Source organism: Ruegeria sp. CRTD044 (assembly GCF_059613485.1).
This window is the reverse complement of sequence record NZ_JBXWSP010000004.1, coordinates 390145-500393: the sequence shown is the minus strand read 5'-3', so window position 1 is coordinate 500393 and position 110249 is coordinate 390145. Positions and strand designations below refer to the sequence as shown.

Genomic DNA, 110249 nt, shown 5'->3' with positions numbered 1-110249 from the left:
TCGTGATTGGCCGAAGATATGCCGTGCGGCGACAGATTACCCCTGCCGTACAGCGCCGCAATATCGCACTATTGCGACATGTAGGCCATTCGCGGCCATTTGTCCCTTTTTTCCCGGCGCGTGCAGGTCTAAGTGAGGGCAACAATTCCGGAGAGATCATGACATTCTGGGTTCTGCTTCTGCTCTTTGCGCTGTCGATCACCGCATTCCTGGCCTTTGGCCTGACCCGAACCCGCCGGCGACAGGAACATCCGGCGGCCTACGATCTGCGGGTGTACAAGGAACAGCTTGCCAGCGTTGATCGCGATCTGGCCCGCGGAGTGATCGCCAAAGCCGACGCCGAGCGAGTTCGGACCGAGATTTCGCGCCGTATCCTGGCCGCCGACGCGCAAATCCGTACCGGTGACGCGACGACCGGGCCGTCAACCACTGTTCGGGTGGCCGCCATCGGGTTCGTTGCCCTGGTGCTGATCGGCGGAGCGTTTGCTCTGTACCGCCAGCTGGGTGCCGCCGGATACCCTGATCAACCGCTTTCAGCGCGCATGGAGATGGCCGCCGAACTGCGTGAGGACAGACCCGGCCAGGAAGAGGCCGAGCAGATGGCCCCGCCCGTCGAAGCGCCTCAGCTTGAAGACAGCTATGCCAACCTTCTGAACCAGCTGCGCACGACCGTGGCCGACCGACCGGACGATCTTCAGGGTCACATTCTATTGGCGCAGCACGAAACCAACGCGGGCAATTTTCAAGCCGGTTATGCAGCCCAACGCCGTGCAATCGAATTGATGGGGGACGAGGCCCCGGCGGACGCCTATTCGAACCTGGCAGAAATGCTGATCCTGGCGGCGGGGGGCTATGTCTCGCCCGAAGCCGAAGCGGCCTTGCGTCAGGCACTGGAACGCGACCCGCATTCGGGACCGGCGCGCTATTACTGGGGCCAGATGCTGCTGCAGATCGGACGGCCGGACCAGGCCTATCGCGTCTGGATGGACACGCTGCGCACGTCGCCACCGGGGGCGCCTTGGGCCAACGCCATTCGCGCCCAGATCGACGAACTTGCCTGGCGCGCCGGCGTCTTCAACGCGCCCGAAATGGCAGCTGCTCCGGCAGGTGCGGGCCCCAGCCAGTCGGATATGGAAGCCGCGGCAGAAATGACGCCCGAGGAGCGTCAGGAGATGATCCGCGGCATGGTTGACGGATTATCGGACCGGCTGGCGACCGAAGGTGGTTCTCCGCAGGAATGGGCCCGACTGATCTCGGCGCTGGGGGTGCTGGGAGAAACCGAGCAGGCCGCCGCGATCCGGGATGAAGCCGCGACCAAGTTTGCCGAAGACCCCGCCGCGCTTGAACTGATCAACTCGGCCGCGCAGCAGGCTGGCCTTTCGCAATGATCCAGGACGTGTTCGAGGATTTCGCAGCCGCATTGCCCCCGATGCAGGCGCTGATGGGTCTGGACCTGGGCGAAAAGACGATCGGCGTGGCTGTTTCCGACCGCATGCGCGGTGTGGCCAGCCCACTTGAGACCGTGCGCCGCAAGAAATTCAAGCTGGACTCTGCCCGCCTTCTGGAGATCGCCGCCGATCGCGAGATCGGAGGGATCGTCCTTGGTCTGCCTATGAATATGGACGGATCCGAGGGTCCAAGGTGTCAATCAACCCGCGCGTTTGCCCGCAACCTGTCCCAACTGACCGACATCCCGATCGGCTTCTGGGACGAGCGCCTGAGCACAGTTGCGGCAGAAAAGGCACTTCTGGAGGCGGATACGACACGAAAACGTCGCGGACAGGTTATCGACCACGTCGCGGCGGGTTATATCCTGCAAGGAGCGCTGGACAGGCTGCGCTTTCTCTAACGAGCCCGGAGACCGGCGATGACGAACATGATTTGGAAAAGGGACGAGGTCGAAAGCCCGTGTGTCCAGATCTGCGTCGTGCATCCAACCGAGCGTATCTGCACCGGCTGCTATCGCACCATCGACGAAATCACGCGCTGGTCGAAAATGGAAAGTTCGGAACGCGCCGAAATCATGAATGACCTGCCTGCCCGCAAGCCTCGCTTGGCCAAGCGACGGGGTGGTCGCGCGGCCCGTCTGGACAAGGCCTGACGATCAAAGGGCTTTGTCGGTTTTCCGGCTGTCTTCTTCATCTCTCGCTGTGTCCGTGCATGTCTGTACACCGGATCGTTGCCCGGCCTTCAATTCACTGCGGAACAAACGGGTGATTTCCGACTTGCTGGTCTGCGCCCGCCGAAGAGTGGATTCCTGGAAATCAACTTCGACAGCCGCGCTGGTCATGGATTTTCTTTTCAAAAACTTGATCAGCCGCATACGAGCCTTCCTGAATAAATCTGCGTCGCTGCGGGCCGGTCGAAAGCTCGGGAAAGGGGGATCGAGCCGTATGACTATGCGTGAGTGAGTGGCGGCCCGCAGCGACGAATTGCGCATACCGGAGTCAGGCTTTTGAGAAAGGGGGAAAACCTGCCGTCGCGCTTCAATTTTTTTTACCAATTAGACAAATTAGCCGGAGAGACTCAACAGTTACAATGCTTTCGCGCCCCGCGGCTGGGCGAAAAGGACGTAACGTAACAAGTTGGACCGGCCCGCGACGGCGTCCGATGTCAATCCAAGATTTGGCCCCGGACGCGCAGCGCGGCCCATTCATTCGGGCCGCGCGCCATCGCTATCCCGCTGCCAGCCACGCCTTGGCGTTTTCAATCTCTTCGGACGGGAAAAACTGGGTACGTGTACCCAGAATGTGGCCACCCACGCGCTGCGCGATGTTCTGCCATGCCTTGTCGCCGACGATGGCTGCCCGATCCAGCATTCCCACGTGACCGCGGGCCAGACGGAAATGCGCGGCCAGAGCGGTCAGCCCTTGCCAGCCATCGAACTCTCTCAGGTCGATCAGCAACCGGAACGCATCCCGGTCGCCCAGAATGGCATCCAGATCGGCTTCGGCTTTTCCGTATTCCTCGGGGTCGAGCTTACCCATCAGGCTGACCTGCACGCATGGCCCACCCAAATCCACGATGTGGATCGCGCCCAGAGATTCACGGATCCAGCGGCGCGCTTCTTCCAGCTCGGCCAGCTCGAATACCTGCACCGGACAGGGCATCAGCGGCGCAGCCAGGCGCACGCTGGTCTGGACCCAGCCCTTGTCTGCGACGACCGCGGCGCGATTAAACCCGCGCCAATGGCTTAGGCCCAGCTTGGTATCTTCCCAAGCAGCGCCCAGATCGTAGCCTTTAAACTCGGGGCCGACGATAACCAGCAGGCGGACGGCGTCATGTTCCGACAGCGCAGCCTCGATTGCAGGAACCAGAGTGCTTGTGTAATCGGCGCTGGTTACTTCGCCGGACAATTCGATTTCGATCAATGCGCCGTCGGAATTCTTGTGGACCGTAATCATTTTGAGCCTCCAAAGCCAAAGAATGGCAGAAGGTTACGGGGATTCGATCCATTCGGCCACACCGCCCGGCAGCTCGGGCCGGAAATAGGCAATCATCCGTCCGTCCGGCCCCGCCGTTGCCCCTGCCCCCCAAGGCGCGACCCCATGCAAACAATGGCGATGCAACACGTAGGTTTCGCCGGGCGAGGCCGACACTTCGATACGCGGGCAGGTTTCGAACACTTTGCGGCGAGCCGCCTGATAGGCCTCGGTGATATCGGTCCGCGCCCACTGAGCGCGAGGAACACCGGCCAACGTAGCTCGGAATGCCGCGCCCATGATCCTGTGGCTGCCATCCCAAACGACCAGAGGCGCGGCGTCTGCGCTCGCCTGTGTCAGTGGGATGCCCAGGACCCATGCGTGAGGCTCGTCGATCTTGCGCCGACGGTCCGGACCGCCGGGTTTCAGACCATCCACATGCGCCGCATCGCGCTTGGCCCGGTATCGGGCCGCCGCCTCGTTCTCGCCCCTGCGCGGGCGCGGATAGCCGGGATAAACGACCGAAACCTGCCCTTTGTGCAATTCGATCGACCCATATTGTTCAACCAGAGACTCGACGGCCTGCCCACTCAACGGGGCTGAGGCGCCGACACGCCCTGCGCCGTCATTGGGCAGTGCATCGACGCCGATGAACCAGGTGCTTTCGCAATCCAACCACTGCCGGTGGGCTGGGTCACTGGCGGCCTGCTGCGCCAGTGGTAGGGCGTGGGCCACCCAGTCGGCAATGGGCTTGTCGTAGGGGAATACTTCCCAACCCCGCGACCAAAAAGGCCTTACCACCCCACTGCCTTGCGCAGCATATTCAGCGCCACCAGCGTGAGGAACAGGGCAAACACGCGTTTGAGCGGCTTGGGGTCCATCGCATGGGCCAGTTTCACCCCCCAGGGCGCGGTGATCATCGTCATTGCAACAACCACACCAAAGGTCACAAGATTGACGGCGCCGATGGTCAGCGGCGGACGGTGTTCAGCTGCGATCGGCAGAAACAGAAAGCCCAGTACCGAGGGTACGGCGATGATCACGCCAAAGCCCGCTGCCGTCGCAACGGCCCGATGGATGGGAGTGTTGTAGAGGCTCATCAGCGGCACCCCAAAGCTGCCACCGCCAATTCCCATCAGCACCGACAGAAACCCGACCAAAGGCGAAATCACCAACCGCTTCAGCCCGCCGGGCATGGCATCACCCAATCGCCATTCGGACTTGCCAAGTCCCAGATAAGCGCCAATCACCATTCCAAGGAGTCCGAACAGCGCCTGCAACGCTTCCGTGCGCAAGGCCGAGGCGACCAGTACGCCAAAAATCGCACCGACAGCGATACCCGGACCCCAACCGCGCAGAATATCCCAATCGACGGCGCCTTTCTTGTTGTGACTCAGCACCGAACGAACCGAAGTCACGATGATCGTGGCAAGTGACGTCGCAAGACACAGCTGCATCAGCTGCGGGCCACCATATCCCAGCGTTTGAAAAGCGTAGAAGAAGGCCGGCACCAGAACGATCCCGCCACCGACTCCCAAAAGGCCAGCCAAAACACCGGCCAGCGCGCCGATCACAAGCAAAAGGCCCAGCATCTGGGCCAGCAACATCGTATCGGGCATCCGTCCCCCTTGGTCCCCGGCCCGTGGGCCGTCTTAAACTACCTGCGCCGCCTGGGCATTCGGTGCCACGCGGGACAGCGCGTCCAGAACCACGTCGGGTCCGGCATGGTCTTTGACCGCGCCTTCGGACAAAGCGCGCCTCCAACCACGAGCACCCGGGCGTCCTGCGAACAATCCCAGCATATGTCGGGTGATCTGGTGCAACCGCCCCCCGCCGGCAAGATGCCGATCGATATAGGGCAGCATTTTCATCACGACTTCAACCGGATCCGCCTTTTGCCCCGACCCGTAGATCAGCGGGTCGGCCTCGGCCAGAATGTCGGTTGGCTGATGATAGGCGGACCGCCCGATCATCACCCCGTCCAGTCCGGCGTCCAGATGCACCTGGGCTTCGGCCAGTGTCGTGACGCCTCCGTTGATCGAGATGTGGAGATCTGGAAAATCTGCTTTCATCCGGTGAACCAGATCGTAGTCCAACGGCGGTATATCCCTGTTTTCTTTGGGGCTAAGCCCCTGAAGCCAAGCCTTGCGGGCGTGGATCGTCACGCGCCGACAGCCGGCGGTGCGAATCCGATCCAGAAAATCGGGCAATACGTCCTCGGTGTTTTGGTCATCCACGCCGATCCGACATTTGACCGTGACATCGACATCAACAACTGCCCGCATGGCGGCCACGCATTCGGCGACCCGGCCCGCCTCTTTCATCAGGACGGCCCCAAACGTTCCCGATTGAACCCGGTCTGACGGACAGCCACAGTTCAGGTTGATCTCGTCATACCCGGCCTCAGCCCCCAATGCGGCCGCCTGAGCCAGCTCCTGCGGGTCAGATCCGCCCAATTGCAGAGCGACGGGATGTTCCTCGGGGCTATGGTCCAGAAGATGCAGCGCTCCACCCCGTACCAGAGCAGGGGCCGTCACCATTTCCGTGTACAACAGCGTTTCAGCACTGAGCAAACGATGCAGATACCGACAGTGCCGATCGGTCCAATCCATCATGGGTGCAATGGAGAGGCGTGCCGCTCGCCGCACGTCGGAAAACCCTGATTTTTCTTGGTTTTTCGAAACCACCATCTTCACCGTTTTCCTCGTTTTGGCTCGATTTAGCCCCGTTTTTGGGTGCGGTGCTACAGAATGTAGCACCGACGGCGCCGTGTAGCACTTTTTTCGCCCCAAGTTCCAGCACTCCGGTTCGAGCACTGCCAGGCTGCCATCCTACCCCATCAGTTCCGCCCCATTCGGCTCGATCGCCCCCGATTTGGGTTTCAAACCCAATCAAACCCGCTTCCGAAAAAATCAAACGATCAGATGTCCCGGCCATGGAAAACCCGTGACTGAAAGGAATTCCCATGGGAACTATCACAGAACGCCTCAAGGCCAATGGCAAACCGAGCTTCACCGTCCAGATTCGCAAGAAGAAAAACGGAAAGGTCATCCTCAACCTGGTCGAGACATTTGCCTCGGAGCAGGCTGCAAAAAGCTGGTTGAAGCGTCGTGAAGACGCCTTGAAAAAGCCGGGCGGCCTGGAACGCGCTGTAAAGGCAAAGACGCGCAAAAGCGTTGCCGATTGCATCAGCGACTACATTGATGCCTCCCCTGAAGGTTTCGGCAAATCCAAGTCCCAAATGCTGAGTTATTTTCAGCGACTGGATTTTGGCGCGTCTGTCATCGAAGATCTATTGGCACGGGATTTCGTAAAAATCGCAATGGAGCTTCTGTCCGGGCTTCAAGCACGCCCCGTTGATCCGCAAAAAGACACGCCAGCACATTACACCTTCAAACCCCGCAAACCGCAAACGGTCAACGGATATATGGTGACCTTGGGGACGCTGATCCGTTTTGGTGGACCGATCTGTGGCGTCACCATGCCACGCGCTGAATTCGAAGAGGCCATGCGCACCCTTCAACATCAGAAGATCGTCACGAAATCAGCACAGCGAACCCGCAGGCCAACTCTCGACGAACTCGACTTGCTGATGAACCATTTTGTCAACGGCTACAGGTCAAACCCTCGCATGGTGCCCATGCACAAAATCGTGGCTGCAGCGATCTTCGAAACCCATCGCCAAGGGGCCATCCTGTCGCAAACTTGGGAAGATTATGACCTGGAGAATGAAGAAATCACCATCCGCAACATGAAACATCCCAGACAGACCCAGGGAAATGACATGACGCTCTCCATTCAGCAAGAAGCTCGGGCGATCATCGAGTCCATGCCTCGCACTGAGGACAGGATTTTCCCATACAACAGTGATGTTGTCAGTCGCCGGTTCACCGATGCCTGCAAACTGCTTGGGATCGAAGACCTGCACTTTCACGATCTTCGCCACGAGGGAATTTCCCGCCTGTTCGAGATGGGCCTGACCATACCCCAGGTAGCTCAGATCGCCAAGCAGGCAGAGAAGAAGGCCAGGCTCACCAGAACGGCCTCGATCTGGGGTGACGGTCGATATCACTACAAAGGCGCGACGATCGCAGATGGACTCGGCGTCACGCCGGAAATGGCGCGCCATCTTGGCCTGCAGCAGGTCATCCCGCTTTCGGAAAGAAGGCGCCGAAAGGCGGAGGCAGAACGGCAGCGTCGCTCTGAGAATGGCGCCGTGTCCCGGGAAGAATACTTGGCAAAGAACAACGCCTCGCGTGAAAAACCTTGGGAAAAACTCGGCATCGGCCGAACCAAGTATTACGAGCTGAAACGCGATGGAATGCTCCCTGTTCTGGAGGCGGTGTGATGCCGGACAGGTCCGTGCCCGTTTCAGGGGCGTAGCCAGCGGCCCTGGGAGCACCAGGGGGAGAAAAGAGCCCCCGCCACCTCCCCAACGGCGCACGCTACAGGTAATCAGGATGTGAACCTTCCGGCGGACAGCCCCGCGGCAACAGCGCCGGCACAGACGTGTCCGGAAAGAATCCCGGGGACTTCAAGGATGGTCGGGCAAACCCTGATGGATCCTGCATTTCCGCTCGCCCCCTTTTGGGCGAGGACGCGACCGGAAACGCAAGCTCCTCAGGGGCCGGGTAAAAACGGTTCCTCGTTTCGAGAGTGTGGGTGCCCGGGCCGGTCATGCGGGTCCGGTCCGGGATAGCTCGAAAACCCAGCCGGGTCTTGAAGCCGCGCGCGTCCTGCGTTCGGTAACAGAGGAGGACGTGATGTTCGACCTGACTACCCGACCCCACGGCGAGTTGCAGGATTTCCTGCGGTTCCATTCCGAAGCCCTGCAGAACGCCTCCCTCTTGCTCGGCGGCAAACCTGCGTTGAAGGCGACTCTCGCGCTGATCGACGATATCTGCAACGCCCCCGTTCTCACCCGGCGCCTGCGCCAGGGCCTGATGCGGCTGCACGAGCTGCTCTCGCTCGAGCATGTGCATGATCCAAACCGACCGGAAACAGCATATTTCGAGGATCTCGACCCCAGTGCCCCTTACGTCGAGGACCTGTGCCTGCTGACCGAAGCACTCCAGGATGTCCTGCACCGACTCAACGATCGGCTGGATTTCCCTCGCGCCGCCTGAGCGCACTCGCCGGTGGGGTCCTCCTCCCACCGGCGTCTTGAGAGGTCGCATGGGGCGGCCTCACCACTGGAGGACCCTATATGGATATCGAAACCGAACGCGAGGTTCACGAGCTGACGCTGGCGGCAATCTACCATGGTCGCCTGCTTGCCGGCGAATGGCAGGAAACGGGGCTCGTGCCTCTGGGCACAACGAAACAACTCACGCAGGATCTGCTGCAGAAACTCCATGAGCGACGCGGATTGGAGGAACTGGATGAGGATCGTCTTCACCTGCTGGGTGAGCATATCAGAAAATTCACCAACCAGTATCGTGAAGGCCTGGGTGATCGAGCGCTGCAGCAGAATATCGAGACCGAGCAGATCTTCGACGCGAAAGCGATTGATCTCATCAATCTTGCATGGCGATGGCGGCAGCTGCGCGGCGCCAAGCGCGCGCTGGATGACAAAACTGCTGCCATCCGCGAAACCGAAAAGTTGCTGATTCAAGTATGAAATTGGTTTTGTCTTCCGACACCTTTTTCGCACGAAAATGAGGTTTCAAACCCCTACAAAAAATCCTTCTGCAAAAATCGATTGGAGCCATTTCCTCAAAACCGTCGCCATGGGTGGCGGTTTTCGCAACCCAGGCAGCCCCACCGAAAAAGCTGTCAATCAAGAGGAAATCCAATGAACACCGCGATCATGATGATGGCAATGTACAATGCAAAAGCGATTATCGACACGGAAACCGTCGCGCGCGATTGGTTCAAACTGTCTGTCGGGAAGTTCCACGAAAAGATCCGAGCTGGGGAAATTCTGCTACCACTTGTGCTCATGGAGGAAGAAAGCCAGAAATGCGCCAAGGGCGTCCATCTGATGGATTTGGCGGACTACGTTGATGAGAGACGGGCCGCCGCCGCGAAAGAACTGAAAATGCATGCGGGCTGAGACTGATATGACGACGTTGATGCTGCTGTTAGCTCGCCATGATGGGCGCGACGAGATCTCCTTCTCGCAGATGGCGAGAGAGTACTTTGGCCTTGAGCCGGAAGCCCTTGAACGAAAGATCAAGAAAGGACTGATCTGTTTTGAGTTCCCGGCTTGTCGACTGAACCTACGCACAAGCAAGGTGCCCCTGCTCCACTTGGCACATTACATTGAGCAACGACGCACCGCTGCAAAAGCCAGGATGGCCGAGTATGCGGCTGAATGATTGATTTCGCTTCCGCTCTTCCTATCGATCAACGCACAGGGATCAGAGGCATTCTATGCCTCTTCCTTCGCCTCCGTAGACTCCGCGCTATCCTCCTCATGAGCAAGTTCAACAAGAATTTTCGGCCGGACTCTCTTAATGCGTAGCGCTCGGAATCCAGCCTCTCCATCGGCACGCCCCTCAAGTTCTTTCAAGACCTGTAGCGCCCAGTCCTTTTCGGGCGCCAAATCGCGCTCCAACTGATTTGAGCTGTATCGATTTTCCAAAGCATATTGGATATCCCGCCAGTTCTCACGCGGTGCCTCCATCCAGGAATTCACAAACTCCACAGCCGGAATTTCATGCAGAAGCGGAATGACGGCGTATGGATTGGGGCCATTGTTCGTCGGCGAGACCGCCTCAAAGAAGCCCTTCGGGTTTTCCCGAACCAATTGCAAAAGTTCATTCAATATCTCAGGAAATTCCCGCCTCAGCGCTTCTTCTCGGGCTGCAATCAGATGCCCCCATGTCTCCTTGAAGTAATCTTCGTGTCCCTGGCTCACCCAATATCCAAAGCCATCGTATGACCGGTCAAACTCATCGTACCATCGCCAATCGGTTCCGCGTGCTGGAAGGGCACCTTTGTTCAGCAAGTCATCAATGTAGGCCAAGTTTTCCTTGAAAACGTCCTCCACATTCCTGTCGATGATATTCTGTTCGGCCATCATCATTCGCAGGCAGAAAATATGGAGCATTTCACCCGAACACGTAACTTCCCGCTCTTCGAATTGACGCTGCATGCGCGCCATAGCCTCGTCGACAGTTCTATCCTCCAAGTCATCGAAATGGGAAATTACCTTCCAGGGCGCAACATCTTCGGGAACAAGAAAATATGATGAATTTCCGATAGAGGCTCGTATTTGATCTTCAGGAAACCGCCCATCGACAAGCATGGCGCACAGCACATCGTCGTTCAAGATTCCACCTTCAAGATCAATTGTCGGATACTTGTCATCCGCCTTGATCAAAGCGGGTGTTTCAGGAGTGTTATCTTTCTTTGCATGCGCTCGCAGCATGTACCCATACCGAGCACCACGCCTGTTCCGTAGGTCGTTTTCCAACAAGTGTCCTGCTCTGACCTCGATTTGGAAAGCTACGAAGGTCTTTGTCAGGTCTTCCATGGCGTCGGCATTCTTGAGGTGCTCTTCCCCCAAGACACCATGCAGTCTGGTTAAATCTTCGATCACATGTCGGAGAATACGCAGGGACTTGACCTCAGAGCGAAGGAAGGTGTCTTGAACTTGGTCTTTGAAGTCAGAGACAAACTTCTTGGCTGATGGGTTTCCGATATCCTCAAGAAAGTGGGACAGCGCATCTTCGATCTGAGGCTCTACACGAATGCTCTGACCAAAGGTTTTCTCTTTCATCTGAAGGAACTCATCGGCAAGCCTTTCGTCATGTGCAACAACGACGACACGAAACCCCAAGTGCTCAACGTAAGAGTTGATCGCACCCAAGACATCCTTGAGTTCAAGATCACAGCGCTCCAGGTCATCGAACACAAGGGTTTTCGTGGGCTCGATTTCCCGCTTGAAAACTGCGTTGAATACGCTCGGGATGGCACCTGCCAAAGCCCAGGGGCCTTTCATTCCCGCGACGATGTCGCTGCCTTTGCCAACCATCTTCTCGGCTTTCGCCATGGTCGGGGCGGCGGCAGCGAATACCTCGGAATGAAGCTGTTCAACAGTCTGAACACCGAATAGGCTGACATACAGTCGATCTTCTTCAGGAAGGCAGCTCTTGACTTGGTAGGTCTTACCGGTTCCCCAGTCTCCGGTGACCAATACGGCATAACCAGGAGCCGTGAGTGTCTTGTAGTAGCTCAAATATTCTTGCAAATGGGACATTGACGACAACTTTTCCATGATTGCTTTTCCACTCGACGTTTCAGTGGAATGGTATGGCTTGTGGCTTCTTTCCTTGAACCACCGAAATATCTTCTGGGCGACTTTCATACTTCATCCCAGCTGGGCAAATTGTTCAGAATAACAAGACCTTGGTGCTACAAATGGTGCTACAAAATTCTATAGACCCCCGAGAGGCCAACAAAACAAGGGGTTTCAGAAAGCGTCGCTCCCATCCATCATCGGCGCAACCGACAAGCGCGCAGCGCGAGTGACTTCGCTGCGATCAGCAAGTGCCCGAGATTGAGACCCCGCCATCAGTGCACGTTCCTTTTTGTGGCCCAGACAAATCTGCGGCGCCCGGCCAAGCCGGGTCCGCGCTAGGCGTCTACCACTGTTTGACGCCGGATATCCACCGTCGGATTGCTAGGTCCGGACGTCCTCTGGAGATTGTTCCGAGCGCTCGGCAAAACTGCCGCGCGTCCGGTTGGCGAAAGCCACCAGCGAAAGCATCACCGGCACCTCGACCAGAACACCCACCACCGTGGCCAGAGCCGCACCCGAATTCAGGCCGAACAGGCTGATGGCGACGGCCACCGCCAGTTCAAAGAAGTTCGACGTGCCAATCAGTGCGCAGGGTGCCGCGATCCGGTGCGGCACGCGCAGGGCAAAGGCCGCCGCATAGGCCACTGCAAAGATCCCGTAGGACTGGATCAGGATCGGGACGGCGATCAGCGCGATAACCATCGGGCGGTCCAGGATCACCTGCCCCTGCAGGCCGAACAGGATGACGACGGTCGCGATCAGGCCGACAACGCCCCACGGCTTAACCCGGTCGCGGAACGCCTCGATCCGCTCGGCCGAGCCCAGCCGGTTGCGCGTCCAGACACCTGCCGCCAAGGGCAGAGCCACGAACAGGACTACCGACAGGACCAGCGTCTGCCACGGGACCGAAATGTCGGTCACGCCCAGCAGGAAGGCCACGATCGGAGCGAAGGCAAAGACCATCACGATGTCATTCACCGACACCTGCAGCAACGTATAGTTCTCGTCCCCCTTGGTCAGATGCGACCAGACGAACACCATTGCCGTGCAGGGTGCCGCACCCAGCAGGATCAGCCCCGCAATGTATTGCTGGGCATCGGCGGGCGCGATCAGGTCGGCGAAGACGTATTCGAAGAACAGCACGCCCAGCGCGGCCATGGTAAAGGGCTTGATCAACCAGTTGACCACCAGAGTGATCGCCAGCCCTTTGGGCTGTTTTACCACGTCGCGCAGGCTGCTTGGATCCACCCCCACCATCATCGGATAGACCATGGCCCAGATCAGTACCGCCACCACAAGGTTGACATTGGCCACCTCGGCCGCCGCGATGGCCTGGACCAAACCCGGCGCAAATGAGCCGATGGCGATCCCGGCGGCCATGGCCAGCGCGATCCACAGGGACAGGTATCGTTCAAATACGCTCATGCAGAGATCTCCGAAGTTGTTTGCGGCTGCAAGCGCCCCGCCGCAAGGGCGGACAGCGCGACCATGGCGGCCGCCGTCCCCAGCATCAAGGGCAACCCGCCCCATTGATAGGTCAGCCCGGACAGCAGCGTACCCAACAGCCGCCCGCCCGCATTGGCCATGTAGTAGAAGCCCACATCCATCGTCACCCGCTCGGCCCGGGTGAAGGCCAGAATCAGATAGGAATGCAGCGAGGAATTCACCGCAAAGACCGCGCCAAAGGCCAGCAGGCCACCTACCAGCGTCAGCGTCAGCCAGGGCGCCGGACCAGAGGACATCAGCGCGGCCACCGTCAGGACGGTCGGCACGCAGGCCAGCCCCCAGGCCCAACTGCGCGCCGCCGCGACCAGGTCGGCCTCATCCCGCGACCCTGCCCGCAGCACACGCGGGGCGGCAGCCTGAACAATGCCGTACAGAATGATCCACAAGGCCATGAACCCGCCGATCAGAAAAAAGGCCAAGCGGTTGCCCGCTTCGCTGCCATCCGACAGCACGGCGTAGAAATAGATCGGGATGCCGACGACAAACCAGACGTCGCGCGCCCCGAACAGGAAGACCCGCGCCGCGGACAGCCAGTTCACATTTGCCGATTTTGAGAAGACCTCGGAAAACTTCGCGCCCTTGCGGCCCTTGGGCAGCCCCGGCGGCATCGCCAGCAGCACCGCCACCAGGATCAGGAACAAAACCCCCGCCATGCCCAGCACGGCGCCCGTGAAGCCGAGCCCGGCCAACAAGGCCGCCCCCAGCAGGAAGCCCAGCCCCTTGACCGCGTTCTTCGACCCGGTCAGCACCGCGACCCAGCGGAACAACCCGCCGCCTTCGGTGGGGGCCAACAGCTTGACCGCCGATTTCGATGACATCTTGGTCAGGTCCTTGGCCACGCCGCTGGCGCCCTGCACGACCATCACGAAGGCGACGGACGCACCGATGGTCCAGCCCGGATCCAACTGCGCCAGCGCCAGCAATGCCAGCACCTGTATCGTCAGCCCCGCATACAGGGTCGCGGTCAGCCCGAACCGCGCGGCGATCCACCCGGCGGCCAGGTTAGTGACCATCCCGGCGATCTCGTACAGCACGAACAGATAGGCCAGCTGAACCGGTGAAAAGCCCAGAGTGTGAAAATGCAGCAGCACCAGCATCCGCAGGGCGCCGTCGGTCAGCATGAAGGCCCAATAGGCAGCCGTGACGGCCATATAGGCCGACAGCCCGTCCGGACGTTGGGAAGCGCTTGTCAAAGCGATGCCCCGACCATCATCGCGACATCCACCAGACGGTGCGCATAGCCCATCTCGTTGTCGTACCAGGCATAGACCTTTACCTGCGTGCCGTTCACCACCATGGTCGACGGTGCATCCACGATGCTGGACCGGGTGTCATTGGTATAGTCGGTCGAGACCAGAGGACGCTCCTCATAGCCCAGAATGCCGGCCAGAGGCCCCTCGGCCGCGGACTTGAACAGGGCGTTCACCTCTTCGGCCGTGGTTTCGCGCTCAACCTCGAACACGCAATCGGTCAGCGAGGCATTCAGCAGCGGCACCCGCACCGCATGCCCGTTCAGCCGCCCCGTCAGTTCGGGATAGATCAGGGTGATCGCCGTGGCGCTGCCGGTGGTCGTGGGGATCAGCGAGTTCAACGCCGAGCGCGCACGGCGCAGGTCCTTGGCCGGGCGATCCACGATCGTTTGCGTGTTGGTCACGTCATGAATCGTGGTGATCGAGCCGTGCCGGATGCCCAGGCTCTCGTGGATCACCTTGACCACAGGGGCCAGGCAGTTCGTGGTGCAACTGGCCGCGGTCACGATGCGGTGGCGCGCCGGATCATAGGTGCCCTCGTTCACGCCAAAGACGATATTGGCCGCATCGCCATCCTTGACCGGAGCCGAGACCACCACCTTTTTCACACCGGCGTCAAAGTAAGGGGCCAGCTTCGCCTCGGTCTTGAAGACCCCGGTGCAGTCGATGACGACGTCGACGCCCTCAAGCGGCAGCTCCGACAAGTTGCGGGTTCCGATGAAGGGCAGCCGCACGCCGTCGATGGTGACCGAGCTTTCATCATGGCGGAACTCGGCGTCCCAGCGGCCATGCACGGTGTCGAACTCCAGCAGATGCGAGTGCATGGCCGGGTCGCCCACCGCGTCGTTGATCCAGGCGATCTGCGCGCCATTCTCAAGCAGGGGTTTCAAGGCCAGCTTGCCGATGCGGCCAAGGCCGTTGAGAGCATAAACGGTCATGCGATTTCTCCGGTATGGATCTGGCCGATGTCATCCACGGCCTTCTGAAGGGACATGCGGTCAAGGGTTTCGAACGGCAGCGAGGAAAAGGTCAGGATCCGGTTGCGCAACGCGCCGTAGGCCTGCTGGAAGGCAAGGCTTTTTTGGGCCTCTGTCCCCTCGGCCTTCACCGGATCGGGCATACCCCAATGCGCGCTGATCGGCTGCCCGGGCCAGGCGGGGCAATCTTCGTTCGCAGCCTGATTGCATACGGTGAACACGAAATCGAATTTCGGCGCGCCCGGGGCCTGGAACTCGCCTACATTCTTGGCGCGCAGGTCCGAGATGTCGTGCCCATTCTGCCGCAGCACCTCAAGTGCCGCTGGGTTCAACTGGGACTGAGGACGTGTACCGGCGGAAAACACGTTGAAACGGTCGCCGCCAAGCTGCTTCAAAAGGGCCTCGGCGAAAATCGAGCGCGCGGAATTCCCGGTGCATATGAACAAAACGTTGTAGGTACGCGCGGCATTGGCCGCATGCGCGTCAACGCCGTTGAGCGGACTGGGCGCGCAGAGTTCCGGACGCCCACGGCAGCAATCCAGCAGAAGGTAATCGAACGTCTCCCGGACGGCTTTCATATCCACCGAGTAGCGTAAGGACGTCCCGACCCTTTCCTGCGTCACAAGTCCCGCCTGCATCAGCGCATTCACGTAGTTGGACAGCGTATTCGGCTTGAGGTCCAACGCGATGGCAATCTCGGTCGCGGGTATGCGATCGGGATACCGGCGCATCAACAACCGAAAAACGGCCAACCGAGACGGATGACCCAAGGTGGACAGGCGGTCGGGAATCACTATTTCCATAGTTCATGGATATTTGAATTAACGGCGAAATCAAGTGCCCGTTTTTGGCGCGTTGAAACCGCTCGCAAGAATTCGCGATTAGCCACAATGCCGCCCCTCGCCCAAAACGGAACGACGGGTGAATTGACAAGGAAGAAAATGGTGCGGCCGAGAAGACTCGAACTTCCACGGGTGTTACCCCACAGCGACCTCAACGCTGCGCGTCTACCAATTCCGCCACGGCCGCACTGCCTGTGACTTGGTAGGCGGCGTATAGACGCTTGGCAAAAGGATGTGAAGAGGCAAAAGCAACCGCATTGGAATTCCCGGCCCGCAACCATATCTGTGGGGTCATGAAACCCGATGCCACATTGCAGCAGGAGCATCCGATGCCCACCCCCGATCCTCGCCCCGTCATCCAAGTCGACATCGTATCCGATGTCGTATGCCCGTGGTGCATCGTCGGGTTTCGTCAGCTTGATCTGGCGCTGGAGCAGGAGAACGTGCTGGCGCAGCTCCGGTGGCACCCATTCGAACTGAACCCCACTATGGGGCCGGACGGCCAGAACCTGCGAGAGCACATCATGGAGAAATACAGCTCGACCGCCGAGCAGAGCCAGCAGGCCCGACACCGGTTGACCGCGCTGGGTGCAGATTTGGGTTTCACGTTCAATTTCAATGATGACAGCCGGATAGTGAACACCTTTGCTGCGCATCAACTTCTGGACTGGGCCGAAGCGCAAGGCAGGCAACACCCGCTGAAGCTGGCCTTGTTCAAGGCCTATTTCACAGATCAGCGGGATGTTTCGAAAGTTGAGGTGTTGCTGGATGCCGCTCAGACGGCTGGCCTCGACCCAGACGCCGCCCGCGCGGCGTTGGAATCGGGCGCGCATGCAGGCCCGGTAAGGCAAAAGCAACAATTCTGGACCAGCCGAGGCATCACCGGAGTTCCGGCAATGGTTTTTGGCGGCAAGTACCTGCTGACGGGTGCGCAGGGCACCGAGACTTACGCTCAGGTCCTGCAGCGATGCCTGGCCGAGGCCGCCTAAACTCTTTCGCTCTGACTGCAGGACGGCTATGAGGCGCGCATGGAATGGAAGATCACCGACGGACTGACAGACTATGACACCGCCGTCGCCTTCATGGAGGCGCGGGTGGCCGAGATTGCGGCCGGAACTGCGGACGAGTGCATCTGGTTCTTGGAGCATCCGCCGCTTTATACGGCCGGAACATCGGCCAAACCCCAAGATCTGACCGACCCGGATCGATTTCCGGTCTATGCCAGCAAGCGCGGGGGCGAATACACCTATCACGGGCCCGGCCAGCGGGTCGTTTATGTCATGCTGGATGTCGGGAAGCGCGGCCATGATGTCCGCCGCTTTGTCAAACAGCTGGAAACCTGGGTGATCTCGGCATTGGCCGAATTCAACGTCCACGGAGAAATCCGCGAAGGCCGTGTCGGTGTGTGGGTGCCGCGCAAGGACAAGCCGCTGACCGTCAGCGGCGAACCGGCCGAGGACAAGATCGCTGCGATCGGCATCCGCTTGCGGAAATGGATCAGCTTCCACGGCATCTCGATCAACGTGGAACCGGACCTGGAGCATTTTTCGGGCATCGTTCCCTGCGGCATCCGGGAGTTCGGCGTGACTTCGTTGGTGGATCTGGGATTGCCGGTGACAATGGCCGATGTCGATGTGGCTCTGCGCAAAACCTTTACTGACGCTTTTGGCCCCGAGGTGGTCTGACCCCCACGCATCGACCATGTTCTCGAATCGCAGAATCTGACCCTGCGGAACGACAATCCTCGATGCAGGCTTCTTCTGTTTCTCAATACGGTCGCAAATTTCCGAAGATTGCCGCGAATTGCCTTAAAATTTAGGGAATCTCCTTCTTCCTTCCACACAACAGCCGCAGTTTGAGGTATCATGAATATACCGTTCAAGAGTGAGTGGTATGTTAACCGGTGATCGCGGCCAGCCCGCGAAAATCGATCAAGTGTTTGGTTACGAGTCTGCCGTTCCGACCCCATATCGGAACGGCAATTCTCGTTTTTGGGCCTCAGTTTTCGCCTGATTGGTCCGCGGCATGGCCGAAACGCATGGTCTGCGGGCAAGCCCGACCGGCCGTTTCCACCTCAAGCGTCAGGTGGCCGATTCCAAAACTGTCGCGCATTGCTTGTTTCACCAAACCGCGCACCTCTTCAGCCTGCGACCAGGCGCAGTCTTCGACCACCAGATGCGCGGTAAGCGCGGGCTGGTTTTCCTGCATGCTCCACAAGTGGACATGGTGAACCTCGCGCACGCCGTCCGTTGCCTCAATTACCGAGGCGACCTCTTCGGGGTCCAGATCGGGCGGCGCGCCAAGCATGAGAACACGGATCGTTTCTCCGATTTCACTTTGGACATGCCACAGGATGTAAAGCGAAATTAGAATGGTTACGGCCGGATCGACCCACGTCCAGTTGAACAGGATCACAGCTGCCCCGGCCACGATCACTGCAACCGATCCCAGCGCGTCAGCAACGTTATGCAGAAAAGCCGCACGGATATTCATGCTGGTTTTGGCCATACTATAGGTCAAAAGCGCGGTGATTAGGTCCACCACCAACGCAAGCACGGCAATCCAGACCACAAGCCAGCCGTCAATCGGCTCAGGCTGAAAGAACCGCGTCACACCTTCGTACATCAGGTACACGGCGATGACGATCAGTGTGGTATAGTTGACCAGCGCCGCGACCACTTCGGCCCGACCGTATCCGAAGCTCATGCGCGGGTCGGCTGGGCGGCGGGCGATCTTGCGGGCAAAGAACGCGATGATCAGCGCAATCGCGTCGGAAAAGTTGTGCAGCGCGTCAGCGATGAGCGCCAGCGACCCCGAAAAGATCCCACCGACCACCTGTGCCAGCGTCAGAAACATGTTGACCGCGATGGCCCATGCCACCCGCGCGTCTCCGGCATCGGCGTCGATTTGGGCGTGGTGTTTGTGTCCGGCGTGGGAATGATCATGCGCCATGATGTCGTGTCCTTGTCTGGGCCATGGTCCATACCTAATTCCTCTAGTGACTAGAGGTTCAAGGGGGGATTGGAGAAAATGTTCTCGATCGGGGATTTGTCCCGGCGCACAGGCGTCAAAACCGCCACGATCCGGTTTTACGAAGAAAGGGGCCTGCTGCCACCGCCAGAACGGACCGCCGGCAACCAAAGGCGTTATGACCGCGCCGCGCTCGAGCGGCTGCACTTTGTCAAACACACGCGCGATCTTGGACTGCCATTGGCCGATGTCGAGGCCCTGCTGTCATTGGAAGGCGCCCAAGGCGCCGATCTGAACCGGGCGCACGAAATCGCCGAGCGGCAGCTGACGGACCTGCAGGATCGGATTGCAAAGCTGCGCCGGCTCGAGACCGAACTTGCCCGGATCGCAGCCGCCTGCGACGGGCAGCACGACCATGTCTGCTCAGTCTTGCAGGCGTTTGGGGATCACGATGCCTGTTCTGGGGCGCATCAGGCTCCCCCACCCGTCACGCCAGCGCAGCCCTGATGCGCTCGGCGTGTTTGGCGATCTCGTCGAAATCGCCCATTTTGCCGGGCGGGCGCAGAGAGACGCCCTCGTGCCGGGGCAGGACATGGAAATGCAGGTGAAACACCTCCTGCCCTCCGGCTGCCTCGTTGAACTGCTGGATGGTCAACCCTTCGGCGTCAAAGGCGCGCATGACCGCACGCGCCAGTTTCTGAACCGTGGTCATGACTGCGGCCAATTGCTCGGGTGTGGCATCCAGCACGTTGCGGCAAGGCGTCTTCGGGATCACCAGAAGGTGTCCGTCCGCGCGCGGCATGATATCCATGAAAGCCAGCGTGTCCTCATCCTCGTAGACGCGGGTAGAGGGGATCTCGCCCCGCAGGATCTTGGCAAAGATGTTTTCGGGATCATAAGCGGTCATGGCGGGTCTCCTACAAAGGGGCTGCGTGTTGTTCTGCGGCCAAGCCCGCAGCGGGTCAAGGCGTGATTCCGCCCTTGCGAAGCCCCTGTCCTTGCAATTCGCCTGTTCATCCCCAGATACCGGTCATCCAAGGCTGAAATCGCACGGGTGTCCTCCTGCCCCGCGACAATTAATCTTGATCCAGATCAAACTCGGCCATTGAAGGCCGCCCCCTTGCATTCTAAAACCAGCAGGAATCCCGCGCGCCGGAGAGGTCCGGCTGCGCGGTCTATTTGCAACAGGAGGCACCTAAATGGCAGACGCAGCCATTCATGGTCACGATCATGAAGACCAGCGCGGGTTCTTTACCCGGTGGTTCATGTCGACCAACCACAAGGATATCGGGATCCTATACCTGATCTTCTCGGCCTTTGCCGGGTTCATCTCGGTCGCGATGACCATCTACATGCGGCTTGAACTGATGCATCCGGGCGTTCAGTACATGTGCCTGGAAGGCTTCATGGCCGACCCCTGCACGCCCAATGGACACCTGTGGAACGTGATGATCACCTATCACGGTGTTCTGATGATGTTCTTCGTGGTCATCCCCGCGCTGTTCGGCGGATTCGGAAACTATTTCATGCCGTTGCAGATCGGTGCGCCGGACATGGCGTTCCCGCGGATGAACAACCTGTCCTTCTGGCTGTATGTCGCCGGCACCTCGCTGGGCATCGCGTCGCTGCTGGCCCCCGGCGGCAACGACCAGGCCGGCTCGGGCGTGGGCTGGGTTCTGTACCCGCCGCTGTCGACGACCGAAGGCGGCATGTCCATGGACCTGGCGATCTTTGCCGTGCACGTATCGGGCGCCTCCTCGATCCTCGGCGCGATCAACATGATCACCACCTTCCTGAACATGCGTGCCCCGGGCATGACCCTGTTCAAGGTGCCGCTGTTCAGCTGGTCGATCTTCGTCACCTCGTGGCTGATTCTGCTGTCGCTGCCGGTTCTGGCGGGCGCGATCACCATGCTGCTGATGGACCGCAACTTCGGCTTCACCTTCTTTGATCCGGCCGGTGGCGGTGACCCGATCCTGTACCAGCATATCCTGTGGTTCTTCGGCCACCCCGAAGTGTACATCGTGATCCTGCCAGGCTTCGGCATCATCAGCCACGTGATCGCCACCTTCTCGCGCAAGCCGATCTTCGGCTATCTGCCGATGGTCTGGGCGATCATCGCAATCGGCGCGCTGGGCTTTGTCGTGTGGGCACACCACATGTACACCGTCGGCATGTCGCTGCGCCAGCAGGCCTACTTCATGCTGGCCACGATGGTCATCGCGGTTCCGACGGGCGTGAAGGTGTTCTCGTGGATCGCCACCATGTGGGGCGGCTCGATCGAGTTCAAGACGCCGATGCTGTTCGCCTTCGGCTTCCTCTTCCTGTTCACCGTCGGCGGTGTGACCGGTGTGGTGCTGTCGCAAGCCGGTATCGACCGGGCCTACCACGACACCTACTATGTCGTCGCGCACTTCCACTACGTGATGAGCCTGGGTGCAGTCTTTGCAATCTTTGCAGGCGTGTACTTCTACTTCTCGAAGATGACGGGCCGTCAGTACTCGGAGTTCTGGGGTAAGGTGCACTTCTGGATGTTCTTCATCGGTGCAAACCTGACCTTCTTCCCGCAGCACTTCCTGGGCCGTCAGGGCATGCCGCGCCGGTATATCGACTATCCCGAAGCCTTCGCTCAGTGGAACTTCGTGTCTTCGATCGGTGCGTTCGTCTCGTTCGCTTCGTTCCTGCTGTTCTTCGGGATCGTGTTCTACGCCCTGTTCCGTGGCGCCAAGGAAACACGTCCGAACCCGTGGAACGAATACGCGGATACGCTGGAATGGACCCTGCCCTCGCCGCCGCCCGAGCACACGTTCGAGCAGCTGCCCAAGCAGGAAGACTGGGACAAGGGCCACGCGCACTGATCCCTTCCCGAAAACAGGAAACCCCGCCTTCACGGCGGGGTTTTTCTTTTTCTGTTCGCGCTCTACCGGCCATCGAATTCCGCGGGCGGTCGCAATATCGTTGAAAATCGGGTATCCTTGGCGCGCCGCATGTCCGGCCAATCTCCGAGGTTACCATGCCCGATATTGATTTCTGGTACTCCATCGGCAGCACTTACAGTTTCCTGACCATCATGCGTCTGGACGATTGGTGCGCAGAACATCAGGCGCAGGTTAACTGGCGCCCTTTCGACGTACGCGCGGTCATGTCTGAACAGAAGAACATTCCGTTTGCGGGCAAACCCGTCAAGTCGGCCTACATGTGGCGCGACATCGAACGCCGCGCAGCCAAGTACCATATCCACGCCAAGCTGCCCGCCCCCTATCCGATTTCGAACCTCGAATTGGCCAACCAGGTCGCGCTGCTGGGAATCCGGGAAGGATGGGGCAAGAGCTTTACCCAAAACCTTTACAGGATCTGGTTTGAAGACGGTATCGAAGCCGGCAGTGAAAACGCCATCTCCGAGGCTCTGTTCCGCTGCCAGCTGGACCCGCTGCCGGTCATGGCCCGCGCGCGCAGCCCCGAAATCGAAACCGCGTTGAAAGCTGAAACCGAAACGGCGGTAGCCCTGGGCGTATTCGGCGCGCCCAGCTTTGTTACGCGGGGCGAAGTGTTCTGGGGCGACGACCGGCTTGAGGACGCGCTGTCCTGGGCGCGGGTCGGACACGTCGTTTGAAATTGGCAATCGACACCGGATCAGCAGGCGCTATTTTTGCGATATGCCCTACCATTGGAACGTCAGCTCGAACTCGGAACAGGAATTGCGCCTTTGGCCGCACAATTCCCTGCCACCGCGCGGCGCAATGGCCGTCGTACTATCGGTTTTCCTGTTTGGACTTATACCCCTACTGGCAGTTCTGGGATCGGTTCTGCTGTGGGGGCTATTGCCGTTCCTTCTGTTGACGGTGGCGGGCCTATGGCTTGCGATCCAGTCAAACTATCGGTCCCGAAACGTGTTTGAGGTACTGACCCTTACCGGAACCCAAGCACGCCTGATCCATCATAGCGCCCGAACCGGCCAGCAGGAATGGAGTTGCAATCGATACTGGGCCCGTCCGGAAATGCACAAGGCCGGCGGACCGGTCCCGAACTATGTGACCCTGTCGGGCGAAGGACGGGTGGTCGAGATTGGCGCGTTCCTCTCAGAGGAGGAACGCATTGCCTTGTATGATGATCTGGTAAAGCGGCTGCGCGAACCGGCACCCGAATAAAGTGCGTCAGCAGTCGCCGTTCGACGCGGCGCACAGGTGGTCTTTGACCAGCGGCCCTACCTTTCCAAAGTCCATCTGGCCTGTGTAGTTGGCCTTGAGCTCGCCCATGACCTTGCCCATGTCCCGGATCGACCCGGCACCGGTCGCCGTGATCGCCGTCTGGATGGCCTTTGCGACCTCATCATCATCCAACTGCTTGGGCAGGAATTCCTCGATGATCTTCACCTCGCGCAGTTCGCGCTCGGCCAGGTCCAAACGACCACCTTCCTCATAGGCCCGCGCGCTTTCCTTGCGCTGCTTGCTCATTTTCCCAAGAATCTCAAGAACATCTGAGTCATCACAGCCCTTGGCCTCTTCGTTTCCAGCCGCACGCAGCGCGATGTCCCGATCCTTGATCGCGGCATTGACCAGCCGCAGCGTCGACAGACGCTCGGCATCCTTGTCCTTCATTGCTTGCTTCAGGGCAGTGGTCACCCGAGTTCGCATATCCATCTGTTCTGTCCATCCCCATGGCAACGGAACCCCGAACATATCTAAACAAAATCCGAGGCACAACAGCAGACACATAAGGCTAAATCATTGAAAAACAACAATAGCCCAAAATTTGAACAGGGTTGACCCGAGACCCCAACCCCCTTAGTTATGCGCCGATTTACCCGATAGGAGAGTCGCGCCATGGCCCATCAAGCCACGTCCAAGCCCACCGCATGTCTGGCTCTGGCCGACGGAACGCTCTTCTTCGGAACCGGGTTCGGCGCCACGGGACAAACCGTGGCCGAGCTGTGTTTCAACACCGCGATGACCGGATATCAGGAGATCATGACCGACCCGTCCTATGCCGGGCAGATCGTGACCTTCACCTTCCCGCATATCGGCAATGTCGGCGTCAATCCCGACGATGACGAAACTGCCGATCCGGTGGCCGCGGGCATGGTCGTGAAATGGGATCCGACCGAGCCGTCAAACTGGCGCTCGGCCGAGCGGCTGACCGACTGGCTGGCCCGCCGCGGCCGGATCGCCATCGGTGGGGTCGATACCCGCCGGCTGACCCGTGCGATCCGCCAGCAAGGCGCTCCGCATGTCGCGTTAGCCCATGACCCGCAAGGCAACTTCGACATCGAAGCCCTGGTTGCTGCAGCGCGTGGTTTCGCCGGGCTGGAGGGCATGGATCTGGCCAAGGATGTGACCTGCGCCCAGAGCTACCGCTGGGACGAGATGCGCTGGGCCTGGCCGGATGGCTACCGGCGTCAGGAAGCGCCCGTGCACAAGGTCGTCGCGTTGGACTACGGCGCAAAACGGAACATCCTGCGCTGCCTGGCTTCGGCCGGTTGCGACGTGACGGTACTGCCCGCAACCGCAACCGCGGCTGAGGTGCTGGCGCACGAACCTGATGGCGTGTTCCTGTCCAACGGCCCGGGAGACCCGGCTGCCACTGGCACTTATGCTGTGCCGATGATCAAGGAAATTCTTGAAACCACGGATCTGCCGATTTTCGGGATCTGCCTTGGTCACCAGATGCTAGCACTGGCGTTGGGCGGCAAGACCATCAAGATGAACCACGGACACCACGGCGCGAACCACCCGGTCAAGGACCTGGAAACCGGCAAGGTCGAGATCACTTCGATGAACCACGGATTCGCGGTCGACGCCCAATCGTTGCCTGCGGGGGTGGTCGAAACCCACCGGTCGCTCTTCGATGGCTCGAACTGCGGCATCCGCATGTCCGATCGCCCGGTGTATTCGGTTCAGTATCACCCCGAAGCCTCGCCCGGCCCGCAAGACAGCTTTTACCTTTTTGAACGGTTTGCCGCGGCCATGGCCGACCGAAAAGTGCGCGCTTGATCCCGCAGGTTTGCGGACCGCGTCAACGTTAACCCGGAATTAACCTTGATTGAGCAACTCTGACCCGACATCTCGGGCAGGGTTTTCTTATGGTTGAATTGAATTTTCTGGGTCACGGACCCGCGACCCCGGTTTCCGGAATTGGCCCCCGCAAACCTTTGGGCACCTGCCTGATCGAATTGGGGGTGATCACCCCCGCTCAACTGGATCAAGCCCTGAAACTGCAGGAGCGGCAGAACGCTCCTCTGGGCGAAATTATGGTTGGCGAGCAAATGGCCGCGCGCAGCGATGTGCTGTTGGCGCTGGGTCAACAACATGGGCTGCAGATCGCCGATTTGGAAAGCACGCCGCCACCCGCTGACCTTTGCGCGCTGCGCCCGATGCAGTTCTGGTTAACGCACAATGCCATTCCGTGGCTGCGAGTCGGGCCCGTGCTCTTGGTCGCGACAGCCTACCCAGACCGCTTTGATGAAATAAGGTCCGGGTTGGCAGATTGCGCCCAGACAGTCCTGCCGGTGCTGGCCGCACCCGATGACATCGACCAAGCCATTGCCCGACATTACGCAAAACCTTTGGCTGAGGCGGCGGAAACGCGGGCGCCGCTTTCGCAAAGCTGCCGCTCATGGACTGCGAGCTCGCGTCTCCTGCCGACCCTCTTGGCTCTGGCTGCGCTTGCGGGCCTGGGCCTGCAACCGAATGCCGGGCTATCCGTGCTGTTCTGGGCCGCAGTTTCAACACTGATCCTGTTCCTGATACTTCGGCTGGCCGGGTTGATATCGTATCTCTTCCCCAAAAAGGCCGAGAAACCAGGCGGTCTGCTTGCGCAACACCGCCTGCCCTGCGTGTCTATCCTGGTGCCGCTGCACAAGGAACGGGAAATCGCCGGTGCGCTGATCCAACGGCTGAAACGCCTGACCTATCCAAAGGCGCTGTTGGACGTGATCCTGGTCTTGGAAGAGCATGACGACGTCACCCGGTCAGCTCTTGCGCAGACCACCCTGCCCAGCTGGATCCGAACGCTGGAGGTGCCCGATCTTGGCAACCTGACCACCAAACCACGGGCGATGAACTATGCGCTGGATTTCTGCCGAGGAGATATTTTGGGCGTCTGGGATGCCGAGGATGCGCCTCTTCCAGACCAACTCGAGACCGTGGTGGAGCAATTCGCCCGCGCGCCCGATGATGTGGTCTGCCTGCAGGGTGTTCTGGACTACTACAACCCGCGCACCAACTGGCGCTCGCGTTGCTTCACCATCGAATACAGCGGTTGGTTCCGCGTGATCCTGCCCGGAATCGCGCGGTTGGGTCTTGTGGTGCCCCTGGGCGGAACGACGTTCTTCTTCCGCAGGGACAAGCTGTTGGAATTGGGGGGCTGGGACGCTCATAATGTGACCGAAGACGCGGACCTGGGGGTTCGACTCAGCCGCGCGGGCTATCGCACCGAAATCGTGAATACCGCCACGTATGAAGAGGCCAATTTCCGCGCCTGGCCGTGGGTGAAGCAGCGCTCGCGCTGGCTCAAAGGGTTTATGGTCACATACCTTGTCCACATGCGCTCGCCCTTAGCATTGTTGCGTGATCTGGGGTTGTGGCGCTTTCTGGGTGTCCAAGCCTTTTTCCTGGGAACGGTCGGACAATTCCTGCTTGCCCCCGTGCTATGGGTCTTCTGGCTGACCTTTTTGGGGATGACGAACCCCTTCGAAGCTGTATTGGCATCGCAAATCTTGCACGCCTGTGTCTACCTGTTCCTGACCGCCGAGGCCGCGAATATCCTAGTTGGAGGCTTGGGCGTGCTGGCCGGAGGTCGCCGTTTCCTGCTGCCGTGGGTCCCGACCATGGCACTCTACTACCCCTTGGGCGTGGCAGCCGCCTACAAGGCGCTGTGGGAACTGGCGGTCAGACCGTTCTTCTGGGACAAGACCCAGCACGGGCAGGCCAGCGAAGAAGCGCAGCCAGACGAGGCAGCTATTTCTCGCGCCGGATTGCATCCTGCTTCAGCCGGGTCATGAACGCGACCGAGATATGTTCCTTCAAGGCCCGGTCGGCGGCTTCTTCGTCATGAGCCGCGATCGCCTCGACGATCCCCTTATGCTCACTCTGAGCGATTTCACCGCGGCCCTGCGCGGCCAATGAAGTCGTTGCCATCAGAGCCATGGTGCGATGGACAAGGTCCAATTGCTGCACAAGGTAGCGGTTGTGCGACGCAAGGTGGATCTGCTCGTGGAACCGCCGGTTGGCCCGGGACAGCGCCACGGGATCATCCACAAGCGCGTCATCGGCTTCGACCATATCCTGCAGGACTTTGATTTCCTCATCCGTGGCGTGGCGCGCGGCCAGTCGGGCCGCCAGCCCTTCCAATTCACGCCGAACGACATAGAGCTCGGCCATCTGGTTGTGGTCTAACGAGGCCACGATCAGCGACCGCCCGTCACGTTCCAGCAGCGACTGCGTTTCGAGCCGCTGCAGCGCCTCGCGGATCGGGGTGCGCGACACGCCGAACCGCTCGGCCAGTTCGCTTTCCACCAGCCGGTCGCCGGGTTTGTACACCCCCACGTCGATCGCTTCGAGGATCAGGCTGTAGGCATCGGTCTGGGGCTGTCGGGACTGGTTCATTGGGTCAGGTCTCTCCTCGTTCGGACCTGTCTATCCGGGCCATGGGTCTGCAATCAAGTGCGCCATTGAAAACCCGGTGGCCGCGGCCTAAACCCAAACCTATGGTCAAGCCTGCATTTTCACATGTCACCCAATGGGTGTTCGATCTGGACAACACCCTCTATCCGCCACAGATGCGCCTGTTCGATCAGATCGAGGTGCTCATGACGGAATACGTGGTCGAAGCTCTGCGCGTCGACCGGGCCGAGGCTGACCGGCTACGCCAGCACTATTGGCGCGAACACGGAACCACGCTGGCCGGGCTGATGGCCGAACATGATCTGGACCCCGAGCCCTATCTGCACGCGGTTCATCAGGTCGACCTGAGCCACATGGAGCCCGACCCTGCGCTGGCCGCGCATATCCGGGCCCTTCCCGGGCGGCGCATCGTCTACACCAACGGCAGCGCGCCCTATGCCGAGAGGGTTCTGGCCTCACGCGGGTTGGATGGGCTGTTCGACGCGATCTATGGGGTCGAACATGCGGGGTATCGCCCCAAACCGGACAAGGCCGCCTTTGAAACGGTGTTTGCTCGCGACGGAATCCGCCCCGACCATGCCGCCATGTTCGAGGACGAGCCGCGCAACCTGAAGGCCCCGCATGACATGGGCATGCGTACCGTGCATGTCGCGCCCGATCCGCATGACGCGGATCACATCCACCACCACACCGATGACCTGACCGCCTTTCTGGCCGGGCTGATCTGAACCACCCGAGACTGCGACGAAATGCGCCTGCGTGCAGCCTGAAACTGCGACGATCCGCGCATTCTGCAGCTGCAAAGTCGTTCCTACATCAGGCTCAGCGACGAACAGAACTGGAGACCCCGATGACCGCGATCGAGATGCCCGGCCGCCTGCCCTTTTGGCAGCGCCTGCTTTTTGCAATTCCCCTGTTTGGCTGGCTGGCCCGCGATGCGGCCAATGGCAAGCCCGAGGATCTGGGTTATACCGTTGCGGCGCTGGTCAGCATGTGGGGCTGTTCGGCCCTGTTGTTCGGCCTGCCGGGCCTGTATCTGCCGGCCCTGGCGATGGTGCCGGTGATGTTCCTGATTCTGGTCCTGATTTCACGCGGCTAGACCACGGGACAGGATGTCACTTGGCGCAGGCCCCAGAACCGCACTAGGGTCCGCGGGCAACGGAGAGTGACGCGATGACCGACAGTTGTGACATCCTGATTTCCGGCGGTGGCATCGCCGGTTTGACTGCGGCGGCCGTATTAGGCGCCGCAGGGTTCGACGTGATCTGCGTGGACCCGACCCCGCCCGTCACCGACCGCGACGCCGACGGGTCCGACCTGCGCACCACCGCGTTTCTGCAGCCGGCGCACGGCCTGCTGCAGCACTGCGGGTTGTGGGACCGGCTGGAACCCCACGCCGCGCCGCTGCAGATCATGCGCATCGTGGACGCGGGCGGCGACATCCCTGAACCGCGCGTGGTGCGGGATTTCAACGCTGCCGATATCTCGGATCAACCCTTTGGCTGGAACCTGCCCAACTGGCTGCTGCGGCGCGAGATGGTGGCCCGGCTGCACGAACTGCCGAATGTCGATTTCCGCCCCGGCACCGGCACCGTCAGCCTGTTCACCCGCACCGCCGAGGCGCGTGTGGGCCTGTCCGACGGCACGCGCATCCGCACCAAGCTGGTGATCGCCGCCGACGGCCGCAACTCGCCCATGCGCGAGGCTGCGGGGATCAAGGTCCACACCACGCGATACGGGCAGAAGGCACTGGCCTTTGCGGTGACGCATCCGATCGCCCATGAAAACGTCTCGACCGAGATCCACCGGTCCGGCGGGCCGTTCACTCTGGTCCCCCTGCCCGACTGGCAGGGCCAGCCCTCGTCGGCGATCGTTTGGATGGAGCGCGGCCCGCGCGCGGTCGAACTGCTGAACCTGCCCGAGGCCGAGTTCGAGGCCGCGATGACCGAGCGGTCCTGCGGCCTGTTCGGGCCGCTGAAACTGGCCTCGCGCCGGACGATCTGGCCGATCATCAGCCAATCGGCCGAGCGCCTGTCGGCGCAGCGCGTGGCCCTGATGGCCGAGGCCGCCCATGTGGTGCCCCCGATCGGCGCGCAGGGGCTGAACATGTCACTGGGGGATCTACGCAGCCTGCTGGACCTGGCCCAAGCCCGGCCGGAGGGTCTGGGAGATACCCAGATGCTCGACGCCTATCACAAGGCCCGCCATGCCGAGATCGAATTGCGCGTTAAGGGGATCGACCTGCTGAACCGCGCCTCGATGGTCGAGGCGCGGCCGTTGCGCGATGCTCGCGCAGCGGGTCTGAACGCGCTTTATTCGATGCCGGTGGTGCGCAAGACGCTGATGCAGATGGGCCTCGGCGTGCGCTGAGGCCCGTACCGGCCTACAGCACCTGATCCAGCCCCCGCTTCAGCCGGGCCACCGTGGCATCGACAGCGTACAGCTTGTCCAGCCCGAACAGTCCCAGACGGAAGGTGCTGAACCCCTCGGGCTCGTCACATTGCAGGGGCACGCCGGCGGCGATCTGCATGCCCAGCGCGGCGAATTTCCTGCCGTTCTGCACCTCGGGGTCGTTGGTATAGCTGACCACCACGCCCGGTGCGCCAAAGCCTTCGGCCGCGACCGAAACGACCCCCTTGTCGCGCAGCATCGCCCGCACCGCATTACCCAGCCGCCATTGCGCGTCGCGCAGCTTGTCGAACCCATAGTCACGGGTCTCCAGCATCGTGTCCCGGAACGCCCGCAGCGCATCGGTGGGCATGGTGGCATGATAGGCATGGCCGCCACCCTCATAGGCCTGCATGATCTGGCGCCATTTCTTCAGGTCCAGCGCGAAACTGTCCGAGGCGGTCTCGGCCAGCCGCGCCTCGGCGCGGTCGGACAGCATGACCAGACCGGCACAGGGCGAGGCGCTCCAGCCCTTCTGCGGGGCCGAGATCAGAACGTCCACACCGGTGGCCTTCATGTCGATCCAGGCACAGCCCGAGGCGATGCAGTCGAGCACCATTAGCGCGCCGACCTCGTGCGCTGCGGCGGCCATCGCGGTGACATAGTCGTCCGGCAGAATGACCCCGGCCGAGGTTTCCACATGCGGCGCGAAGACCACGCCGGGTCGCTGGCTGCGAATGGTTTCGACCACCTCGTCGATCGGCGCGGGCGCAAAGGGCGACGGGCTGGAATTCCCCGTTTGACGGGCCTTCAACACGGTGGCTGACACCGTCAGCCCCCCGGTTTCGATGATCTGGCTCCAGCGATACGAGAACCAGCCGTTGCGCACCACCAGCACATTGGCGCCGCGGGCGAACTGGCGGGCCACGGCCTCCATCGCGTAGGTTCCGCCACCCGGCACCACTGCTACGCCTTCCGCGCCATAGACCTCACGCAGCATCCCTGAGATGTCGCGCATCACCTGCTGGAACGCCTGCGACATGTGGTTGAGAGAGCGGTCGGTGAACACGACCGAGAATTCTTCGAGCCCGTCCGGATCGACTGTATTCAACAATGCAGGCATGTTGTCTCCTTTTCTGGGTTGCTCACTTTCTGAAGGCTTTGCATCTGTTGGTAAAGTGCTCATTGACCCTCACGCGCTTCCCCTAAGTCAACGGTCAGAAGCTCGGCTGGACACACGTTTCAGCAGCCTGAGAGGCCGAATTGACGCCAATTAGTGTCACCTCTCTCTTTACACCTTGACGTGTTTCTGAACAGATACGCACATCTTGAGCTTGAAAGGATATTTTAGACCGTGAACGTTCAAAAGCGGATCAGTTTTCAATTCGTTCGGGACGAAGTGAAGCGGCGGATCGAGACACGGGTCTGGCCCCAGGGTTCCTTGCTGCCGACCGAAACCCAGCTTGCTGAAGAGTTCAACTGCGCGCGCGCAACCGTCAACCGTGCGCTGCGCGAACTGGCCGAGCAAGGGTTCGTCGAGCGCAAGCGCAAGAGCGGAACGCGGGTCAAGAAATCACCCAGCAAACAGGCCAAGCTGGAACTGTCGCTGGCCCGTCAGATCGTCGAAGACCAGAACCAGACCTACCGCTATGCCCTGGTCGAGCGCAGCGTTGACAAGAGCCCCGGCTGGCTCAGCTCGCAACTGGGTCTGCCGCCGCAATCGCAGATCCTGCATCTGGTGTGTATGCACTATGCCGACAACCGCCCGTTTCAGCACGAAGAACGCTGGATCAACATTTCGGCCGTCCCCGAGGTTGAAGATGCCAATCTGGAAGAGGTCGGGCCGCATGAATGGCTGTTGAACGCAAACCCCTTCATTGACGCCGAGCTTGCACTCTACGCCATTTCCGCCGACAGCCATCTGGCAGATTACATGGGAACAACGACCGGGGCCGCGATGATTCAGCTTGAGCGCACGACATGGAAAGACGGACAGCCGGTTTCGTTTGCCCGCCTGACCCACCATCCGGGCTATTGCATCCGTACCCGCTACTGACCGCTAGCCAATCGGCCCGGGCAGGCGTTCCTCGCTCAGCAGTACATTTGCTTCGACATCCCCGGCCCCCGGCAGGGTCATGATCCGCCGACGCAGGACGCGTTCGAAGTCCGCCAGGTCGCGCGCGACCACGCGCAGTCGGTAGTCGTACAGGCCCAGAACGTGTTCCACGGTTTGCACCTCGGGAATGGCGCTGACGGCGCGTTCGAAATCCTCGAGGCTGACCTGGCCTTTGCGCGCCAGCTTGACGCCCAGAAATACGGTGACGCCGAACCCCAGCGCCTCGGCGTTCAAGCGCAGCCGGCGCCTCTTGATGACACCCGCCTGCTCCAGCCGCCGGATCCGGCGCCAGGTGGCGGGCTGCGACAGCCCGAAACGCCGCCCCAGCGCCCCCGCGCTTTGCGTCGCGTCCTGAGCCAAGGCCCGTAGAATCTTCCTGTCCAGATCATCCAGCTCGATCATACCGGCAGCACCTCGTCCCGCTTGACCCGCGCGATGTGCATCAGGGCCTCGATGTCGGCGATATGCGGCAGGGTCAGGATACGGTCGCGATAGACCTGCTGATAATGCGCCATGTCCCGCGCGATGACGGACAGGCGGACATCCACCCGCCCCAGAAAGGTCTGGATCTCGATCACCTCGGGCACTTTGCGGGCGGCATCGGTGAATTCGTCGAAGGCGCGCGGCTGGGTCTTGTCCAAGGTCACCCGCAGCGACACCTCGACCGCATAGCCCATGGCGGACCAGTCGATCACGGCCTCCTGCCCCTGAATGATCCCGGCGGCCTGCATCTTCTCGATCCGCCGCCAGCACACGCCATTGCTGATCCGACACCGCTCGGCCAGTTCGGCGGTGCTCAGGCTTGGGTCGGCCTGAAAATGGCGCAGGATGCGGCGGTCGATGTCGTCAAGCATTACTTTTTCAAGTTTTCCGGTTTCTAAGAATTATTCTTCACTTCTTTCGTCAATATCCAATGTCATCGCTCTCGCCAATAGCAATCACTGCAGATAGAACCGCAGCAATCGAAACAGAAAGGACCGGCAAAATGCGCGTCTATTACGATCGCGATTGCGACATCAACCTGATCAAGGACAAGAAAGTGGCCATCCTGGGCTATGGCTCTCAAGGCCACGCCCACGCGCTGAACCTGCGCGACTCGGGTGCCAAGAACCTGGTCGTCGCCCTGCGCGAAGGCTCGCCCTCGGCCAAGAAAGCCGAAGCCGAAGGCCTGCAGGTGATGGGCATTGCCGAGGCCGCGGCCTGGTGCGACGTCATCATGTTCACCATGCCCGACGAGCTTCAGGCCGAGACCTACAAGAAATACGTGCATGACAACATCAAGCCCGGCGCGGCCATCGCCTTTGCCCACGGCCTGAACGTGCATTTCGGCCTGATCGAGCCGAAAGAGGGCGTGGACGTCATCATGATGGCGCCCAAAGGCCCCGGCCACACCGTGCGCGGCGAATATGTCAAAGGCGGCGGCGTGCCCTGCCTTGTGGCGGTCCACACCGACGCGACCGGCAAGGCGCTGGAAATCGGCTTGTCCTACTGCTCGGCCATCGGCGGCGGCCGTTCGGGCATCATCGAGACCAACTTCCGCGAGGAATGCGAAACCGACCTGTTCGGCGAGCAGGCCGTTCTGTGCGGCGGTCTGGTCGAACTGATCCGCTGTGGCTTTGAAACCCTGGTCGAGGCCGGCTATGCACCCGAGATGGCCTATTTCGAGTGTCTGCACGAGGTGAAGCTGATCGTGGACCTGATCTATGAAGGCGGCATCGCCAACATGGACTACTCGATCTCGAACACCGCGGAATACGGTCAATACGTGACCGGCCCGCGCATCCTGCCTTACGAGCAGACCAAGAAGGCGATGAAAGAGGTTCTGAACGACATCCAGCAGGGCAAGTTCGTGCGTGACTTCATGCTGGAAAACCAGGTCGGTCAGCCCACGATCAAGGCTTCGCGCCGGGCCAACGACGAACACCAGATCGAAGAAGTCGGCAAAAAGCTGCGGGGCATGATGCCCTGGATTTCGGCCGGCAAGCTGGTCGATCAGGAAAAGAACTAAGCCCGAACGGCTTGGACCCAAGGGCGGCCCCGGTGGCCGCCCTTTTCATGCAGAACGGATGAACGGCCAGCGATGGTGCCTCAACCCAACATACGCGACTGGAGCGGCGTCATTGCCCTGGGCCTGATCTGGGGCGGCACCTTCATGGTCGTCGCGATGGCGTTGGAAGGCTATGGCCCGATCACGGTGGCCACGGCGCGGACGACGCTGGGCGCGGTGATGCTGCTGGCCTTGATGGGGCTGACCCGGCGGCGCATCCCCAGCCTGACACCAAGTCTCGCGTGGTCGGTAATCCTGATCGGCATCCTGTCCACCGCGCTGCCTTTCGTGCTGCTCAGCTGGGGGCAGCAATATGTACCCTCGGCCTTTGCCGGGCTGTCCATGGCCGCAATTCCGCTGATGGTTCTTCCGCTGGCGCATTTTTTCTCGGATGAACCCCTGAACGCACGTCGTTTCGTCGGGGTATCGCTGGGCTTCACCGGAGCGCTGGTGCTTATCGGCCCAGGGCTGGCGCAACTGGGCAGCGGGGCCGAGCCGCTGGCACAGCTGGCCTGCATCGGGGCGGCGTTCTGCTATTCGGTGGCGTCGATCCTGACCCGGCGATGCCCGCCGATCGACCCGGTGGTTCTGGCCGCACTGACATTGGTGGTGGGCGCAGTAATCCTGGTGCCCATCATGCTGGCGACCGAGGGCGTGCCCGCACCGCAAGGCCTGCGCCCCACGCTTGCGCTGATCGTGCTGGGCCTTGTGCCCACGGCCTTTGCCACCCTGCTGCGGGTGTCGATCATTCGCAGCGCCGGGTCGGTCTTCATGACTCTGGTGAACTATCAGGTGCCGGTCTGGTCGATGATCTTCGGCGCGTGGATCCTGTCCGAGGCACTGCCGCTGCGGTTCTACATAGCATTGGCGCTGATCCTGACAGGCATGGCCATCAGCCAATGGTTCAGCCTGCGCAAGTTGCTGTTGGGCTACTGACGCGCGGCGGCTTCGACCTCGGCCACGATCCCATCGACCACCTGTGCCAAAAGGGCGTCATCCTCGCATTCCGCCATCACGCGGATCAAGGGCTCGGTGCCCGACTTGCGGATCAGCAACCGCCCCTGCCCGTTCAGCCGCGCCTCGGCATCAGCAATCGCGGCCTTGACCGTTTCCGCTTCCAGCGGGGCCTGCCCTTCGCCATAGCGCACGTTCTTCAACAGTTGCGGCACCGTCTCGAACTGCTGCGCCAGATCCGAGGCTTTGCGCCCCGAATTCACCATCTCGGCCAGGAAGTGCAGCCCCGCCATCAGGCCATCGCCCGTGGTGGCATAGTCGCTCATGACGATATGGCCGGATTGCTCGCCGCCAAGGTTGAACCCGCCTTCCCGCATCCGCTCGACCACATAGCGGTCACCGACCGCCGTCCGTTCCAGCCGTAGCCCGCGCGCACCCAGGAACCTCTCCAGACCCAGGTTCGACATGACGGTCGCAACAAGCGCGCCGCCTTTCAGCCGTTCGGAAGTGGCCCAGGCGGTGGCCAGAAGGGCCATCAGTTGATCACCATCAGCGACCTGCCCGGTTTCGTCCACGATCACCACCCGGTCGGCATCACCGTCGAGGCAGATGCCCACATCCGCCCCATGCGCCACGACGGCCTCGGCCGCCACGCGCGGCTGGGTCGAGCCGCAGCCCAGATTGATGTTCTTGCCGTTGGGCGCGGTTCCCACCGGGATCACCTCGGCCCCCAGTTCCCACAGCACCTCAGGCGCGGTGCGGTGCGCGGCGCCGTTGGCGCAGTCGATCACCACCTTGAGGCCATCCAGACGCAGCTCGCGCGGCAGAGATGACTTGACCCGCTCGCCATAGCGGAACCGCGCGTCATCGACACGCCGGGCGCGCCCGATATTCTGCGCCTGCGCGGGTTTGACCCCCTCTTCGATCAGCTGTTCGATTTTAAGTTCGGCCTGGTCGGACAGTTTGAATCCATCGGGGCCGAAGAACTTGATCCCATTGTCCTCGGCCGGGTTGTGGCTGGCCGAGATCATCACACCCAGATCGGCCCGCATCGACCGGGTCATCAGCCCGACCGCCGGTGTCGGCACCGGCCCCAGCAGCAGCACGTTCATGCCGGTCGACGTCAGACCCGCCGTCAGCGCGTTTTCCAGCATATAGCCCGACAGGCGCGTATCCTTGCCGATCACCACCCGATGAACGCCCGAGCCATCCCGGCGGAAGTACCGCCCCACGGCCGCGCCGATCCGCAACGCCATCTCGGCCGTCATCGGATAGGTGTTGGCGGTGCCCCGCACCCCGTCGGTTCCGAACAGCTTGCGCATACCTGTTACTCCACAAAGTCCTGCCTGCGACCGGATTACCGGACAGCGGCCCACAGGCGCAAGGCCTGAGCGGTCTCGGCCACGTCATGCACCCGGATGATCTGCACACCTTGCGACAATCCTGCCAACGCAACGGCAATTGATCCCGGCGCGCGGGCATCCTTGCGCGGTTCCGCGCCGATCCGGCCGATGAAGCCCTTGCGCGATACGCCCAGCAGAATCGGGCAGCCCAACCCGTGAAACAGGCTGAGATTGCGCAGCAGGGTCAGGTTATGTTCCTCGGTCTTGCCAAAGCCTATGCCCGGATCAACGATGATCCGGCCCCGATTCAGCCCAAGGCCTTCCAGCCGGGCCACTTGCCCCGACAGGAAATCGAAAACGTCCAGCAGAACGTCATCATAGGTCGGGTTGTCCTGCATCGTGGCCGGGTCGCCCTGCATGTGCATCACGCAGACCGGCGCTTTAATCTCGGCGCAGAAAGCGCCAAGCGCGGGATCGAAGGTAAAGCCCGAAACGTCGTTGATCAGCCCCGCCCCCGCCTCAACTGCGGCCCTTGCCACGGTGGATTTGCGCGTGTCGATCGAAATCAGCGCCGGTGTCTCGGCCCGGATCGCGCGGATCAAGGGCTGGGTGCGGGCGATCTCTTCGTCCTCGGGCACGAAATCAGCACCGGGGCGGGTAGATTCACCGCCGATATCCAGAATGGTCGCACCGTGCGCGACCATTTCCCGAGCCGCCGCCCGCGCGGCATCAGGCGTGTTGTGCTTGCCACCATCGGAAAAGCTGTCTGGCGTGGCGTTCAGGATGCCCATGATCTGCGGCTGCGTCATATCCAGCCCGGCAATCGCGGCACGCGTTTGCGTCATCCGGTCGAGCCACGATTCAGGGATTTCGGCGGCCGCAACGATCCGGGGTGCCGCGTCACGTTGCAGGCATTCGGCATGGGTGAACCACAGGCCCTGCCCGGCCAGTGGCAAGGCCCCGTCCGGGCGCATCGGCCCGTGTTGCACCAATGGGCGATAGTAACTGGTCAAAGTTGCGCCTGCTCCACCGGAACCGCCCGGAGCGGCGTTTTGGGCGACTCGGGCAAATCCCCGCCGATCACCAGCATTTCGCTGGCCTCGAAGGTGGCGGCGAACCAGGCGGCCAAGGCCACCGCATCGGACGGTGCCGCCGAAGGCCCATCGACCGCATCCAGCACGATCTTGGACGGTGCCCAGACACAGATCTGGCCGTTCTTCATGGCCCAGTCCAGTTCGGTCCGGGTCGAGACGACGACGCAGCGATGATCACGCGCGGCCAGCACCCAGGCATTCTGCTCGATCGCCAGCAGGTCGATCCGGCGCTGGGTCATGGCATGCCCGGTCTGCGGCACCGGTAGTTCGGAAGCACCCACGCACAGGATCAGCGGCCGCTGTCGGTTCTCCAACTGGTCGATCCAGCCCGACAAATTGGCCGACTCAATCGCTGCGTTCGACAGAAAGACCAGCCGGGGATGTGGACGCTCTTCCTCGATGACATCGTGATGGACTGCATCCTTGCCACGCACGATCTCGACTCCCAAAGCGCCGGGGCCCCGGTCCAGTTTTTCGATGCGGACAAAAGCCCTTACCGCCTGAGGCTCAAGCAGGATCCGCTCGGCTATTCGATCCGCCAGCGTCTCGAGCAAATTCAGACGCTCGGCCGCCAGTTCATAGGCAATGGCCTCGGTCACCCGGTCATAGGACAGGATGCGATCGACATCATCGTCGATGTTTTCGGTCAGCGGCCGCACTTCGACCACGATGTTGAAACAGATGCGCTGGGTTGTGCCCCGCTCGGCCTGAAAGGCGCCGATCTCAACCTCGACAATGTGGTCGCGCAGCGAGATACGATCCAGCGGCCCGCGTGGCGCGGTCGCCTCGGACCGCTCGGACGGGTGCGCAAAGGCAAGGCGGATTTCAGTACTCATGGCGCGGGCCTTTTCGGGCAGCTTGGACAGGTTTGCCCAATTTAGTGGTTCCGCGCGGCTATAGCATTCAAGCAAACGCCATTCCAGCCGCCGAATGCGGCGTCAGGTGACGCGGTACCAACTCATCATACCCGATGCGGCGTGTCCAAGCATATGGCAATGCAGCAGCCAGTTGCCCGGGTTGTCGGTGACCAGCGCGATCTCGCGGGTTTCGCCGCGTTCGACCAGAACCGTGTCGCGCCATGGCCCAAGACTTCCGTCCGGCAAGATCAGCCGAAAGTGGTGGCCATGCAAGTGCATCGCGTGCGGGAATGCAGTTTCGTTCACGAAGGCAATCCGGTGGACGCTTCCCAAGGGCGCGTCCAGAAACGGGTCATCCGGTCGCTCGGCGTAGCCATTCAGCGCCCAGAACCGCCCCAGCTGAGCCAGTTCCCGGCCCGAGAGCTCGGTTTCGCCAATCCGCGCGCTTTCAAGCCAGCGCATGGCACCGCCCTGCAGCCTCATCTCGTGCCGCGGTACGTTGTTGAGGTCCGTCAATTCCGGAAGCGGGTTCGGCGGCAATGGCCGAACTCCCGACCGGGGAGTGGAAGCCGCCTGCCCCGCCACTGAAAATCGGGCCAAACCAAAGGCGCCGTCACGTTCCTGACTGAACAGGCTGGCCGTTTCCGCATTCGCAGCCAGCACATCCACCAACAAATCCGCACGTTGTGCCGGGGCCAGCGGGAACGTGTCCTCAATCGGGATCGGCTCGGCCAAAGGCATTCCATCCAGCGCGACGATCCATCCGGTCATTCCGTCCAAGCCAACAGTGAAGACACGCGCATTTGCGGCGTTGACCAACCTCAGGCGCAGGCGTTGGTTTTGTTGAACAGGAAAGGATGGGTCGAATGCACCATTGACCGTGATGAGGTTTCCCAACCGTCCAGCATGGCTGAGGTCATGGCCGTTGTCGAAATCTTGGGTAATCTGGGCCGTTTCCGGATCAAGTCGCCAGTCATCCAGCATCAGCACCAGATCCTGCTCCACATCCGGCGCCTCGGACTCGTGCACGATCAATGGGCCATACAGGCCACGGGCCACCTGTTCGACTGACTTGTTATGCGCATGATACCAATAGGTTCCGGCGTCCGGCACGATGAAATCATAGTCGAAGGTCGCGCCGCCTGGAACCGCATCCTGAGTCAACCCCGGCACGCCATCCATAGTGTTGTCGATGCGGATACCGTGCCAATGAACCGAAGTGGCTTTCGGTAATTCGTTCACCAAGCGGCGCTGAACCCGCTCGCCTTGCTGCAGATGGATTGGGCTGCCCGGCACCTGCCCATCAAAGCCCCAGATAGCGGTTTCCGGAAACCCCGGAGGGGCAATCAACTGAGCGCCCTCGCGCGCAGTCAGGGTCAGCGGCGCGGAGCGCACTAGCGTTGGAAACACCGCAAGCGCGGCGGCAGATTTCAAAAGGCTTCGGCGGCTCAGATTCATTGCGGGTCTCCTTGCCCGCAATATAGCCCTTGGTTTCACCCGCGCCATCAACGTTCCAGCGCGGGTGCGTCAATGCGCGCTAGTTGCTCGCAGTGCGGTAGTTGTGGCGGTAGAAGATATGCACACCGATGCGCGCAGTTTCCTTGTAAACGCGCGACCACGACGGGCGCACCGCCTTGGTGTGGTAATGCGTGGCCCCCGACGTGAGCGGATCGCTGACCCCCTCGATCGCGGCCTTGGCAACTTTGGCCACCCGCTCATAGGCTTTCTTCTCGTGAATGACTTCCTTGCGGCCGTCACAGGTATAGGTGAACTGGCACTGGTATTTCTTGCCTGTTCCCTGGCGGATCACGCCGCAGACGGTGTTCGGGAAACGGGTGCTTTCCACCCGGTTCAAAATCACCTCGGCAACCGCGAATTGGCCGCGCACGCTCTCTCCGCGCGCTTCGAAATACAGGGCCTCGGCCAAGCATTTCAGATCTTCGCCGCCGCTGGCTTTGGGTTGTTGGTCCAGCCAGGCCTTGGTGTAGGAAACCTCGACCGGTTGGACCTCTTTCCTGGGTTGGAACAGCTTCAGATAGTCGCGAAAGCTTTGTCCCGGCACCTCGTTGCGCGACACCAGTTCGCGCTTGGCAGTCTCGGTGGCTTCCCTCTCGGCAACGGACGCACTCGGCATCACGGTTGCCGCCGCAATGGCAACAGCCAGTATGTATCGTAGCATCAGATAACCTCGCACAGGCACTTCACGCGCCATACCCTCCCCCGGCGGGCGCGACGGGGTCTTAACGCAGAAGGCGCGAAAGGTCCAGTTCTGAGGAAAAAGCAAGAAAAATCTTGCCCGCGGGGCCAAAACTAATCAGCCACAGGTCCATCCCGAAACCACTATTCCTAGGGCTTTGACGGCCTGTCAACCCCCAAGTTTTGACGAAATCGCCAACTGAGCGGCAGCCAGCCGAGCGACCGGGACTCGGAAGGGTGAACAGGACACATAATCGAACCCCAAATCCCGACAAAGGGCGATTGATTCGGGATTGCCGCCATGTTCACCACACACCGAAAGCGTGACATCGGGCCGAGCTGTACGCCCCCGCTCCGAGCCCAGCTTGAGCAGTTCGCCGACCCCATCGGCGTCCAGAACATGGAACGGATCCTCGGTGAACACACCCTGCCGGACATAGGCCGACATGAAGCGTCCCGCATCGTCGCGCGACAGGCCATAGGTCATCTGTGTCAGGTCGTTGGTGCCGAAACTAAGGAACGAGGCGTGAGGAGCGATTTCCTCGGCACGCAGACAGGCCCGGGGCGTTTCGACCATCACACCCAACCGGTACTCGAACTCCTGACCACGCTCGGCCGCAACGGCGGCGGCAACTGTGTCCACCCGCGCCTTGATCAGCTCGACCTCACGCTTGGCTGAAACAAGCGGGATCATGACCTCGGGCACCACCGGTGCACCATTCTTGCTGGCTTCGAGCGTCGCCTCGAAGATCGCGCGGGCTTGCATGTCATAGATCTCGGGCACCGTGATACCTAGACGCACGCCCCGCAACCCAAGCATCGGGTTGTATTCGCTCATTTCGTCCACCCGACGCTCGACATCCGAAACCGGAAGGTCCAGCGCCTCGGCCAGCTCGCGCTGCCCGCTGCGCGTGGTCGGCAGAAACTCGTGCAGAGGCGGATCAAACAATCGGATGCAGACGGGCTGGCCTTCCATGATCCGGAAAAGCTGCACAAAATCATCGCGTTGCATCGGAAGCAACCGTTCCAGAACCGCCGCGCGCCCCGATGAAGTCTGAGCGAAAATCATCTCGCGCATCACGATCAGGCGACCGGGGTCAAAAAACATATGCTCGGTTCGGCACAATCCGATCCCCTGCGCCTGGAAGTTCCGCGCAGCCTGCGCGTCGGCAGGTGTGTCGGCATTGGCACGAATTGATATGTCACGCTCGGCGTCGGCCCAACTCATCAATGTCTGAAAACAGTCATCCAGAGCAGCTTCAAGCATCGCCGGCTCGCCTGCCAAAACCTGGCCCGAGCTTCCGTCAATCGTCAGAATGTCGCCAGTGGTGAAAACGCGGCCGTCCGGAACGGAAAGCTGCTTTTTCTTGGTCTGAAACCGCATCTCGGACGCGCCGACGATACAGGGCAGCCCCAGGCCGCGCCCGATCACGGCCGCATGGCTGGTCATGCCACCCTTTTCCGTCAGTACTGCGACCGCGGCGTGCATGCCGCGCACATCCTCGGGCGAGGTTTCACGGCGCACCAGAATGCAGGGCTCACCGCGTGCGGCGCTGGCTTGTGCCTCGGCCGAAGTGAACACGATCCGGCCGGTGGCCGCTCCGGGACTGGCCCCGATGCCCGTGGTCAGCACGTCACGCTTGGCCTCGGGATGCACCTGACGGTGCAGCAACTCATTCAACGAATGCGGATCGATCCGCATGACGGCTTCCTGCTGGGTGATGATGCCATCCTCGGCCAATCGAACGGCGATCCGCATGGCGGCGCGGGCGCTGCGCTGAACGCGGACCCCGTCCAGAATATGCACCTTGCCGTTTTCGATCACGAATTCGACCTGCATCTCTTCGCGCAATTTGCGCCGCATCAACGCCGCATGTGCCTTAAGGTCGGCAAAGGCCTGAGGCGCAACATCCTCGAGCGCCTGCCCGCGCGGGTCTTTTTCAAGGTACAGGGCGGCAACCCCCTCGCCCAGCGCATCACGCCCCTGGCTTTGGCTCAGGTAGCGGCCAGTGATCTGCGGCATGCCGGTCGAGGAATCCACCAGCTGCAACACACCCGATCCGCATTCGCCCTGGCCGACGCCCGGGATCATCTCCTGGATGACAAGGCCCAGCCCGGCATCCGCCGGAGCGCCCTTGGCCTGCCGCAATAGGCGGGCGGACGTTCCATCCCACGCCCGCGCCATCGAGCGCAGGACCGCCAGCAACTGCTCGCCCCGGTCCTGGGGGAACGCTTCGTCGGTTTCGTCCTCATACGCGCGCAGGGTCTGGCGCAGGCCTTCGCGACCATCGGCTTCGATGTCGTCGAAAACGTCTGCGTCCAGGCGCGCGACGTGGATCGCGTAGCTTTGGACGAACCGCAGATACAATGCGGCGGCGGCCTCGGGGCCCATCTTGTCGGACAATTCCACGAAACGGGCATCGTTGATCCCGATGTTCAGAACCGCGCCGGGGCCACCCCAGTCAGGGTCCTCGGAACTGGGACGCACGCACAGCAACGCCGATGCGTCGAACTGTTCAAGTATGGCTTCGATTGCCGGGATATCGCCGTCAGCGATCCGTCGCACCTGATCGAAGGACAGGGCCACCGTACGCGGTACGGGAAGGTCCAACCGCACAAGGCGCTGCAGGCATTTCGCCCGGCCGCCATGGGTGTCGGCGGCGACAGGAGCATCAGGAGTGATGAGCGTGGTATGCGGATTATTCTGCACTGCGGCACCTTTTGGTTTCACCGCAGCATAAGCGCCCCAGCCTTCCGCGCAAGGGCCTTGTGGGCGCGCCAGAGCGCGCCCTTTGGGTCAGCCTTCGATCTTGGTCAGGTCCGCGACGCTGGAGCAGATCTGGCGGATCTGGCTCAGCAGATTCAGACGGTTGCGGCGCAGCACGGCATTGTCGGAGTTGACCTGAACGTCCTCAAAGAACGCGTCGATCGGCCCGCGCAGCGCGGCCATGGCCGCCATCGCCGCCGGGAAATCCTCGGCCTTGAGTGCCGGTGCGATCTTGGCCTGCGCCTCATCCAGCGCGGCGAACAGGGCCTTTTCGCTGTCGGTCTCGGCGAATTTCAGGTCGGCACCGAAAGAGTATTCGACCCCGTCCTTCTCCTCGGCCTGGGTCAGGATGTTGTTGGCGCGTTTGAAGCCCTGCACCAGGTTTTCGCCATCTTCGGTCGCGATCACCACATTCAACGCGCGGGCGCGTTTGACCAGCAGGTTCAGGTCGTCATTGCCGTCCATCGCGATACAGGCGTCGATCACGTCGTGGCGGATGCCCTCGTCACGTAGGAAGACCTTGAGCCGGTCGTGGAAGAAGGAGAGGAGATCGTCAGATGCGTCTGGGACCTTTTTCTCAAGTTCAAGAAAGGCCGTGGCAGGCAATCCTCCGATTTTGTCCTTGACCGCTTGGAATGCAGCACCAAAAACACCTCGCTCTGCAATTTCTTCCAACAGATCAAGAACGTTAGCTTCCGGCAACGCCTCATTGATTGCGCTTTCTGCTCGAACAAGTTGGCTGTCAAAGAAGCGATCCAAAGACAGCCGCAGATCGTTTTCGAGAACCAATCGAGAGATACCCAAAGCAGCGCGACGCAAAGCAAACGGGTCTTTCGACCCAGTGGGCTTTTCATCAATCGCCCAGAACCCAGTCAGCGTGTCCAGCTTGTCAGCCAGCGCCACCGTCACCGACAGCGGTGCGGTCGGTACGACATCCGATGGGCCCAGCGGTGAGTAATGCTCCTGCGCCACGGCGGCCACGGCGGCGTCTTCTCCAGCCGCCTCAATGTAATACCGCCCCATAAGCCCCTGAAGTTCGGGGAATTCATAGACCATTTCCGAACTCAGATCGGCCTTGGCCAGACGCGCGGCCCTCTCGGCCTGATCCGGGTCGGCGCCCGTCACCGGGGCCAGTTCGCGGGCCAGTGCGGCGATGCGCTCGATCCGCTGCGCCTGGGTGCCCAGCTTGTTGTGGAAGGTCACGTTCTCCAGCGCACGGGTCCATTGCGTGATGTCCGATTTGGCGACGCGCAGGTCGTTCTCCCAGAAGAATTTCGCATCGGCCAGACGCGCCGACAGCACCTTCTGGTTTCCGGCCAGAATGGTCGCGCCATTGTCGGTGGTCTCGCGGTTGGCCACGGTCATAAACCGTTCGATCCGCCCCGTCTTGGTGTTGCGGACCGAGAAGAATTTCTGGTGCTCTTTCATCGAGGTCTGCAGCACCTCGGGCGGCAGGTCGAGGAATTCATCGTCGATCTGCCCCATCAGCACCACCGGCCATTCGACCAGCCCGGCCACCTCGGCCAACAGGCCCTTGTCCTCGACCACCTCCAGACCGGCGGCAAAGGCCATGTTCTGCGCGTCGTTCCAGATGTGCTCGGCCCGTTCCTCGGGCGACAGCACGACAAAGGCGCGCTTCAGCTTGGCGGCGTAGTCCTCGAACCCGGTCACGGCAAACCGGCCCGGCGCCATGAAGCGGTGGCCCTCGGTGGTGTCACCGGCGGTGATCCCGTCGACCTCCATCGGCACGACCTGCGCGCCGCTTTCATCGCTGAGGATGCACAGGATCGAATGCAGCGGCCGCACCCAGCGCAGGGCCCCGCTGCCCCAGCGCATGGATTTCGGCCAGGGGAAGTTGCGGATCGTGTCGGCCAGAACCTCGGCCACGATCTCGGCCGCCGGGCGCCCCGGTTTCTCGATGGTGGCAAAATAGACCGCGCCCTTGGGCGTCTCGCGCTCTTCCAATTGGTCGCGGCTGATCCCAGCGCCACGCAAGAAGCCTTCGATGGCTTTTTCGGGCGCGCCGACCTTGGGGCCCTTGCGTTCCTCGCGGATGGTGGGGCTTTCGGCCAGCAGCCCCTCGATCGCCAGCGTCAGGCGGCGCGGCGTGGTCAGGGCGTGGGCATGGGCATAGGTCAGACCGGCCTCGACCAGACCGTCGGTGATCCGTTTTTTCAGATCCTCGCCGGCGCGGGTCTGCATGCGCGCGGGGATTTCCTCGGAAAACAGTTCGATCAGCAGGTCGGGCATTTTCGATCCTTAGAAATAGACGATCGTCTGGATGACGATGGCATTGGCGATATCCACGAAGAATGCGGATACAAGGGGGAGCACGATAAAGGCAATAGGCGAAGGCCCGTATCGCTTGGTTACGGCGGTCATATTGGCAATTGCGGTCGGTGTCGCGCCCAGCGCGAAGCCGCCGAACCCCGCCGCCAGCACGGCTGCGCGGTAGTTGGCGCCCATGACCGGGAACAGAACCCAGATCACGAAAGCCACCGCAAACAACGTCTGCGCCGTCATGATCACCACGATGGACAGGCCCAGATCGGCGATGGTCCACAGCTGCAGGCTCATCAGCGACATGGCCAGAAACGCGCCCAGCGCGAATTCCGAGATCAGCGCCAGCGACGGCGTGCGCGACACCGGCGCGGCGCGCGGGGCCAGCAGCGGGCGCAGGTTGCCAATTACGATGCCCATGATCAGGCACGGCACGAACAGCGGCAGTTTCAAACCCGCGGCCAGGATCACCTCGGACAGAGCATAGCCCGCGATGATGGCTATGTTCAGGTACAGCAGCACCCGCATCACCGTCAGGTGGTCGATCTTCGCGGCCGCGTCTGACGGCTCGTCGGGTACGCCGATCGTGTGTTCCTCGTCCGGTCGGTTTGGCGTCAGGTCGCGCCCTTCGATCAACAGACGCGCGATGGGGCCTCCGACCAGTGCAGCCAGAACAAGCCCGAGGGTCGCAACGGCCACCCCCAGTTCGGTCGCACCCTCAAGCCCGGTCACCTGCGCGACCTCGGGCGCCCAGGCGATGGCGGTGCCGTGGCCGCCGATCAGGGCGGCCGACCCGAACAGAACGCCGGCCTGCGCCGGATAGCCGAAGGCCGCCGCCCCAGCTGCGCCGATCAGGTTCTGCGCCACGATCGTCACCAACGTCAGGATCAGCAGTAGCAGCAGAGGCTTTCCGCCTGCGATCAGATCGGACAGCCGGGCATTCAGGCCGATCCCGGCAAAGAACAGCACCAGCAGGAGATCCCGCGCGGTCAGGTCGAACTCCAGCTCCATCCCGAACAACAGATAAAGCGTCAGAACCACCAGCGAGGCCAACAGACCTCCGGTTACGGGTTCGGGAATGTTGAATCGGCGCAGAACCTCTGTGCGGGCGTTGATCTCGGCGCCCATCAGGTAGACGGCAAAGCCCAGCGTTGCCGTCAGAAATCCTGGGATTTCAACGATGAACCCCATCCCGCCCACTCAGTTTTCCGGTCGGGGCGGACACTCTTCGCCGACAACCGTTCCGTCATAGGCCTTTTCGCCGCAGTTGTTCAGAGCATGCCAGGCAAAGCCCGAGCCGTCCTGCATCACCGCGACGATCCGATCAACGCCGTAGTGGACGTTCTTGACCCCTATGAAAGCGCGGGCGGATCCGTTCGCCAACGCCTCGGCCAGAGCAGCCGCATCATAGCAGTCGAACCAACCCGGGGCCGTCAGCGGCTCGGCCTTTTCGGCGCTCATGTAGCGGACGGCCAGCTGTTCCGGCTTCAGATCTGTCTGGAAACACGCCCGATACCGGATCGGAGAGCTGTCGGCGTCGATCGCCTGAAACGCGCTGTAGGCTATGGGCACAGGTTGGCCGGTCGCGGTTTCGGTCAGAACAACATCCTGACCGGGTGAGGGTTCGACCTCGTAGTAGTAGCCGTAGACCTGCAGGTAATACATGCTGACGCCAGCGATGACGGCGCAAGCGACCAACAGAATTGCCAGCATTTTCCCGGTCATGCACGATCCTCCTATGGGGTGCGACGGGCCATCAGGCCTCAAAACCTGCGGCTTCGGTCTGCACGAAGGCATCGGCGCATTGCTTGGCCAGCGCGCGCACCCGCCCGATATAGGCCTGCCGCTCGGTCACCGAAATCACGCCGCGCGCGTCCAGGAGGTTGAAGATATGGCTGGCCTTGATGCACTGGTCATAAGCAGGATGCGCCATGATGATGCGCTTGCCCGTTTTGGGGTCAACGTTTTCCTGGCTCAGGATCGCGGCGCATTCTTCCTCGGCCTCTTCGAAGTGGCGCAGCAAAACCTCGGTGTTGGCCACGTCAAAGTTCCAACGGGCGTATTCCTCTTCGGTTTGCTTGAAGATGTCGCCATATGTCAGCGGGCTGGGTGATTGTGGGTCGTTGAAGGGCATGTCCATTACGTGGTCGATGCCCAGCACATACATCGCCAGACGTTCCAGACCATATGTCAGCTCGCCCGAGACCGGCGCGCAGTCATGGCCGCCGACCTGCTGGAAATAGGTAAACTGGCTTACTTCCATTCCGTCGCACCAGACCTCCCATCCCAGGCCCCATGCGCCCAAGGTCGGGCTTTCCCAGTCATCCTCGACGAAACGGATGTCGTGCAGGTCCATGTCGATGCCGATGGCCTGAAGGCTGCCCAGATACAGCTCTTGCAGGTCCGGCGGGCTGGGTTTGATCAGCACCTGGTACTGATAGTAATGCTGCAAGCGGTTTGGGTTTTCGCCATAACGGCCATCGGTCGGACGGCGCGACGGTTGAACGTAGGCCGCAGCCCAGGGTTTGGACCCCAAAGCCCGCAGGGTGGTTGCAGGGTGGAATGTACCGGCACCGACCTCCATGTCGTATGGCTGCAGGATGGCACAGCCCTTCGAGGCCCAGTAGTTCTGAAGCCGCAGGATGATTTCCTGAAATGAACGTGGTGCGCTGGACGGTTCGGTCATGACATTCCCTTTGGGCGCGGATTTGCCCGGTTCCGGTCGGTTTTGCCCTTCCTATGCAAGGGGCCAAGGGGCGTCAACGGGCCAATGCCCGCCTGCTGTCACTGTGCCGCCACACCAGAAATTCCCCGTATCGTGGGCATAGCGTTTTCACCCCTGAATCGCGTAAGTTGAGGCAAAGCCAAAACACTGCATAAAACGGGCAGAAAATGACACGCATATTCGTTGCAATTCTTTTACTGATTACAGTCGGCCTGCGCGCTGCGTATGCTCAACAGGGGGCTGACGCAGGCGTCTGGGTTCAGGTCGAAGCGCAGCCATCGCTGCGCGAGGCGCAGGACCGGGCGCAAGTCTATGCCAATGCCCTGCCCGACGTGAACGGGTTCCGCCTGAACAGCGGCTGGTACGCCATAGTGATCGGCCCCTATCTGCGGGCCGACGCCGAGCAGGTGCTGCGCGTCTACCGGGCCGAACGGCAGATCCCCTCAGACAGTTTCATCACATTTTCAGGCGCCCTGGGGCAGCAGTTCTGGCCAATCGGCGCCAATGTCCTGAACCGCGGCGCAATCACAGCGCCCGTTCAGCCCGAGCCGCAGCCAGAGCAGCCTCAGGCCGGTCTGACGCCGCAACCTTCGGACGAGACGAGATCACAGGCCCAGCAGTCCGAGCGGCTGCTGAGCGGACAGGAACGAAAAGACCTGCAAACCGCATTGCAGGCTGCCGGGTTCTACAGTTCGACCATCGACGGGGCATTCGGCCAGGGTACACGCCGGTCGATGGCGGAATGGCAGCGGTTCAACGGCTTTGAACCGACCGGTGTCCTGACGACGGCACAGCGCAAGGCTCTGATGGATGACTACAATGCCCCGCTGATCAGTGTCGGCATGGCCCGTCACGTTGATGATCGCGCCGGAATTTCCGTTGATCTGCCGCTTGGAGTGATTGCCTTCGACCGATACGAGGCGCCGTTCGCGCATTTCAATTCCAGCGGGGATCTGGACGCACGGGTCGTTTTGATCAGCCAGGAGGGCAGCAAAACCACTTTGCGCGCGCTGTTCGAGGCGATGCAATCGCTCGAGATCGTGCCGCTGAACGGCCCGCGTGAGCTGCGTGGCGACAGGTTTACCATCGAAGGCCGTGGCAACGGGATCGTATCCTATACACAGGCCAATCTGAGCGACGGCAAGATCAAAGGCTTCACCCTTGTCTGGCCCGAAGGCGATGACGCACGCCGCGCCCGGGTTCTGGCCGCAATGACCGCCAGCTTTGAAACCACCGATGGTGTTCTTGATGCTGCGGCTGGCGCCAATGCCGAGCAAAGCATCGACTTGATGTCCGGTCTGCAACTCAGAAAACCCAGGTTGTCGCGATCGGGCTTTTTCGCCGATCCCAACGGTCTGGTCCTGACCGTGGCCGAGGCGGTGCAGAACTGCACCCGCGTCACCCTTGAGGACGGTCAGGAACTGCAAACCGTGTGGAGCGATCCCGAACTGGGCGTTGCGGTCCTGCGCCCCAACAAGACGCTGGCACCGATGGCCGTTGCGGCTTTGAACGAAGCCCAGCCTCGCCTGCAATCCGAAGTGGCCGTTGCGGGGTACTCATATGAGGGCGCTTTGGGGGCTCCGACCCTGACCTACGGCAAGATCGCCGATATCCGCGGGCTGAACGGAGAGGCCGGCGTGACCCGCCTGAGCCTGACCGCACAACCCGGAGACGCAGGCGGCCCGGTATTCGATGATCACGGCAACGTGGTCGGAATGCTGCTGCCTGCGCAGACCGAGGGGCGTACCCTGCCCCGAGATGTCAGCCTTGCTGCCGCGGCCGACCGCCTTCACGAGATCCTTTCAAAGGCCGGGGCCACGGCCCAGACCGCGCAGGAAACCGGCCAGGTTTCGCCTGACGAGTTGAACCGCCGCGCGACTGGCATGACCGTGCTGGTGAATTGCTGGGGCTGACCGGAAGTCACGAACAGAATTTGAAGGCGCCGCAGGATGTTGCGGCGCCTTTTTTTCATCCCTTCAAGATATCGGGCGTGACGTGCACAAGGGTCGGCACTGGTGCGTCAAAGGCCGCACGAACGGCAGCCTGCATTTCCGGCAGCGAGTTCGGAGCGGCCGACCGCGCACCGAAAGCCTCGGCCAGCTTGCAGAAATCAGGGTTGCGCGCGACAACCGCATTCGGAGCAATCTGGCTGCCGACCATGCTGTCCTCGATCTCTTTCAGCTTACCGTTGTCCCAAAGGATGATGGGCAGCGACAACCCCAGCTCGACCGCCGCACCCAGTTCCTGCATCGTATAGTGGAACCCATAATCACCCGCGATCACGGCAGTTGGCTTTCCGCGCCGCGCAACCGCGCCGCCGATCCCGGCCGGCAGCGCATAGCCCAGAGTGCCGAATCCGGTCGGGTGGTGCCAGTGGTATGGGCGCGCCATGTCCCAGACCTCTTTCGCAACATAGGCGAACTGGGTCATGTCGGAATAGATCATGGTGTCGGCGGGCATCGCCGCACGCAAGGCGTCGGCAACCGGCACGATACCCGGTCTTTCCGCGTCGACCTCGGCGCGCCAGCGCGCGCGGGCTTCGGCCACCTCTTCCGGCGACCAGCCGGTGGCCGGTTTGCAGTCTTGGGTCGCGGACCACAATGCATGGGCAAAGCTTTCGCCGTCGGCCTGCAGCTTGACGGCCGCCCGGTGCCGGTCGGCCAGCACCTCGGGGTCGAGGTCAACCCGCACCAAGGTCGCGTTGTGGCCCAACCGGTCGCGCCAAAGGTCGACCTCACCCAATTCGGCACCGACCGCGATGACCAGATCGGCCGACCCAATCACCTCGGCACTGCCGGGTCGCGGCAAGGTCGCACCAAAATCAAGGGCGTAGCCGGTGCCGACCAACCCACGTCCCGCATAAGTGGTGAAACAGGCCGCACCCAGCTGAGACAGAATCTGCCGCCAAAGGTTCGACCGCGACCCACCACCCAGTATGAACAGCGGCCGCCGTGCGATGTTCAGCAGCGACAGAACCGGCGCAATGTCCGGCGCCAGAGCCTTCACCCGCACCGCGTCCTGGTTCGGAAAAGGAGTGGGGTCGGCCTCGGCCTCCAATTGCGCAATCGGGACCTGGATATGCTTGGGGCGGGGGCGTTTCAGCGCGAACTCCTCAAAAGCGCGTTCGATCAGGCCATAGGCTGATTGCGCGTCATTTGCCTGACAGGACCAGTCGGTCACGCATTCAGCGGCCGCGCGCTGGTCTTTCATCTGGTGCAACTGGCCACGCTGCGCCTGAGTTTCGCCCAGACAGGACGACAGAACCAGCATCGGAACCGAGTCGGTATAGCTCTGCCCCATCGGCGTCATGACGTTGCACAGGCCAGGACCGGTGATCACGTAGGCGACGCCGGGCTTGCCCGTCGCCCTTGCATAACCGTCAGCCATGAAGCCCGCGCCCTGCTCATGCCGCGCCAGCACATGAGTAATGCCCGCTTCTTCGATTCCACGGTACATCTCCTGATTGTGCACACCGGGAACGCCGAAAATGACTTCGACTCCCCGATCCTTGAGCATGTGTGAGATTTGGGCGCCCAACGGTCTCTTCATCAGCCTCTCCAGAACCGAATGGTGAACAGGACATACACGGCCATCAGCTCCAGCCGGCCGGTCAGCATTCCGAAGGTCAGCAACCACTTGGCCGTGTCGTTCAGCCCGGCGAAATTCCCTGCGGGGCCGATCTGGTCACCCAAGCCGGGGCCAACATTGGCAAGCGCCGTCGCTGCACCGGATACTGCCGTGATGAAATCCAGACCAGTCAGCGCCAGCGCCCACGACAACGCCCCCAGCGACAGCGCGAAGAACATGAAAAAGCTCATGACCGATGTCAGGACATCGCGGCTGATGGCGCGGCCATCATATTTGGGAACGAACACCCCGTGCGGTGACCGAATCCGGCTGATCTGAGCCTTGATGGAAGCAATCAGCAATTGATAGCGGAAGATCTTGATGGAGCAGGCCGTCGAACCGGCGCAACCACCGATCAGACCGATCATGAAAAACATCATGATCGGAAAACTGCCCCAGGTCATGTAATCGACACTGGCATAGCCAGTGCCGGAAATGATCGAGGTGATGTTGAACAACGACTCGCGCACCGCCTGTTCCCAGTGGTGCGGAAAGACCGATGTCAGAAAGACCGCCATGATCACCACCAGAACGGCAATCGTGGCCAGAAAGGCCCTGATCTGGCTGTCTTCCAGGATCGAGCTTGTCCGGCCGTTGACGAACTGCACATACCGCACGAACGGCAGCGCAGCCAGGATCATGAATACGGACGCGGCGTATTCCGCGGGCCCCGAAAACGTTCCGAACGAAGCATCATAGTTCGAGAACCCGCCAGTGGACACGGTTGTGAACGCATGAACGACCGCGTCGAAAAAGTTCATGCCCAAACCGGCATACACCAAGGCGCAAGCTACGGTCAGGAAAACATAGATCAGCGAAATCTGGCCCGCGATCTCTTGCGCGCGCGGAAGGATTTTCCCCATGGTTTCAAACCCTTCCGAGCGGAAGATCTGCATACCGCCGACCTTGAGCTCGGGCAGGAAGACCATGGCCACGACGATGATGCCGATCCCGCCCAGCCATTGCAGCAAACCGCGCCACAAAAGCAGGCCACGCGGCAGATCATCCAACCCGGAAATAACGGTCGAACCGGTGGTGGTCAGCCCCGACATGGCTTCGAAATAGGCATCGACAAATCGCAGTTCGGTCTCACCGAACACGAAGGGGATTGCCCCGAACAGCGGCAGCGCGACCCAGACGCCGGTGGTCAGCAAAAAGGTCTGACGGATGGTCAGCCCCTCGCCCACACCGTTCGAGCAGCTCATGGCCAGAACCACGCCGGTCAGGATGGTGATGACACCGCTTTCAAAGAAAACGTTCCACTCGCCCCGACCCTCGATGATGTCCGCAAGCATCGGCAATAGCATGGTCGCCCCAAGTATGGCGACCAGCAAGCCAATCACATATCCGACCGGGCGAAGATCCATCATGACGGGCAGCGTTGGCGCGCCGGCCCGACAGTGTCAAGCAGATGATCTGTGATCAGTCGTCCATTTTTTCAGCCACGGGTGGCATGGCCGGTGGCTTGGACGGCGCACGCGTGCGGCGCGTGGCCGGATTCGGTGCCTCGGCGGGTTTGGTAGTTGCAGTCGCTACGGGCTTCTTGGCCTTGGCTGCTTCGGTTGAAGCCGCAGGTTTTGCCGAGCTGGGCTTGACCTTGGGCGTTTCGGCCGGCGCGGGTTTTTCCGATGCGACCGGAGCAACGCGCCGTGCAGTGGTGGCCTTTGCGACGGGCTGAGATGGCTTTTGGGCCGGAGCAGGCGGCGTTTTGGGCTTGGCTGTGGCCTTCGCGACCGGTTTCGGTGCGGCTTTTGCAGGTGCCTTCGGCTTCGGAGCCGGCTTTGCGACCGTCTTGGCCTTGGCCCTGACCACAGGTTTCGCCTTCTTCGCGGCGGGTTTGGCCGTGGTTCGCGCCACCGGTTTCTTGGCCGGCTTCACCGCCAGCTTCGTAGGTTCGGTGACCGAAGCAACCGGCATCGGGAACACTGTTTGAGCAAATGCCTGCATCATTTTCATCTGGCTGGTCACGGCATAGCCGGCCAGCCGCAAGGCAGCGGCCTGCAGCTCAAGCTGTTGGGCAATGGGATTCATTCCAAGTCTCTCCTATAGCAATGAAGCAGCCCGATTTCCGAGGTAGAAAAGCCCTTGCCGTTCCGATCGCGCGGACGGACGATGGTGTATTGCAGTCCAAGGCGTAACACGTCCCGGGTTCCTTTCGGGGTGGTGCGCCACGACTGACATGGCGCGCCACAGCTGCAGTCACCTTCAATGTATGCAAATAATCGCGCTCATGCAGCATTTTTTGCTGCATTGCGGCAAAAAGGCGCCTACCGCCCTATACACGCCGGTTTTCGCGGCGCTTTTCGTGTCAGCCGACGTGGAACAGCGTCGTGAACAAGCGCGGGTCCAGACTGGTGGACGCAAATGTCGGCCCCTCGGTCAGAATCGACACCGCATCGTGGCTGTGCAGACTTTCCTGATGGCTGGCGATGACCCGGAAGTCGCCCACGTGATGATCGGCCAGCAGCTCGGCACAGAACAGACGCGCGGCATCTTCTACAAAGATGGGGTTGGCGGCGTTCAACTCAGCAAAGGCCTGTTCGTCCTCGCGCTTGACCATCACCTGGGTTTCAGTGGGAACGGCGCGGCGGCACAGGGCGATCAGATCCTCGAACCACAAACAATCGGCGTCACAATCGACCACGACCGAAATGCGGGCCACGGAACGCTGCGAATGCGGCGTCGCTAGCTGTCCGCGCACCGACCGGGCGTGTTCGCTGAGTTCCAGCGAGCATGGGCAGGTCGAAGAATAGACATAGTCGAGATGCATGATCTTCTGACGCAAGCCGCCCTGTTCGACCAGTTCAAGCGCGATGTCGTAATACTGGTAGCCCACAAGCCCCGAACGCAGGCTCTTGACCCGATCGGGATAGGAGAAGCGCATCTGAAGCCTTGCGTCGAAACTGTCGAGGTCGGTCAGATAATCGCTTAGGGCGGATTCCATCACCTCAAAACTGAACGTACGCTCGGCATGTTTGTAAAAGGACCGCATGATCCGGGACATGTTGATGCCCTTCTTCTCGGCCTCGAGGCTGACCGTCCCGGTCACCGAGGTTTCCAGCGTCAGGTCCGGCCCGTTCTTGCTGTGAAACCGGATCGGCAGGCGGAAATTCGAGATGCCCACATGCTGGATCTGCTGTTTCGCACCGCGGATCAGGCTGGACGGGCCGTTCTGGAGATCGGGCAACGCAGATTTGTAGGCTTCGTCGACTTTGAAGTCTTCGGGGTATTCACGTGACATCGAAGGGTAGTTGTCCGGCATCAACCCGGGCACCAGGCGCGCAACCGCCGGATCAAGCTGGCTGATCTCGGCCACGCTGGCGCCCTTTGCCCATTTCCGCAGGACCTTGAGAGCCTCAGCGGCCTCGTCCCGATCAGGTTTTTCGTCAATGTCGCGCGAATGAATGTTCATTGGCTGCGTATCCTCGGTGTGTCGTCAGGCCATCTCTGACTGCGGCGGAAGCCGCAGTGTAACCCAATACGGGTGAGATAGCAGCCCGGATCGAAAAAACCATCGCAAAACCGCCATTTCCGAACGGATTGCGCCCTTTTTTCCGGACGACATTGCGCGGTTGCCGATGTGTTCAATGGCGCGTGTGCGCCGTCACACCGCAGCAGCCGACAATGCCCGCCGAATATCCTCCAGCAGATCGTCGGCATCCTCGAGCCCGACAGAAAAGCGGATCAAACCGGGCGTGATGCCCAATTCGTCTTTCTGCGCATCGCTCAACCGCTGGTGCGTGGTCGTTGCGGGATGGGTTGCGATGGACTTGGCATCGCCCAGATTGTTCGAGATCACCGGGATCGTCAGCGCGTTCAAGAACCGGAAGGCCGCGTCTTTGCCCCCCTTGATGTCCAGCGACAAGACCGTACCGCCCTTGCCCCCCAGCTGGCTCTGCACCAGAGCGTTCTGGGCATGAGATTTCAGGCCCGGATACATGATCCGCTCCAGCGCCGGGTGCCCCTCCAGCGCCTCGGCCAGCTTCTGCGCCGTCTCGGCCTGGGCATTGACCCGCAGCGCCAACGTTTCCAGCCCCTTGAGCATGACCCAGGCGTTGAACGGGCTGAGCGCGCCGCCGGTGTGTTTCAGGTAAGGCTCTACCGTGCCGCGGATGAATTCCTTGGTTCCAAGGATCACGCCGCCCAGCGCGCGGCCCTGCCCGTCGATATGCTTGGTGGCCGAGTAAACCACCACATCCGCGCCCTGCGCGATCGCCTGCGAAAACACCGGGGTCGAGAACACGTTGTCGACGATCACGGTGGCCCCCACCGCATGGGCCAGTTCGGCCACCGCTCGAATGTCGATGACTTCGAGCGTGGGGTTCGACATGGATTCGAAGAACACGGCCTTGGTGTCGGGCCGGATCGCGGCCTTCCATTGGTCCAGGTCGGTGCCGTCGACAAAGGTCACCTCGACACCATAGCGGGTCAGAATATTCTCCAGAATGTACAGGCAGGACCCAAACAGGGCCTTGGCTGAAACCACGTGATCGCCCGCCTTCAGCATCGAGGTCAGCGCCCCGTTCACGGCCGCCATACCGGACGCCGTCGCAAAACCATCCTCGGCCCCCTCAAGCGCAGCGATGCGCTGCTCGAACATCGCAACCGTCGGGTTGCCATAACGGGCATAGATGAACTCGTCCGGGCCAGTCTCGATGAACCGAGCTTCGGCCTGCTCGGCGGAGTCGTAGACGAACCCCTGCGTCAGGAAAATCGCCTCGCTGACTTCGTTGTACTGGCTGCGACGGATACCGCCGTGGACGGCTTGGGTGCGTTTGTTCCAGCTTTCGCTCATGTCTTTACCTTTCGGCCCCGAAACCCGAGGGCAAATCAAAAAAACCCCAGACGCGGTCAAGCGAAAGGGGTCTTTCATCCTGACCTTTTAGCGGTGTTGTTTAGCGTGGCCCGCAATCCGGTAACAAATCGCCACGTGGTTTCTGGATTGCGCATACGCCTCGGGCGCGCGGGCGTCAAGCCGCGACATCCATCGCACACTTGCCCTTTGCGGCGAATGGCTCATGATCGTCCCGCAACACGGAGGCCCCATGACACACCCGATCGACCTGTATTTCTGGCCCACGCCAAATGGCTGGAAAGTATCCATTGCCCTTGAAGAGATGGGGCTGCCCTACCAGACCCACCTTATAAACATCGGCAAGGGCGATCAGTTCGCGCCCGAGTTTCTGAAGATTTCGCCCAACAACCGGATGCCGGCGATCGTCGACCCAGAGGGCCCGGATGGCGCACCGATCTCGGTTTTCGAAAGCGGCGCGATCCTGATGTATCTGGCCCGCAAGACCGGCCGGTTCTACGGATCGACCGAGCGTGACCGGATCGCGGTCGAGGAATGGCTGACGTGGCAGATGGGTGGCGTCGGACCGATGGCCGGACAGGCACACCACTTTCTGAAATATGCCCCCCAGTTGGACCCGCCGCAGGACCTGCCCTATGCCAAGGACCGCTATCGCACCGAGGTTGCGCGCCTGTACGGCGTTCTGGACCGGCGCCTTGCCGACAACGAATATGTTGCCGGCGACTTTTTTTCGATCGCCGATATGTCGATTTGGGGCTGGGCCAGCCTGTGGGAGGGTCAACAGCAAACGCTGGAGGACAAACCCCACTTTGGCCGGTGGCTGGAAACCGTGGGAGCCCGCCCCGGAGTTCAGGCGGGACGTGCCCTGCATGCCGAGCTGCGCGGAGATCATCGCAGCAAAGACGCGCAGAACGTTCTGTTCAAACGGTAGCGTTCACCAAATGCTGAAATTTCAGGCAACTCGGAGCGTATCGCACCTCTTTGTGCGTCAAAGCCCTGACGAGAGTTGAATTGCGCGTTGGCCGTTCTGTAACTACAAGCGGTAACAAGGAGTTACGGTTTGGCGACATTTAATTTCACGGTGCCGATCTATGGGTTCGACCAATGGACCGGCGCATCAACGAACAACACTGTCGGCTATCCCGTCGGAACCACCTTTTCCTTGAATGCCGGTGCCGCACTGACCGTCATCAACGTCGAAGATGACGACGGCACGGCCAGCCAGCTGTTTTCGGACGGTTACATCGACACGCCCGGAGACGGGTCGTCGCCCAGTACGGCCAACAACGACCAGGTATTGAGCCAGGCGGTGACGATCAACGGACAGACCTTTCAGCCCGGCGATCAGGTCGAGCTCGAGTTCGGTTTTACGACAACCTCCGGCGACACGTTCTGGGTCATTCGCATCGACGGTGTGAATGTCGGCATCAGCGGTCCCGTCCTGCCAACTCCCGGTACGAACTATGAGGTTGCCGGCAGCAGTGATGGTCAGGCATCGCCGATTTCGAATGTCCCATGCTTTACCGCCGGTACATTGATCAGCACCAAGGACGGGACAAAAAAGATCGAAGACTTGTCGGTCGGAGATCTGGTTCTGACCTACGCCGGCAGCTATGAACCGATCCGCTGGATCGGGCGCCGTGAACTGGACAGCGTCGACCTCTCCGTTAATCCGAAACTGGTTCCGATCCAGATTTCCGCCGGCGCGCTCGGCGCAGGGTTGCCAACACAGGACCTGACCGTTTCACCCCAGCACCGCATTCTGGTGCGGTCAAAGATCGCGCAACGCATGTTCAACACCAACGAGGTGCTGGTTTCGGCCAAGTCGCTGCTGCCGCTGGACAGCATTGACCGGGTCTGTGCCACGGAATCCGTTTGCTATTTCCACCTTCTTTTCGACACGCATCAGGTCGTCTTTGCCAACGACACCCCAAGCGAAAGCCTGTTCGCCGGCCCCGAAGCGCTGAAATCCATCCCCGAGGCGGCTCGCGCCGAGATATTGGCCCTGTTCCCCGAGTTTGAGGACCCCGGCTTTGAACCGCGGCCAGCCGCCCTGATCCCAAAGGGTCACAAGCAGCGCGGTCTGATTTCGCGTCACCTCAAGAACGGTCAAGCGCTGCTGGCCTGATCGTCATCGGGTATTTTCTGACCCTGGTCGGAGTGTGCGGGACCTACCGTCAGGTCTTTCGGCAGGTGAACGTGGTCGCTGACAGTGGCATCGTCATGCCCTGCGGAGCAAAGACGCGCTTCAATTCAGAGAACATCCGCGCCGCCACGTCCGTGGGATCCACGCCGCCGCGCTCTCGTATTTCATCGACCAACGGGTTTCCAAAAACCAGAGCGTGGGCAAAGGCTTCCGGGTTGACGATGGTCTTCGTCAGCCGGATCGTTTCGTGTTGGATATCCGTCCAGCCTGCGGCGCTCAGATCAGCCCGGACAGCCTCGGGGTCACCATAGTGAAACGGTACCTTGTAGAATCCCGGCGGATCCTGCGGAAAGAAATATGCGCCCACATCGTGCGCGACCTGCGAGAACGGATTCTCGGACATCGGGCTCCACACGTTGAAAACATAGCGCCCACCCGGTCTGAGCACCCGCGCCGCCTCATGGAACGAAGCGGGTTTGTCGGGAAAGAACATGACCCCGAACTGGCAGGTAATCAGGTCGAACGCGCCGTCTTCGAACGGCAGATCCATCGCGTTGACGACCGCGAACTCGACGCTATCCGCCGCCGTGAACTTGGCCTTTGCAACCTCCAGCATGGGCGCGTTCAGGTCCGAGATCAAAACTTGGGTCTCACTCGGCAGCACATCGCACAGCTTGCGGCTCAGGATCCCCGTGCCCGCGGCCAGTTCGATGGCCTTGGCCACCGGCTCTTCGGCGCAACGGGCGGCAAGTCTGTCCGCGTAGTCAGTGAAGATATTCGGACCCAACCCCGCGTCGTAATGACTTGGAATATTGCCTACGAAACCAGCCGAATTCGTCGACATCTGCGCTCCCCCCCGGCAACCGCATGATGCAAAAGACTAGCCGAAATTGCGCGTTTTGGCGAACTCATTGTGCTCTGCAGTCGGCTGAGGCCGACAGGCATCCGCCCCGTCACCCCGCACCAGCAGGTCCAGCATGCCCGAGATGTCCTCGATCTCTTCCGCGATCACATGGGTCACCGCATGGGCCCGCTGCATCCGCCCGGTCACCCGCAGCAACCGCCCCGAGATCACCGCCCGGCGGAACCGCTCATAGATCTTGCGCCAGACAATCACGTTCACGATGCCGGTCTCGTCTTCGAGCGTGATGAAGATCACCCCTTTGGCCGTACCAGGCCGCTGCCGCAGGATCACCAATCCCGCCACAGCAACCCGCGCACCCTCGGGCGGGTCGTCCAGTCGGTCGGCTGGAAGGCAGGCCGGTGGTCTGGGCCATGGGCGGCCCGAACTGGGCTGTGGTGTCGATGCGATACGCATGAGAACAAAAATAGAACAAATACCTTGAATGTCCAGATGCAGGGGACCGAAACCACAGCCAGAAAGGTCATGCGCTACGCGCGGCCGCAGCGCAGACCAATGTCACTTGGCGTCATGCGCGTTGAACGTGGCCAAACCTTCCCGCAGAACCGCCTTGGCCTTGGCCAGGTCATCCCCGTCCAACGCATCCAGCGCCCGCAAAACGTCACTGCGCAACCGCAGAGCCTTGGGGCCCGGAGCTCCGACCGGATGAAGCTCATCGTCATTCGCTGCTGCCAATGCACCATGGCTGATCCCGTCGATCACCTCCACGATTTTCGCCTGGCTTTCGCCAAACCACGCGGCAATGTCATGCTCGGCATCGCCCCGCTCGTTCATCCCAACCACAATCTTTGCGTCCTGAACCGTCAACGGCATCTGCTCACTCCCTTATCAAATCACGGTCTCACGACCTGAACACAAATCCATGCACGCAACAATCGAAACCGCTATCCGCGCATCAACCTTTGATGGAAAACCCCGGTCAAACCATTCGGTTGCGGCGCGAACGCGTGGAATTTGGGCGACAATGACGGGCCGTTTGCCCGATCACGCCCAGATTGGTCGCAAATGGCACTGGAAAGACCTAAATCCCTTGACTAATGAGGAACCTGAACACCGCAGAAGGAAGACGCGAGCAATGGCAAAGATCACCTATGTCGAGCATGGCGGCACCGAACACACAGTCGAGGTCGCCAACGGCCTGACCGTCATGGAAGGCGCCCGTGACAACAACATTCCCGGCATTGAGGCCGATTGCGGCGGCGCCTGCGCCTGCTCGACCTGTCACGTCTACATCCATCCCGATTGGGTCGAGAAACTGCCTGCCAAGGACGACATGGAAGAAGACATGCTGGACTTCGCCTACGAGCCCGACCCGGCCCGTTCGCGCCTGACCTGCCAGATCAAGGTGACGGACGAACTGGACGGGCTGGTCGTCCAGATGCCGGAAAAGCAGATCTGATGCGACGGCGCATGCCCCGCTCGTCCGGCGGCATGCGCTGCGGCTTCAAAGCGCCGCGTCCGGCGGTGCGCTTTTGGCCATGCCGCGTGCGCGGCGCGCTTATGGCTGCATGCCTGTGGCTGGCGGGTCCTGCCTTGGCCGCCGAAACCATAACGACCGCCCGCTACACGGATCCGACCACCCGCTATCCCCACGGCGTTCTGGGTGACCAGATCGAATGGGGTTCGATTGAACTCACGTTTTCAGATGGCAAACACCGCAGCTTTACGCTGCCCGATCATCTGGTCTTCGAAGACCTCGCGCCCCGCGTGATCGACGTCACGGGCGACGGTCTTCCAGAAGTCATCGCGGTGGAGAGTGACGCACGACAGGGCGCGCGCCTTGCCATCTACGGCCCGCAGGGCCGCATGACGGCGACACCGCATATCGGCACTCGTTTCCGCTGGCTGGCTCCGGTCGGAGCGGCAGACCTGAATGGCGACGGGCATATTGAAATTGCCTATGTCGACCGCCCACACCTGGCCAAGACCCTGCGCATCTGGAGCTTCTCAGACGGTCGACTGACGGAAATTGCCGCGCTCCCCGGCCTGACCAATCACCGGATCGGAGAGGATTTCATTTCAGGCGGCCTTCGCACCTGCAACGGCCAGCCTGAGTTGATCGTCGCCAGCAGCGATTGGCGCCGGATCATTGCTATCCGCTACGATGGCGGCTGGAAAACCCAAGATCTTGGCCCGTTGAAAAACAGACAAGCCCTTGTGAGCGCGCTGAACTGCTGATCCGGGGATTCATCTGGTCAAGAAATCCCGAGGTGAGGCCGTCGGCCGAGGCCCCTCTTACCTGCAGGCCCTCAAACGTCAAAGCGCCCGCCAACCGATATCGCGGCGATAGAAGCCGCCCGGCCAATCGATGGCCTCGACCATCGCATAAGCATTGTCCCGCGCCTCCTGAAGTGTTGCTCCACGCGCCGTCACGTTCAGAACCCGCCCCCCTGAGGCCATGACCTGCCCGTCCTGCGCTTTGGTGCCTGCGTGAAAAACCATATGGCTACTGTCCTCGGGCAAGTCATCCAGCCCGTTGATCACGCTGCCTTTTTCATATGCCCCAGGATAGCCCTGCGCGGCCATCACCACGGTCAAGGCGTGATCGTCGGCCCAGTTGACCCGCGCCTCGTCCAGCCGTCCCTCGGCTGCCGCATGCATCAGGTCCAGCGCCTGCGCCCCCAGACGCATCATCAGCACCTGACATTCCGGGTCGCCAAAGCGCACGTTGTATTCCACCAGCCTCGGCTGCCCGTCCTTGATCATCAGCCCGGCATACAGCACCCCCTGAAACGGCGTGCCGCGCCGGGCCATCTCGGCCATCGTCGGGCGCACGATCTGTTCCATCGCACGTTCTTCGACCTCGGGGCTCAGAACCGGTGCCGGAGAATAGGCCCCCATGCCGCCGGTGTTCAGGCCGGTATCGCCCTCGCCTACGCGCTTGTGGTCCTGCGCGGTGCCGACCGACAGGATGTTCTCGCCGTCGCACAGCACGAACAGCGAGGCCTCCTCACCCTCCATGAACTCCTCGATCACCACCTCGGCCCCGGCCCCGCCGAAGGCGCCGCCGAACATGTCGTCCACGGCCTCCAGCGCGGTCGCCTCGTCCATCGCCACGATCACGCCCTTGCCCGCGGCCAGACCGTCGGCCTTGACCACGATCGGCGCACCCTGCTGGCGGATATAGGCCTTGGCCGGCTCGGCCTCGGTGAACCGGGCGTAGGCAGCGGTGGGCGCACCGGCCGCATCGCAGATTTCCTTGGTAAAGCTTTTCGAGGCCTCCAGCCGCGCCGCCTCGGCCGAAGGGCCAAACACCAGGATGCCCGCCTCGCGCAGCCGGTCGGCCACCCCGGCAGCCAGGGGCGCTTCCGGCCCAACGATCACGAAATCAATCGCGTTTTCCTCGGCGAAACTGACCACCGCGCCGCCATTCTCTATATCCAGCGCCGCGCAATCGGCGATCTGCGCGATCCCGGCATTGCCCGGCGCCACGATCAGGCGGTCGCATTTGGGGTTCTGCATCACCGCCCAGGCCAGGCTGTGTTCGCGCCCGCCGCTGCCGAGAATGAGGATGTTCATGAAAGTCTCCGATCTGCTTGGCCTTGCCTGCGCGGCGTTCTAAGCTGCGCGGGCAATCGAAACAAGGCGCTGAAATGTCCGACCTGCTTGACGATCCGATTCCCGGCCAGAATACCCCCGAATACACCGTGTCCGAGATCTCGGGCGAGGTGAAACGCACGCTGGAAGGTACATTTGGCCGAATCCGCGTACGGGGCGAGGTCGGGCGTGTGTTCAAGGCGCGCTCGGGGCATTTGTACTATGACATCAAGGACGACCGGAACGTGCTGGCCTGCACCACCTGGAAGGGCCAGATCGCGGGCCTGTCGGTGGTGCCGGAAGAGGGGCTCGAAGTCGTCGTCACGGGCCGCCTCACAGCTTTTGGCGCGCAGTCGAAATACAACCTGAACGTCGACGAGGTGGCCGTAGCCGGGCAAGGCGCGCTGATGGCGCTGCTGGAAAAACGCAAGAAACAGCTCGAATCCGAAGGGCTCTTCGCGCCCGAGCGCAAGCAGCCCCTGCCCTTCCTGCCGCAGATCATCGGCGTCGTCACCTCGCCCTCGGGCGCGGTGATCCGCGACATCCTGCACCGCCTGCGCGACCGTTTCCCGCGCAAGGTGCTGATCTGGCCCGTGGCCGTGCAGGGCGCCAATTGCGCGTCCGAGGTCGCCAACGCCATTCAGGGCTTCAACCGCCTGACACCCGGCGGCGCGCTGCCCCGCCCCGATCTGATCATCGTCGCCCGCGGTGGCGGCTCGATCGAGGATCTGTGGGGATTCAATGAGGAAATCGTCGCCCGCGCCGCCGCCGAGTCCGAGATTCCGTTGATCTCGGCCGTGGGGCACGAAACCGACACCACATTGATCGACTATGTCTCGGACCGCCGTGCGCCCACCCCCACCGCCGCCGCCGAACTGGCGGTTCCCGTGCGGATGGAACTGCTGGCCTGGACCGGCGAACAGGGCGCGCGTCTGTCCCGCGCGGCCACCGACGCCGTGCAGCGCCGGGCCCAACGCCTGCGCGATCTGTCGCGCGCCCTGCCGCGCCCCGAGACCCTACTGGATGGTCCGCGCCAGCGACTGGACCTGATTGCCGATCGTCTAGCCCCAGCGTTGCAACGCGGTGTGCAAAACCGCCGCCTGCAGGTGGTGGAACTGTCCGGGCACCTGCGCCCGTCAACGCTGCGCAACCTCGTGGCCGCGCGGCGGGACACGCTGCACAACCTGTCCTCGCGTCTCTCGATCCGCCCGATCCAACGCGACATCCAGCAGCAACGCGAACGGGTCAACCAGTTGGCCCAGCGCATGACGGCCGCGCAGACCCTGCGGGTGGACCGGCTTCGCCAGCAACTGGATGCGACTGACCGGTTGCGCGAGACGCTCAGCTACAAGGCCACGCTTCAACGTGGCTATGCCGTTGTGCATGCCGAAAGCGGCGTGGTCACCACAAAGGCACAGGCCAGCAAGCACGCCGCTTTGACCATCGAGTTTGCCGATGGAGAATTGAAGACCGCACTGCTGTCCGGGACGACCTCGACCGCCAAGAAACCATCCAAGCCACCAGCCCCGGATCAAGGGTCGCTGTTCTGACGAAAGCCCACGTTCAGACGCCGACCTCGGGCCCGTAACAGATCATTTCTTCGTCGACGTCGGCTGCTTCATACAGTTCGGTGGCTTCGGGGTTGTCCTCGAACTGCGCGATTAGTCCCTGGGACGAGCGGGTAAAGACCCAGCATTGCGGGTCGGGGCGATCTTCGTAAACAAAGCAAATCTGGCCGTTCTGTTCGTACCAGATGCCCTCCTTGCAGTCGCCGTCCAGAAACGACCAGACCACGCGCCCGTTGGGCAAATACCGTTCGACGCCATAGGTCGTTCCACCAAAGCCGTAGAAAAGGGTTTTGCCGCGTGTATAGGCATCAAATTCCGCCCCTGACAGAGACTGCGCGACGACCGGCTGGGCCAGCAAAGATCCGAGAATCAACGAACGTATCCACATCATTTCATTCTGGCAGATGCCACGGCCGCGCGCCAATCTTGGAACGCCCTGCCCCAACGTTATGGGTTGAGCGTAAACTCGGTTCGCGGCGACACTACATTGCATCGGTGCCATCGGAAGGCAGGACATGACGATACTCGTACTCGCAGCGCTAGCCTGTGCCCTGGCCTACCTGGCCCTGACGGCCCGTCCGGCCAGCCTGCTACGCACGGCCCTGAAAACCGCCAGCGTCGCCTTACTGGCGGTCGAGGCCGCGGTGCAGTCAGGCCCGCTGCTTCTGATCCTCGCGCTGTCTCTCTGCGCCTTGGGCGACGCCCTTCTGTCGCGCGAAACCGACGACACCTTCATGGCCGGCATCGGGGCGTTCGCCGCCGGGCACCTGGTTTACATCGCCCTGTTCCTGACCCATCCGAAAAGCGACACCGCCCTGATCCTGGACAAACCCGGATACGCCTGGACGCTGGTCATTCTGGGCATCGTGATGGCCACGCTCCTGGCCCCTCGGGCCGGTGATCTGCGCGGACCGGTCCTGGCCTATATCCCGATCATTCTGGGCATGGGCATCACCGTTCTGGCCCTGCCCGAGGCCGGAGCGCTGCGATGGGCTTTACCGGCCGCGATGGCCTTCATCGCCTCGGACCTGATCCTGGCAACCGAAAGGTTCCTGCTGCCGCCTGGACACCCGGCCCTGCGGCTGACGCCGTATTTGGTCTGGCCGCTCTACTGGAGTGCGCAGTTCGGCTTTTTCCTCGCCTTCACCTGACCCTTTGCAACTGCCGCCATTCCGCATTAGGTGAAGGGAATACCTGCGGAGACCAAGATGGCGTTTTTTACCAAGCTCAAGGACCGGCTGTTCAAATCCTCGTCCCGCCTCGAACAGGGGCTTGAGGCAATCGTCGAGGACGGCGGCGAAGAAACCACCGCCCCTGACCCGGTGATTCCCCAGCCCGAGCCCGAGCCGCAACCCGTCCCGGAAATCCCCGAACCCGCGCCCACGCCGCAACCGGTCGAGACTCCTTCGCCCGAGCCGGCCGATCCGGTGCCTGCCCCGCCTCCGCCGGAACTGCCGGAACAGGCGCAATCCAAAGGCCTGATCGGGCGTCTCTTCGGTCGCGGCGATGCTGGGCCTGTGGTGCGCCGCACGCTGGACGACGACATGCTCGAACAGCTCGAGGAACTGCTGATCGCGTCGGACATGGGTGTCGATACCGCCCTGCGCGTCACTGCCAACATGGCCGAGGGGCGCTATGGCCGCAAACTCTCGACCCAGGAAATCAAGCAACTGCTGGCTCAGGAAATCGCCCGCGTGATGGAGCCGGTCGCCAAACCGATGCCCCTCTACCCCAAGCGCCCGCAGGTGGTGCTGGTGGTGGGCGTCAACGGCTCGGGCAAGACCACGACGATTGGAAAGCTGGCCAGCCAGTTCAAGGCCGCCGGCAAAAAGGTGGTCATCGCAGCGGGCGACACTTTCCGCGCCGCTGCCGTGGAACAGCTGCAGATCTGGGGCGACCGCGCTGGCGTTCCGGTCCTGACCGCGCCCGAAGGCTCCGACCCCGCCTCGCTTGCCTTCGACGCCCTGACCAAGGCACAGGCCGAAGGCGCCGACCTGCTGATGATCGACACTGCCGGCCGCTTGCAGAACCGCGCCGATCTGATGGAGGAACTGGCCAAGATCGTCCGCGTCATCCGCAAAATCGACGAGACCGCGCCCCACAACACGCTGCTGGTGCTCGACGCCACCACCGGCCAAAACGCGCTCAGCCAGGTGGAAACCTTCCGCAAACTGGCCGATGTCTCGGGCCTGGTGATGACCAAGCTCGACGGCACGGCCAAGGGCGGCGTTCTGGTGGCGCTGGCCGACAAGTTCGGCCTGCCGATCCACGCCATCGGCGTCGGCGAACAGATCGACGATCTGGCCCCTTTCGACCCCGAGGAATTCGCCGCCGCCCTGACCGGACTCGCCCCCAACTGACCTTCATCTGGCCCCAAATATCCTCGGGGGTCTGGGGGTGGAAAACCCCCAGCCTCTCCACCAGCGAAAGACCCTCAGCGTGAGCGACTGGCTGATCTCCCTCGAAGGCACCGAGGCCGGACACAGGCTGGCCCTTGGTCTCGCCCTGATGGCGGCCTTCCTGCACGCGGTTTTCGGCGCGCTGCAGAAGGGTCGGCACGATCCCTGGCTGTCGCGCGGGGCGATCGACGCCTGCTATTGCCTGATGGCCGCGCCCTTTGCGTTCTTCGTCGTGCCCTGGCCCGAACCCTTCATGTGGCCGATATTTGCCGTGGTCTGGCTGATCCATGTCGCCTACAAGACGCTGCAGGCGATGGCCTATACCAAGGGGTCCTACACCGTGGTCTACCCGGTGGTGCGCGGCACCGGCCCGCTGTTCACCGTCATCGGTGCCTATCTGCTGTTCAACGAAACCTTCTCGCCCACCCAATGGCTGGGCGTTGCCGTGCTGCTGACCGGTATCTTCGGATTGGCTGCCTACAATTTCCGCTTCCTGGAAACCAACCGCGAGACTTTGGGCATCGCATTGGCCCTTGCGGTTGCAACCGGCCTCTTCGTGGCGCTCTACACCACCTATGACGCCTACGGAATCCGCGCCACGGCTGATCCGTTCACCTTTCTGGCCTGGTTCTTCATGATCGACGGGGCGACAATGCCGATCTACGCCTTCCTGCGCTGGCGGGCGATGGTTCACCGCCCGGCAATCGGGCCGTTGATGCTGCGGGGGCTTGCAGGCGGGCTGATCGCCCCCATGTCTTTCGGAGCGATCATGCTGGCCACCCGGCTGGACAAGGTCGGCGAAGCCGCGGTGCTGCGCGAAACCTCGACCGTCTTTGCCGCCCTGATCGGCTGGCTGGCCCTGAAAGAGACCGTGGGACCTCGGCGCATAATCCTGATGGCACTGATTGCATTGGGCGCGGTAATAGTTGAAATGGGCGGGTGAACAGCAGGACGACAGGCATGGCAGACAAGAAAGAGATCAATCCGTTTCTGAAACAGGTGCTGGAACTGGGACCACCGCTGGCCTTCTTCTTCATCTACCTGCGCCTGCGCGACGACAGCTTTCTGATCGGTGGCACCGAATATTCCGGCTTCATCGTGGCCACCATCATCTTCGTTCCGCTGATGCTGGGGGCGATGGGTATCTTGTGGTACCTGACCGGCAAGCTCAGCCGGATGCAGATCTTCACCGCCATCATGGTCATCTTTTTCGGCGGCCTGACCGCCTGGTTCAACGACGAGCGGTTCTTCAAGATGAAGACCACGCTGGTCTACGGGTTCTTCTCGCTGATGCTGGGCATCGGCCTGCTGCAGGGAAAATCCTACCTCGCCTATGTTCTGGACGAGATGCTGCCCATGCGCCACGAGGGCTGGATGATCCTGACGCGCCGCCTGTGCGCCTGTTTCGCCGTGCTGGCCGTGGCCAATGAACTGGTCTGGCGCACCCTGTCTACCGATCTGTGGGTCAAGATCGAAACCTTTGGCTTCCCGATCGCCTTGATGGGGTTCCTGATGCTGCAATTCAGCATCCTGCAAAGCTATATGGACGATCCGGACAAGCAGTAATGCGTCCCTGACACGGGCCGGCGAACCTTGGGGAAACCTTCGGAAAACCGGATAAAATCCTTGGCTTAGCTCCAAAGCTGTGGAAAGCTGGGAAACCACCCACACCACTCATCCGGAGAACCGTGTCTTCCATGACCGCCTTTCCGAACAGCGGGTTCCTGTCCGAAGCTTCAGACCGGCTTCGTGATATGCTCACTGCGCTAGCCACTTCTGTCTCGCTGGACCGCGGCGAGGTCTTGTTCGAACAAGGCGACGAGGGTGACGCCCTCTATGCCTTGCTGGAAGGCGCTTTGGAGGTGTCCTTCCTGGCCATGAGCGGGCGCAAGTTGGCGCTCAGCCTGATGCGCCCGGGCGAGGTTTTCGGCGAAATCGCCCTCTTCGACAGCGGCCCGCGCACCGCCACGATCACCGCAGCCGAGCCGTCGCGTGTACTGCGCGTGCGTCGCAAGGATCTGATGGAACAAATCCGCAAGCACCCCGAACTGGCCGAGGACATGATCCGGCTGGCCGGACTGCGGATGCGCTGGATGGGGGCGCAGTTGAACGAGCAGGTGTTCCTGCCGATGCCGGTACGACTTGCGCGAAAGCTTCTGCTTCTGGCCAACCAACAGGACGCGCCGTCCGAACGCATCGCCCTGTCGCAGAGTGAGCTTGCGGAATTTGTCGGCGCAACGCGCGAGGCAGTATCCAAGACGATCTCGACGTGGAAGCGCTCGAACGTGGTCGAGGCTTCGCGCGGTGGGCTGCAGATCCACGACTTTGACGCCCTGCGCCAACTCGCCGAATCCGATCTGATCTGACCTGCTGCCCGGAAAATGGCCCGGATGTGATCCGCTTCACATACAACGGGATTCGCTTCCATTAGGTAATGAACTGTTACCGTAGGGTGCCAGAGTATCATCCCCGATATCTGTCCACTGGCATCTCCCTGCACCAGAGCCACGCGCCTCCCCGGCGTGTGGCTCTTTTGATTTCTTCAGCCAAAATGAAAATCGGCCGGAGCATCTGCCCCGGCCGATCATGTTGACCAAACTGGCTGTCCTACTCTTCGAGGCTCAGCGCGACGAAGCGCGGATCGCCACCACGGCGCACCAGCAGCAGCAGCGACTTGCGCCCCGCCTCCCGAGCCTCGTCGATCCGATCCTCGAGATCGGAGATCGACGACACTTTCTGCTGACCAGCCTCGGTGATCAGGTCGCCTGCCCGCAGGCCCTTGGCGTAGGCTTCGGAGGCTTCATCCACATCCGTCACCACCAGACCATCCGCGTCCGCGTCCAGACCCAGATCCTCGCGCAATGTGTCGGTCAGCGGCGAAATCGTCAGGCCAAGGATGTCGGCATTCTCGTCCAGCGGCGCCTCTTCCGCACCATCATCACCGGTTTCCGCACGCTCGGCATCCTCGCGACGCCCCAGAGTGACAAGCACGGTCTGAGTGCTGCCGTCCCGCTGAACAACCACGCGCACGGACTTGCCGACCGGGGTCTCACCGACCTGCCGCACCAATCCGCGCGTGTCCTTCACCTCGACACCATCAAAGCTGAGAATCACATCCCCTGCTAGCAGACCCGCCTCTTTGGCAGGGCCGTCCGGCACATCGCTGATCAGCGCGCCGCCCGGCTTGTCGAGGCCCATCGCCTCGGCCATATCCTCGGTCACGTCCTGAATGCGGACACCCAGCCAGCCGCGGCGGGTTTCGCCGAATTCCCGCAACTGATCGACAACCTTGGACACCACGTTCGACGCCATCGAAAACCCGATGCCGATCGACCCGCCGTTCGGTGACAAGATCGCGGTGTTCACGCCGATGACCTGACCGTCCATGTTGAACAGAGGACCGCCCGAGTTGCCCCGGTTGATGGCCGCATCCGTCTGGATATAGTCGTCATAGGAACCGCTGAGCTCGCGATTACGCGCCGACACGATCCCAGCCGACACCGAGAAGCCCTGGCCCAGCGGGTTACCCATGGCAACCACCCAGTCCCCCACAAGCGCTGTGTCGCTGTCGCCGAAAGTGACGTATTTCAGTGGACCCGACGCCTCGACCTTGAGCAACGCAATGTCCGTTTTCTCATCCGTTCCAATGACCTTGGCCGGCAGCTCTTTTACAGGCTGACCATCGCCGGGAAAGAACTCGATCAGAATTTCATCCGCCTCTGCGATGACGTGATTGTTGGTGACGATGTAGCCATCCTCGGAAATCACGAACCCCGATCCCAAGGCATTGCTGCGGCGCGGGCGATTGTCCTGGTCGCCATTGCGGTCCTGGAACTCGCGGAAAAAGTCCTCGAAGGGGGACCCTTCGGGAACGATCCCCTGCGCACCCGACTGCCCCTCGATCAAGGTCGTCGTTGTGATGTTGACCACGGCCGGGCTGATCCGGTTGACCAGCGGCGCCAGGCTTTCCTGACGGGCCTGTGCAGCCATCGTCTGGAACAACAAAAGGGAAACCGCGGCAAAGGCCAGCCATAAAAGCCGCGCCATCGTCACCACATCGTCCCGGCGGACGGATACACTGCGTGCTACTGCCTGCACTTGGTCTCTCCTTGTCGACATTGTTCTGTTGGTGGCTGCCTGAGCAGCTTGCTGGGAAACAATGTAGTCAGTTTGTGACCGCCCGCAACTCGGGAAGTTGAGGAATTCACTGCCAGTTTACTTCGACCGATCAAAACCCCAACCGATTGGCCGTCCACAACAGGACGAAGCCACTGACCACACAAAGAAGTCCGACCAGTCTGCGGGCCGGTTCGGGAATGCTGCGCAACGCCTCAAGCATCCGCTCGACAAGCGAAGGGGCCAGCGCATAGGCCAGCCCCTCGACAATCAACACCAGCCCGAAGGCCAGCAGGATCATGCCCATCACTCGGCCACCGGTGCGGCACCCAACCGCCCTTCGGACGACCGGAGATAGTGGAAGAACTCGGAATCTGGCCGCAGCACCAACGAGCTGTTGTTGCCCTGCAGGGCATTCTCGTAGGCGGTCAAGGACCGGTAGAATTCAAAGAAATCCGGGTCCTTGCCGTAGGCTTCGGCAAAAATCGCATTGCGCTGCGCGTCGGCCTCACCGCGGACGATCTCTGCTTCGCGACGGGCTTCCGACACCAGCTCGACCACGGTGCGGTCGGCTTGGGCGCGGATGCGCTGCGCGGCTTCCTCACCACGCGCGACCTCGTCGGCGGCCTCGCGTTCGCGCTCGGCGCGCATCCGGGCAAAGGTCGCTTCGAGGTTGGCCTGCGGCAGGTCAGTGCGCTTCAGGCGAACGTCGATCACCTCAAGGCCCAGATCCCGCGCCTCGGTGATGGCGCCGTTTCGGATGCGAAGCATCAGCGCCGCCCGGTCCGAGCTGAGGATGTCATTCGAGCTGACCGAACCCAGCACTTCGCGGGTCTTGGCGCGCAGGATCGAATCCAGGCGCGCCTCGGCGGTCTGAATACCGCCTGCGCCCACGGCTTCGCGGAATTGGCGCACGTCGGTGATGCGATAGCGGGCAAAGGCATCGACCACCAAACGACGGTCATCCAGTGGCGTTACTTCCAGCGGCCCGACCTCGCGGCTGAGGATACGGTCGTCATATCGCACCACTTCCTGGATGACCGGAATCTTGAAAGCCAGGCCCGGCTCCTCCTTGACGTCGATCACGCGGCCGAATTGCAGAACCAGCGCCTTTTCACGCTCGTCCACAATAAAGACCGCCGACAGGGCAATCACGATCGCCACGAAAACGGCTGGAAGGATAAATGTTGTCTTGCGCATAGATCAGTTCTCCCCTGCCGAATTGCGGCGCAGTTCGTTCAGCGGCAGATATGGCACAACGCCCTGCCCGTCACCCGATCCGCCGGTGCCTTCGTCCAGAATGATCTTATCCACGTCGCGCAAAATCTGCTCCATCCGTTCAAGGTACAGGCGCTTGCGGGTCACGTCAGGCGCCTTGGAATACTCTTCCAGAACCGCGCTGAAGCGGCTGGCCTCGCCCTCGGCTTCGTTCACGACCTGTGCTCGATAGCCTTCGGCCTCTTCCAGCACCTGCGCGGCTTCACCACGCGCGCCGGCCAAAACCCGGTTCGCATAGGCATCGGCCTGCTTCTCCAGCCGGTCGCGTTCCTGTCCAGCCGACTGAACCTCGCGGAAGGCATCCTTGACCGGTTCCGGTGGGTCGGCGCCGTCAAAGTTCACACGGACGATGTTGATACCCGAGTTGTAGCTGTCCAGAGTCGACTGGATCAGTTCCTCAAGCCGTTCGGCGATGATAGCACGGTCGCGGTTCAGGATCGGCGCAAGGTCCGACTGCGCGATGATCTCGCGCATGGCCGACTCAGACACGGCCTGGATAGTTTGTTTCGGGTCGCGCAGGTTGAACAGGTAGTCCGCAGGATTCGAGATATTCCAGACCACCTGGAAATCGATATCGACGATATTTTCGTCTCCCGTCAGCATCAGCCCGGCGTCCGAACCGCGACCGCCCGATCCGATGGTTTCGGTCTGTTCGACCTTCACCGGGATGACTTCGGCCGTGACAACAGGCCACGGGGCAAAGTTCAGACCTTCGGTGCCGATTCCGGTAAAGCGACCGAACAGCAGTTCAACCGACTGCTCTTCGGGCTTGACCGTATAGGCGCTGGCAAAGCCCCACAGAACCAGAGCGGCAACCCCGCCCAGCAGGATGGTGCCCTTGGTAATTGCCGGGCCGCCACCGCCGCCCTGGCCGGATCCGTTGCCGCCTCGGCCCCCGCCGCCGCGCCCGCCCATCAGCACGCGCAGCTGCTCCTGGCCTTTTTTCATCAACTCGTCGATCTCGGGGATCTGCGGCCCGTCGCCTTCGGGCGGGCGTCGCCCGTCCCCATTGTTTCCCCGGTTTCCTCCGCCACCGGATGAGCCTCCGCCCCCCCAGGGGCCTCCGCTGTTGCCCGCCATGTGTTTCATTTCCCTTGTTTTGGCCCGTGTGCTTACGGGATCACTTGTAACCTGTGTGCGCGCGCTTGCAAATCAAGCGGTACGCACGGGTTGCCGCATGGTTACCAGTTCTTCGGCCATCACCGGATGAACTGCAACCGTGCGATCGAAATCTTCTTTGGTGGCGCCCATTTTCACGGCGATGCCCGCCAACTGGATCATCTCGCCCGCGCCGGGGGCGACAATGTGACAACCCAGCACCTTGCGGGTGGCCTGGCTGACGATCAGTTTCATCAAAACCCGCTGGGTGCCCCCTGCAAATGCTTTCTGCATCGGCTTGAACGAAGTCGCGTAGACCTCGATCGGCTCCTGCTCGGCGGCCTGTTCCTCGCTCAGGCCCACGGTGCCCATCTCGGGCTGGGTGAAGATCGCGGTCGGGATCAGCTCATGATCCACCGGGGTGGGGTTGCCCTTGAACACGGTCTCGACAAAGGCCATCCCCTCGCGGATGGCGACCGGCGTCAGGTTCACCCGGTCGGTCACGTCCCCGATGGCATAGATCGAGGGCACCGCGGTCTGGCTGTATTCATCCACGATGATCTGCCCCTTGCGGCCACGTTCGACGCCCAGCGCCTCAAGGCCCAGATCATCCGCGTTTGGCGCCCGGCCCGTGGCATACATCACCACGTCGAACAGCTGTTCCGACCCGTTGGTCGCCTTGACCCAGATCTTGTCGCTCTGCTTTTTCATCTCAAGCACATTAGTGCCCAGATGCACGTCGACCCCGTTTTGGCACATCTCTTCACAGATCAGCCCGCGCGCCTCGTCGTCGAAACCCCGCAGGATTTGCGCGCCGCGATAAAACTGCGTGGTCTTGACGCCCATGCCGTTCATGATCCCGGCGAATTCGCAGGCGATATAGCCGCCGCCGACGATCAGCATGGTCTCGGGCAGCTTCTCAAGGTGGAAAACCTCATTCGAGGTGATCGCCAGATCTGAACCGGGGAATTCCGGCACCACAGGGCGCCCGCCGGTGGCGATCAGGATGTGCTTGGCCGTCTTGCGGGTGCCGTCGGCCAGTTCAACCGTATGCGGGTCGACCAGTTTCGCGCGCTGGTCAAAGGTTTCGACGCCGTTGTTTTTGAGGATGTTGCGATAGATCTCTTCCAGCCGGTCCAACTCGGCATGCAGTTTGCCGCGGAACTGCGGCCAGTCGAAAGCGCCCGGCTGAATGTCCCAACCATAGGCACGAGCGTCCTCGACCATTCCCGCGTATTCGCTGGCAAACACCATCAGCTTTTTGGGAACGCAGCCACGGATCACGCAGGTTCCGCCATAGCGGTCCTCTTCGGCCAGCGCGACCTTGGCCCCGGTTTCGCCCGCCGCCACGCGCGCCGCGCGGACACCGCCTGAACCGCCTCCAATGACGAAAAGATCATAGTCAAAGCTCATGCCGCGTTCCTTTTGTCAGCCTGCCTGAAATTGCCCTGAGTATTTGGGGGCGTGAATGATCGTGCCAACCCCTTGGCCCGGAAATCGCACACCGCTGTGAAGCAGGGTGCGCGGTCGGCTCAGTCGGCCAGGTCCGAAAAGAGGTTATCGTGCTCGTCGCCCAACCGATCCAGCTCGATCGTACCGCTGTTGAAATCGCGCAGCTCGACCCGGCCGTCGCCGTGGCCGATCACGACCTTGTCGCAGATGTCGATGAACAGCCCATTTTCGACCACACCCGGTATCTGGTTCAGCACCAGAGCCAGTTGCCTCGGGTTGCCGATGCGTTGCAGGTGCAGGTCGAGTATGTGATTGCCCTCATCCGTCACGGTCGGCGCCTCGCTGTTCATCCGCAGGGTCGCCGAAGTGCCCAGCACGTCCATCGTGTCCAGCAACTCCTCGATCAGCGTGCGCGTGGTCTGCCAGCCAAAGGGAATGACCTCGACCGGAAGCGGGAACGCCCCCAGCGCCTCGACCTCTTTGCCCGCATCGGCGATCACGATCATCTGGTCGCTGGCCGTGGCCACGATCTTTTCCTGCAGCAACGCCGCGCCGCCGCCCTTGATCAGGTTCAATTCACCGTCGAACTCGTCGGCGCCATCGATCGTCACGTCCAGCCAACCCGCCTGATCCAGCGAAACAACCTCGATCCCGACCTCGCGCGCCAACTGTGCCGTAGCCGTTGACGTCGGGACGCCTTTGATCCGCAGACCTTCGTCCCGCACCCGCTCTCCCAGACGACGCACCAACCATGCCGCGGTCGATCCGGTACCCAGACCCACGCGCATCCCGTCTTCGACCATCTCGGCCGCGCGATAGGCGGCGACACTCTTGGCCTGGTCGATGGGTGACAACTCTGCTGTCATTGCGGCTTCCCCTCAGTTCTTTGCGGAACTTATACGGAAAGCCCTGCCCGACTGCGAGGCCCAAAATCCGCGGGACCGGCGCAATAATCGATACATGAATACGCGTTTCCCATCGGAAACGTCGCAATCAAATCTTCAGTGCTCGGCTCGGTTGTGTAAATAAAGCGCATACAGTTTCCCAGCGGTTCGGGCGGTTCAAATCGGCCCGGCCGCCAACTCGCCACAAGGCTCTGCGACCAGACATGTTTCTATCCGTCTTCGATATGTTCAAAGTGGGTGTTGGCCCATCCTCGTCCCACACGATGGGGCCGATGGTGGCGGCCGCGCGGTTCCTCGATCTCATGCGCGCTTCGCCGTTCGAATTTGCCGGCTTGCGCGCTTCGCTGCATGGATCTTTGGCCTTCACCGGCGTCGGCCACGCCACGGACCGCGCCACGATCCTTGGGCTGGCTGGGTTTGTCCCCGACAGCTATGACCACGACCGTGCCGAAGCGGCACTGGCCGCAATTGCCGAAACCGGCACTGTCACACCCGAGGGTTTGCCGACCCTGCGGTTCGATCCAAAGGCCGATCTGGTCTTCGACTACGACAACACCCTTCCCGGCCACGCCAACGGCATGATCCTGATGGCCACCGACGCCCAGGGCGACGTGATCTTGCGGCAGGTCTATTACTCGGTCGGCGGCGGCTTTGTCCTGACCGAAGAGGAGCTGGCCGAAGGCAAGGACACCAATGACGGCCCGCCCGTGCCCTTCCCGTTCAAGACCGCCGCCGAAATGCTGGAAATGGCGCGCAGCAGCGGCAAGACCATCGCCGAGATGAAACGCGCCAACGAGATCGCGCGTGGTTGCGCCGACAGTTTCGCGAAGGGCACCGCTCGACTGTGGGAGGTGATGAACGCCTGTATCGAGCGCGGGTTGAGCTCCGAAGGCATCCTGCCCGGCGGCCTCAAGGTGCGGCGCCGGGCCAAGGCGATCCACGATGCACTGATGGCCGAGCGCGGCATGAACCTGAACGCGCCGCACACGATCAACGACTGGATGAGCGTCTATGCGATGGCGGTGAACGAGGAAAACGCCGCCGGCGGTCAGGTCGTCACCGCCCCCACCAACGGCGCTGCGGGCGTACTGCCGGCGGTGCTGCGCTATTACCTCGACCACGTTCCCGGCGCATCGGAAAGCCATATCGAGGATTTCCTGCTGACCGCCGCCGCGATTGGCGGGTTGGTGAAGTACAACGCCTCGATCTCAGGCGCCGAAGCCGGCTGTCAGGCCGAGGTTGGCAGCGCGGCCGCAATGGCCGCGGCGGGTCTTTGCGCAGTGATGGGCGGCACACCAGAACAAGTGGAAAACGCCGCCGAGATCGCGCTGGAACATCATTTGGGCATGACCTGCGACCCGGTCGCCGGGCTGGTGCAGGTTCCCTGCATCGAGCGCAACGGGCTGGGCGCGATCAAGGCAGTTTCGGCGGCGTCGCTGGCCCTGCGCGGGGACGGGCAGCATTTCGTGCCACTGGACGCGGTGATCGAGACCATGCGCCAGACCGGTCATGACATGCACGAGAAGTATAAGGAAACCTCGCTGGGCGGTCTGGCCGTCAACGTGCCAAACTGCTGAGGGATCAAACCGGGAGGGCAGCTCAATGCGCGGACATTGCCTGTGCGGCAGAATCGGGTTCGAGGTCGACCCTCCGGTCCTGTCTTGTGTTTCCTGCCATTGTGACAGCTGCCGCCGCCAGTGTGCCGCGCCGATGACCACATATTTTGGTATTCGCGACGGTCAGTGGCGTTGGACCGGAGAGGAACCGAAGCGGTTCAACTCGTCCCCCGGTGTCGAGCGCAGCTTTTGCCCGCATTGCGGAACGCCGATCTCGTTCCGATCCACTACGATGTCCGACGTTTTGCACCTTTATGTAGCGACACTGGAGAACCCCGAAGCCCTGCGGCCAACGCTGCATGTCGCCTATGAAGAGAAACTGACGTGGCTCGAACTGGGTGACGGGCTGCCCACTTGCATCGGTCCGGACTACACAAAGGTTCAGCCTTTGCCCGAGGACTGACGACGGGCCTTTCCCATTCTTCGGGAAACGTCTAGCGTCGCGCCCATGACACAGGATCGTCCCGTCTTCGGCATCGTTTTGATGCTTGGTTTCTGCGTGCTTGCACCGCTGGGCGATGCCTTGGCCAAGCTATTGGGAGAAACCACTCCGCTTGGCGTTCTGGTGCTGGTGCGTTTTGCGGTGCAGGCGGCCATCCTGATCCCGCTGGTGGCGCTGACGGGTCGGACCTTGCGAATGCGCGGGCGCGTCCTGCGGCTGACCGTGCTGCGCACGCTGCTGCACATTATCGGAATCGCCGCGATGTTCAGTGCGCTGCAGTATCTGCCGCTGGCCGATGCCGTCGCCATCGCCTTTGTCATGCCCTTCATCATGCTGCTGCTGGGCAAGTATGTGCTGGGTGAAGAAGTCGGGCATCGTCGTCTCATCGCCTGCATTGTCGGCTTTGCAGGCACGTTGCTGGTCATCCAGCCCAGCTTTGCCGAGGTTGGTGCTCCGGCCCTTTTGCCGCTGATCGTGGCTGTTGTCTTTGCCCTGTTCATGCTGGTGACCCGGCAGATTGCCAAAGAAACCGATCCAATTGCCCTGCAGGCCGTGTCCGGGCTGCTGGCCACCGCGGTCCTGGCTCCAGTGCTTGCGATCGGGGCTCTGACAGGTCTTCCGGATCTGGCACTGACCCTGCCGCAAGACGACGCCCATTGGTTGCTGTTGGCGATCGGTGTTCTGGGCACCGTGGCGCATCTGCTGATGACATGGGCGCTGCGGTTCGCGCCTTCGGCAACGCTGGCGCCGATGCAATATCTGGAGATTCCGGTGGCGACGTTGATCGGCTGGCTCATCTTTCACGACCTGCCAAACGGCCCGGCGACCTTGGGGATCGCCATCACGATCGCGGCCGGGCTTTATGTCATCCTGCGCGAGCGGGCCAGCGCCCGGTCTGCTCCGACGCAAACGCCCGCATGACAGCATCAAGAGCGTCACGCGGCACCATGACCAGCAACCCGGGTCCGTGGACCTCGAGGGTAACCTGAGCCAGCGCACGGTTCGATGTTCCGACCCGTCCGTCCGGCTCAAGTACCAGACCGTCGATCGGCCATTCCAACCCCGAACTGCGCCCGGTTACCCGCTGATATGGAAACAATGACACTGTGTCGCCCGGCGTGAGCGACAGTGATATCCTAGGCGGGGCGTGAAAGACCACTTCGCGTGCGCCCAGCAGGACGCAAGGCCTGTCTTGGTGGCAAACCAGCGTATTGAGCACCGCCAATTGGTGGTCCAGCCGACCTCCGAGGAACCCGACACCCAAGACCATCGGCGCGCGGATATTGCGCAGGGCCTTGTCGAAATCGGTGCTGTCCTGTTCCCGGATCGGAAACAAACGGTCCTCTGGTATCCGTGCAAGATAGGCGTGCGCCAACGAATCGAAGTCGCCGATCACCGCATCCGGAACGCGCCCCGAATCGATCAATGTGGCGGCTCCACCGTCCGCAGCAACAGCGCCGTTGACGCGATTCAGCGCCAGATTCAGGTCATGGGGGCCGATTTCCCCTCCTCCGAACAGGGCAATTGGTCTTTTGGAATGAACAATTTCGCCGTTTTTTCCAAGATTGACCATTTTTCCCGCTTTTGGACACATTGAGACCACAAAATGATAGGTTCTTTAGAACAGGTTCGAGCTGACGAACGCGCCCAGCGTCGCGCGGGTTGGCTCTGTGTAGTTTGTAGAGGACGTGCGTCTGATGGTACAGAACAACAAGGTATTGACCGTTTCCTACGGAACCTTCTCATGCACTTTGGAAGGCTTTGACGATTCCTTTGAGACGATGAAGGCGATTGCCGAATACTTCCGCGATCTTGCCGCAGATGACAGGTATTTCGGGTCCGAGCCTCCGCAACCAGACGCAGAAATGTTGACCCGTATCGCTCAGCGTGACGCTTCGCGCCGTGTGGAAGCCAAGCAGAACGACACCGGACTGTTGCTGCGCGCCACGGACGAAGCCCATGATGCGGCCCCGCAACAACCCGCACCCGTGGCCAGCACTCCGGCGCCCGCCAGCCCTGACCTGAGCGTGGTCGACACGGCACCGGCGGCTGGTGCTGCCGCATTCTTTGCCGATGCCGAGCCGGTCGAATCTGCAGCCCCCCAGGGCGCCGACAGCATCGCCGCCAAGCTGCAGCGCATCCGCGCGGTCGTCTCGCATAGTGACCAGACGCCCCCCGCCTACAGCGAAGACGAAGACAGCGGTTTTCTAGCCTCGCCCGAGCCCCAGATCGACGCCATCTCGGCCGCATTCGAAGCCGGAGCGCTCAGCCCCGACGATTTGGATGCAACCGAAGAGGTGACGCAGGAAGATGCTCCGGTAGAGGCCACACAACAGCCCACGGACCCGTTTGCCGACCTTGCGGAGGAAGAAACTCAGGCCGCAGTCGAATTCGAAGCGGAAGAAGAATTCCCGGCAGCACCGGAAGTCGAAGCGGAGCCTGAAGTTGAAGCGGAGGCTGATGAAGCCGCCGAGGATGCTCAGGAAGTTGAAGCTGATCTGGAAGAGGTTGAGGAAGCCGCGGCGGAAGAAACAGCCTACGACGACCAGGCCGCCAGTGATGAAGAAGCCTCGTCCGAGATTCTCTTCGCGGATCTTGAAGAGGACACCGACTCGGAACCCGAGGCTGACGACATCCTCAACATTCTGGGTGACCAGCTCGAAGATGCCGATGAGGAAGTCTCTGAACTCGCGGAAGACGGCGTCCTGACTGCCGAAGACGAAGAGAGCATCCTGGGTGAGATCTCGGAAATCGAGGCGGAGATGGATGCGCGCTCGAAGCGCGACGCAAACAAGCCTCAGGACGTGGACTCGGACGTGTTGCGCCTGATGGAGAAGGCCGACGCCCAGATGGACGACCCGGCCACTTCGGACAAGCGGGAGACTTATTCCCACCTGCGCACAGCTGTGGCAGCGACCGAAGCTGAAGGCGGCAAGGCCCGCGATGCGGATGAGGACGAAAACCAGAAATATCGTGGAGACCTGGCCTCGGTCGTCAGCCCCCGTCGTCCGGAAATCCATGTCACCAGCATGCGCCCCGAGTCGGATACGGCCGCGCCGCTCAAGCTGGTGGCCGAGCAGCGCATCGATACGCAGGACGCGGACGCCGGTCCGGTCACCCCGCGCCGCGTGACCGCAGCACAAGACGACGACGCATCCGAAGAAGGCGGCTTTGCCCATTTCGCTCAGGAGCAGGGCGCACAATCCCTGCCCGACCTGCTGGAGGCGGCCGCGGCCTACCTGTCTTTCATCGAAGGCCAGGAGCAGTTCTCGCGTCCGCAGCTGATGAACAAGGTGCGTTCACTCAAGCAGGATGAATTCAACCGCGAAGAAAGCTTGCGTTCGTTCGGCCAGCTTCTGCGCGATGGAAAGATCGAAAAAGCCGGCGGAGGGCGCTTTGCCGCCTCGAACCAGATCGGCTTCCGCCCCGACGACAAGCGCGCCGCGGGCTGACAAGACCCCCCAACTGCCCAAGACAGGCCGGAGATCCTCTCCGGCCTTTTTTGCATTTTGCGTGAAAGCTCAGAACTTGAACGCCAACGCCACGTACGGGCCGGTCAGTATAAGGTCGACAACGTTGCGGCCGTCCTCAAAATCAACGCTCAGATGACGGTAGCCGGCTGCAACATCGATGGTCTCGGTCCAGCTCCAATTGGCTTGAACGATGGCTTCCCACTGGAATTTCGACCCATAGCCAAAACCACCGATGTTGCCCATGGCCGCAAGTTTCCACCGCTCATTCAGCGCACGAGAGTATCGCGCCCCGACGATTGGATCTGTCCAGCTTTGGTCAGTGCTTGCCGTGAAACCGGCCACGGTTGTCGACAGATCAAGATCCCAATGGCGCAGCCCGCCCAGCACCTCAATCCGGGACTGGCTGTCCTCTGCCACCGCGTAGCTGCCCGCAAGCGAGGTCATGATCCCGTCCAGCTCCCAGCTCGCGGCGTTGCTGAATGGTCCGATGGAAACGGTGTCGCCCAGATTCAGATAGTTGAACTCGGCTCCGATCGTCCAACGCCCATTCCGGGCCTCGCCCGCGATCAGAAATGCACTGTTTAGAATGTCGAAGATGGATTTGCTGCCATCAACCGGAGGGTTCGGCCCAATATCCAGAGAGGTTCTGAAATCCGGCCCCCAGAGATAAGGGGCAATGACGAACTCCCAATCATCAGCCCAGACGGCGCCCGAACTCAGGGTTGCGAGACTGGTCAATGTGACCAAAACAGCATTTTTCATCAAGGATCCACCTGCCGAATTGTGCTTACCGAAACTGTTTTTCGGACAAGCCTGTCAAGTTGGCAGGTTTCTTACAACGGTCTGGCCTATTGCTGATCTTGATCCGGGTCTTCTTTGCCAACGCCACGAAACACAAATTTGAATGGCAGCGCCCACAGAACACCCAAAACCACATAGACCAGCAGTTCGACCAGGATCGATGGTCGGTCCAGCCAGTTCACGATGGTGACCACTGCCACAATGTACAGCGGCAGCCCCACCAGCAACAGAACCAGCGACCACCGTCTGCGGGCCTTGTAGCTGAGGCCGGGTTTGTCCGCGCCTGCCATCAGTCGGCAAACGGGTCGGTCACCAGGATGGTGTCGTCCCGCTCCGGGCTGGTAGACAGCAGCGCCACCGGGCATTCGATCAGTTCTTCCACCCGGCGGACATATTTGATGGCGTTTGCCGGCAAATCTGCCCAGCTGCGCGCGCCCTCGGTGGACTCGCTCCAGCCCGGCATTTCTTCATAGATCGGCGTGCACCGCGCCTGCTGATCTGCAGCCGTGGGCAAATAGTCCAAACGCTTACCGTCCAGTTCGTAAGCGACACAGATTTTCAGCGTCTCGAACCCGTCCAGAACATCGAGCTTGGTCAGGGAAATTCCGTTGACGCCGCTTGTGGCGCAGGTTTGCCGCACGAGGCAGGCGTCGAACCAGCCGCAGCGCCGCTTGCGGCCTGTCGTGGTGCCGAATTCATGTCCGCGCTCTCCCAGTCGCTGTCCGTCGGCGTCGTGCAGTTCGGTCGGGAACGGGCCTTCGCCAACACGGGTGGTGTAGGCCTTCACGATACCCAGAACGAAGTCGATCGACCCCGGACCGATCCCCACGCCCGTCGCCGCCTGCCCTGCAATCACATTCGAAGAGGTCACAAACGGATACGTGCCGAAATCGATATCCAGCAAGGCACCCTGAGCGCCTTCGAACAGGATGCGCTTGCCCGCTTTGCGCTTTTCGTTCAGCACCTTCCAGACGGGAGCCGCAAAAGGCAGGATCTGCGGAGCGATCTCCTTCAATTGGGCGATCAGTGCGTCACGATCCACGGCGTCGATACCCAAACCCTTGCGCAGCGGGTCGTGGTGTTGCAACGCCCTATCGACCCGAGCCTCGAGAGTCGCCTCATCCGCCAGATCGGCCACACGCACCGAACGGCGACCAACCTTGTCTTCATAGGCCGGGCCGATCCCGCGTCCGGTCGTGCCAATCTTGGTACCCTTGCTCGCTGCTTCCTCGCGCGCGCGGTCCAACTCGCCGTGGATCGGTAGGATCAAGGGTGTGTTTTCGGCGATCATCAGCGTTTCAGGCGTAATCTCGACGCCTTGCGCACGGATCGTTTCGATCTCTTTCAGCAGATGCCAGGGATCCAGGACAACGCCGTTGCCGATCACGCTCAGCTTGCCACCACGCACCACACCAGACGGCAGTGCATGCAGTTTGTAGACCTCGCCATCGATGACCAGCGTATGCCCGGCGTTGTGCCCGCCCTGAAAACGCGCGATCACGTCTGCCCGCTCGCTGAGCCAGTCGACGATCTTGCCTTTTCCTTCGTCACCCCATTGGGCGCCGACAACAACCACATTGGCCATATCCGGTCCTTTTTGCGCTGAGTTACCAAACCCGGCTCATATAGCGGGGCGCAGGCAACAGGGAAACCGGTAATTCGCCGCAGCCACCAATCGCGCCGACGCGCAATGCTGTTGTCGGGGATCATGGCCACCGGACGGAGTCCGCGCCGCTGTTCATTTGGCTTAAAAGATGCCGGGATACCCCCCGGAACGGGCAGCACCTTGAAAGCCAACTTGCGCTACAGGCGTACCGGCATTCCGTGAGGCGTCTTTAGATACGCCTCCTCCCAAGCTGCGCGCATTTCGTGGACTTCTTCGGGCAATGCCGTTTCCTGCTCTGCCAAAACCGACTCGAGCGTTTCGAGCCAGGCCATGAAATAGTCATCGCCCCCGTCCAGGTCGCGGTTCAGCCCGTGGCGCCGCAACGTCTCGGAGAACCGGGCGGCCCAATCGGTCCAGGAAATCCGACCGGCTTCGTTCAACGCCACCGTCACCGCAAACACCTGAGCGTGCCAGGGGTTCTCAAAAACCGGACTTGGGGCATTGTGATCGGGACAGATGCTCATGCGGTTTCCAGATAGCTTTGCCAGAGATCCAGAATCACCTCGTCATCCGGGTGTTCGGGATCGGCCCACAGTTCTGACGCGGGAAAAGCAACGGCATAAAGCGGCTCGGGCGCTTCACCCAGGCCATGCGCGCTGGCGTCCGGCAAGACATGTGTGCCGTGAAACCGCAAAATTCGTCCGGTCGCGCCCGCTCCGTAAGCGGGCAGCCGCGTGTGTCCCCCGTCAACAAGACGATTGGCAGAAGGGCGCAGCGTGCGAACGGTCTGGCCGACCTCAAAAGCGACAGGGGTATTCGACGGGCGATCGGCCGGTCCGCCTTTGGCCAGAACTCTGGCCACCGCATCTGCCGGCAGTTTTCGCGGAGCAAGCGGATGTGGCTCGTCAACGCCCTGCCCGCGCAGATCCTCGATCCGCAGAACTCCGGTCTCGACCAAAAGGTCGGCCAGGGCCGAAATCCATTTCTCGTAATAGCTGAACCGGGCATAGTCCTTGGGGGACAGCCTTTCCCGCGCATGGCGCGACGTGTCGATGTTCCATTGGCCCAACGCGCCCGCAGCCAGTGTCACGGCAAGGGCCCGCGCGTGCCAGTCTTCGGCAAAAACCGGCGCGTCTTCAGGCTCGGGGCGCACCGGCCCGTCGCCGAACCGCCCGCCCATGTCGTGGACACGGGTCATGCTGGCACCTTCGGCAAACCCGTACCGATCATACTGTCGCGCGTGACCAGCGCGGCGAGGTCCCCTTCGCTCAGATCGTCAGTGCCTTCCGGGCGCATGGGCAAAACCAGATACCGTATTTCGGCGGTCGAATCCCAGACACGAACCGCTGTACCTTCGGGCAGTTCAACTCCGAACTCAGCCAGGACGCGGCGCGGCTCGCGCACGGCACGGGCGCGGTAAGCGTCAGATTTGTACCAGCCCGGGGGGATGCCCAACAGCGGCCATGGGTAACAGCTGCACAAGGTGCAAACGACCATGTTGTGCGTCTGGGGAGTATTCTCGACCACGACCATATGTTCGCCCTGCCGGCCATAAAACCCCATCTCAGAGAGCACAGGCGTGGCATCGTCCAGCAGGGCGCGTTTGAACTCCGGGTCAGACCAGGCTTTGGCGACAACCTTCGCACCGTTCTGCGGACCGATCCGGTTCTGATAGGTGTCGATGATCTCGTCCAGAGCGGCCGGGTCGATCAATCCCTTGCGGGTCAGGATCGTCTCAAGCGCTTTGACGCGCAAAGCGGGGTCCGGGGGCAGCAACGCGTGCGGGTGGTCGTGATAGTCATGTGGCATGGCCGCAGCCTGAGCCAGGCACCGCCGTGTGTCCAGCCCCATTTGGCCTGTTCGGCACAATCCCCGGCGGTGATGGCAACTCGTGGCTTGCCCCCGGCCTCAAACTTGCTTAAGTACCCGGCGATACACGCCACGCCGCACAGGAACACCATGGAAAACGTCGTTCTCATCATCCACCTTCTTTTGGCTTTGGGCCTGATCGCCGTTGTTCTGCTGCAGCGGTCCGAAGGCGGTGGCCTGGGCATGGGTGGCGGCGGCGGTGGCGCCATTGCAGGACGTTCGGCAACGACGGCACTGGCGAAGGTGACTTGGATCCTTGCAGCCTGCTTCATCGTTACCTCGATCACGCTGACGATTCTTGCCGCAGAAAAATCGGCTGGAAGCTCGGTCATCGATCGGCTTGGCGTTCCGGCTCAGGACGCGACCGAAGAGAGCACACCTGCTGTTCCCTCGGCCGAGGACCTGCTGCCGCCGCCGCAGGGCGACAACGCGCCGCTGATCCCACAGGCCGACTGATCCACAAAACCTAGAAATCAGAAAGAGAACCACAACAGCATCTTGCGGTTCTCTTGCGCTTTTTGCGCGAATCCTTTATACGTGAAGTCCCGTGATGCTGCGGTTTTTTCGAACCGCCGGGCAGTTGATGTTGACGTCTCACGGGGGCAGCCGAAGAAACATGGCGCGATTTATTTTCATCACTGGTGGTGTTGTTTCATCCTTGGGCAAAGGGCTGGCGTCCGCTGCTCTGGGTTCGCTTCTGCAGGCTCGGGGATACTCGGTTCGGCTGCGCAAGCTGGATCCCTACCTGAATGTCGATCCTGGCACGATGTCGCCGTTCGAACACGGTGAAGTCTTCGTCACCGACGACGGGGCCGAGACCGACTTGGACCTGGGACACTACGAACGCTTCACGGGTGTTGCCGCACGAAAGACCGACTCGGTCAGTTCGGGGCGGATCTATTCGAACGTTCTGGAAAAGGAACGCCGCGGCGACTATCTGGGCAAGACCATTCAGGTGATCCCGCACGTAACCAACGAGATCAAGGACTTCATCGCCATCGGCGAGGATGAGGTCGATTTCATGCTGTGCGAGATCGGCGGCACCGTGGGCGACATCGAAGGCCTGCCCTTCTTTGAAGCCATTCGCCAGTTCAGCCAGGACAAGCCGCGCGGCCAGTGCATTTTCATGCACCTGACCTTGCTGCCTTACATCAAGGCCTCTGGCGAGCTGAAGACCAAGCCCACCCAGCACTCGGTCAAGGAACTGCGCTCGATCGGCTTGGCACCCGACATCCTGGTCTGCCGTTCCGAAGGACCGATCCCGCAGAAAGAGCGCGAAAAGCTGGCCCTGTTCTGCAACGTGCGCCCCGACGCGGTAATCGCCGCGCAGGATCTGTCGACCATTTACGACGCGCCGCTGGCCTATCACCGCGAAGGTCTCGATCAGGCTGTGCTCGACGCATTCCAGATCAGCCCGGCGCCCAAGCCCGACCTGTCGAAGTGGGAAGACGTCAGCGACCGCATCCACAACGCCGAGGGCGAAGTGAAGGTCGCGATCGTCGGAAAGTACACCCAGCTGGAAGACGCCTATAAGTCCATCGCCGAGGCGCTGACCCATGGCGGCATGGCCAATCGCGTCCGGGTCAAGGTTGAGTGGGTCGATGCCGAGATCTTCGACACCGAAGACCCCGGCCCGCATCTGGAAGGGTTCCACGCCATCCTCGTTCCCGGCGGTTTTGGAGAGCGCGGCACCGAAGGCAAGATCAAGGCCGCGCAATATGCCCGCGAACACAAGGTGCCGTATCTGGGCATCTGTCTGGGCATGCAGATGGCAGTGATCGAAGCCGCGCGCAACGTGGCCGGCATCTCCGGCGCGGGGTCCGAGGAATTCGACCACGAGGCCGGCAAAAAACGCTTTGAACCGGTAGTCTATCACCTCAAGGAATGGGTTCAGGGCAACGCCAAGATCGAACGCAAGGTTGGTGACGACAAGGGCGGCACCATGCGTCTGGGTGCCTACAACGCGGTTCTGACCGAAGGCTCGAAAGTGGCCGAGGTCTATGGCAGCACCCAGATCGAAGAACGGCACCGCCACCGCTATGAGGTGGACACCAAGTATCGCGAACAGCTTGAGAAAGCAGGCCTGAATTTCTCGGGTATGTCACCCGATGGACGCCTGCCCGAGATCGTCGAATGGTCAGACCACCCGTGGTTCATCGGTGTGCAGTACCACCCGGAACTGAAATCCAAACCTTTCGATCCGCACCCGTTGTTCCGCGACTTCGTGCGCGCGGCCAAGGACACGTCACGTCTGGTCTGAGGCGGACTGTACGGCTTGGTCTTGCTTTGCAAAGCGTTCCGGTTCAGTTTGAGCCGGAACGGGCAGAAGGAGCAGACCGCGTGAGCAAAGGATATTGGGTGGCCCATGTCGATGTAGACGACATGGAGACCTACAAGACCTACATCGCTGCCAATGGCGAAGCTTTTGCCGAATACGGTGCCCGATTTCTGGTGCGCGGTGGAGATCGGCAGGTGAGGGAAGGCGCGGCGCGGGCGCGAACCGTCGTTATCGAATTTCCCAGCTACGAGGCCGCCCTAGCCTGCTATGAAAGCGATTTGTACCAAAAGGCTAAAGCCTTGCGCGATCCTGTTTCATCCGGTGATTTGGTGATCATCGAAGGGTATGACGCCTAGCACGGACACGGTGACAGAAATACGGATTCCCCAATGCCACTGCTAAAGAACTTCCTGCAGGCTTTGCGCCCTCCTCAGCAGACCACGCTGCCGGACCCTGATGCGGAACTGGCGCTTGGCGCCTTGCTGGTGCGTGTCGCGCAGGCCGACCGCGACTACAAGATCGAGGAAATCAGCCTGATCGACCGCATCCTGGCACGGCTCTATCAGCACAACGCGATCGAGGCCGCCAAGGTCCGCGCCACCTGCGAGAAGCTGCACGCCGCAGCCCCCGACACGGATACCTTCGGCAAACTGATCCGCGAAACGACGGATTTGCATGAACGTCTGGCCGCGATGGAGGCCCTTTGGGAGGTTGTGCTGGCCGACGGCAATTCGGACGAGGGCGAGATCAAGATCGTCGAAGAAGCGCGTATCGCCATGGGCCTCAGCTACAATGACAGCCAGGCCGCGCGCGAACGGGTGCAAAGCCGCTTGGACGCGGACTGAGTGGCCGCTATATCTAGGCCATGTTCAACGCCTTTCTGTCCCGGCTGACCCAGCCGCAGCCCGACCCACTGACCGATGACGACGCCCGGCTGGCCTTGGCCGCTCTGCTGGTTCGCCTTGCCCGGTCCGACGATGACTATGCCGATACCGAGATGTCGCGCATCGACAAGGTTCTGGCCGAGCGCTATGGCCTTTCGCCGTTCGAGGCCGCAGGGCTGCGTGCCCAGGCCGAAGACCTCGAGGCCGAGGCCCCTGATACCGTCCGCTTTACCCGGGCTATCAAGGATGCGGTGCCGTACGACCATCGCCTTGGCGTGGTTCAGGCGCTGTGGTCGGTGGCGCTGGCCGACGGTCAGCGCTCGCAGGACGAGGACTCGCTGCTGCGACTGGTCGTCAGCCTTCTGGGCGTCAGCGACGTGGATTCAGCCCTAGCCCGGCAGAAGGCCGCCAAATCGTGACGGCGATGCTGGGCATGTACGACTTGCCCGCTTTGCAACCTGCCAACGATCGCTTTTGGAGTTTGATTCGCGCACATTTGGGCGAAGGTCCGAACCATTTGAACCGCGATCGTGATTTCTGGGACATCTGGCAGGATCCGAGCCTGGTCTTTGCCCAGACCTGCGGTATGCCTTATCGCACGCGCCTGCACGGCAAGGTGCACCTGGTTGGCACTCCAGATTATGACCTGCCGGGCTGTCCGCCGGGACACTACTGCTCGGTTTTCGTGGCCCGCGCCGATGACGCGCGCGATCTGCCTGAACTGGCGCTGGGCATTTTTGCCTATAACGAGGCGCTGTCCCAATCGGGCTGGGCCGCGCCGGTCACGCATCTGTCCGAACTGGGCCTTACGCCGTTACGCCTGCTGGAAACCGGCGGACACGCTCTGTCGGCGCATGCGGTGGCCGACGGCCACGCCGATTTCGCATCGTTGGACGCACTTACATGGGTGCTGCTGCAAGAGCATACCGATCTGGGCCAGCGCCTGCGCCCGGTGGAAAGCACGCGCCCAACCCCGGCGTTGCCCTACATCACTGCGATCGCGCGCGATCCGTCCCCGGTCGCCGCCGCGGTTCGCGCCGCGATCTCAGACCTTTCCCCGGCTGATCGCGCAGCGCTGCACATCCGCGGGTTGATCGACATTGCCGCCGATCTCTACCTGGCCGTTCCCAACCCGCCATCGCCTGCGGCGTTGCTGCCCGAAAGCTGACCAATTTGACCACTGACCGTGGCCGAATCGGAGGTTTCAGGACTTGAACTTGTCATTTGCGCATTGCATTGCTCTTGTTTTTCGGCCCTAGTACCGCACCAATGCAATCAACAAGACCAGGACGACCCGTGACAGACAGCACTCCCGTCATCGAGATCAAGAACCTGCACAAAAGCTTTGGCAATCTCGAAGTCCTCAAAGGAGTGGACATCACCGCCCATCGCGGCGACGTGGTGTCGCTGATCGGATCATCCGGGTCGGGCAAATCCACCCTGCTGCGCTGCTGCAACCTGCTGGAAGACAGCCAGGAGGGCGAAATCTTGTTCAAGGGCGAGCCGGTGCGCTGGACCGGAACTCGCGATCACCGCCGCCCCGCCGATCCAAAGCAGGTGCTGCGCATCCGTACCAACCTGTCGATGGTGTTCCAGCAGTTTAACCTTTGGGCCCACATGACCATCTTGCAGAACGTGATGGAGGCCCCGATTACCGTGCTGGGCCGTGACCGGCACGAGGTCGAGGACAGCGCTCGCAAATACCTGGACAAGGTTGGCATCGGCGACAAATGCGACGCCTATCCGGCACAGTTGTCGGGCGGCCAGCAACAGCGCGCCGCGATCGCGCGCGGCCTGTGCATGGAGCCCGAGGCGCTGCTGTTCGACGAGCCGACCTCGGCGCTCGATCCCGAGCTGGAACAGGAAGTGATCAAGGTGATCAAGGATCTGGCCGCCGAAGGCCGCACCATGATCATCGTCACGCACGACATGCAGATGGCGGCCGACATCTCAAGCCACGTGGTGTTTCTGCACCAGGGCCTGATTGAAGAAGAAGGCTCGCCCGAAGATATTTTCACTGCTGCCGAATCCGAAAGGCTTCGGGGCTTTCTCTCCGCCACAAAGGCGGCGTAAAATCAGGACAGAACCAAACAGGGGAGTTACCAATGAAAAACCTGATTCTGACCACTGCAGCGCTGGCGCTTGGCGCTGGTATGGCCATGGCCGACACGGTCCGCATGGGCACCGAGGGCGCCTATCCTCCGTACAACTTCATCAACGACGCCGGCGAGATCGACGGCTTCGAGCGTGAGGTCGGCGACGAGCTGTGCAAACGCGCCCAGCTGGAATGCGAATGGGTCAAGAACGACTGGGATTCGATCATTCCGAACCTGGTCTCGGGCAACTACGACACCATCATCGCGGGCATGTCGATCACGGCCGAGCGTGATGAGGTCATCGACTTCACCCAGGACTACTATCCGCCGACCGCTTCGGCCTATGTCGCAACCTCGGCTGATGCTGACGTGACCGGCGGCGTCGTCGCCGCACAGACCGCCACCATCCAGGCTGGCCACGTGGCCGAGTCGGGCGCAACTCTGGTTGAATTCGCAACGCCCGAGGAAACCATCGCCGCCGTGCGCAACGGTGAGGCTGATGCCGTTCTGGCCGACCGCGACTACCTGGTGCCGCTGGTCGAGGAATCGAATGGCGAACTGGTCTTTGTCGGCGATCCGGTCCCGCTGGGCGGTGGCGTCGGCATGGGCCTGCGCGAAAGCGATGCCGAACTGCGCGGCAAGTTCGATGCCGCCATCACCTCGATGAAAGAGGACGGCACCCTGAACGAGATGCTGAAAAAGTGGTTTGGTGAAGACACCGCCACCTACGCACCTGACGGCTCGGTCGTCACCAACTAAGCATCCGGTCCTGCGGTTCGGCGCCACGCGCGCCGAACCCATCCCGGCCCGCGCCGGACCCGACGTTCGAAAGACGCCCCATGTTTTCCTACTGCGCTGATCCCGACACGCTCGGCACGTTCCGCTGGTTTTCATGCTATCTGACCAACGGCGTGCACTGGTCGTTCTACCTGTCGTTCATCAAGGTTCTGGCCTTGCTGGCGGTGACGGCCCCGGTGGCGTTGGCCTTCGGCTTTGCGGGGGCGATGGCGGCGCGATCGCATATCCCGCCGCTGGGCTGGCTGGGCAAGGCCTATATCGCCATCGTGCGCGGTGTGCCCGACATTGCGTTTTTCCTGTTCTTCGTGATCGCCTTGGACCAGGGGTTCGAGTGGATGCGGCATCAGGTGCTGTGTCCCGACTGGACCGATCCGATCCGCCAGGGCAACGACTTCCTCGTCTGCCCCGCCGCCAAGCTGCCGCTGGGCACCGCACCGGAATGGGTGCACGAAACCTACGGCTTTTTCCTGGCGGTCATCACTTTCTCGATCGTGTTCGGCGCCTTCGCCGCCAACGTGCTGTTCGGCGGTATGCGCGCCGTGCCGCTGGCGCAGCTTGAAACCGCCGAGGCCTATGGCATGACCCGCCGCCAGACCTTCTGGCGCATTCTCGTGCCGCAGATGTGGGTCTATGCCCTGCCGGGCCTGTCGAACCTGTGGATGGTGCTGATCAAGGCCACGCCCCTGCTGTTCCTGCTGGGGGTCGAAGACATCGTCTATTGGGCGCGCGAGCTGGGCGGCACCAAGACCTCGAAATTCACCGCCTATCCGCATGGCGACTGGCGCATGTGGTACTTCCTGTTCCTGCTGATTTTCTACCTTGGCATGACCCGCGTTTCCGAGATCGGCCTCGAACGGCTGATGCGCCGCCTGTCGCATGGCCAGGCCACATCGGGTGGAGAGTTGCTGCGCAAGGAGACCACCGCATGAGCTGCCTGCAGACCATCCACGACTACGGCCTGCGCTCGATCGGGTTTGGCGAGCGCCTGCTGCCGCGCAGCGATTTCACCCTGTGCGAACAGTTCACCCTGATCGGTTCAGGGATGATCTGGAACATCTATTTCGGCGTGATGGCTCTGGCCACCGGGTTCTTCCTGGCCACGGCCGTGGCCCTGGGCAAGGCGTCCAGCCGCAAGTGGCTGCGCAAACCGTCCGAGTGGTTCATCTTCATCTTCCGCGGCTCACCACTGTTCATCCAGTTCTTCTTTGCGTACTTCCTGTTCCTGTCGCTCAAGAAGACCTACCCGATGTTCGACGCCTTCACCTCGGCCTGGCTGGGGGCGCTGATCGTGCTGTTCCTGAACACCGCCGCCTATTCGGGCGAGATCTTCTATGGCGCGCTGCGGTCGATCCCCAAGGGAGATATCGAGGCCGCCGATGCCTATGGCATGTCCGGCTGGTCCCGCTTCCGCCGGATCGTGTGGCCCACCATGCTGCGGTTGGCCTGGCCCGCCTACACGAACGAGGCGATTTTCCTGTTCCATGCCACCACGCTGGTCTTCTTCTCGGCCTTCCCGGCCTGGCAACAACGCGGGGACGCGCTGTACTATGCCAGCTATTTCGCCGACAAGACGTTCAACCCGTTCGTCCCCTACCCGATCCTGGCGTTCTATTTCATCCTGCTGACGCTGGTGATCGTGGGCGTGTTCGGCCTGATCAACAAGCGGCTGAACCGGCACCTGCCGGTGGGGCGCAAGGCCAAGATGCGGTTCCGCCTGAACCTGGCGCGCTGAGGCGCCGGGGCTCAGGCCATCCGCAACCGGCCCAGCATCGGGCAGTCCACCGACCCTTCGGCGCAATTTGCCGTCAGCTCGCCCAGGGCGGCCTCTAGCCGTTGCAGCTCGGCAATCTTGCGGCGGACGCTCTCCATGTGACGTTGGGCCAATGCGCTGACCTCGGCACAATCGGCCGCGCAGCCCTCGGACAGGTCCAGCAGGGCCTTTGCATCGCCCAGTGAAAACCCCAGGTCACGGCAGCGTTTCAGAAACCGCAACCGTCCCACATCCTGCGCGGAATACAGCCGCCGATTGTTGGCCGCCCGCGCCGGGCGCGGCACGATGCCTTCGCGCTCGTAATACCGGATGGCCTCGATCCCTACGCCGCTTTGACGGGCCGCTTCGCCGATCGCAATCATGTGACCTCGTTTCGCTTGATCCTGTAGTGGCTACAGGATTTATACCTCTGCCCACACGCTGCGGCAATGCCGCGGCCCCTGGATGACGGAGGAACAAAATGCGCGGATTTCTCGGCCTCAGCTTTGCCGGATCCCTGTCGGCCCTGGGTGTGGGCGCATGCTGCGTGCTGCCGATGACGATGATGTTGCTGGGTCTTGGCGGCAGTTGGCTGGCCGTCTTTGGCCAGATCGCGGCGCTCAGCTACTATGTTCTGGCGGCTTCGACGGCACTGGTCGCGGTGGCGTGGCTCGTGGCCTTTCGGCGCAATGCCGTGCGCCATCTGAAATGGGTTCTGGCGGCCAGCACCGCGATGACCGCCCTCGCCTGGGTCTTCGTGTACAACGAGGCCCGCATCAACGAATTTCTGATCCAGCAGATGTGAGACCATGACAGACACGACCGTAACGCTTGAAAGCATCCTGACCTGCCCCGCCTGCGGCCACGCCCAGACCGAGACCATGCCCACCGACGCCTGCCAATGGTTCTATGAATGCAGTGCCTGCCACACAGTACTGAAACCAAAGCCGGGCGATTGCTGTGTCTATTGCTCGTACGGAACCGTGGCCTGCCCGCCCATTCAGCAGGGGAACAGCTGCTGCGGATAATTTGATCAAATATCGTGACAACACCCAAAAGCTCGACTAGGTTTGCCGCGACATACCGACGGAGCCCCAGATGGACCTTGCCGCCCTGCACACTTTTCGCGTCGCCGCCTGTGATCTGAACGGCCAGATGCGCGGCAAACGCGTGCCCCCATCTTACGCCGACAAGCTGGACAGCGGCGCGGTGCGCATGCCGTTTTCGGCGCTGAACGTCGATCTGTGGGGCGCCGATATCGAGGGCAGCCCACTGGTGTTCGAAACCGGCGACGCCGATGGAGTGCTGCGCCCGACCGAGCGCGGCCCGGTGTCGATGCCCTGGCTGACCACACCCACGGCGCTGGTGCCGATGTGCCTGTACGACGATCACGGCACACCCTTTGCCGGCGATCCCCGCCATGCGCTGGCCGCGGTCCTGTCACGCTATGCCAAGCGCGGATGGAAAGTTGTTGCCGCGACCGAACTAGAATTCACCCTACTTGATTCCTCGGACGCGCAACCAAAGCCCCCGCATAACCCGGTTACCGGTCGTCGGCTGCGCGGCGAGGCGGTGTTGTCGATGGCCGAAATGGACGCCTTCGACGCCTTCTTCACCGAGCTCTATGACGGGTGCGCCGAAATGGGGATTCCCGCCCAGACGGCAATTTCCGAAAGCGGCATCGGCCAGTTCGAGATCAACCTGAACCATCAGGACGCCATGCGCTGCGCCGATGATACGTGGCTTTTCAAGGCATTGACCCGTGGGCTGGCCCGCAAGCACGGCTTTACCGCAACCTTCATGGCCAAACCCTATGCTGATGATGCGGGGAACGGGATGCATGTGCATTTCTCGGTGCTGGATGGCCAGGGCCGCAACGTCTTTGACAATGGCGGGCGTGAAGGGACCGAAATCCTGCGCTCTGCCGTCGCCGGCTGTCTGACCGCCATGCCCGGCAGCACCCTGATCTTTGCTCCGCATGGCAATTCGTACACGCGGCTCGTACCCGGAGCCCATGCCCCCACAGGCGCGGCCTGGGCCTATGAAAACCGGACCGCCGCAATCCGCATTCCGGGCGGTGCGCCCGCCGCCCGCCGGATCGAGCACCGTGTGGCCGGCGGCGACATCAACCCCTATCTGATGCTGGCCGCGGTTCTGGGCGCGGCTCTGATCGGCATCGAGGACGGCCTGCAGCCCCCCGCCCCGATCACCGGCAACGCCTACGAGATCGAAGGGCTTCCGCAATTGGCGGGGGACTGGGATTCGGCCATTTCGGCGTTCGAGACGGACCCGATCATCGCGCGTATCTTCTCTGGGGATCTGATCCGCAACATGGTGATGACCAAAAGGCAGGAATCCGCACGCTTTGCCGACATGGACCCCGACAGTCACTGGCTGAGCTATCTGGAGTCCGTATGATCCTCTTGCCCGTGGATCGAGACTCGGGTAGATTGAATTTGATCAAATTTGGTGACTCATGAAAATCGGCATACTGCAGACCGGCCACGCGCCCGAACCGCTGGAACGATCGTTCGGCGACTACGACCTGATGTTTCAACAGCTTCTGGACGGCAACGATTTCGAGTTCGTGACCTATGCGGTGGTGGATGATGTGTTCCCCGACAGCGCAAGCGACTGCGATGGATGGGTGATTACCGGCTCGCGGCATGGCGCCTACGAAGATCATCCGTGGATCCCCAAGCTTGAGCAACTGATCCGCGAGATCCAAGCGGCACGGAAACCGTTGATCGGGGTCTGTTTCGGCCACCAGATCATCGCTCAGGCGTTGGGCGGCAAGGTTGAAAAGTTCGACAAGGGTTGGGCGATCGGACGCACGGAGTATGACTATGACGGGCGCAAGGTGTCGTTGAACGCGTGGCACCAGGATCAGGTGACGGCCTTGCCCGACAGCGCCCAGCTATTGGGTAGCAACGCGTTCTGCAAGAACGCGATGGTTGCCTACGGGGACACGATCTGGACGGTGCAGGCACATCCCGAATATTCCAACGATTTCATTCAGGGCCTCATGGAGACACGCGGTAAAGGCGTGGTGCCCGACGCCCTGATGGACGACGCAAAAACCCGATGGAACGCTCCGGATGACAACGCCAATATCGGGCGTTTCATGGCAGAGTTCCTGAAGAAAGAGAGGGCCTGATGGCCGACTGGACAGACCAACTTCCACAAGCAGCACGGGATTACATCGAAGGGCACCGGCTGGACGAGGTCGAGTGCATCATCTCGGACCTGCCGGGGATTGCCCGCGGCAAGGCGGTTCCGGCATCGAAATTCGCCAAGCAGGCCTATTTCCATCTACCCGACAGCATCTTCTACCAAACCATCACTGGTGACTGGGGTGAGGCCGCGGGCGAGGATGGGTTCATCGAACGCGATATGATCCTCAAGCCCGATTTCAGCACGGCCTCGGCGGCACCGTGGACCGGTGACTGGACCCTTCAGGTGATCCATGACGCCTACGACCGGGACGGTGATCCGATTCCGTTCAGCCCGCGCAACGTGCTGAAACGCGTGGTCCAGCTGTACAAGGACAAAGGGTGGAAACCGGTTGTCGCGCCCGAGATGGAGTTCTTTCTGGTCGCCCGCAACGTGGACCCCGCCAAGGGGATCGAGCCGATGATGGGCCGCTCGGGCCGTCCGGCGGCGGCCCGGCAGGCCTATTCCATGACCGCCGTGGATGAATTCGGCCCGGTTATCGACGACATCTATGATTTCGCTGAGGCGCAAGGGTTCGAGATCGACGGCATCACCCAGGAGGGCGGCGCCGGTCAGCTTGAGATCAACCTGCGCCATGGCGATCCGGTCAAGCTGGCTGACGAGGTGTTCTATTTCAAACGCCTGATCCGCGAGGCCGCGCTGCGTCACAACTGCTTTGCCACCTTCATGGCCAAACCGATCGAGGACGAGCCGGGATCGGCCATGCACATCCATCACTCGATCATCGACATGGAGACGGGCAAGAACCTGTTCTCGGGGCCTCAGGGCGGCGAGACGGACGCGTTCTACAACTTCATCGCCGGTCTGCAGCTGCACCTGCCCGCCGGGCTGGCAGTGATGGCGCCGTACGTCAACTCGTACCGGCGCTACGTCAAGGACCATGCCGCCCCGATCAACCTGGAATGGGCGCGCGACAACCGTACCACGGGGATCCGGGTGCCGCTGTCGGGTCCCGACAGCCGCCGTGTGGAAAACCGCATCGCCGGGATGGATTGCAACCCCTATCTGGGCATCGCCGTGTCGCTGGCCTGCGGCTATCTTGGTCTGGTCAATCAGGACCGGCCGCGCCGTCAGTTCTATGGCGACGCTTACGAAGGTGACGGCGACATCCCGCAGGTCATGGGCAACGCGCTGGATCTGTTCGACGAGGCCGACGCCTTGCATCAGGTTCTGGGCCCCGAGTTCGCCCGCGTCTACAGCATCGTCAAACGCGCCGAGTACGAGGAATTCCTGCAGGTGATTTCGCCGTGGGAGCGTGAACACCTGCTGCTGAACGTCTGAGCCATGTGCGCCATGAACCTGCTGTACAGCAATGACAAACGCGGCACCTACCCGCCCAGCTGGTATGCCACCACCGCGCACCCGCGAACCCCGACCAAGCCTTTGCGCGGCGATGTCACCGCCGACATTTGCGTCGTGGGTGGAGGGTACACGGGTCTTTCCACCGCGCTGCATCTGGCCGAGGCCGGGTTCAGCGTGGTCCTGCTTGAGGCGCACCGCGTGGGTTTCGGCGCCTCGGGGCGCAATGGCGGGCAACTGGGCAGCGCGCAGCGCATTGATCAGGAAGACCTGGAAAAGCTGGTCGGGCGCGACGACGCGGCCAAGCTGTGGGATCTGGCCGAAGACGCCAAAGCACTGGTCAAATCCCTGATCGAACGCCACGGCATCGATTGCGACCTGAAACCGGGCATCGCCACGCTGGGCTTCAACGACGGCGAACGCGCCGAATTGCATGCCCACGCCAAGCACCTGAAAACCGCCTACGGCTATGACCAGCTCGAGCTGCTGGATGCCGAAGCCGGGCGCGCGCTTTGCCCCTCGCCGGCCTATGCAGGCGGCTATCTGGACATGGGCGCGGCCCATCTGCACCCGTTGAACTATGCGCTTGGCCTGGCCGAGGCCGCCTTGGCCGCCGGCCTGACGCTGCACGAAAACACCGAGGTTCTGGGCGTCGAGGAAGGCCCACGCGTCACCGTTCGCACTGAACATGGTTCGGTCACGGCCGACCATCTGGTTCTGGCCTGCAATGGCTATCTGGGCAACCTGAACCGCAAGGTCGCGGCGCGGGTCATGCCGATCAACAATTTCATCGCCGCGACCGAGCCGCTGGGCGCCGAGGCCGCAAAGGTTCTGACGCAGGACGTGGCGGTTGCCGACACGAAATTCGTGGTGAACTATTTCCGCCTCAGCGCCGATGGGCGGCTGTTGTTCGGCGGTGGCGAGAGCTATGGCTATCGTTTTCCGTCCGACATCGCCACCAAGGTCCGCAAACCGATGACCGAGATCTTTCCGCATCTGCGCGACGTGCGGATCGGCTATGCCTGGGGCGGCACGCTGGCCATCACCATGCGGCGAATGCCCTACCTGACACGCCTGGCGCCGAACATCCTGTCGGCCTCGGGCTATTCCGGGCATGGGGTCGGCACTGCAACCCATGCCGGACAGTTGATGGCGCTGGCCATCCAGGGTCAGGCCGAAGGGTTCGACACGATGGCCCGCGTGCCCACTCTGCCCTTTCCTGGAGGCTCAGCCCTGCGCAACCCTCTGCTGGTGTTGGCAATGACATGGTATGCCATGCGTGATCGGCTGGGCCTTTGACCCGAGACTTGTGACAGTTCGGTGAAATTTCGCCCAACAGGCGAATGAAGACTTGGTTTGCTCAGCTTTTCATTTTATCTTTTCCAAACATAGAATTTGGGATTATCAAATATGACGCTGCCACCCAACGTCCATGACGCCGAACCCATCCCTACCGCCGCCAAAGACGCGATCGAGTCCCTGATGCAATCCGGGGACCTGTTCCGCTATACCGCGCCGCAGGACGCGCCGGTTGCTTTGCTTGAGGCAGAGTTCGCCGAGTTGCTGGGCAGCAAATACGCTCTGGCGGTGTCGTCCTGTTCGGCGGCTCTGTTCCTGTCGCTCAAGGCGCTGGGGCTGCCGCGGGACGCGCGGGTGCTGATCCCGGGCTTTACTTTTGCGGCGGTGCCTTCGTCGGTGGTGCATGCCGACTGCGTTCCGGTCCTGTGTGAGGTGGGCGACAATTACCGCATCGACATTGACGATTTCGCGACCAAGCTCGACGGCGTTCAGGCGGTGATCATCAGCCACATGCGCGGCCATACCTCGGACATGGATGCGATCATGGCGCTGTGCGACGCGCACGACATCCCGGTGATCGAGGACGCGGCCCATTCGCTGGGCACCACCTGGCATGGCCGCAACATCGGCACCATCGGCATGGTGGGCTGTTTCTCGTTCCAGTCCTACAAGATGATCAACGCGGGTGAAGGGGGCATCCTTGTCACCGACGACCCCGACCTGGTCGCCCGCGCTGTGATCATGTCGGGCGCCTACGAGCACAACTGGAAGAAACACAAAGGCCCGCACGGCCAGAATACACCTGATCTGGAGCAAGCTTTTGCGCGATGGCAGAACAAGCTGCCGCTTTACAATCTGCGTATGAGCAACCTCAGCGCTGCGGTGATCCGCCCCCAACTGCCTGAACTGGCGCGGCGGGTGCGCGACGGGCTGGCCAACCACGATTATGTCGCGCAGCGCCTGAACAGCTCACCGCACATCCACGTACCCGACCCGCTGACACCGGAACGACGTGCGCCGGACTCGATCCAGTTCAACCTGGTCGATCTAAACAAAGACCAGATCAAGGCATTTGCCGCGGCCTCCGAGGGCCGTGGCGTCAAGGTGCAGGTCTTTGGTCTGAGCGAGGACAACGCCCGCGCCTTCTGGAACTGGCAGTTTCTGCCAGAGCAGGTCGAGCTGCCTCGAACGCGCGCAATGCTGATGTCGGCCTGTGACGTGCGCCTGCCGGTGCGCCTGACCCGCGCGGAACTGGATGTAATCGCTGACATCATCCTGGCCTCGGTCGGCGAGGTTACCGCGCCCGAAGTGGCCTTCGGCACCTGACCCCAACACAAGAAAGAAAAGGCCCGGGTTGTCCGGGCCTGTCTGGTATCAGCTGAGCTTGGAAAGCTTCTGCTGCAACTCGGCCAGTTGTTTCTTGATGTCGTCCAGGTCTTCTTTGGATTCGGACTTGCCTTCTTCGTCCTTGTCCGGCCCGGACCAATTGCCCGACAGCCCGCCTGTCATGGCCTTCAGGAACGCCTGCTGCTGCGCCTGCATTGCTTCGAACCCGGGCATGCTGCTCATGGGGTTCATCGCACTCATGTTTTCCATCATCTTGGCCTGGCTTTCGCGCAGCATCTCAAAGCTGGATTGCAGGAATTGCGGCATCATGCCCCCGCCCGGCACCATGTAGCTGCGCACAAGGTCATTCAGCACGTTCACAGGCAGAACGTTTTCGCCTCGGCTTTCATGTTCGGCAATGATTTGAAGCAGATACTGTCGTGTCAGGTCGTCGCCGGTTTTCAGGTCGATAATCTGAACCTCGCGCCCGTCGCGGATGAACCCAGCGATGTCCTCGAGCGTGACGTAGTCGCTGGTCTCGGTGTTATACAGCCGACGGCTGGCATACCGCTTGATCAGCAGAGGTTTATCTTTGTCCGACACCGTTTACCCTCCCCAAGGATGATGCGTTGCAGCAGAGGTTATGCGACTGCAGAACAAAAAGAAAGGGCAGGCCAATGGACCTGCCCTTAGCGATTGCACCAATTTGGGAGGGATGGGTGCGTTTCGCGGATCTTGCTTACTTGGCAGCCGTTGCTTTCTTGGCAGCAGCGGTCACTTCGTTGGTGGCTTTCTTGACGGCCGCGGTGGTTTCTTCCGCAGCTTCTTTGCCAGCAGCCATCAGCAGTTCGACGGTTTCCGACTGAACTTTCTTGGCGATTTCAGCGAAAGCAGCCATGTTTTCGGCAGCAACTTCAGCCGAAGCGCTTGCGAAATCGGTCATCGCCTTCGCATAGTCGGCCGGCTCGGCTTTTGCTTTCGACATCTCGGCCAGCTTGGCCAGCGTGTCCTTGGTCCACTTGCTCGAGATCTCGGCCGACTTCTCGGCGGCTTCCAGCGCAACGCCGGACAGTTTCTCGTTCAGGGTCGCGGTCGATTTGAACGCGTTTTCCATTGCGGTGGTGTCCACCGGGAACGCACCCATCATTTCTTTCAGGGTCGCGGTGAAGTCTTGGGTCTTTGCCATTGTCCTAATCCTTTCAGCCGGTCCGGGCCCACCCCGGGTTTCATCAGCTTGAGGACAATATGATTGCTGCGGCGCAGCATTTCAAGTTTTTTTTGCTGCGCCGCAGAATTCTTTAGTTTCAATTTGAAATCAAGACTTTGGTTTGGCGACTACATAGGTTCCCGGCGCCGGAGCCAACGGTGGATGGCTCGAATCACCCGGTTCGCGCGCCGGAACCTGCTTGCCAGACCGCTTTTTCAACCAGGCTTCCCAGCGGGGCCACCAGGAGCCTTCGTGGAAGCTTGCCTCTTTCATCCAGGTGTCGGCATCCGCCTTGAGATCGGTGTTGGTATAGTGACCGTATTTCTTTTTGCTGGGCGGATTGACGATGCCTGCAATATGCCCCGATTCCGAAACGATGAAGGTTTTGCTGCGTGATCCCATTTTCTGCACGCCGCGATAGCAGTCTTTCCAAGCGGCGATATGGTCCGTCTCGCAAGTGATCGACATCAACGGCACATCCACGTCGCGGACATGCAGCTTGTGGCCCATCAATTCGAACCCGTCCGAAGCGAACTCGTTGCGCTGACACAAGCCACGTAGATACTGCACAGCCATTTTCGCGGGCAGGTTCGCGCCGTCCCCGTTCCAGTACAAAAGGTCAAAGGCGGGTGGCGTCTCGCCCAGCATATAGCTGCGGATCGCCGGTCCATAAACCAGGTCGCGAGACCGAAGGAACGACATCGTGCGCGCCATGATCCAGGACCGCAGCACACCCTCCTTGTTCACCTCTTCCTCGATCCCGTCGATGAAATCATTCTGCAGGAACGGGGTAAACTCGCCCTGATCCGAAAAATCGGTCAGCGCCGTGAAGAACGTGGCGGATTTGATTGACTTGTCACCGCGCTGTTTCAAAAGAGACAGAGTGAGGCTCAAGGTCGTGCCGGCAATACAATACCCGACCGCATTGACCTGTTTGACCTTGCAGATCTTCTTGGCCTCTTCGACCGCCGCCAGGAATCCGTCCTGAACGTAGTCTTCCATTCCCGTTTCGGCATAGCTGTCATCCGGATTGACCCAGCTGACGACGAACAAGGTATATCCCTGATCGGTGATCCACTTGATCAGACTGTTCTGTGCCTTCAGATCCAGAATGTAGAACTTGTTGATCCAGGGCGGGAACAGAACGACGGGGGTTTCATACACCGTCTCAGTCGCAGGACTGTACTGGATCAGTTCCATCATCCGATTTCGGTAGACGACTTCGCCGGGCGTTGTGGCCAGGTTGCCGCCCACCTTGAAGGCGTTTTCGTCCGCAAGCTTGACGATCAGCTCGCCATCATTCGCTTCGAGATCGGCAACAAGATTCTCCAGCCCCTGGATCAGCGACTGGCCATCGGTTTCGATCGCCTTCTGCAGAGCGTCGGGGTTGGTCGGCAAGAAATTCGTCGGCGACATCATGTCGACAATCTGCTGCGAGAAGTATTTCAGCCGCCGCTTGTCCTTGGCGTCCAAGTCCTCGACCGACTCCACTGCGTTCGCGATGGCTTCGGCATTGGTCAGGTATTGCTGTCGGACGAGACGGAAATAGGGGTTCGTGTCCCACAGCGGGTTCGAGAAGCGTTTGTCCTTGGTCGGAGCCTCTTCCGCTTCGCCTTCGCCCGCCAGCAGGGCCTGCTGCGCCGCAGCAAAATTCAAGACGGACTTGCCCCAGTATTCCAGCTGTTGTTCCAACAACTTGGCCGGGTTCTGCAGGGCCTCAGCCCAATAAGCTGTTGCTGCTTTTGCAAAAAGTTCCTGATTCGGGCCGTCCAGCGCGGGAGTATGAGCTTTTTTCGACGCCATCACCTCGATCAGCCGCTTGGACAGATCTTCGACTTTCAGCATATTTTCCTTAAGGCGTTCAACGTGTTCGTCGCTTAAGTCGGGCATGTGGCCTTCACTTGTTGTCATTTTAACAAATCCCCCCTAACCTCGCTGCTGTGCAGAATATCGTCGTGGGCACCGGGGGGCAAAGCGACGAATGGTCCGAACTCTCAGGCTGACATTTAGGAGGCCATTCCCGTGCGTTACATGATGACCTACGACCTGATGGAAACCATGCGCAACACCAACCAATGGCTTGGTGCAACCGCAAGCGCGATGGCGTCCTACCCCCAGTTTTCCATGATCCCCAACCCCGCATTCAACTGGATGGCCGCGTGGGGCGAAGTAACCGAACGCACGTTTCAACGCATGGTCGTGAAACCCGATTGGGGTATCCGAACGTTTACCTGCGAAGACGGCAAAGATCATCTGGTAGATGTCACCTCGGTGCTTGAACGCCCGTTTGGCGATCTGGTCCACTTTCGCGTGAATGGCCGCAAAGAGCAACCGCGCAAGGTGCTGTTGGTTGCGCCGATGTCCGGACACTACGCCACCCTGCTGCGCTCGACCGTGAAGAGCCTGCTGGTCAATTGCGAAGTCTACGTGACCGATTGGCATAACGCGCGCGACATCCCGGTGTCCGAAGGCAAGTTCGATGTCGAGGACTACACCCTGTACCTTGTCGATTTCATGAAGGAGCTTGGGCCGGACACGCATGTCGTCGCTGTCTGCCAGCCCGCGCCCCTGACCCTTGCGGCGACGGCGTATCTTGCCGAAACCGACCCCAAGGCGCAGCCCAGCACGCTGACGCTGATCGGTGGCCCGGTTGACCCTGATGCAACCCCGACCGAAGTCACCGATTTCGGCCGCCGCGTGACCATGGGCCAGCTTGAGGAAACAATGATTCAGCGGGTGGGCTTCAAATACAAGGGCGTGGGACGCATGGTTTATCCCGGGCTTCTTCAATTGGCTTCCTTCATGTCGATGAATGCCGAGCGCCATGGCAAGGCGTTCACCGACCAGATCCAGCGCGTCATGCGGGGTGAGGCGTCGGATCATGACGCCCACAACCGTTTCTACGATGAATATCTGGCCGTGATGGACATGACGGCAGAGTTCTACCTCTCGACGGTCGAGCGGGTGTTCAAGAACCGTGAGATCGCCCGGAATGAGTTCATCGTGGATGGACATAAGGTGGACATCGGCAAGATCACGGATGTGGCGGTCAAGACGGTCGAAGGCGCCAATGACGACATCTCGGCCCCTGGTCAGTGTATCGCGGCGCTGGACTTGTGCACCGGCCTGCCCGACAGCAAAAAGGCCAGCCATGTCGAACCCGGCGCGGGCCACTACGGTATCTTCGCCGGACGCAGTTGGCGTGACAATATCCGCCCGCTGGTCATAGACTTCATGAACGAAAACAGCCGCAAACCGCGCCGCCGTGCTGCCAACAGCAACAAAGTTGCTTGATGTCCGCAAACCCGGCCCCCGCCCTTCCGTTCGCCTGCAACTGCGGCGAGCTTAGCGGCGAGATCACGTCCAAAGGGGTGTCCAGCGGCACCCATGTCGTCTGTTTCTGCCCCGATTGCCGCGCCGGACAACTGTATTTCGGTCAACCTGACCCCGCACCCGGGCCGGTCGACATTTTTCAGATGTCGCCCGAATATATCCGCATCACGAAAGGCGCCGAGAACCTAGCCGTGATGCGGCTGGGCCCCAAAGGTCTGTTTCGATGGTATGCCAAATGCTGCAACGCGCCTGTGGCGACCACCACCAGCAGCATGAAATTCCCCTTTGCTGGTTTTGATGTCGCCAGGTTTTCCGATCCATCCCCTCTGGGGCCGGTGAAGACCCGCGCCCATGTTCCGCAGGCGAATGGGAAATGGAAGCACGAGAATGTGGCTCCTGCTGTTCTCGGCATGATCCGCAGAGTCATTTCGGCGCGCCTTTCCGGTCGTTGGAAGCAAACTCCGTTCTTCGACATCGCAACAGGCAAGCCGGTTGTGGCTCCGCATGTCATCACCCTTGAAGAACGCAAGGCGCTGTACGACTAGAAAACTCGCACGGGTATGTTCAACCAATCGGACAGCGCGTCCGTGGTTTCAACCGGCGCCTCAAGCGTTGGAAGATGCCCCGCCATGTCCACCACATGCAAGGCGGCCCCGGGGATCAGCTCGGCCATGAAACTGTGTTTTCTGACCGGCGTCAAAGTGTCGTGTGCCCCGCACAGAACCAAGGTCGGCACCTTTATCCTCCGCAGGGTGCCCTGCTGATCCGGGCGGCGCTGCAGAGCGCGCATTTGGCGCACGAACAGGTCCGGCCCCAGCTCCAGCGCCATTTCCAGCATGTGGTTCAATATCGGAATCCGCTGCGGTCCGGGGGCCAGAGTGTCCGAGCCCAGAACCTTGCGCATGACATCCTCAAGACGGCCAGCCTGCGCCGCAACGATCAGCTCTTCGCGGTCGGCTGCGATCTGGGGGGTATCGGCCTGCGCATCCGTCGCCATGAGGCAAAGGCGGGTCACGCGTTCCGGGGCGCGGCGCACCAGTTCCAGCGCGACAATGCCCCCCATGCTCAGACCAGCCAACGCAAAGCGGTGCGGCAACTGGTCCAAAAGCGCCGAGGCAATCTCCTCGATCCGATCACCGCCGCCGATCGGCGCGACCATCACCGGCCGGGTCTGAGACAGCCGGGTTGTCTGCGGCTGAAACAGCCGAGCATCGCACATCAATCCTGGCAACAAGACCAGCGGCTCGATCACGCAGGGCCTCCTTGTACTGGCCGATCGGCTCGGCCGTTTTGTTGATCAGGATGAGAGTTTCGGCGCAGACGGGCAAGAAAAACTTTAGGGATAGCGGATTGCGCGAAATTCGGGAAAGTCCGCATAGCGCCGACGGCGTTCGCTCAGGGTCTCATCCGGATCGGCACCGGCCCGGAGCAGGCTGCCACGCGGCGCAATGTAGCTGTCGATCCGGCGCAGTGGGGTGGGCCGCCACACCAGATTGAAGGCGCAAAGTTTGGGAAAGAACCAGATCTCGGAATAATCCAGATGATCGTGCATCCACCAGGCCAGATCGCGCCAGTCCCTGCCTTGAGCGTGACGGTCGGCAAACCATGGGATCACGATCGAGGCTCCGGCAATTCGCGCCTCGCCTGTGCCGCGGTCCCAGATGTGGCATTCAAGGGGATGATCGTTGCGCGCGCAGTTCAACTTGTTCTCGTTTCCAAACCGGTTCAGCGAGGGTGACCGGTATCCAGACCGGACGGCAACACGCCCGAATGTTTCCTCCAACGGGTCCAGAAGGGTTTCGCAGAATGCACGGCCGGTTTCGATGGCCAGATCCGGGTTGTCCGGCAGGTTCTGTTTTTCGTGAAAGTTCCCGATCTCGGAATAAAGGAATTCGCGCATGAAGAAATGGCGCGACAGGCGCACGCGGCCGAGGGTCTCGAGGCTCCACATGCTGCCCGGTCTGCGCATATTCAGTACCCGTTCCAACGAAAGGCCCCATCCGGCGCAAGGGCCGAGTGCGGGTTGAACGCAACTTCCCAGATCGTACCATCCGGTGCCCGAAAGTACCCATGGTGCCCGCCCCAGAACACGTCTGAGGCTGGTTTCAGGATTTCGGCCCCCGCTGCCTCGGCAGCGTGCAACAGTTCAGCGACACCCTCCTTGGATCGGCAATTGTGGCTGAGCGTCATCGCGCCGCGCCCCGGGGTTTCAACGCCAACCCCGATTTCTTCGGCCAGAGCGGTCAATGGGTACAGACCCAGCGTCTGGCCGATCAGGTCAAAAACGATCACCCCGTCCGGGCTGTCGGTGCGGCGCCAGCCCAACGCCTCGTAAAAGCGGGCTGCGGCTTCGGGATCTTCGGCCCCGATCGTGATCAGGCTGACGCGTTGCTCCATCACTCTACCCCCAAACCGTTCAGCCATTGCAGAATACCCGCCACCGTCGCATCGGTCTGCCCCGGCGACATCAGCCGTCCGGCAATGACGTGCGATTGCGGGTCGTCACCCGGCCCCATGGTTACGGTCTGAACGGTCGCAGGTGCCCCCCAGTCTTCTGCAACTTTGTGAGTCAGGTCGGGCCGAACCACCTGATCGTCATCCGAGAACCAGAACAGAGCCGGCACCAGTGCACCCGAAAAATCCAGCGCGTCGACGGTATCCACCAGAACAGACATCGGAACCACCGCCTCCCACGGATAAGAGGACGACCAGTACAGGTTCTTTTCCGGATCAGGGCCCGACACGTCGCGGGTTTCCCCCATCAGCAACGGCAGCCAGCTGCGCGCCCAAGGCAGTGACGGGATCCAGGATCCGGCCGCCTGCACCCCGAAATTGGGCGAGATGAACACCATCCCGACCACATCCTTGCTCAGCTCGGGGTCCAGCGCCGCGGCTGCCGCCAGGGTTCCCCCGGTCGAGGTCGAGATCACGATAACCTTGTCGCCCACCGCGCGGGCGGCGGCCAGTCCTTCGGCCATGTCCTGCATCCAGCCCGAGGCCGTCCCTTCGGCCATTGCCAGCCCGTCGCGCCCGTGCCCCTGCAGGCGCGTATAGAACAGATTGGCCCCCAGCGCGTCGGAGATCCTGTCGGGCACCGGGCGGATTTCCTCGGACGAGGCCGAGAACCCGTGCACATAGAGCACCGAATATGGCGTGCGACGTTCCTTGAACCCGTCCTGCCAGATCACCCGCTTTTCGACACCGGGCACGATATCGTCATAGGCGGACTCGATGCTTTCGAAATAGACCTGAACCCCCTCGCCAAACTTGCGCGGATCGAACCGCGGGTGCAGATCCACTTCTTCGCGCGGGCCGAACCAGTAGATCAGCCCGCCGACCACCACCAACGCCAGCAAGGCCCGCCCGAGAAACCGCCCCAGCCGCCGCATCAGTTTGTCCCAATCACGTCGCGAACCGCATCCTCGATCAGCCCCAGGCACGGCCCGTCCGAGAACCGGTGATCCGCGTCCTTGACCAGCAATAACCGCATGTCCGGCCCGCTGGCATGGTCGAGCAGCCGTACAGCGGTGTCGACCGAAACCGCCGTATCCGCCGTGCCTTGCAGAAACCGTACCGGGAACGGCAGGTTCAACGGCGACCGCAACACCAGCCGCGTCCGCCCATCCTCGATCATCCGCTTGGTGATGATGTAGGGCTCCATGTAGTCCGAAGGCAGTTCAACATGCCCGACCGTCTCCAGCGCCTGTTTCTGTTCGTCGCTGAACGAGGCCCAATAGCCATCCTCGGTGAAATCCGGCGCCGCCGCGATGGTGACCATGCCGGCGATCCGCTCGGGCATGGCCTTGGCCAGCAACAGCGCCTGCCACCCGCCCATGGACGAGCCCACCACGATCAGCGGTCCATCGGTCAGCGCTGAAACCGCCGCAACCGTGTCCTCGTGCCAATCCCCGATGCAGCCTTCCTCGAACCGGCCGGAGCTTTCGCCATGCCCGGAATAGTCGAACCGCAAGTAGGCCTGCCCACGCGCCCGCGCCCAGTCCTCGAGATGCACCGCCTTGGTGCCCTCCATATCCGACTTCAAGCCGCCCAGAAAAACGACCGTAGGCCCTGTCCCTTCGCTCTTATGATAGGCCAGCCGCCGCCCCTGCGGCGTTTCCAGAAATGTCGTCGCTGCCATGAAATCCTCACATGCTTTTCCAGCATCATGCACGCGCCGCGCCCAAGTGCAATTCCCGCCCCTCCGTCATCTGGAGGCAGATATCCCGCGGCACGCCAGGAGCAGAGCCCTCTGCCCGCCAACGCTTGACACGGACACCACCAACTGCCAAACGGACCCGACACCATAACCCGCAACCGGGCGTTCAGTGGGCGCCAAACCGACGAGGAGAGCCAGACCATGGCCTTGGATTCAAAATCCGTCTCTCTTACCTTCCCCGATGGCAATTCCCGATCCTACGCAGCAGGCGTTACGCCGGCCGAGGTCGCTGCCGACATCTCCACCTCGCTGGCGAAA

General features: G+C 61.5%; 118 protein-coding genes, 1 tRNA gene and 1 riboswitch (1 of these 120 running past the window's edge). Of the genes, 58 read left to right on the top strand and 61 right to left on the bottom strand.

All coding sequences use genetic code 11. From position 1 onward, the window contains the following. Nucleotides 1-158 precede the first annotated feature (158 nt). The 3 genes from ccmI to AC2FNL_RS05425 are packed head-to-tail and all read left to right on the top strand — an operon-like array spanning nucleotide 159 to nucleotide 2101. Entirely contained in the window at nucleotides 159-1388 is a 1230-nt protein-coding gene (ccmI, locus tag AC2FNL_RS05435) for a c-type cytochrome biogenesis protein CcmI (protein ID WP_496832763.1), read from the top strand. Next, nucleotides 1385-1849: a Holliday junction resolvase RuvX gene (ruvX, locus tag AC2FNL_RS05430; protein ID WP_093962467.1), complete on the top strand. Its 465-nt coding sequence runs from the start codon at nucleotides 1385-1387 to the stop codon at nucleotides 1847-1849. Before ccmI ends, ruvX begins: the two co-directional genes overlap by 4 nt. 18 nt (nucleotides 1850-1867) lie before the next feature. Then, nucleotides 1868-2101, top strand: coding sequence for a DUF1289 domain-containing protein (locus tag AC2FNL_RS05425; RefSeq protein ID WP_093962468.1), 234 nt, complete (start codon nucleotides 1868-1870; stop codon nucleotides 2099-2101). A 3-nt stretch (nucleotides 2102-2104) separates the two neighbouring features. Here the strand turns inward: AC2FNL_RS05425 and AC2FNL_RS05420 are convergent, their stop codons facing one another. The 6 genes from AC2FNL_RS05420 to AC2FNL_RS05395 form a co-directional block, all read right to left on the bottom strand. Next, on the bottom strand, nucleotides 2105-2323 hold the full coding sequence (locus AC2FNL_RS05420; protein ID WP_093962469.1) for a hypothetical protein: 219 nt from the start codon (nucleotides 2321-2323) through the stop codon (nucleotides 2105-2107). A gap of 352 nt (nucleotides 2324-2675) precedes the next feature. Continuing rightward, the gene (locus tag AC2FNL_RS05415; RefSeq protein WP_496832762.1) at nucleotides 2676-3404 is read right to left on the bottom strand and encodes a SpoIIAA family protein; all 729 of its coding nucleotides are present in this window, start codon (nucleotides 3402-3404) and stop codon (nucleotides 2676-2678) included. A 33-nt stretch (nucleotides 3405-3437) separates the two neighbouring features. Then, nucleotides 3438-4157 (bottom strand): hypothetical protein, encoded by a 720-nt coding sequence (locus AC2FNL_RS05410; protein WP_496832761.1) that lies wholly within the window; start codon nucleotides 4155-4157, stop codon nucleotides 3438-3440. Between the two features lie 59 nt (nucleotides 4158-4216). Beyond that, complete coding sequence (locus AC2FNL_RS05405; RefSeq protein WP_496832760.1) at nucleotides 4217-5041, bottom strand: sulfite exporter TauE/SafE family protein; 825 nt, start codon at nucleotides 5039-5041, stop codon at nucleotides 4217-4219. A 33-nt stretch (nucleotides 5042-5074) separates the two neighbouring features. Next, nucleotides 5075-6037 carry a tRNA dihydrouridine(20/20a) synthase DusA gene (dusA, locus tag AC2FNL_RS05400; protein ID WP_496832759.1) on the bottom strand — a complete coding sequence of 321 codons (963 nt, stop codon included), beginning with the start codon at nucleotides 6035-6037 and terminating at the stop codon, nucleotides 5075-5077. After that, nucleotides 5982-6389 (bottom strand): hypothetical protein, encoded by a 408-nt coding sequence (locus AC2FNL_RS05395; protein WP_496832758.1) that lies wholly within the window; start codon nucleotides 6387-6389, stop codon nucleotides 5982-5984. Before AC2FNL_RS05395 ends, dusA begins: the two co-directional genes overlap by 56 nt. Between AC2FNL_RS05395 and AC2FNL_RS05390 the strand changes: the two genes are divergently transcribed. The 6 genes from AC2FNL_RS05390 to AC2FNL_RS05365 all read left to right on the top strand — a co-directional run bounded on the left by AC2FNL_RS05390 (nucleotide 6388) and on the right by AC2FNL_RS05365 (nucleotide 9742). Continuing rightward, complete coding sequence (locus AC2FNL_RS05390) at nucleotides 6388-7770, top strand: tyrosine-type recombinase/integrase (RefSeq protein ID WP_496832757.1); 1383 nt, start codon at nucleotides 6388-6390, stop codon at nucleotides 7768-7770. The two genes, AC2FNL_RS05395 and AC2FNL_RS05390, sit on opposite strands and share 2 nt — an antisense overlap. 415 nt (nucleotides 7771-8185) lie before the next feature. After that, complete coding sequence (locus tag AC2FNL_RS05385; protein ID WP_496832756.1) at nucleotides 8186-8548, top strand: hypothetical protein; 363 nt, start codon at nucleotides 8186-8188, stop codon at nucleotides 8546-8548. 80 nt (nucleotides 8549-8628) lie between these two features. Then, complete coding sequence (locus tag AC2FNL_RS05380) at nucleotides 8629-9042, top strand: hypothetical protein (protein WP_496832755.1); 414 nt, start codon at nucleotides 8629-8631, stop codon at nucleotides 9040-9042. Between the two features lie 37 nt (nucleotides 9043-9079). After that, nucleotides 9080-9220, top strand: a complete 141-nt coding sequence (locus AC2FNL_RS05375) for a hypothetical protein (protein WP_496832754.1) — start codon at nucleotides 9080-9082, stop codon at nucleotides 9218-9220. Further along, nucleotides 9217-9477, top strand: coding sequence for a pyocin activator PrtN family protein (locus tag AC2FNL_RS05370; protein ID WP_480666713.1), 261 nt, complete (start codon nucleotides 9217-9219; stop codon nucleotides 9475-9477). Before AC2FNL_RS05375 ends, AC2FNL_RS05370 begins: the two co-directional genes overlap by 4 nt. Nucleotides 9478-9484: 7 nt before the next feature. Further along, a complete protein-coding gene (locus AC2FNL_RS05365; protein ID WP_496832753.1) occupies nucleotides 9485-9742 on the top strand; it encodes a pyocin activator PrtN family protein in 258 nt (85 codons plus the stop codon). Nucleotides 9743-9795: 53 nt separating this feature from the next. On the opposite strand, the gene AC2FNL_RS05360 is transcribed toward AC2FNL_RS05365, so the two are convergent. The 6 genes from AC2FNL_RS05360 to AC2FNL_RS05335 form a co-directional block, all read right to left on the bottom strand. Further along, on the bottom strand, nucleotides 9796-11736 hold the full coding sequence (locus AC2FNL_RS05360; RefSeq protein ID WP_496832752.1) for a P-loop NTPase fold protein: 1941 nt from the start codon (nucleotides 11734-11736) through the stop codon (nucleotides 9796-9798). A gap of 315 nt (nucleotides 11737-12051) precedes the next feature. Beyond that, nucleotides 12052-13095: an ACR3 family arsenite efflux transporter gene (gene arsB / locus AC2FNL_RS05355; protein WP_496832751.1), complete on the bottom strand. Its 1044-nt coding sequence runs from the start codon at nucleotides 13093-13095 to the stop codon at nucleotides 12052-12054. Next, nucleotides 13092-14327 (bottom strand): organoarsenical effux MFS transporter ArsJ, encoded by a 1236-nt coding sequence (gene arsJ, locus AC2FNL_RS05350; protein WP_496832941.1) that lies wholly within the window; start codon nucleotides 14325-14327, stop codon nucleotides 13092-13094. The genes arsB and arsJ overlap by 4 nt, the downstream gene beginning before the upstream one ends. Before the next feature lie 38 nt (nucleotides 14328-14365). After that, nucleotides 14366-15364, bottom strand: coding sequence for an ArsJ-associated glyceraldehyde-3-phosphate dehydrogenase (locus tag AC2FNL_RS05345; protein ID WP_496832750.1), 999 nt, complete (start codon nucleotides 15362-15364; stop codon nucleotides 14366-14368). Beyond that, entirely contained in the window at nucleotides 15361-16206 is an 846-nt protein-coding gene (locus AC2FNL_RS05340; RefSeq protein ID WP_496832749.1) for an arsenate reductase/protein-tyrosine-phosphatase family protein, read from the bottom strand. The genes AC2FNL_RS05345 and AC2FNL_RS05340 overlap by 4 nt, the downstream gene beginning before the upstream one ends. A 139-nt stretch (nucleotides 16207-16345) precedes the next feature. Beyond that, nucleotides 16346-16432 (bottom strand) — tRNA-Leu (locus AC2FNL_RS05335). A gap of 142 nt (nucleotides 16433-16574) precedes the next feature. Between AC2FNL_RS05335 and AC2FNL_RS05330 the strand changes: the two genes are divergently transcribed. Further along, complete coding sequence (locus AC2FNL_RS05330) at nucleotides 16575-17234, top strand: DsbA family oxidoreductase (RefSeq protein ID WP_496832940.1); 660 nt, start codon at nucleotides 16575-16577, stop codon at nucleotides 17232-17234. A 39-nt stretch (nucleotides 17235-17273) separates the two neighbouring features. After that, a complete protein-coding gene (lipB, locus tag AC2FNL_RS05325) occupies nucleotides 17274-17930 on the top strand; it encodes a lipoyl(octanoyl) transferase LipB (protein WP_170368686.1) in 657 nt (218 codons plus the stop codon). A 313-nt stretch (nucleotides 17931-18243) separates the two neighbouring features. On the opposite strand, the gene AC2FNL_RS05320 is transcribed toward lipB, so the two are convergent. Beyond that, nucleotides 18244-19197, bottom strand: coding sequence for a cation diffusion facilitator family transporter (locus AC2FNL_RS05320; protein WP_496832748.1), 954 nt, complete (start codon nucleotides 19195-19197; stop codon nucleotides 18244-18246). A gap of 78 nt (nucleotides 19198-19275) precedes the next feature. On the opposite strand from AC2FNL_RS05320, the gene AC2FNL_RS05315 reads away from it, so the two are divergent. After that, nucleotides 19276-19722, top strand: a complete 447-nt coding sequence (locus tag AC2FNL_RS05315) for a MerR family transcriptional regulator (protein ID WP_496832747.1) — start codon at nucleotides 19276-19278, stop codon at nucleotides 19720-19722. On the opposite strand, the gene AC2FNL_RS05310 is transcribed toward AC2FNL_RS05315, so the two are convergent. Continuing rightward, a complete protein-coding gene (locus AC2FNL_RS05310) occupies nucleotides 19703-20122 on the bottom strand; it encodes an HIT family protein (RefSeq protein ID WP_496832746.1) in 420 nt (139 codons plus the stop codon). The two genes, AC2FNL_RS05315 and AC2FNL_RS05310, sit on opposite strands and share 20 nt — an antisense overlap. A 292-nt stretch (nucleotides 20123-20414) precedes the next feature. On the opposite strand from AC2FNL_RS05310, the gene ctaD reads away from it, so the two are divergent. The 3 genes from ctaD (at nucleotide 20415) to AC2FNL_RS05295 (ending at nucleotide 23363) form a co-directional block, all read left to right on the top strand. Further along, a complete protein-coding gene (gene ctaD / locus AC2FNL_RS05305) occupies nucleotides 20415-22073 on the top strand; it encodes a cytochrome c oxidase subunit I (RefSeq protein ID WP_170337942.1) in 1659 nt (552 codons plus the stop codon). 155 nt (nucleotides 22074-22228) lie between these two features. Continuing rightward, on the top strand, nucleotides 22229-22828 hold the full coding sequence (locus AC2FNL_RS05300) for a 2-hydroxychromene-2-carboxylate isomerase (protein WP_170337940.1): 600 nt from the start codon (nucleotides 22229-22231) through the stop codon (nucleotides 22826-22828). A 43-nt stretch (nucleotides 22829-22871) separates the two neighbouring features. Continuing rightward, on the top strand, nucleotides 22872-23363 hold the full coding sequence (locus AC2FNL_RS05295) for a DUF2244 domain-containing protein (RefSeq protein WP_170337938.1): 492 nt from the start codon (nucleotides 22872-22874) through the stop codon (nucleotides 23361-23363). A 6-nt stretch (nucleotides 23364-23369) separates the two neighbouring features. Here the strand turns inward: AC2FNL_RS05295 and AC2FNL_RS05290 are convergent, their stop codons facing one another. Next, nucleotides 23370-23855 carry a GatB/YqeY domain-containing protein gene (locus tag AC2FNL_RS05290; protein ID WP_170434947.1) on the bottom strand — a complete coding sequence of 162 codons (486 nt, stop codon included), beginning with the start codon at nucleotides 23853-23855 and terminating at the stop codon, nucleotides 23370-23372. Nucleotides 23856-24038: 183 nt separating this feature from the next. Between AC2FNL_RS05290 and carA the strand changes: the two genes are divergently transcribed. Both carA and AC2FNL_RS05280 read left to right on the top strand, forming a co-directional pair. Further along, nucleotides 24039-25205, top strand: a complete 1167-nt coding sequence (gene carA / locus AC2FNL_RS05285) for a glutamine-hydrolyzing carbamoyl-phosphate synthase small subunit (RefSeq protein WP_480774847.1) — start codon at nucleotides 24039-24041, stop codon at nucleotides 25203-25205. Nucleotides 25206-25294: 89 nt separating this feature from the next. Continuing rightward, nucleotides 25295-27214, top strand: coding sequence for a glycosyltransferase family 2 protein (locus AC2FNL_RS05280; RefSeq protein WP_496832745.1), 1920 nt, complete (start codon nucleotides 25295-25297; stop codon nucleotides 27212-27214). Here the strand turns inward: AC2FNL_RS05280 and AC2FNL_RS05275 are convergent. Beyond that, entirely contained in the window at nucleotides 27171-27818 is a 648-nt protein-coding gene (locus AC2FNL_RS05275; protein WP_093962488.1) for a GntR family transcriptional regulator, read from the bottom strand. The genes AC2FNL_RS05280 and AC2FNL_RS05275 overlap by 44 nt on opposite strands. A gap of 101 nt (nucleotides 27819-27919) precedes the next feature. Here AC2FNL_RS05275 and AC2FNL_RS05270 point away from each other — a divergent pair, with 101 nt between their 5' ends. The 3 genes from AC2FNL_RS05270 (at nucleotide 27920) to AC2FNL_RS05260 (ending at nucleotide 30206) form a co-directional block, all read left to right on the top strand. Continuing rightward, complete coding sequence (locus AC2FNL_RS05270) at nucleotides 27920-28564, top strand: pyrimidine 5'-nucleotidase (RefSeq protein WP_496832744.1); 645 nt, start codon at nucleotides 27920-27922, stop codon at nucleotides 28562-28564. A 122-nt stretch (nucleotides 28565-28686) separates the two neighbouring features. Next, nucleotides 28687-28935, top strand: coding sequence for a hypothetical protein (locus AC2FNL_RS05265; RefSeq protein ID WP_093962490.1), 249 nt, complete (start codon nucleotides 28687-28689; stop codon nucleotides 28933-28935). Nucleotides 28936-29009: 74 nt separating this feature from the next. Next, nucleotides 29010-30206, top strand: a complete 1197-nt coding sequence (locus AC2FNL_RS05260) for a UbiH/UbiF family hydroxylase (RefSeq protein ID WP_496832743.1) — start codon at nucleotides 29010-29012, stop codon at nucleotides 30204-30206. Between the two features lie 13 nt (nucleotides 30207-30219). On the opposite strand, the gene AC2FNL_RS05255 is transcribed toward AC2FNL_RS05260, so the two are convergent. Further along, nucleotides 30220-31347: an aminotransferase class V-fold PLP-dependent enzyme gene (locus AC2FNL_RS05255; protein WP_496832742.1), complete on the bottom strand. Its 1128-nt coding sequence runs from the start codon at nucleotides 31345-31347 to the stop codon at nucleotides 30220-30222. 231 nt (nucleotides 31348-31578) lie between these two features. Here AC2FNL_RS05255 and hutC point away from each other — a divergent pair, with 231 nt between their 5' ends. Beyond that, on the top strand, nucleotides 31579-32280 hold the full coding sequence (hutC, locus tag AC2FNL_RS05250) for a histidine utilization transcriptional repressor HutC (protein ID WP_475144394.1): 702 nt from the start codon (nucleotides 31579-31581) through the stop codon (nucleotides 32278-32280). A 3-nt stretch (nucleotides 32281-32283) separates the two neighbouring features. Here the strand turns inward: hutC and AC2FNL_RS05245 are convergent, their stop codons facing one another. Continuing rightward, complete coding sequence (locus tag AC2FNL_RS05245) at nucleotides 32284-32742, bottom strand: Lrp/AsnC family transcriptional regulator (RefSeq protein ID WP_496832741.1); 459 nt, start codon at nucleotides 32740-32742, stop codon at nucleotides 32284-32286. Beyond that, nucleotides 32739-33194, bottom strand: coding sequence for an Lrp/AsnC family transcriptional regulator (locus AC2FNL_RS05240; RefSeq protein WP_170337919.1), 456 nt, complete (start codon nucleotides 33192-33194; stop codon nucleotides 32739-32741). The genes AC2FNL_RS05245 and AC2FNL_RS05240 overlap by 4 nt, the downstream gene beginning before the upstream one ends. A 131-nt stretch (nucleotides 33195-33325) precedes the next feature. Between AC2FNL_RS05240 and ilvC the strand changes: the two genes are divergently transcribed. Next, nucleotides 33326-34348 (top strand): ketol-acid reductoisomerase, encoded by a 1023-nt coding sequence (gene ilvC / locus AC2FNL_RS05235; protein WP_093962496.1) that lies wholly within the window; start codon nucleotides 33326-33328, stop codon nucleotides 34346-34348. Nucleotides 34349-34420: 72 nt separating this feature from the next. Next, nucleotides 34421-35323: a DMT family transporter gene (locus AC2FNL_RS05230; protein WP_496832740.1), complete on the top strand. Its 903-nt coding sequence runs from the start codon at nucleotides 34421-34423 to the stop codon at nucleotides 35321-35323. On the opposite strand, the gene glmM is transcribed toward AC2FNL_RS05230, so the two are convergent. The 10 genes from glmM to AC2FNL_RS05180 all read right to left on the bottom strand — a co-directional run bounded on the left by glmM (nucleotide 35317) and on the right by AC2FNL_RS05180 (nucleotide 48564). After that, a complete protein-coding gene (gene glmM, locus AC2FNL_RS05225) occupies nucleotides 35317-36663 on the bottom strand; it encodes a phosphoglucosamine mutase (RefSeq protein WP_496832739.1) in 1347 nt (448 codons plus the stop codon). The two genes, AC2FNL_RS05230 and glmM, sit on opposite strands and share 7 nt — an antisense overlap. 35 nt (nucleotides 36664-36698) lie before the next feature. After that, the gene (gene folP / locus AC2FNL_RS05220; protein ID WP_496832738.1) at nucleotides 36699-37697 is read right to left on the bottom strand and encodes a dihydropteroate synthase; all 999 of its coding nucleotides are present in this window, start codon (nucleotides 37695-37697) and stop codon (nucleotides 36699-36701) included. Beyond that, entirely contained in the window at nucleotides 37694-38614 is a 921-nt protein-coding gene (locus AC2FNL_RS05215; RefSeq protein ID WP_170368698.1) for a dihydroneopterin aldolase, read from the bottom strand. The genes folP and AC2FNL_RS05215 overlap by 4 nt, the downstream gene beginning before the upstream one ends. A 102-nt stretch (nucleotides 38615-38716) precedes the next feature. Beyond that, complete coding sequence (locus AC2FNL_RS05210) at nucleotides 38717-40093, bottom strand: multicopper oxidase family protein (RefSeq protein WP_496832737.1); 1377 nt, start codon at nucleotides 40091-40093, stop codon at nucleotides 38717-38719. Between the two features lie 79 nt (nucleotides 40094-40172). Continuing rightward, nucleotides 40173-40814 carry a cell wall hydrolase gene (locus tag AC2FNL_RS05205; RefSeq protein ID WP_170370721.1) on the bottom strand — a complete coding sequence of 214 codons (642 nt, stop codon included), beginning with the start codon at nucleotides 40812-40814 and terminating at the stop codon, nucleotides 40173-40175. Nucleotides 40815-41000: 186 nt separating this feature from the next. Next, a complete protein-coding gene (locus AC2FNL_RS05200) occupies nucleotides 41001-43562 on the bottom strand; it encodes a putative PEP-binding protein (protein WP_170338387.1) in 2562 nt (853 codons plus the stop codon). Between the two features lie 66 nt (nucleotides 43563-43628). Then, nucleotides 43629-45848, bottom strand: a complete 2220-nt coding sequence (gene glyS, locus AC2FNL_RS05195) for a glycine--tRNA ligase subunit beta (RefSeq protein WP_496832736.1) — start codon at nucleotides 45846-45848, stop codon at nucleotides 43629-43631. Nucleotides 45849-45857: 9 nt separating this feature from the next. Next, nucleotides 45858-47069: a sodium/glutamate symporter gene (gene gltS / locus AC2FNL_RS05190; protein ID WP_496832735.1), complete on the bottom strand. Its 1212-nt coding sequence runs from the start codon at nucleotides 47067-47069 to the stop codon at nucleotides 45858-45860. A gap of 9 nt (nucleotides 47070-47078) precedes the next feature. Next, entirely contained in the window at nucleotides 47079-47603 is a 525-nt protein-coding gene (locus AC2FNL_RS05185; protein ID WP_496832734.1) for a DUF6446 family protein, read from the bottom strand. Between the two features lie 31 nt (nucleotides 47604-47634). After that, nucleotides 47635-48564, bottom strand: a complete 930-nt coding sequence (locus AC2FNL_RS05180) for a glycine--tRNA ligase subunit alpha (RefSeq protein WP_093962505.1) — start codon at nucleotides 48562-48564, stop codon at nucleotides 47635-47637. A gap of 206 nt (nucleotides 48565-48770) precedes the next feature. On the opposite strand from AC2FNL_RS05180, the gene AC2FNL_RS05175 reads away from it, so the two are divergent. Next, nucleotides 48771-50516, top strand: coding sequence for a serine protease (locus AC2FNL_RS05175; protein WP_496832733.1), 1746 nt, complete (start codon nucleotides 48771-48773; stop codon nucleotides 50514-50516). 55 nt (nucleotides 50517-50571) lie between these two features. Here AC2FNL_RS05175 and AC2FNL_RS05170 read toward each other — a convergent pair whose 3' ends face one another. The 5 genes from AC2FNL_RS05170 to metZ form a co-directional block, all read right to left on the bottom strand. Further along, nucleotides 50572-52152 (bottom strand): thiamine pyrophosphate-binding protein, encoded by a 1581-nt coding sequence (locus tag AC2FNL_RS05170; RefSeq protein WP_496832732.1) that lies wholly within the window; start codon nucleotides 52150-52152, stop codon nucleotides 50572-50574. Next, complete coding sequence (locus tag AC2FNL_RS05165) at nucleotides 52152-53600, bottom strand: TrkH family potassium uptake protein (protein ID WP_480633303.1); 1449 nt, start codon at nucleotides 53598-53600, stop codon at nucleotides 52152-52154. The genes AC2FNL_RS05170 and AC2FNL_RS05165 overlap by 1 nt, the downstream gene beginning before the upstream one ends. Nucleotides 53601-53652: 52 nt before the next feature. After that, complete coding sequence (locus AC2FNL_RS05160) at nucleotides 53653-54219, bottom strand: hypothetical protein (protein ID WP_496832731.1); 567 nt, start codon at nucleotides 54217-54219, stop codon at nucleotides 53653-53655. Nucleotides 54220-54538: 319 nt separating this feature from the next. Then, on the bottom strand, nucleotides 54539-55642 hold the full coding sequence (gene folE2 / locus AC2FNL_RS05155; RefSeq protein ID WP_496832730.1) for a GTP cyclohydrolase FolE2: 1104 nt from the start codon (nucleotides 55640-55642) through the stop codon (nucleotides 54539-54541). Nucleotides 55643-55834: 192 nt separating this feature from the next. Next, nucleotides 55835-57025 (bottom strand): O-succinylhomoserine sulfhydrylase, encoded by a 1191-nt coding sequence (gene metZ, locus AC2FNL_RS05150; protein ID WP_496832729.1) that lies wholly within the window; start codon nucleotides 57023-57025, stop codon nucleotides 55835-55837. 67 nt (nucleotides 57026-57092) lie between these two features. Then, a riboswitch (SAM riboswitch) is annotated at nucleotides 57093-57170 on the bottom strand. Nucleotides 57171-57275: 105 nt separating this feature from the next. On the opposite strand from metZ, the gene AC2FNL_RS05145 reads away from it, so the two are divergent. After that, a complete protein-coding gene (locus tag AC2FNL_RS05145) occupies nucleotides 57276-57974 on the top strand; it encodes a glutathione S-transferase N-terminal domain-containing protein (RefSeq protein WP_093963004.1) in 699 nt (232 codons plus the stop codon). A 129-nt stretch (nucleotides 57975-58103) separates the two neighbouring features. Next, a complete protein-coding gene (locus AC2FNL_RS05140; protein WP_496832728.1) occupies nucleotides 58104-59171 on the top strand; it encodes a Hint domain-containing protein in 1068 nt (355 codons plus the stop codon). A gap of 49 nt (nucleotides 59172-59220) precedes the next feature. Here AC2FNL_RS05140 and AC2FNL_RS05135 read toward each other — a convergent pair whose 3' ends face one another. The 3 genes from AC2FNL_RS05135 to AC2FNL_RS05125 form a co-directional block, all read right to left on the bottom strand. Then, nucleotides 59221-60033, bottom strand: a complete 813-nt coding sequence (locus tag AC2FNL_RS05135; protein ID WP_496832727.1) for a class I SAM-dependent methyltransferase — start codon at nucleotides 60031-60033, stop codon at nucleotides 59221-59223. 36 nt (nucleotides 60034-60069) lie between these two features. After that, nucleotides 60070-60507, bottom strand: coding sequence for an OB-fold nucleic acid binding domain-containing protein (locus AC2FNL_RS05130; RefSeq protein ID WP_093962512.1), 438 nt, complete (start codon nucleotides 60505-60507; stop codon nucleotides 60070-60072). 102 nt (nucleotides 60508-60609) lie between these two features. Beyond that, nucleotides 60610-60924 carry a hypothetical protein gene (locus AC2FNL_RS05125; RefSeq protein WP_093962513.1) on the bottom strand — a complete coding sequence of 105 codons (315 nt, stop codon included), beginning with the start codon at nucleotides 60922-60924 and terminating at the stop codon, nucleotides 60610-60612. Nucleotides 60925-61186: 262 nt separating this feature from the next. Here AC2FNL_RS05125 and AC2FNL_RS05120 point away from each other — a divergent pair, with 262 nt between their 5' ends. Continuing rightward, nucleotides 61187-61510, top strand: coding sequence for a 2Fe-2S iron-sulfur cluster-binding protein (locus AC2FNL_RS05120; protein WP_093962514.1), 324 nt, complete (start codon nucleotides 61187-61189; stop codon nucleotides 61508-61510). Nucleotides 61511-61542: 32 nt separating this feature from the next. Then, nucleotides 61543-62289, top strand: coding sequence for an FG-GAP repeat domain-containing protein (locus tag AC2FNL_RS05115; RefSeq protein WP_496832939.1), 747 nt, complete (start codon nucleotides 61543-61545; stop codon nucleotides 62287-62289). A gap of 78 nt (nucleotides 62290-62367) precedes the next feature. On the opposite strand, the gene purD is transcribed toward AC2FNL_RS05115, so the two are convergent. Further along, nucleotides 62368-63630, bottom strand: a complete 1263-nt coding sequence (purD, locus tag AC2FNL_RS05110) for a phosphoribosylamine--glycine ligase (RefSeq protein ID WP_093962516.1) — start codon at nucleotides 63628-63630, stop codon at nucleotides 62368-62370. A 74-nt stretch (nucleotides 63631-63704) separates the two neighbouring features. Here purD and xseA point away from each other — a divergent pair, with 74 nt between their 5' ends. Beyond that, complete coding sequence (gene xseA, locus AC2FNL_RS05105; RefSeq protein ID WP_496832726.1) at nucleotides 63705-65198, top strand: exodeoxyribonuclease VII large subunit; 1494 nt, start codon at nucleotides 63705-63707, stop codon at nucleotides 65196-65198. A 13-nt stretch (nucleotides 65199-65211) separates the two neighbouring features. Here xseA and AC2FNL_RS05100 read toward each other — a convergent pair whose 3' ends face one another. Continuing rightward, complete coding sequence (locus tag AC2FNL_RS05100) at nucleotides 65212-65604, bottom strand: hypothetical protein (RefSeq protein ID WP_496832938.1); 393 nt, start codon at nucleotides 65602-65604, stop codon at nucleotides 65212-65214. 127 nt (nucleotides 65605-65731) lie between these two features. On the opposite strand from AC2FNL_RS05100, the gene AC2FNL_RS05095 reads away from it, so the two are divergent. The 5 genes from AC2FNL_RS05095 to AC2FNL_RS05075 all read left to right on the top strand — a co-directional run bounded on the left by AC2FNL_RS05095 (nucleotide 65732) and on the right by AC2FNL_RS05075 (nucleotide 69981). Beyond that, on the top strand, nucleotides 65732-66367 hold the full coding sequence (locus AC2FNL_RS05095) for a lysoplasmalogenase (RefSeq protein WP_093962518.1): 636 nt from the start codon (nucleotides 65732-65734) through the stop codon (nucleotides 66365-66367). 57 nt (nucleotides 66368-66424) lie between these two features. Further along, nucleotides 66425-67576 (top strand): signal recognition particle-docking protein FtsY, encoded by a 1152-nt coding sequence (gene ftsY / locus AC2FNL_RS05090; RefSeq protein WP_496832725.1) that lies wholly within the window; start codon nucleotides 66425-66427, stop codon nucleotides 67574-67576. A 79-nt stretch (nucleotides 67577-67655) separates the two neighbouring features. Next, nucleotides 67656-68558, top strand: coding sequence for an EamA family transporter (locus AC2FNL_RS05085; protein WP_093963009.1), 903 nt, complete (start codon nucleotides 67656-67658; stop codon nucleotides 68556-68558). Nucleotides 68559-68575: 17 nt separating this feature from the next. Next, entirely contained in the window at nucleotides 68576-69181 is a 606-nt protein-coding gene (locus AC2FNL_RS05080; protein WP_170363125.1) for an inner membrane-spanning protein YciB, read from the top strand. Between the two features lie 131 nt (nucleotides 69182-69312). Further along, on the top strand, nucleotides 69313-69981 hold the full coding sequence (locus AC2FNL_RS05075) for a Crp/Fnr family transcriptional regulator (protein WP_093962520.1): 669 nt from the start codon (nucleotides 69313-69315) through the stop codon (nucleotides 69979-69981). A gap of 241 nt (nucleotides 69982-70222) precedes the next feature. On the opposite strand, the gene AC2FNL_RS05070 is transcribed toward AC2FNL_RS05075, so the two are convergent. The 6 genes from AC2FNL_RS05070 to rpiA form a co-directional block, all read right to left on the bottom strand. Next, a complete protein-coding gene (locus AC2FNL_RS05070; RefSeq protein ID WP_496832724.1) occupies nucleotides 70223-71713 on the bottom strand; it encodes a Do family serine endopeptidase in 1491 nt (496 codons plus the stop codon). A gap of 130 nt (nucleotides 71714-71843) precedes the next feature. Beyond that, complete coding sequence (locus AC2FNL_RS05065) at nucleotides 71844-72038, bottom strand: DUF2065 domain-containing protein (RefSeq protein ID WP_093962522.1); 195 nt, start codon at nucleotides 72036-72038, stop codon at nucleotides 71844-71846. Next, nucleotides 72038-72931, bottom strand: a complete 894-nt coding sequence (gene hflC / locus AC2FNL_RS05060) for a protease modulator HflC (RefSeq protein WP_093962523.1) — start codon at nucleotides 72929-72931, stop codon at nucleotides 72038-72040. Before hflC ends, AC2FNL_RS05065 begins: the two co-directional genes overlap by 1 nt. 3 nt (nucleotides 72932-72934) lie before the next feature. Next, on the bottom strand, nucleotides 72935-74089 hold the full coding sequence (gene hflK / locus AC2FNL_RS05055) for an FtsH protease activity modulator HflK (RefSeq protein WP_093962524.1): 1155 nt from the start codon (nucleotides 74087-74089) through the stop codon (nucleotides 72935-72937). Between the two features lie 72 nt (nucleotides 74090-74161). After that, entirely contained in the window at nucleotides 74162-75520 is a 1359-nt protein-coding gene (gor, locus tag AC2FNL_RS05050; protein WP_496832723.1) for a glutathione-disulfide reductase, read from the bottom strand. Nucleotides 75521-75639: 119 nt separating this feature from the next. Continuing rightward, entirely contained in the window at nucleotides 75640-76425 is a 786-nt protein-coding gene (rpiA, locus tag AC2FNL_RS05045; RefSeq protein WP_496832722.1) for a ribose-5-phosphate isomerase RpiA, read from the bottom strand. 242 nt (nucleotides 76426-76667) lie between these two features. Here rpiA and AC2FNL_RS05040 point away from each other — a divergent pair, with 242 nt between their 5' ends. The 3 genes from AC2FNL_RS05040 to AC2FNL_RS05030 are packed head-to-tail and all read left to right on the top strand — an operon-like array spanning nucleotide 76668 to nucleotide 79443. After that, nucleotides 76668-78041 carry an L-serine ammonia-lyase gene (locus AC2FNL_RS05040; protein ID WP_496832721.1) on the top strand — a complete coding sequence of 458 codons (1374 nt, stop codon included), beginning with the start codon at nucleotides 76668-76670 and terminating at the stop codon, nucleotides 78039-78041. Next, on the top strand, nucleotides 77974-78483 hold the full coding sequence (locus AC2FNL_RS05035) for a GFA family protein (RefSeq protein ID WP_496832720.1): 510 nt from the start codon (nucleotides 77974-77976) through the stop codon (nucleotides 78481-78483). Before AC2FNL_RS05040 ends, AC2FNL_RS05035 begins: the two co-directional genes overlap by 68 nt. 45 nt (nucleotides 78484-78528) lie before the next feature. Then, nucleotides 78529-79443 (top strand): DMT family transporter, encoded by a 915-nt coding sequence (locus AC2FNL_RS05030; protein WP_496832719.1) that lies wholly within the window; start codon nucleotides 78529-78531, stop codon nucleotides 79441-79443. Here the strand turns inward: AC2FNL_RS05030 and AC2FNL_RS05025 are convergent. Beyond that, nucleotides 79388-80095 carry a thiamine diphosphokinase gene (locus tag AC2FNL_RS05025; protein WP_496832718.1) on the bottom strand — a complete coding sequence of 236 codons (708 nt, stop codon included), beginning with the start codon at nucleotides 80093-80095 and terminating at the stop codon, nucleotides 79388-79390. The two genes, AC2FNL_RS05030 and AC2FNL_RS05025, sit on opposite strands and share 56 nt — an antisense overlap. Nucleotides 80096-80219: 124 nt before the next feature. On the opposite strand from AC2FNL_RS05025, the gene AC2FNL_RS05020 reads away from it, so the two are divergent. Next, entirely contained in the window at nucleotides 80220-81974 is a 1755-nt protein-coding gene (locus AC2FNL_RS05020; protein ID WP_093962531.1) for a hypothetical protein, read from the top strand. Between the two features lie 69 nt (nucleotides 81975-82043). Here the strand turns inward: AC2FNL_RS05020 and AC2FNL_RS05015 are convergent, their stop codons facing one another. From AC2FNL_RS05015 to nthA, 6 genes are all read right to left on the bottom strand, one after another. Next, nucleotides 82044-82757 carry a porin family protein gene (locus AC2FNL_RS05015; RefSeq protein ID WP_170587406.1) on the bottom strand — a complete coding sequence of 238 codons (714 nt, stop codon included), beginning with the start codon at nucleotides 82755-82757 and terminating at the stop codon, nucleotides 82044-82046. Between the two features lie 86 nt (nucleotides 82758-82843). Continuing rightward, a complete protein-coding gene (locus AC2FNL_RS05010; protein ID WP_093962533.1) occupies nucleotides 82844-83086 on the bottom strand; it encodes a DUF2842 domain-containing protein in 243 nt (80 codons plus the stop codon). Continuing rightward, nucleotides 83086-84381, bottom strand: coding sequence for an adenylosuccinate synthase (locus AC2FNL_RS05005; protein WP_170337852.1), 1296 nt, complete (start codon nucleotides 84379-84381; stop codon nucleotides 83086-83088). Before AC2FNL_RS05005 ends, AC2FNL_RS05010 begins: the two co-directional genes overlap by 1 nt. A gap of 218 nt (nucleotides 84382-84599) precedes the next feature. Further along, a complete protein-coding gene (locus AC2FNL_RS05000) occupies nucleotides 84600-84926 on the bottom strand; it encodes a nitrile hydratase accessory protein (RefSeq protein ID WP_496832717.1) in 327 nt (108 codons plus the stop codon). After that, nucleotides 84923-85600, bottom strand: coding sequence for a nitrile hydratase subunit beta (gene nthB / locus AC2FNL_RS04995; protein ID WP_496832716.1), 678 nt, complete (start codon nucleotides 85598-85600; stop codon nucleotides 84923-84925). Before nthB ends, AC2FNL_RS05000 begins: the two co-directional genes overlap by 4 nt. Continuing rightward, nucleotides 85597-86211 (bottom strand): nitrile hydratase subunit alpha, encoded by a 615-nt coding sequence (gene nthA / locus AC2FNL_RS04990; protein ID WP_496832715.1) that lies wholly within the window; start codon nucleotides 86209-86211, stop codon nucleotides 85597-85599. Before nthA ends, nthB begins: the two co-directional genes overlap by 4 nt. Nucleotides 86212-86361: 150 nt before the next feature. On the opposite strand from nthA, the gene secG reads away from it, so the two are divergent. The 10 genes from secG (at nucleotide 86362) to AC2FNL_RS04940 (ending at nucleotide 94059) form a co-directional block, all read left to right on the top strand. Continuing rightward, on the top strand, nucleotides 86362-86727 hold the full coding sequence (gene secG, locus AC2FNL_RS04985; RefSeq protein WP_496832714.1) for a preprotein translocase subunit SecG: 366 nt from the start codon (nucleotides 86362-86364) through the stop codon (nucleotides 86725-86727). A 160-nt stretch (nucleotides 86728-86887) separates the two neighbouring features. Next, the gene (gene pyrG / locus AC2FNL_RS04980; protein ID WP_093963011.1) at nucleotides 86888-88531 is read left to right on the top strand and encodes a CTP synthase; all 1644 of its coding nucleotides are present in this window, start codon (nucleotides 86888-86890) and stop codon (nucleotides 88529-88531) included. Between the two features lie 80 nt (nucleotides 88532-88611). Next, on the top strand, nucleotides 88612-88905 hold the full coding sequence (locus AC2FNL_RS04975) for a DUF1330 domain-containing protein (protein ID WP_170363112.1): 294 nt from the start codon (nucleotides 88612-88614) through the stop codon (nucleotides 88903-88905). Between the two features lie 39 nt (nucleotides 88906-88944). Next, nucleotides 88945-89394, top strand: a complete 450-nt coding sequence (locus AC2FNL_RS04970) for a tellurite resistance TerB family protein (protein ID WP_093963012.1) — start codon at nucleotides 88945-88947, stop codon at nucleotides 89392-89394. Nucleotides 89395-89414: 20 nt separating this feature from the next. After that, nucleotides 89415-89852 (top strand): tellurite resistance TerB family protein, encoded by a 438-nt coding sequence (locus AC2FNL_RS04965; protein WP_093962539.1) that lies wholly within the window; start codon nucleotides 89415-89417, stop codon nucleotides 89850-89852. A 5-nt stretch (nucleotides 89853-89857) separates the two neighbouring features. After that, nucleotides 89858-90601 carry a phosphate/phosphite/phosphonate ABC transporter substrate-binding protein gene (locus AC2FNL_RS04960; RefSeq protein WP_496832937.1) on the top strand — a complete coding sequence of 248 codons (744 nt, stop codon included), beginning with the start codon at nucleotides 89858-89860 and terminating at the stop codon, nucleotides 90599-90601. Nucleotides 90602-90729: 128 nt separating this feature from the next. Further along, nucleotides 90730-91506: an ABC transporter ATP-binding protein gene (locus tag AC2FNL_RS04955; RefSeq protein ID WP_093962540.1), complete on the top strand. Its 777-nt coding sequence runs from the start codon at nucleotides 90730-90732 to the stop codon at nucleotides 91504-91506. Between the two features lie 32 nt (nucleotides 91507-91538). Beyond that, nucleotides 91539-92288, top strand: coding sequence for a transporter substrate-binding domain-containing protein (locus AC2FNL_RS04950; RefSeq protein ID WP_093962541.1), 750 nt, complete (start codon nucleotides 91539-91541; stop codon nucleotides 92286-92288). Between the two features lie 80 nt (nucleotides 92289-92368). Beyond that, nucleotides 92369-93256: an ABC transporter permease gene (locus AC2FNL_RS04945; RefSeq protein ID WP_170370745.1), complete on the top strand. Its 888-nt coding sequence runs from the start codon at nucleotides 92369-92371 to the stop codon at nucleotides 93254-93256. Next, the gene (locus AC2FNL_RS04940; RefSeq protein ID WP_496832713.1) at nucleotides 93253-94059 is read left to right on the top strand and encodes an ABC transporter permease; all 807 of its coding nucleotides are present in this window, start codon (nucleotides 93253-93255) and stop codon (nucleotides 94057-94059) included. The genes AC2FNL_RS04945 and AC2FNL_RS04940 overlap by 4 nt, the downstream gene beginning before the upstream one ends. Nucleotides 94060-94070: 11 nt before the next feature. Here AC2FNL_RS04940 and AC2FNL_RS04935 read toward each other — a convergent pair whose 3' ends face one another. After that, nucleotides 94071-94460 carry a MerR family transcriptional regulator gene (locus AC2FNL_RS04935; protein ID WP_093962544.1) on the bottom strand — a complete coding sequence of 130 codons (390 nt, stop codon included), beginning with the start codon at nucleotides 94458-94460 and terminating at the stop codon, nucleotides 94071-94073. Between the two features lie 98 nt (nucleotides 94461-94558). On the opposite strand from AC2FNL_RS04935, the gene AC2FNL_RS04930 reads away from it, so the two are divergent. The 7 genes from AC2FNL_RS04930 to AC2FNL_RS04900 all read left to right on the top strand — a co-directional run bounded on the left by AC2FNL_RS04930 (nucleotide 94559) and on the right by AC2FNL_RS04900 (nucleotide 101235). After that, nucleotides 94559-94882: a hypothetical protein gene (locus tag AC2FNL_RS04930; RefSeq protein ID WP_093962545.1), complete on the top strand. Its 324-nt coding sequence runs from the start codon at nucleotides 94559-94561 to the stop codon at nucleotides 94880-94882. 4 nt (nucleotides 94883-94886) lie between these two features. After that, nucleotides 94887-95105 carry a GDCCVxC domain-containing (seleno)protein gene (locus AC2FNL_RS04925; protein WP_093962546.1) on the top strand — a complete coding sequence of 73 codons (219 nt, stop codon included), beginning with the start codon at nucleotides 94887-94889 and terminating at the stop codon, nucleotides 95103-95105. Between the two features lie 70 nt (nucleotides 95106-95175). Next, nucleotides 95176-96495, top strand: coding sequence for a glutamine synthetase family protein (locus AC2FNL_RS04920; RefSeq protein ID WP_496832712.1), 1320 nt, complete (start codon nucleotides 95176-95178; stop codon nucleotides 96493-96495). A gap of 58 nt (nucleotides 96496-96553) precedes the next feature. Beyond that, a complete protein-coding gene (locus AC2FNL_RS04915; RefSeq protein WP_496832711.1) occupies nucleotides 96554-97234 on the top strand; it encodes a type 1 glutamine amidotransferase in 681 nt (226 codons plus the stop codon). After that, the gene (locus AC2FNL_RS04910; RefSeq protein WP_005982147.1) at nucleotides 97234-98592 is read left to right on the top strand and encodes a glutamine synthetase family protein; all 1359 of its coding nucleotides are present in this window, start codon (nucleotides 97234-97236) and stop codon (nucleotides 98590-98592) included. The genes AC2FNL_RS04915 and AC2FNL_RS04910 overlap by 1 nt, the downstream gene beginning before the upstream one ends. 12 nt (nucleotides 98593-98604) lie before the next feature. Next, nucleotides 98605-99909, top strand: coding sequence for an NAD(P)/FAD-dependent oxidoreductase (locus tag AC2FNL_RS04905; protein WP_496832710.1), 1305 nt, complete (start codon nucleotides 98605-98607; stop codon nucleotides 99907-99909). Between the two features lie 111 nt (nucleotides 99910-100020). Continuing rightward, on the top strand, nucleotides 100021-101235 hold the full coding sequence (locus AC2FNL_RS04900) for a DegT/DnrJ/EryC1/StrS family aminotransferase (RefSeq protein WP_496832709.1): 1215 nt from the start codon (nucleotides 100021-100023) through the stop codon (nucleotides 101233-101235). 48 nt (nucleotides 101236-101283) lie between these two features. Here the strand turns inward: AC2FNL_RS04900 and phaR are convergent, their stop codons facing one another. From phaR to AC2FNL_RS04885, 3 genes are all read right to left on the bottom strand, one after another. Further along, nucleotides 101284-101838 carry a polyhydroxyalkanoate synthesis repressor PhaR gene (gene phaR, locus AC2FNL_RS04895; protein ID WP_170337829.1) on the bottom strand — a complete coding sequence of 185 codons (555 nt, stop codon included), beginning with the start codon at nucleotides 101836-101838 and terminating at the stop codon, nucleotides 101284-101286. A gap of 136 nt (nucleotides 101839-101974) precedes the next feature. Then, nucleotides 101975-102421 carry a phasin family protein gene (locus tag AC2FNL_RS04890; RefSeq protein WP_005982142.1) on the bottom strand — a complete coding sequence of 149 codons (447 nt, stop codon included), beginning with the start codon at nucleotides 102419-102421 and terminating at the stop codon, nucleotides 101975-101977. 129 nt (nucleotides 102422-102550) lie between these two features. Next, nucleotides 102551-104353 (bottom strand): PHA/PHB synthase family protein, encoded by a 1803-nt coding sequence (locus AC2FNL_RS04885; RefSeq protein WP_496832708.1) that lies wholly within the window; start codon nucleotides 104351-104353, stop codon nucleotides 102551-102553. Nucleotides 104354-104464: 111 nt separating this feature from the next. Between AC2FNL_RS04885 and phaZ the strand changes: the two genes are divergently transcribed. Beyond that, nucleotides 104465-105736 carry a polyhydroxyalkanoate depolymerase gene (gene phaZ, locus AC2FNL_RS04880; protein WP_093962553.1) on the top strand — a complete coding sequence of 424 codons (1272 nt, stop codon included), beginning with the start codon at nucleotides 104465-104467 and terminating at the stop codon, nucleotides 105734-105736. Next, nucleotides 105736-106320: a DUF6151 family protein gene (locus tag AC2FNL_RS04875; RefSeq protein ID WP_170587431.1), complete on the top strand. Its 585-nt coding sequence runs from the start codon at nucleotides 105736-105738 to the stop codon at nucleotides 106318-106320. The genes phaZ and AC2FNL_RS04875 overlap by 1 nt, the downstream gene beginning before the upstream one ends. On the opposite strand, the gene AC2FNL_RS04870 is transcribed toward AC2FNL_RS04875, so the two are convergent. The 5 genes from AC2FNL_RS04870 to AC2FNL_RS04850 form a co-directional block, all read right to left on the bottom strand. Continuing rightward, entirely contained in the window at nucleotides 106317-107027 is a 711-nt protein-coding gene (locus tag AC2FNL_RS04870; RefSeq protein ID WP_496832707.1) for an alpha/beta fold hydrolase, read from the bottom strand. The two genes, AC2FNL_RS04875 and AC2FNL_RS04870, sit on opposite strands and share 4 nt — an antisense overlap. 84 nt (nucleotides 107028-107111) lie before the next feature. Further along, nucleotides 107112-107726, bottom strand: coding sequence for a hypothetical protein (locus AC2FNL_RS04865; RefSeq protein WP_496832706.1), 615 nt, complete (start codon nucleotides 107724-107726; stop codon nucleotides 107112-107114). A 20-nt stretch (nucleotides 107727-107746) separates the two neighbouring features. Continuing rightward, nucleotides 107747-108172 (bottom strand): VOC family protein, encoded by a 426-nt coding sequence (locus AC2FNL_RS04860; RefSeq protein ID WP_496832705.1) that lies wholly within the window; start codon nucleotides 108170-108172, stop codon nucleotides 107747-107749. Further along, a complete protein-coding gene (locus tag AC2FNL_RS04855) occupies nucleotides 108172-109164 on the bottom strand; it encodes an alpha/beta hydrolase (protein WP_496832704.1) in 993 nt (330 codons plus the stop codon). Before AC2FNL_RS04855 ends, AC2FNL_RS04860 begins: the two co-directional genes overlap by 1 nt. Then, a complete protein-coding gene (locus AC2FNL_RS04850) occupies nucleotides 109164-109913 on the bottom strand; it encodes an alpha/beta fold hydrolase (protein WP_496832703.1) in 750 nt (249 codons plus the stop codon). The genes AC2FNL_RS04855 and AC2FNL_RS04850 overlap by 1 nt, the downstream gene beginning before the upstream one ends. A 219-nt stretch (nucleotides 109914-110132) precedes the next feature. Between AC2FNL_RS04850 and thrS the strand changes: the two genes are divergently transcribed. Beyond that, nucleotides 110133-110249 carry the start of a threonine--tRNA ligase gene (gene thrS / locus AC2FNL_RS04845; RefSeq protein WP_093962560.1) on the top strand. It continues 1842 nt past the right edge of the window, so only the first 117 of its 1959 coding nucleotides appear in the window; its start codon is at nucleotides 110133-110135; its stop codon lies off the right edge, out of view.

What these genes read in the sequence shown, in the direction of transcription:
- ccmI (WP_496832763.1), top strand. Translation starts at nt 159, where the DNA reads ATGACATTCTGGGTTCTGCTTCTGCTCTTTGCGCTGTCGATCACCGCA.
- ruvX (WP_093962467.1), top strand. Translation starts at nt 1,385, where the DNA reads ATGATCCAGGACGTGTTCGAGGATTTCGCAGCCGCATTGCCCCCGATG.
- AC2FNL_RS05425 (WP_093962468.1), top strand. Translation starts at nt 1,868, where the DNA reads ATGACGAACATGATTTGGAAAAGGGACGAGGTCGAAAGCCCGTGTGTC.
- AC2FNL_RS05420 (WP_093962469.1), bottom strand. Translation starts at nt 2,323, where the DNA reads ATGCGGCTGATCAAGTTTTTGAAAAGAAAATCCATGACCAGCGCGGCT.
- AC2FNL_RS05415 (WP_496832762.1), bottom strand. Translation starts at nt 3,404, where the DNA reads ATGATTACGGTCCACAAGAATTCCGACGGCGCATTGATCGAAATCGAA.
- AC2FNL_RS05405 (WP_496832760.1), bottom strand. Translation starts at nt 5,041, where the DNA reads ATGCCCGATACGATGTTGCTGGCCCAGATGCTGGGCCTTTTGCTTGTG.
- dusA (WP_496832759.1), bottom strand. Translation starts at nt 6,037, where the DNA reads ATGATGGATTGGACCGATCGGCACTGTCGGTATCTGCATCGTTTGCTC.
- AC2FNL_RS05390 (WP_496832757.1), top strand. Translation starts at nt 6,388, where the DNA reads ATGGGAACTATCACAGAACGCCTCAAGGCCAATGGCAAACCGAGCTTC.
- AC2FNL_RS05395 (WP_496832758.1), bottom strand. Translation starts at nt 6,389, where the DNA reads ATGGGAATTCCTTTCAGTCACGGGTTTTCCATGGCCGGGACATCTGAT.
- AC2FNL_RS05385 (WP_496832756.1), top strand. Translation starts at nt 8,186, where the DNA reads ATGTTCGACCTGACTACCCGACCCCACGGCGAGTTGCAGGATTTCCTG.
- AC2FNL_RS05380 (WP_496832755.1), top strand. Translation starts at nt 8,629, where the DNA reads ATGGATATCGAAACCGAACGCGAGGTTCACGAGCTGACGCTGGCGGCA.
- AC2FNL_RS05375 (WP_496832754.1), top strand. Translation starts at nt 9,080, where the DNA reads ATGAGGTTTCAAACCCCTACAAAAAATCCTTCTGCAAAAATCGATTGG.
- AC2FNL_RS05370 (WP_480666713.1), top strand. Translation starts at nt 9,217, where the DNA reads ATGAACACCGCGATCATGATGATGGCAATGTACAATGCAAAAGCGATT.
- AC2FNL_RS05365 (WP_496832753.1), top strand. Translation starts at nt 9,485, where the DNA reads ATGACGACGTTGATGCTGCTGTTAGCTCGCCATGATGGGCGCGACGAG.
- AC2FNL_RS05360 (WP_496832752.1), bottom strand. Translation starts at nt 11,736, where the DNA reads ATGAAAGTCGCCCAGAAGATATTTCGGTGGTTCAAGGAAAGAAGCCAC.
- arsB (WP_496832751.1), bottom strand. Translation starts at nt 13,095, where the DNA reads ATGAGCGTATTTGAACGATACCTGTCCCTGTGGATCGCGCTGGCCATG.
- arsJ (WP_496832941.1), bottom strand. Translation starts at nt 14,327, where the DNA reads ATGGCCGTCACGGCTGCCTATTGGGCCTTCATGCTGACCGACGGCGCC.
- AC2FNL_RS05345 (WP_496832750.1), bottom strand. Translation starts at nt 15,364, where the DNA reads ATGACCGTTTATGCTCTCAACGGCCTTGGCCGCATCGGCAAGCTGGCC.
- AC2FNL_RS05340 (WP_496832749.1), bottom strand. Translation starts at nt 16,206, where the DNA reads ATGGAAATAGTGATTCCCGACCGCCTGTCCACCTTGGGTCATCCGTCT.
- AC2FNL_RS05330 (WP_496832940.1), top strand. Translation starts at nt 16,575, where the DNA reads ATGCCCACCCCCGATCCTCGCCCCGTCATCCAAGTCGACATCGTATCC.
- lipB (WP_170368686.1), top strand. Translation starts at nt 17,274, where the DNA reads ATGGAATGGAAGATCACCGACGGACTGACAGACTATGACACCGCCGTC.
- AC2FNL_RS05320 (WP_496832748.1), bottom strand. Translation starts at nt 19,197, where the DNA reads ATGGCGCATGATCATTCCCACGCCGGACACAAACACCACGCCCAAATC.
- AC2FNL_RS05315 (WP_496832747.1), top strand. Translation starts at nt 19,276, where the DNA reads ATGTTCTCGATCGGGGATTTGTCCCGGCGCACAGGCGTCAAAACCGCC.
- AC2FNL_RS05310 (WP_496832746.1), bottom strand. Translation starts at nt 20,122, where the DNA reads ATGACCGCTTATGATCCCGAAAACATCTTTGCCAAGATCCTGCGGGGC.
- ctaD (WP_170337942.1), top strand. Translation starts at nt 20,415, where the DNA reads ATGGCAGACGCAGCCATTCATGGTCACGATCATGAAGACCAGCGCGGG.
- AC2FNL_RS05300 (WP_170337940.1), top strand. Translation starts at nt 22,229, where the DNA reads ATGCCCGATATTGATTTCTGGTACTCCATCGGCAGCACTTACAGTTTC.
- AC2FNL_RS05295 (WP_170337938.1), top strand. Translation starts at nt 22,872, where the DNA reads ATGCCCTACCATTGGAACGTCAGCTCGAACTCGGAACAGGAATTGCGC.
- AC2FNL_RS05290 (WP_170434947.1), bottom strand. Translation starts at nt 23,855, where the DNA reads ATGGATATGCGAACTCGGGTGACCACTGCCCTGAAGCAAGCAATGAAG.
- carA (WP_480774847.1), top strand. Translation starts at nt 24,039, where the DNA reads ATGGCCCATCAAGCCACGTCCAAGCCCACCGCATGTCTGGCTCTGGCC.
- AC2FNL_RS05280 (WP_496832745.1), top strand. Translation starts at nt 25,295, where the DNA reads ATGGTTGAATTGAATTTTCTGGGTCACGGACCCGCGACCCCGGTTTCC.
- AC2FNL_RS05275 (WP_093962488.1), bottom strand. Translation starts at nt 27,818, where the DNA reads ATGAACCAGTCCCGACAGCCCCAGACCGATGCCTACAGCCTGATCCTC.
- AC2FNL_RS05270 (WP_496832744.1), top strand. Translation starts at nt 27,920, where the DNA reads ATGGTCAAGCCTGCATTTTCACATGTCACCCAATGGGTGTTCGATCTG.
- AC2FNL_RS05265 (WP_093962490.1), top strand. Translation starts at nt 28,687, where the DNA reads ATGACCGCGATCGAGATGCCCGGCCGCCTGCCCTTTTGGCAGCGCCTG.
- AC2FNL_RS05260 (WP_496832743.1), top strand. Translation starts at nt 29,010, where the DNA reads ATGACCGACAGTTGTGACATCCTGATTTCCGGCGGTGGCATCGCCGGT.
- AC2FNL_RS05255 (WP_496832742.1), bottom strand. Translation starts at nt 31,347, where the DNA reads ATGCCTGCATTGTTGAATACAGTCGATCCGGACGGGCTCGAAGAATTC.
- AC2FNL_RS05245 (WP_496832741.1), bottom strand. Translation starts at nt 32,742, where the DNA reads ATGATCGAGCTGGATGATCTGGACAGGAAGATTCTACGGGCCTTGGCT.
- AC2FNL_RS05240 (WP_170337919.1), bottom strand. Translation starts at nt 33,194, where the DNA reads ATGCTTGACGACATCGACCGCCGCATCCTGCGCCATTTTCAGGCCGAC.
- ilvC (WP_093962496.1), top strand. Translation starts at nt 33,326, where the DNA reads ATGCGCGTCTATTACGATCGCGATTGCGACATCAACCTGATCAAGGAC.
- AC2FNL_RS05230 (WP_496832740.1), top strand. Translation starts at nt 34,421, where the DNA reads ATGGTGCCTCAACCCAACATACGCGACTGGAGCGGCGTCATTGCCCTG.
- glmM (WP_496832739.1), bottom strand. Translation starts at nt 36,663, where the DNA reads ATGCGCAAGCTGTTCGGAACCGACGGGGTGCGGGGCACCGCCAACACC.
- AC2FNL_RS05215 (WP_170368698.1), bottom strand. Translation starts at nt 38,614, where the DNA reads ATGAGTACTGAAATCCGCCTTGCCTTTGCGCACCCGTCCGAGCGGTCC.
- AC2FNL_RS05210 (WP_496832737.1), bottom strand. Translation starts at nt 40,093, where the DNA reads ATGAATCTGAGCCGCCGAAGCCTTTTGAAATCTGCCGCCGCGCTTGCG.
- AC2FNL_RS05205 (WP_170370721.1), bottom strand. Translation starts at nt 40,814, where the DNA reads ATGCTACGATACATACTGGCTGTTGCCATTGCGGCGGCAACCGTGATG.
- glyS (WP_496832736.1), bottom strand. Translation starts at nt 45,848, where the DNA reads ATGCCCGACCTGCTGATCGAACTGTTTTCCGAGGAAATCCCCGCGCGC.
- gltS (WP_496832735.1), bottom strand. Translation starts at nt 47,069, where the DNA reads ATGGGGTTCATCGTTGAAATCCCAGGATTTCTGACGGCAACGCTGGGC.
- AC2FNL_RS05185 (WP_496832734.1), bottom strand. Translation starts at nt 47,603, where the DNA reads ATGACCGGGAAAATGCTGGCAATTCTGTTGGTCGCTTGCGCCGTCATC.
- AC2FNL_RS05180 (WP_093962505.1), bottom strand. Translation starts at nt 48,564, where the DNA reads ATGACCGAACCGTCCAGCGCACCACGTTCATTTCAGGAAATCATCCTG.
- AC2FNL_RS05175 (WP_496832733.1), top strand. Translation starts at nt 48,771, where the DNA reads ATGACACGCATATTCGTTGCAATTCTTTTACTGATTACAGTCGGCCTG.
- AC2FNL_RS05170 (WP_496832732.1), bottom strand. Translation starts at nt 52,152, where the DNA reads ATGAAGAGACCGTTGGGCGCCCAAATCTCACACATGCTCAAGGATCGG.
- AC2FNL_RS05165 (WP_480633303.1), bottom strand. Translation starts at nt 53,600, where the DNA reads ATGATGGATCTTCGCCCGGTCGGATATGTGATTGGCTTGCTGGTCGCC.
- folE2 (WP_496832730.1), bottom strand. Translation starts at nt 55,642, where the DNA reads ATGAACATTCATTCGCGCGACATTGACGAAAAACCTGATCGGGACGAG.
- metZ (WP_496832729.1), bottom strand. Translation starts at nt 57,025, where the DNA reads ATGAGCGAAAGCTGGAACAAACGCACCCAAGCCGTCCACGGCGGTATC.
- AC2FNL_RS05145 (WP_093963004.1), top strand. Translation starts at nt 57,276, where the DNA reads ATGACACACCCGATCGACCTGTATTTCTGGCCCACGCCAAATGGCTGG.
- AC2FNL_RS05135 (WP_496832727.1), bottom strand. Translation starts at nt 60,033, where the DNA reads ATGTCGACGAATTCGGCTGGTTTCGTAGGCAATATTCCAAGTCATTAC.
- AC2FNL_RS05130 (WP_093962512.1), bottom strand. Translation starts at nt 60,507, where the DNA reads ATGCGTATCGCATCGACACCACAGCCCAGTTCGGGCCGCCCATGGCCC.
- AC2FNL_RS05125 (WP_093962513.1), bottom strand. Translation starts at nt 60,924, where the DNA reads ATGCCGTTGACGGTTCAGGACGCAAAGATTGTGGTTGGGATGAACGAG.
- AC2FNL_RS05120 (WP_093962514.1), top strand. Translation starts at nt 61,187, where the DNA reads ATGGCAAAGATCACCTATGTCGAGCATGGCGGCACCGAACACACAGTC.
- AC2FNL_RS05115 (WP_496832939.1), top strand. Translation starts at nt 61,543, where the DNA reads ATGCGCTGCGGCTTCAAAGCGCCGCGTCCGGCGGTGCGCTTTTGGCCA.
- purD (WP_093962516.1), bottom strand. Translation starts at nt 63,630, where the DNA reads ATGAACATCCTCATTCTCGGCAGCGGCGGGCGCGAACACAGCCTGGCC.
- xseA (WP_496832726.1), top strand. Translation starts at nt 63,705, where the DNA reads ATGTCCGACCTGCTTGACGATCCGATTCCCGGCCAGAATACCCCCGAA.
- AC2FNL_RS05100 (WP_496832938.1), bottom strand. Translation starts at nt 65,604, where the DNA reads ATGTGGATACGTTCGTTGATTCTCGGATCTTTGCTGGCCCAGCCGGTC.
- AC2FNL_RS05095 (WP_093962518.1), top strand. Translation starts at nt 65,732, where the DNA reads ATGACGATACTCGTACTCGCAGCGCTAGCCTGTGCCCTGGCCTACCTG.
- ftsY (WP_496832725.1), top strand. Translation starts at nt 66,425, where the DNA reads ATGGCGTTTTTTACCAAGCTCAAGGACCGGCTGTTCAAATCCTCGTCC.
- AC2FNL_RS05080 (WP_170363125.1), top strand. Translation starts at nt 68,576, where the DNA reads ATGGCAGACAAGAAAGAGATCAATCCGTTTCTGAAACAGGTGCTGGAA.
- AC2FNL_RS05075 (WP_093962520.1), top strand. Translation starts at nt 69,313, where the DNA reads ATGACCGCCTTTCCGAACAGCGGGTTCCTGTCCGAAGCTTCAGACCGG.
- AC2FNL_RS05065 (WP_093962522.1), bottom strand. Translation starts at nt 72,038, where the DNA reads ATGGGCATGATCCTGCTGGCCTTCGGGCTGGTGTTGATTGTCGAGGGG.
- hflC (WP_093962523.1), bottom strand. Translation starts at nt 72,931, where the DNA reads ATGCGCAAGACAACATTTATCCTTCCAGCCGTTTTCGTGGCGATCGTG.
- hflK (WP_093962524.1), bottom strand. Translation starts at nt 74,089, where the DNA reads ATGGCGGGCAACAGCGGAGGCCCCTGGGGGGGCGGAGGCTCATCCGGT.
- gor (WP_496832723.1), bottom strand. Translation starts at nt 75,520, where the DNA reads ATGAGCTTTGACTATGATCTTTTCGTCATTGGAGGCGGTTCAGGCGGT.
- rpiA (WP_496832722.1), bottom strand. Translation starts at nt 76,425, where the DNA reads ATGACAGCAGAGTTGTCACCCATCGACCAGGCCAAGAGTGTCGCCGCC.
- AC2FNL_RS05040 (WP_496832721.1), top strand. Translation starts at nt 76,668, where the DNA reads ATGTTTCTATCCGTCTTCGATATGTTCAAAGTGGGTGTTGGCCCATCC.
- AC2FNL_RS05035 (WP_496832720.1), top strand. Translation starts at nt 77,974, where the DNA reads ATGACATGCACGAGAAGTATAAGGAAACCTCGCTGGGCGGTCTGGCCG.
- AC2FNL_RS05030 (WP_496832719.1), top strand. Translation starts at nt 78,529, where the DNA reads ATGACACAGGATCGTCCCGTCTTCGGCATCGTTTTGATGCTTGGTTTC.
- AC2FNL_RS05025 (WP_496832718.1), bottom strand. Translation starts at nt 80,095, where the DNA reads ATGGTCAATCTTGGAAAAAACGGCGAAATTGTTCATTCCAAAAGACCA.
- AC2FNL_RS05020 (WP_093962531.1), top strand. Translation starts at nt 80,220, where the DNA reads ATGGTACAGAACAACAAGGTATTGACCGTTTCCTACGGAACCTTCTCA.
- AC2FNL_RS05015 (WP_170587406.1), bottom strand. Translation starts at nt 82,757, where the DNA reads ATGAAAAATGCTGTTTTGGTCACATTGACCAGTCTCGCAACCCTGAGT.
- AC2FNL_RS05010 (WP_093962533.1), bottom strand. Translation starts at nt 83,086, where the DNA reads ATGGCAGGCGCGGACAAACCCGGCCTCAGCTACAAGGCCCGCAGACGG.
- AC2FNL_RS05005 (WP_170337852.1), bottom strand. Translation starts at nt 84,381, where the DNA reads ATGGCCAATGTGGTTGTTGTCGGCGCCCAATGGGGTGACGAAGGAAAA.
- AC2FNL_RS05000 (WP_496832717.1), bottom strand. Translation starts at nt 84,926, where the DNA reads ATGAGCATCTGTCCCGATCACAATGCCCCAAGTCCGGTTTTTGAGAAC.
- nthB (WP_496832716.1), bottom strand. Translation starts at nt 85,600, where the DNA reads ATGACCCGTGTCCACGACATGGGCGGGCGGTTCGGCGACGGGCCGGTG.
- nthA (WP_496832715.1), bottom strand. Translation starts at nt 86,211, where the DNA reads ATGCCACATGACTATCACGACCACCCGCACGCGTTGCTGCCCCCGGAC.
- secG (WP_496832714.1), top strand. Translation starts at nt 86,362, where the DNA reads ATGGAAAACGTCGTTCTCATCATCCACCTTCTTTTGGCTTTGGGCCTG.
- pyrG (WP_093963011.1), top strand. Translation starts at nt 86,888, where the DNA reads ATGGCGCGATTTATTTTCATCACTGGTGGTGTTGTTTCATCCTTGGGC.
- AC2FNL_RS04965 (WP_093962539.1), top strand. Translation starts at nt 89,415, where the DNA reads ATGTTCAACGCCTTTCTGTCCCGGCTGACCCAGCCGCAGCCCGACCCA.
- AC2FNL_RS04960 (WP_496832937.1), top strand. Translation starts at nt 89,858, where the DNA reads ATGCTGGGCATGTACGACTTGCCCGCTTTGCAACCTGCCAACGATCGC.
- AC2FNL_RS04950 (WP_093962541.1), top strand. Translation starts at nt 91,539, where the DNA reads ATGAAAAACCTGATTCTGACCACTGCAGCGCTGGCGCTTGGCGCTGGT.
- AC2FNL_RS04945 (WP_170370745.1), top strand. Translation starts at nt 92,369, where the DNA reads ATGTTTTCCTACTGCGCTGATCCCGACACGCTCGGCACGTTCCGCTGG.
- AC2FNL_RS04940 (WP_496832713.1), top strand. Translation starts at nt 93,253, where the DNA reads ATGAGCTGCCTGCAGACCATCCACGACTACGGCCTGCGCTCGATCGGG.
- AC2FNL_RS04935 (WP_093962544.1), bottom strand. Translation starts at nt 94,460, where the DNA reads ATGATTGCGATCGGCGAAGCGGCCCGTCAAAGCGGCGTAGGGATCGAG.
- AC2FNL_RS04930 (WP_093962545.1), top strand. Translation starts at nt 94,559, where the DNA reads ATGCGCGGATTTCTCGGCCTCAGCTTTGCCGGATCCCTGTCGGCCCTG.
- AC2FNL_RS04925 (WP_093962546.1), top strand. Translation starts at nt 94,887, where the DNA reads ATGACAGACACGACCGTAACGCTTGAAAGCATCCTGACCTGCCCCGCC.
- AC2FNL_RS04920 (WP_496832712.1), top strand. Translation starts at nt 95,176, where the DNA reads ATGGACCTTGCCGCCCTGCACACTTTTCGCGTCGCCGCCTGTGATCTG.
- AC2FNL_RS04915 (WP_496832711.1), top strand. Translation starts at nt 96,554, where the DNA reads ATGAAAATCGGCATACTGCAGACCGGCCACGCGCCCGAACCGCTGGAA.
- AC2FNL_RS04910 (WP_005982147.1), top strand. Translation starts at nt 97,234, where the DNA reads ATGGCCGACTGGACAGACCAACTTCCACAAGCAGCACGGGATTACATC.
- AC2FNL_RS04905 (WP_496832710.1), top strand. Translation starts at nt 98,605, where the DNA reads ATGAACCTGCTGTACAGCAATGACAAACGCGGCACCTACCCGCCCAGC.
- AC2FNL_RS04900 (WP_496832709.1), top strand. Translation starts at nt 100,021, where the DNA reads ATGACGCTGCCACCCAACGTCCATGACGCCGAACCCATCCCTACCGCC.
- AC2FNL_RS04890 (WP_005982142.1), bottom strand. Translation starts at nt 102,421, where the DNA reads ATGGCAAAGACCCAAGACTTCACCGCGACCCTGAAAGAAATGATGGGT.
- AC2FNL_RS04885 (WP_496832708.1), bottom strand. Translation starts at nt 104,353, where the DNA reads ATGACAACAAGTGAAGGCCACATGCCCGACTTAAGCGACGAACACGTT.
- AC2FNL_RS04875 (WP_170587431.1), top strand. Translation starts at nt 105,736, where the DNA reads ATGTCCGCAAACCCGGCCCCCGCCCTTCCGTTCGCCTGCAACTGCGGC.
- AC2FNL_RS04865 (WP_496832706.1), bottom strand. Translation starts at nt 107,726, where the DNA reads ATGTGGAGCCTCGAGACCCTCGGCCGCGTGCGCCTGTCGCGCCATTTC.
- AC2FNL_RS04860 (WP_496832705.1), bottom strand. Translation starts at nt 108,172, where the DNA reads ATGGAGCAACGCGTCAGCCTGATCACGATCGGGGCCGAAGATCCCGAA.
- AC2FNL_RS04855 (WP_496832704.1), bottom strand. Translation starts at nt 109,164, where the DNA reads ATGCGGCGGCTGGGGCGGTTTCTCGGGCGGGCCTTGCTGGCGTTGGTG.
- AC2FNL_RS04850 (WP_496832703.1), bottom strand. Translation starts at nt 109,913, where the DNA reads ATGGCAGCGACGACATTTCTGGAAACGCCGCAGGGGCGGCGGCTGGCC.